This window comes from Nocardia sp. NBC_01377, from assembly GCF_045040005.1.
Lineage (GTDB): Bacteria > Actinomycetota > Actinomycetes > Mycobacteriales > Mycobacteriaceae > Nocardia > Nocardia noduli.
This window is the reverse complement of sequence record NZ_CP109566.1, coordinates 6,728,386-6,841,948: the sequence shown is the minus strand read 5'-3', so window position 1 is coordinate 6,841,948 and position 113,563 is coordinate 6,728,386. Positions and strand designations below refer to the sequence as shown.

The following is a 113,563-nucleotide window of genomic DNA, read 5'->3' as shown; positions in this document are numbered from 1 at the left end:
GATAGCGCCCAAGCCCCCCCTTCGTGCGTAAATTCTATTTCTGCCCAGAATGTACTTTGCATACGAAAGCCGCCTTTGGCCGTCCGGTCGAATACGTGGTGAGGTTTTACTTCGACCGAGACCGAGCCTGTCTTCTGTCCTTCGGTCACCCATCCGCGGAGGTCGGTCAATAGCACTCTGGAGTCATCCGGACCGAGGACCGCCATGCAGATCGACTTGATCAATGCAGTTTTACCAGAGCCGTTGTCTCCTGTCACAACCGCCCAGCCAGCGTGCCGGCCGTCAGTCCCCGAGAAGTCGAGATCGACTTCAGCGAAGCCTTTAATGTTCTTGAGGGCAACACGTTCGACGTACATCGTGGCAGTCCCCTTCGGGCTTATGGTTCTCATCCTGAACAGCAGGCAACGCGCGATGCGTGCCGAGAGTTTACCGCGAACCTGTTCGCCCAGTGCTTACTGTAGCGACGATCCGGGACACCTCGGTCGTGGCCGCACTGTAGTCGCGACGTGGCCTATGAAGTAGTTGACGATCGCGACCCGGAAGAGTGCGTGAGCCATCGAGTTCGATTCGAGAAATGGGTTGTCGACAGTAGGTGTTCGATCGTGGGCTGTAGGGTTGTGCACGCGGACAGCGAAGGGTGGCGGGCATTTCGTTCGCCAGGCCCGCTCAGCCTATTTCAGGACGTACGGCGACACCGAACTGCGGTGCTCGCTGATGTCGAGGACCTTGCCCAGCGGTGGGAATGCGCGCTGGGGGCAGTTGGCCCGCTCGCAGACGCGGCAGCCCGCGCCGATGGGGGTGGCGGCGGCCTCGCCGAGGTCGATGCCGTCGGCGTAGACGACGCGACCCGCGTGGCGCAGTTCGCAGCCGAGGCCGATGGCGAAGGTCTTGCCGGGCTGGCCGTAGCGGGTGGCGCGGCGTTCGACGGTGCGGGCGATCCACAGGTATTTGCGGCCGTCGGGCATCTGGGCGATCTGGGTCATGATCTTGCCCGGATAGGCGAAGGTCTCGTAGACATTCCACAGCGGGCAGGTGCCGCCGCTGGAGGAGAAGTGGAATCCGGTGGCGGACTGGCGTTTCGACATATTGCCCGCGCGATCCACGCGCACGAAGGAGAACGGGACGCCGCGCAGTTTCGGCCGTTGCAGGGTCGAGAGACGGTGGCAGATGGTCTCGTAACTCTGGGTGAAGTAGGCCGATAGTCGTTCGATGTCGTAGCGGAAATCCTCGGCGATCTCGTGGAATTGCGTATAGGGCAGCACCGTCGCGGCGGCGAAATAGTTCGCCAGGCCGAGCATGGCCAGTTTCCTGGTGTCCTCGGACGCGAAATTACCTTCCTCGACCAGCTTTTCGAGTAGATCGCCGCATTCGAAGTAGGCGAGTTCGGCGGCGAGTTTGAAGGTGCGCTGCCCGCCGGACAGGTGCGGGGAGATCTCCAGTTGCAACGTTTCGGGGTCGTAGCGGTGCAGTACGCCTTCGCCGAGATCGATGCGTTCCATGATGCGCACGTCGTATCCGCGCAGCAGACGGGCGATCTCGCTGTTCACATTGCCGCCGTGGAAGCGGATGCGGTTGGTGAGTTCCTCGGCGGCGGTGTCGAGTTCGTGGATGTAGTTCTGGCGCTGATAGAAGAAGTCGCGGACTTCCTCGTGCGGTTTGCTGATGGTCGCGCTGCCGGAACCGTCGGCGAAACGGTCCTCGGTGGCGGCGGCGAGCTGGGCGCTGGTGTTGCGGTAGCGGTTGTGCATGTTCACCAGGGCGCGGGCCATGCTCGGATGCGCCGAGACCATATCCGCGATTTCCTGGGCGTCGGCCTCGATACCGAGTTCCTGGTCCATGACGACCTCTTGGAGTTCGGCGATGAGCCTGGTGTCGTCCTGGGAGGAGAAGAAGGTCGCGTCGACGCCGAACACTTCGCTGATCCGCAGCAGAACCGGCACGGTGAGCGGTCGCACATCGTGTTCGATCTGATTGAGGTAACTCGCCGAGATCTCCAGCTTCGCGGCGAGTGAGACCTGGCTCAGTCCTCGTTCGGTGCGCAGCTGGCGAAGCCGCGCCCCGACGTAAGTCTTGGCCATATGTCCAGTTTATGGGGGTTTTCGCAGCCCTGCCAATGGGCGATTAACAGCAGAGCTGAGCGATATGTCACACCGTCGGGTTACGGTCGTCAGGTGCTGTTCTCGGATGTCGTGCAGGCTTCGGAGACCGTTCGCGCCACCCGGTCCCGGAAAACGAAGATCACCGCCATCGCCGCGCTGCTGGACACGGCCGCGCCCGAGGAACTGGAGCCCGTGGTCTCCTGGGTCTCTGGTGAGCTGCGACAGGGGCGTATCGGCGCGGGCTGGCGTACGCTCACGGCCCTGGAAGGCCCGGCCGCCGAATCCCCCGCGTTGACCGTCTCCGAGGTGGACACCGCCTTCGCCGAGATCGCCGCGACGACCGGCGCGGGCTCGGTCAATCGGCGCAGAGACCTTCTCACGACATTGTGGACCGCGGCCACGGCCGCCGAACAGGCCTTCCTGATCAGGCTGCTGTCCGGTGAACTGCGCCAGGGCGCGCTCACCGCCGTCGTGAGCGAAGCGGTGGCGGTATCGGCCGATGTCCCGCTGGAACTGGTGCGCCGGGCCTTCATGCTCTGCGGGCAGTTGCCGGTGACGGCCCTCGCGGCGCGCACCGGCGGCGTCGACGCGCTGGCGGGGTTCCGGTTGCGGGTGGGGCGCCCGGTCCAGCCGATGCTCGCCGCTCCCGGCCCGAGCCTGGAGGAGGCGATGGACGAATTCGGCGGCGAGGTGAGTGTCGAGCACAAGATGGACGGCGCGCGCATCCAGGTGCACCGCGACGGCGACACCGTGCGGGTCTTCACCAGGACGCTGCGCGATATCACCGCGAGTGTGCCGGAACTGGTCGAACTCGTGCGCGGCCTGGATTGCGCCAGTGTCGTGCTGGACGGGGAGACCCTCGCGCTCACCGACGCCGGACGGCCACGCCCGTTCCAGGAGACGATGAGCCGGTTCTCGGTCTTCGATCCGAGCGCGCTGCCGCCGGGGGCCAATCCCACCCGTGAACTGCTGCTGCATCCGTATTTCTTCGACTGCCTGCACCTGGACGGGCAGGATCTGCTCGACGCGCCGCTGCACGAGCGCAGGCTCGCGCTGACGAAAGTGGCGTGCGCGCACAGTATCCCCGCGCTGCTGCGCCCCGACGCCGAAGCCGCCGCCGAATACTTCGACGGCGCGCTGGCGGCGGGCCACGAGGGCGTGATGATCAAATCGCTGAACGCGCCGTACGCGGCGGGCAGACGCGGGCGGGCCTGGCAGAAGGTCAAGCCGACGCACACCCTCGACCTGGTGGTGCTCGGCGCGGAATGGGGGTACGGACGCCGGACCGGATACCTGTCGAACCTGCATCTCGGGGCCCGCGATCCCGTGACCGGCGAGCCGGTGATGATCGGGAAGACGTTCAAGGGCCTCACCGACGCGCTGCTGCACTGGCAGACGGCCGAGTTCCCCCGGCACGAACGGTCCCGCGACGAGTACACCGTCTACCTGTGGCCGGAACTGGTCGTGGAAATCGCTCTAGACGGCGTTCAGGTGAGTCCGCGATACCCTGGCGGGGTCGCGTTGCGTTTCGCGCGAGTCGTCCGATACCGCCCGGACAAGACGGCCGAAGAGGCCGACACGATCGATACCGTGCGGGCGATGCTGCCGGGAGCGTAGTCGCTTACTATGCGGTTCCAGCAGAGGGCAACCGCATAGTAAGCGAACCGGGCGGTATCGCACACTGGTGAGGTGACCGCCGGATTACTGATCCTTCTGATCGTCATCGTCACAGCACTGGCCTTCGATTTCACCAACGGCTTCCACGACACCGCCAACGCGATGGCGACTTCCATCGCCACCGGTGCGCTGCGACCACGGGTGGCGGTCGCACTGTCGGCGGTCCTCAATCTCATCGGCGCCTTCCTGTCGGTCGCGGTCGCGGCGACCGTGGCCAAGGGGATCGTGCAACTCGACGCGGTCAGCGGACAGGCTCTGCTGATCATCGTTTTCGCCGGTCTGGTCGGGGGCATCCTCTGGAATCTGCTGACGTGGCTGTTCGGCCTGCCGTCCAGTTCGTCGCACGCCTTGTTCGGCGGCCTCATCGGGGCGAGTATCGCGGCACTCGGCTGGGGCGGGGTGATCTGAGCCTCCGGTTCGGACGGCGTGCTGACCAAGATCGTGCTGCCCGCCATTCTCGCGCCCATCGTGGCCGCGCTGGTGGCGGCGATCGGCACCTGGGGCGTCCACCGGATCACGCGCGGCGTCGATCAGGACAAGACTACGGCGGGGTTCCGCTGGGGGCAGATCGGTTCGGCGTCGCTGGTCTCGCTGGCGCACGGCACCAACGACGCGCAGAAGACGATGGGCGTCATCTTCCTGGCGCTCGTCGCCCACGGCAGTCTCACCAAGAACGACGACATGCCGCTGTGGGTGATGGCGGCCTGTGCCGTCGCCATCACCATCGCCGCGGGCACGTATCTGGGCGGCTGGCGCATCATCAGGACTCTCGGAAAGGGTCTGGTCGAGATCGACTCCCCGCAGGGGCTCGCGGCGGAATCGTCCTCGGCCGCGATCATCCTCACCTCGGCGCATTTCGGGTTGCCGCTGTCGACCACGCAGACCGCCACCGGGTCGATTCTCGGCAGCGGTCTCGGCAAGCGCGCCGAGGTGCGCTGGAACGTGATGGCCCGGATGGCGGTCGCCTGGCTGCTCACGCTGCCGCTGGCCGGTCTCGCGGGCGCCATCTGCTGGGTCATCGCGCACGTCATCGGCGGGTTGGCCGGGGTGTTGGTCGTCTTCGCGATTCTCATCGCGCTGTCGGTCCTGATCTATCTGCGGTCGCGGCGCGATCCCGTCGACACCGGCAATGTGAACGAGTGGCCCGCCGACACGCCCGACCCGGCCGGTGATTCTCGCGTGACTGCGAATCCCGCCGAGCGCGTCACCCTCGTTCCGGTGAACGGCGCGGTGAACGGGAACCCGCCCGCGTCGGAGAACGAGCCGGACCGAGTGGACACTCGTGGGGCAGAAAGCACCGGCGACCGTCCCCGGCGGTCGGCTACGACGGCACCGCCCACCGGGATTTCCTCGGGCCGGACCACCTGGCGCGGCTGAGGAAGGAATCGGATATGCACACCATCGTCACGAACCTGAACTCGCTGTGGAAGGTCACCCTGGCCGCCCTGATCCTCGGTGCGGGCCTACCGATCGTGTTCGCCTTCGGCGTGCGGCTGTGGACGGCTGCCGATACCGTCGGATCCGACGGCAGCGTGGCCCAACGGAACTATCCGGCCCTGATCGGCGCGCTGACCTGCTTCGCGTTGATCATCGCCGTGATCATCACCGGAATTCTCTATACCGCGAAGGCCTTCCTGGCCGCCAAGTTCGGCATTCATCTGTTCGGACAGTCGTGAAGGGTGCAGCAGTGACCGATCAACCGCAAAACGTCAGGCCGAATATGCTCGACCGGATCATCGGCTGGCTGCGCGCGGGATATCCGCAGGGCATCCCGACTTCGGATTACGTCGCGCTGTTCGCGGTGCTGCACCGGGATCTCACCGATTACGAGGTCGTCGCCATCGCGGGGGAACTCGTACGCGACAACCCGGACAGCACGATCGGGCACGACGATATCGAGGCCGCCATCGCCCGCTTCGCCAAGGAACAGCCGGACCCGAACGATGTCGCCCGGGTCGCTTCCCATCTGGCCGCGGGCGGCTGGCCGCTGGCGAATCTGCTGCCCGATTCCGACTGACGGCGGGTCTGTCCGATGCCGCCCTTCCTGAACGCCATCATCGATTGGCTGCGGGCCGGATATCCGGACGGTGTGCCGGAGGCCGACTACATTCCGCTGCTCGCCCTGCTGCGTCACAGACTCTCCGACGAGGAGGTGCGTGCGCTCGCGACCGAACTCGCAGGCACCGGTGATCTGCCCGCCGATACCACCGATATTCAGGTGATGATCACGAAGGTCACCAACGAGATGCCGTCCGAGGACGATGTCGCGCGGGTGCGCGCTCGGTTGGCGGCGCGCGCCTGGCCCGATCCGGAATCGCCGGAATAGGCGGCACCGTCGCCGAAGTCGACCGTGGGCGCACGCGACCGCGTTCCCAGCCGACTCACAGCGTGGTCCCGGTGAACCTCGAGCGGAGCGGGAAAGGATCGGTGAGTCGGCGCCGGGCGGGGCCCCGCCGGTCGCCGACTCAGGTGGTTCACTGCCCGATCCACCCCTCCGCCGGTCCGGCGGCGCCGTCCCCTCGTCGCGCGCCGCCGGACCGCCTCCGTCGCGGGGCGATCACGAATTCGTCGGCGGTGTAGTCGGTTACGCGCGATCGGGTATCGCCAGTTTCTCCACCACGACGGTCGGCGCGACCCGGGTGCGCAGGCCGCGGTCGATCTCACCCGCCACAGGGATGACGATCGCGGCCGCTGCGGTCGCCACGGCGTCGGTGAGGATGGCGGGCCAGTCCGGGGCGGATTTCTCCGACAGCGCGGCGATCACCGCCGCGGCGGCGGAATCCCCCGCGCCGGTCACGTTGCCGCTGAACTTCTCCGGGACCGTCGCCGACCAGGCGCCTTCAGCGGTGACGCCCACCATGCCCTGGCCGCGCTTACCGGTGATGATCGCCCGGACACCGCGTTCGATCAACGGGTAGGCGGCGGCGACGATCTCGTCCGGTGTCGTCGAGATACGGCCGGTGAGTCGTTGCAACTCTTCGGCGTTCGGCATCAGGACCACGTCTGGCACTTCGGCGGCCAAGCGCAACGCCTCGCCGTCGACGTCGCAGATCGTGGAAACGCCCGCGTCGGTGGCGGTGCGGGCGATATCGGCGGGCAGTCGCGGATCGACGCCTCCGGGTAGGGAGCCCGAGATCACCAGTCCGTTGATATCGGGCAGCAATCCCGCGACCCTGGTAGCGAGTTGTTCGGCCGCATGGGGATTGGAGATCCGCGCGCCCGGTTCCCACAGCGCCGTCGCGGTACCGTCGTCGGATTCGCTGATCACCACCGTGCGCCGCACCCACGGCAGGGCGTGCACGAAATCCACCGGCAGTTCGAGTTCGGCCGCCGCGGCGAACGCGTGGTCGGAGAAACCCGTTGCGCGAGCGTATTTTCCGAGCTGATTGAGAACTCGGGTCACGTTGATACCCTTGCCGCCGATGCGCTGTTCGACCGAGCGGACCCGGTGTGCCTGACCCCGCTCGAAACGTTCGACGCGGTAGGTCATGTCGTAAGCGGGGTTCATGGTCACGGTGAGGATCACCTCAACCACTGTCCACGTCTGAGCACCCGGCGCAACTGTAGATTGTCATCAACTATCAGCAGGTCGGCGAACCCGTCGGTCCGCAAATCGCCGATTCCGGACAGTCCGGCGGCGCGAGCCGGAACGGTGGTGGCGGCCAGAACCGCGTCCGTGAGCGCGACATCCGCCGCGTTCACCGCCCAGGCGAGGCATTCCAGCAGCGTGGCCGTCCCTCCGGCGAGGGAACCGTCCGCGACTCGCGCCACACCGTCGCGCAGTGTCACCGGGATCGCGCCGAGTTGGTACTTGCCATCAACCATCCCCGCCGCGGACATGGCATCTGTGATCAGTGCCACATTTCCCGTCGCGGTCGCGAAGGCGAGCGCCGCGAATCCCGGGTCGACATGCACACCGTCGCCGATCAGTTCGACGACGACCTGCCCGGCCGCCGCGGCGACCAGCGCCGCCGCCACCGGACCCGGCCCCCGATGATGCAGCGGCGGCATCGCGTTGGCCAGATGGGTCACGAGCCGGGCGGGACCGTCCGGTCGGAGTTCGCGCAGGAAACACGAATAGTCCGCGTCGCTGTGGCCGAGTGCCACCACCGTGCCCGCTTCGCGGAGTCGCTGGGCGACAATGTCGTAACCCGGCAGTTCCGGCGCGATCGTCATCACCCTGAGATGGCCGTCGGCTGCGGCAAGTAGTCGCTCGGTCTGCCCGGGGTCCGGATCGCGGAGCCACCGGGGGTCCTGCGCGCCGCACCGCGCCGACGACAGGAACGGTCCTTCGGCGTGGATGCCGCCTATGGTCCCGTCGGCGGCCAGTTCTCGCAATGTCGTGATCTGGGCGACCATCTCGTCGACCGGTCCGGTGACCACGCTCGCGACGACCGTGGTCGAACCGCGCGAATGATGGAATCGCGCCGCCGCGCGCGCGTCCCGAGCGTCGGTCGTGTCGAATCGAGATCCGTTGCCGCCGTGCACGTGGATGTCGACCAGACCGGGAAGTACCGTCCCCGAGAACGGTGGCACCATCGAATCCGGCTGCCGCGCCGCCCATTCCCCGGTCGCCCGCACGTCGGCGATCCGTTCACCGTCGACCGAGATCACGGCGTCATCGATGACATGGGTCGCGCAGACGATACGGCCGCGCACCGTGAGCGTCATCGGTCCAGCATGACCGAACGGCTCAGATTTCGTGGATGGTCCGGGTCGAGGCCGAGGTCGGCGGCGCGCAGTACACACAGCCGATGCACGCGGACGAGTTCGGCCATCGGATCGATATCGCGGTGTTCGAGGTGGGCTCCGGTGGCGGCGACGTCGGCCGCGAAACGCGCGTCGAGCGGGCCGAGGCCCCAGACCGCGCGCCCGGGCGCCGAGATACCGATGGGTCCGTGCCGGTATTCGGTCGCGGGGTAGGCCTCGGTCCAGGAACGGCACGATTCGCGCAGCTTCAGCGCCGATTCCTCGGCGAGCGCGGCGGCGAACCCCATCCCGACGAAGGTGATCTGCTCGGCGTGGCGCACCGCCGCCAGCGCGCGTCGCGGATCCTCGACGAGAACGGTCCGCGCCTGGTCGATCGCCGCGGTCAGATCCTGTCCGAGGTGGTGGCGCAGGACCGCGAGTGCGGTCGTCGCGAAACGGGTCGACACCACCGACCGCTCGTCGACCTCGTCGATCAGGACGGGGTCGCCCAGGTCGAGCACCGGGGTGCGCGGACTGGCGCAGAGGACGGTGCGTGGGGTCGCGGCGGGCATCCGTCGCATGGCCTCGACCACCTCCGTGGTGGTGCCCGAGCGGCAGATCACCAGGTAGCGGTCGTAATCGCGGTCGCGGATCCGGCTCGCGGGCCACGCGTCGGTCGTCCCGAGACCGGCCTCCTCGCGCAGCGCGGCGAAAGCGCGTGCCATGAACAGGGATGTGCCGCATCCGATCGCGGCGACATACTCACCCCGGCGCGGCAGCACGTCGCGATAGGTGTCCGCGGTCACCCGGGCACGCGCCCAGTCGTCGGGCTGGGTGGCGATCTCGGCCGCGAGATGGGACGCGTGGGCCGTTCGGGAAGGAATCGGCACCCAGCCAGAATCGTCGCCGGGTTCGATCATGTCAACGTCGGCCGGGAGTCGGCGGCGAGTCCGGTCGGCCGCTGGATGTGGGTTCGGGTCCGGTTGGCCGCCCGCCGTGGGTTCGGGTCCGGTTGGCCGCCCGCCGTGGGTTCGGGTCCGGTTGGCCGCCCGCCATGGGGTTGAGGTCCGGTTGGCCGCCGCCCGCCATGGCTACTGCCGCAGATGTGGCCCGCCGTGGGAAGGGGGCGGGTGCAGTAGACCTGGGCTGTGGGCCGGGTCATCAGCTGTCCGTCGGTCGGCGCTGTATGTAGGCCGGGTGCCGGGTGTCCTCGGCGGGGGAGTCGTGAGGCGGCTTCATTCCGCCCGCCCGCCGTCGAGCGCGCGACACCGTCAATCCCGGTGGCGGCTATTTTCGTGCGCTACAACGGCATTGGCGCGAGACGTCGAATTCGGTACCGTCGCGTCGACGGTGCTTCCCACCCCGTACCGGGGCGCTCGCGGGTGGCGGGCGAACTTCCGGCGCGAGGTAGCATCGTGCGGTGGCACGGCGCGAGGGCGAACTCAAGGATGGACGCAGCTACGGAGGGCTGTCCAAGGAGCAGCGGGTAGCGCAACGGCAGTCGCGCCTGATGGACGCGGCGCTGGAGTTGTTCGGTACCCAGGGTTACGCCGCCACTTCGATCGAGCGGCTGTGCACCACCGCCAATGTGTCGACGCGCAGTTTCTACGAGGATATGGGCAGTCGCGAAGCGCTGTTGATCGCGCTGGGCAACCGGACCATCTCGTACGCGGTCGAATCCGCGCTCACCGCCTTGGAGGCCGCGCGCGACGAGCCGCTTGCCACGCGGGTGGTGGAGGGTTTCCGCGCCTATCTCACCGTGACCTGCCGCGATCCCCGCACCGCGCGCGTGAACTACGTGGAAGTGGTCGGCGTGAGCCAGGCCGTGGAGGAATGGCGTATGCAGCAGCGCAGGCTGCTGTCGGCACTGCTCATCACCGAGGCGGAGCAGGCGGTGGCTCGCGGTGAGACCGCGCCGCGGCGGTTCGAACTGTTCGCTCTCGCGGTGATCGGCGCGGTGAATTCGCTCGCCCAAGAGATGGTGCACGCCACGCTTCCCGATGTCGATATATCGCTCGATGAAATCTGCGACGAGATAGCGTATTTCGTCAATTCCGGGCTCGCCGAGCGCTGATCCGAGGTTCCGCGCGCCTCGGGTACGCGAGTTTCGGCCGTGCGGCGGCTCGAGAATCCAGGAACCGACAGCGCGACCGTCCGCGCCCGCTGGGATCGCAGTATTCCTCGGCGTAACGATGGCGAAATCTGTCGCCGTCATTCGCAATATCGGTGCAACCGACCCCTTCTATGGTGGCGGATATGAGCACGGACAGTGAGCCCGGTGGGGCCGAGCGCGGCACGGGCCCCGATCCGGCGGCCGGGGGGACCGGAATCCATATCAGCGGGTTGACCAAGAACTTCAAAGTCGGCCGTCGCACGGTGGCGGCCCTGGATTCGGTGGATCTGCATACCGCGCAGGGGTCGTTCCTGTCCCTGCTCGGGCCGTCCGGCTGCGGTAAATCGACCGTGTTGCGCATTCTCGCCGGGCTGGAGGCACCGACCTCGGGGAAAACCCTCATCAACGGTGAGAGCCCCGCCGAATTGCGCACCCATCACGAACTCGGAATCGCGTTCCAGGATTCGGCGCTGCTGCCGTGGCGGTCGGTGGAATCGAATATCAAGTTGCCATTGCAGGTCGCGGGTCTGAAACCGAATGCCGAACAGATCGCGGAACTGGTGCGACTGGTCGGGCTGGAGGGTTTCGAGAAGGCGAAACCGGCGCAGTTGTCGGGCGGTATGCGTCAGCGGGTGTCGATCGCGCGGGCGCTGGTGGTGAAGCCGACGGTGCTGCTGCTCGATGAACCCTTCGGCGCGCTCGACGATATGACCAGGCAGAAACTGAATCTGGAACTGCTGCGGATCTGGACCGAGAAACCCGCGACCACCCTCATGGTGACCCACGGCATCGCGGAGGCGGTATTCCTTTCCGATGTGGTCGCGGTGATGAGTCCGCGTCCGGGGCGGGTACTGGAACTGGTCGACATCGATCTGCCCCGGCCTCGGCTCCCGGAAATGATGCGCACCCCCGAATTCCACGCGCTGCACGATTACCTGTCGGAATTGCTGTTCGGCAAGACCGGTACCGGCGGGGTCGTGACCGATAAGGCGGGAGGTTCGGCATGAGATATCTCGGCGGTCTGCTCGGATTACTCGGGTTGATCATCGGGTGGTGGATACTCGCCGCGGCCGGTGTCGCGGGCGGCACCATTCCGAGTCCGTGGACGGTGGTGCGCACCATGTTCACCGACGGCTGGGACCTCTACGGCCCCAATTTCCGGATCACGGCCGAGGGCGCGCTGAAGGGTTTCGTCTGGGGTAACACGCTGGCGATCGGGCTGGCGATCCTGGTGGTGCTGATTCCGCCGATCGAACCGCTGGCGACCCAGTTGGCGATCCTCAGTTACTGCACACCGCTGCTCGCGCTCGGCCCGATCATCCTGGTGGTGTTCGGCGGTCGCACGCCGACGGTTTTCCTCGCCGCGATGTACTGCTTCTTCACCACGATGGTCGGCACCGTCACCGGATTGCGTTCGGCGGCTCGCACCAGTCTGGATCTGGTGCGCGCCTACGGCGGCGGGCGCTGGCAGCAGCTCTACCGGGTGCAGATCATCGCCGCGCTGCCGAATATCTTCGCGGCCTTGAAGATCGCGGCACCCTCGGCGGTGCTCGGCGCGATCATCGGCGAATACCTGGGCGGCGTCGACAGCGGCATCGGAGTCGCGTTGACCGCCGCGCAGTCCGCCTACAACGTGCCACGCACCTGGGGGATGGCATTGGCCGCCGCCGCGTTGGCCGGTCTCGGCTACGCGGTGGTGGCGCTCACCGCGCGACTGGTCGCGCCCTGGACCGCACAGGAGGCCCGGTGAAACGGATCGGATTGTTCCTGCTCCCGCTGCTCACCTCGCTGCTGTTGATGCTGGTGATCTGGGAGGTTTTCCTGCGGGCGTTCCCCGAGGTCGGGCCCCGGGTCGGCAAATCGCCCGCCGATATCTGGCGCTATCTGGTCACCGCGCCCGGCGCGTCGACCGCGCGGCAGGCGATCGTCGACGACCTGCTGATCACCCTGCGCGACGCCGCCGTGGGATTCGCGGTCGGCATGGCGGCGGCGCTGGTGATCGCCGCGCTGTTCGTCACCGTCTCCACGATCGAGCAGACCTTCATGCCGGTCGCGATGCTGCTGCGTTCGGTGCCGCTGGTGGCGCTGGCGCCGATCATCGTGCTCATCTTCGGGCGCGGGACCGGTGGGGTGACGGTGATGGCCGCGATCGTCGTGCTGTTCCCGGCGCTGGTGATGATCATGGCCGGTCTGCGCAACGCGCCGAGACAGGCCGTCGACGTCGTCGCCGCCTACGGCGGTTCGCGCTGGACGGCACTGCGGATGGTCTCCATCCCGGCCGCGCTGCCTTCGGTGTTCGCGGCGGCGAGGATCTCGGTGCCGGGTGCGTTGATCGGTGCGTTGATCGGTGAATGGCTCGGCAGTGGAACGGGTCTGGGCGCGAGTCTGATCCGCGCCATTCCCACCTTCCAGTACAACAAGTTGTGGGCGAGCATCGTCATCGTGACCCTCGTCTCGGTGGCGCTGTACGCGATCGTCGGCGTCATCGAGAATCTGGTGCTCGCGCGTTTCGGCCCCGACGCCGGACGGAGTTAGGTTCTGTCTCGAGTCTGTGCCGGAGCCCGGTATTCGCGGCCGACGTGGGCGAATCAGCGCTCGGAACCTGAAAGTAAAGAAAAGGAAACCGATCGAACCTAGATTCGGTCCATGACAGCAGTGTTCGCCCGTCGCTCATTTCTCCGCTACTCCGCGCTGACCGGAGCCGTACTCGGCGGCGCGGGTGTGCTCGCCGCGTGTGGCGATGATTCGAGCAGTTCTTCCGGTGGCTCCACCCCGGACGGTTCCAAGTTCGGTACCGTCGCCGTCCAGCTCTCCTGGCTGAAGAACATCGAATTCGCCGGTGAGTACTTCGCGGATTCGAAGGGCTATTTCCGTGATGCAGGCTTCGGCTCGGTGAATCTGATCGCGGGCGGCGCCGCGAGTACCTCCGCCGAGGCCGGGCTCGACACCGGTAAGGTCTGGCTCGGCCTGTCCGCGCCGCAGACCACCGCCCCGGCCATTCTGGAAGGCCTACCCGCCAAGATCGTCGGCACCACCTATCAGAAGAATCCGTTCTGCATCGTCAGCGCGGCGGGTAAGCCGATCAAGAGCCCGCAGGAGATGAAGGGCCGCAAGATCGGCGTCCAGGACACCAACCAGCTGATCTTCAACGCCCTGCTGGCCGCCAACGGCATGACGCCGAGCGATGTCACCATCGTCCCCGCGCAGTTCGACCCGACCCCGCTGGCCAACGGTGAGGTCGACGGCTGGGTCAGCTACGTCACCAACGAACCGATCACGCTGGCCGCCAAGGGTTTCGCCAACACCAATTTCCTCTTCGCCGATTTCAACCTGCCGCTGGTCGCGGAAACGCTGACGGTGACCCAGTCCACCATCGACAACGAACGCGACAAGTTGAAGGCGTTCCTCGTCGCCGAGATCAAGGGCTGGAAGGACGCGGTCGCCAACCCGGCGGAATCGGCACGACTCGCGGTGGAGGTGTACGGCAAGGATCAGAAACTGGATCTGGCCGAACAGACCCTGGAGGCGACGGCACAGAACGATCTGGTGATGTCCGCGAATACGGCGGCCAACGGGCTGCTGAGCATGACCGATCAGCTCATCGAACAGAACATCGCGGCATTGCGCACGGCGAAGATCGACATCAAGGCCGACCAACTGTTCGATCTGTCGATCCTGCGCGAGGTCTACGCGGAGAACCCCGGTTTGAAGTAGTCCCGACGGGTTTCGGCGCCGAAGCGCCCCGTGAGCTCTACAGAGCCACCGATGTCTCGGCGCCGAACGCTCGCTCGGCGTGGATCACATCGGCTTGCTCAGGGTGGATCCGGACACTCCGTCCCGATTTCGTCGCCAGCAGTTCGGCGGCGATCGCCACGGCGTGTTCCGTGGCGGTGCGGGCCCCGATATCGAGCCCGGCGGGGGAGTGCAGGCGGGCCATCATCATTTCTCCGAAGCCGCCCGCGCGCAGATCGGCGATGCGCCGGTTGTGCGACGCCAGGGTGCCCGTCGCGCCCAGATAGCCGAATTCCGGCAACCGCAGCGCGACCGTGAGCAGCGGAATCTCGAACATCGGATCGTTGGACAGCACGACAATCGCTGTACTGGAATCTATTTCGCCCTCCGAGGAGAGGGTGTTCAGGTAGCGGTGCGGCCAGTCGACCACCACCTCGGCACCGGGGAACGCTTCCGAATCGGCGACATCGTCGCGTGAATCGCAGATGGTCACCCGGTAGCCGAGTAGTCGGGCCTGCACGTTGAGCGCCGAGGCGATCGCGTTGGCGCCGAAGATGATCAGACGCGGCGGCGGTGCGAACGAGGAGACGAACACATCGGATTCGGGCAGCGCGACCAACTCGGTGTTGTGCCGTTTGTCGGTCACCAGGTGCTGACCGATCAGATCCTCGTCCGGATTCCACACCACGGTGAACACGGTGACCCGCCGATGCGAGGCGATCTCGGAGGCGACGGTCGGGAATTCGGGGAAATCGCGGCGTGAGAACGGTTCGGCGAAGACGTCGATCATCCCCCCGGCGTCGCCGCCGGACTCCCCGGCCGGGACACCGAACCGGTGCATGGCCCGCCTGCCGGTCCGCGCCGCCGCCACGGCCGCCTCGCGGACCGCCGACTCGACCGAGCCGCCGAGCGCCGAGCCGTACACCCCGCCGTTGGGATCGACCAGCATCGCCGAGCCGACGCTCAACGGCCCGGACCCCACGGTCCGCACGACGGTGGCAAGGCCTCCGGTGCGGCCGGAATGCCACACCCGCAATAGGTCATCGACGATGTCGCGCATCAGTTTCTAGCTCCGATCAACGGACGTCGTGGCCGGGAAATCGCGATCGAGTCCCGTCGCCACATCGTCGCACGTGACGCACACCATATCCTCCCGACCGGCCAAATAGGTGCGGGCTCCCGAATCTCCTACGGCGACTCTCCACACCGAGGTCCAGTGCTCGTGGCCGATCACAACCGGATGTCCCGGTGTGCCGTGGAACACAGCGCGGGCGATTCCACTCTCGGCGGAGAAGGCCGCGGCGGCCACCCTGGCGACCGCGGCGGCGCCGACATCGGGGGTGTCGACCGGCATGATCGCGACGTATTCGGCCCGCGTACTCGCGGCCGCTTTCAGCCCGGCCCGCAGTGACGCGCCCATCCCGGTCGCCCAATCCGGAGCCCACACGTGCCGCGCGTCGGGCGGCAGGGCGACCGTCGCCGCGGCGGGTCCGGTCGCGCCGAGCACCACGATGACCGGATCGCAGCCGCCGTCGCGCAGGGCGGCCACCGCGGCGCGCAGCCAGGCGCCGCCTTCGGCGAGCGCTTTGGGATACCCGTATCGGGTGCCCGCGCCCGCCGCGAGCACGATGCCCGCGCAGGTAGGCCCGGACGTCGTCGCGAGGTCGGGGGGAACCATGATCGCCACCGTAGCGGCGCCGCATGGCTCGTGGGTTACCTACGGACTCATATCCGGCGAATCCCCGACACGCCGGAATGATCACTCTCTTCCGGGTGGCGGCGTGGCGTGTCGTGTTCGATGCTTGACCGATGACAGACGACGTGACCGACACGGCGGGTTTCGAGGCGATGCCCGACGACGTCGCCACGCGCGCGCTGCTCGACTGTTGCTCGTCGCCCGCGTTCGCCCGCGCCGTACTCGCGGGCAGGCCGTACCCCGCCGTCGAGGATCTGCTCGTCGCCGCCGACGCCGCGTTGGCCGCGCTGCCCGAATCCGAACTCGATCTCGCGCTGTCCGGGCACCCACGTATCGGCGCGCGACCGAGTTCGGACGCGTCCGCGCGTGAACAGGCCGGGGTCGCCGACGCGGGCGACAGCGTCAAGGTGGCATTGGCCGAGGGAAATCGGGCATACGAAGAGAAGTTCGGCCATATCTACCTGGTCTGTGCCAGCGGCAGATCGGGGGCGGAACTGCTCGAACTCCTGACCACCCGGCTCGGCAACGATCCGGCGACCGAGAGGCGAATCATGCGCGCCGAACTGGGCAAGATCAACCGCATCCGGCTGCGGCGGCTGCTGGCGGACCTCGCGTGAGCACACTGAGCACGCACGTGCTCGACGCGGTACGCGGTGTGCCCGCGGCCGGTGTCGGCGTCGCCCTGCACACCGGGGTGCGATTGCTCGGCAGTGGCTCGACCGATCAGGACGGCCGGATCGCCGAGCTGGGACCGTCGCTGGAACCCGGAGTGCACCGACTGGTTTTCGACACCGGCGCCTACTTCGCCGGACTCGGGCTCGACACGTTCTATCCGGAGGTGTCGATCGCCTTCACCGTGGGTGCGTCGCGGCATTATCACGTGCCGCTGTTGCTGTCGCCCTTCGCCTTTTCCACCTACCGAGGGAGCTGACGCCCATGGAACTGACCGGTCCGATCGCGCTGTCCGACAACCGATACGGCAAGGCCGAGAATCGGATCGTCCGGATCTATCGCGACAGCGCGCGGCACGAGATCCGTGACCTGAACGTCAGCACGGTGCTGCGCGGCGATTTCGCCGACGCCTATATCTCCGGTGACCAGTCGAAGGTGCTGCCCACCGACACCCAGAAGCAGACCGCCTACGCCTTCGCCAAGAGACCCGGCGTGCAGCCGGTGGAGGATTACGCCCTCACGCTGGCCGCCCACTTCGTCGACGAGACCGAACCGGTGCACAGCGCCCGCGTCGAGATCGAGGAATTCGCCTGGCAGCGAGTCGCCGTCGGCGGACTCGAACACGACCACACCTGGGTGCGGCAGGGTCCCGAGGTGCGCACGGTGACGGTGACGGTGGCGGGCAAGGGCGTCGAACAGCGGGCCTGGGTCATCGGCGGCGTCGACGACCTGGTGATCCTGAAATCCACCGGATCGCAGTTCGCGGATTTCCTCGTCGACGATTTCACCGTGCTGGAACCGACCAACGACCGGGTGCTGGCCACCGCCGTCAACGCGCGGTGGCGTTTCGCGGCGACCTCGGGGGTGGAATGGGACGAGGTCTACGCCGGTATCCGCGCGGCCATGATCGAGGTTTTCGCCACGCGGCATTCGAAGGCTTTGCAGCAGACGCTGTTCGACATGGGCAAAGCCGCGCTGGAGGCCTATCCCGTACTCGCCGAGGTGCGGCTCGCCGCCCCGAACAAACACCATTTCGGCTACGACCTGGCCCGATTCGGGATCGAGAACCACGGTGAGGTCTTCCACGCCGCCGACCGGCCGTACGGATTGATCCACGCGACCGTGTCGAGACAGGACGCGCCGCCCGCCGGGCCCGCCTGGGAACCGTGAGCCGGATTCTCGTCCACGCACACCGAAGTCCATGCACGACAACGCCGTTCGTCGGCGACCCCTCGATGCTCGGGAAGTGGGACTCCGATGACGGCAGCGCCGACACTGGTGATCGACGGTTGCGCGATCGCGACCGTCGACGCGGCGGGCACCGAATACCGCACCGGGCACGTGGTGGTGCACGGCAACAGGATCGGGGCGGTCGGCGCGGGGCCGGCCCCGATCACCGACGCACCCCGCATCGACGGTGGCGGCTGCCTGCTGACGCCGGGACTGGTCAACACCCACCACCACCTCTACCAGTGGATCACCAGGGGTCTGGCCGCCGACAGCACCCTGTTCGAATGGCTGACCACGCTGTATCCGGTCTGGGCCGGTATCGACGAGGAATCGGTGCGGATCGCGGCCACCGGTGCGCTCGCGGCGCTGGCCCGCACCGGATGCACCACGACCACCGACCACCACTACGTCTTCCCGTCGGCGGGCGGTGATCTGCTCGGCGCCGAAATCGCCGCCGCCGCCGACGTCGGCCTGCGTTTCCACCCCTGCCGCGGTTCGATGGATCTCGGCGCGAGTTCCGGCGGACTGCCGCCCGACGACGTGGTGGAATCGCTCGACGCGATACTCGTCGCGAGCGCCGACGCCATCTCCCGCTGGCACGACCCGTCCTTCGACTCGATGCTGCGCGTCGCCCTGGCGCCCTGCTCACCGTTCTCGGTGACCCCGGACCTGATGCGCGAATCGGCCGCGCTGGCGCGCGACTCCGGTGTCCGGCTGCACACCCACCTCGCCGAAACCGTCGACGAACAGGATTTCTGCGCGTCCGCGTTCGGTTGCACGCCCGCGGCCTACATGGAACGACTCGGCTGGCTCGGACCCGATGTCTGGTTCGCCCACGCCGTCCACCTCGACGACGCCGCCATCACCGCGATGGCGTCGACCGGCACCGGTATCGCCCACTGCCCGACCTCCAACGGCCGCCTCGGCGCCGGTATCGCCCGCACCGCCGCACTGCTCGTGGCCGGTGTCCCGGTCGGGCTCGGCGTCGACGGCGCGGCCAGCAACGAGTCGAGTTCCATGATCGAGGAACCCCGCAACGCCCTGCTCTACGCCCGCGCCGTCGGCGGCCCGCGCGCGATGAACGTCCGCACCGCACTGGAACTGGCCACCATCGGCGGTGCCCGGGTCCTCGGCCGCGAAGCCGAGATCGGTTCGATCGAACCCGGCAAACTCGCCGACCTCGCCCTCTGGCGTCTGGACACCCCCGCCCACGCCGGTATCGACGACCCCGTCACCGCCCTGATCCTCGGCTCCCCACCACCCCTGGCCGCACTGCTGGTCAACGGACGGGAAGTGGTCCGCGACGGCGAGGTGCGCACCGTGGACGAATCCGTCGTCGGCGCCCGGGTCGCCCGCGCCCAGGCCACATTGGTCGCCGCCGCCGGATAGCGGCGTCTCGGCCGACGGGGTGGCTCGTTCGGGACGATACTGAAGGGGAGGAGGTCGGGCGTGGTCGAATTCACGGCCTGATCGGATCGGTCCTGGTCGGAGGGGGTGGGCCGGGGCGCGGTAACGGGGGCGAAATGTGAATCGAGAGTGGTGCAACATTTCGGCAACCCGCGGCTTCTAGGGTGGCTGCAGGTGCTGTGGAGTGAGGTGGGACGTGGACCTGGACACGATTCGGGAGGTGGTGGTGGCACGGGAGCGGGCCGACCTGGTCGGCCTGGGACAGACCTGTGCCGTATTGGCGGGGGGTACCTTCCTGTTCTCGGAGCCGCAGGTGCGGTTGGCGCGGCTGATCGATATCACCGGGTTGGGGTGGCCCCCTCTGCTCGAGACTTCCGATGGGTTGGAGATCGCCGCGACCTGCACGCTGGCCGAATTCGCCGGTGCGACGCGCGGGCGGGAGGCCGGGCAGGCGGTACTGCGCGAGGACTGGCCGGGCACGGCCCTGTTCGCCCAGGGTTGCCGCGCGCTGCTGGCCTCGCACAAGATCTGGCGGAGCGCGACGGTCGGCGGGAACATCTGCCTGTCGCTGCCCGCGGGTGGGGTGCTCGCCGCGCTGACGGCCCTGGACGCGGTCGCGCTGATCTGGTCCCAGGACGGAACCGATCGCCGGATTCCGCTGCGCGATTTCGTTCTCGGAGCAGAGAGTAATGTGCTCGCGCCCGGGGAGATACTGCGTTCGGTGCACGTGCCGACGCGAACATTACGTGCCCGCACCGTGTTTCGCAAGATCGCCCTCGCGCAGTTCGGCCGTTCCGGCGCGGTGGTGATGGGCAGGCGCGAAGCCGACGACCGTACGGCGATCACGATCACCGCGGCCACCACCCGCCCCGTCGTCCTGGATTTCCCGGCGCCACCCGATCCGGACGGAGTCGCCACCGCCGTCGCCACCCTCGATCCGGCGCTGTGGTTCGACGATCCGCACGGTGCCCCGGATTGGCGTCGTCACGTCACCGGTGTCCTCGCCCGTGAAGTCGCGGACGAATTGCGCACGGACGGGAGTGGGACATGAGCTTCTACAGGCGCGGTTCAGCGGGTGAAGTCGGTGAGCGGCAATGAGATTCGAAGTCGACGGCGAGATGTTCGAGGTACAGCCGCGTCCCGGCCAATGCTTGCGCACGCTTCTGCGCGAACAGGGCCGTTTCGCGGTCAAGAAGGGGTGCGACACCGGTGATTGCGGCGCCTGCTCGGTCCAGCTCGACGGACAGACGGTGCACTCCTGTGTCGTTCCCGCCTATCGCGCGGCGGACCACGTCGTCACCACGGCGGCGGGGCTCGGCAGCGTCGCCGATCCGCATCCGGTGCAGCAGCGGTTCATCGACAGCGCGGCGTTCCAATGCGGCTTCTGCACCGCCGGAATGGTGGTGACGGCCGCCGGACTCGGCTGCGGCACCGCGGATTCCGCACCGGAATCCGGGGAGCTTTCCGAACTGATGAAAGGCAACCTGTGCCGGTGCACGGGGTACCGAGCGATCCGCGAGGCGTTGACCGCGCAGGGGGACCCGGTCGCGGGATCGGTCGCTGCCCATCGGTGCCATGCCGAGGCGCAACCGTCTCACCTGGCGGCCGGGTCTTCCTCGGGGACCGCGTGGGGCGGTGCGGGGACCGGAGTCGGGGCGCCCGCGGGCCCCCGAATCGTCACCGGTACGGAACCGTTCACCTTCGATGTCCTGCCGCCACGTGACGGCACATCGCCGATGCCGGGAACCGAGCCTTTCCTCGACCCGACATCTGTCGCACCACCCACCGCACCCCTGCACATCGCGGTGGCGGTGAGTCCACACGCGCATGCGCGCATCATCTCCATCGATACTTCGGCGGCGGAGGCGGTGCCCGGCGTGCACGCGGTGCTCACCTACGCCGACGCACCGGATATCGCCTTCTCGACCGCGCGTCACGAGTTGCGTACCGACGATCCGGACGACACCTACGTCCTCGATCGGACGGTGCGGTTCGTCGGTCAGCGTGTCGCGGCGGTCGTCGCCGAGACACTGGGCGCGGCAAAGGCGGCCTCTCGCCTGCTGCGGATCGAATACGAGCTGCTGCCCGCCGTTTTCGATCCGGCGGACGCGCTGGCCGACCGGGCTCCGAAATTGCATGGCGGCAAACCGGTTTCGGCGCGGATCGCCGATCCGGACCGCAACCTGGTGGCCGAATTGCACGGCGAGGTCGGTGATATCGCTGCCGGTCTGCGCGCGGCAGCGAAAGTGGTTCGGGGCGTGTGGCATTCGCCGCGCGGACAGCACGTCCACCTCGAAACGCACGGCGGTATCGGCTGGTTGGACGCCGACGGCAGACTTGTCATCCGGTGCAGTACCCAGGTGCCGTTCCTGGTGCGTGACGAACTCTGCGTCCTCTTCGGGCTGACGCGCGACCGGGTGCGGGTCTTCGCGACCCGCGTCGGCGGCGGGTTCGGGGCGAAACAGGAGATGCTGGCCGAGGATCTGATCGCGTTGGCCGTGCTGCGCACGGGTCGGCCGGTGCAGTACGAATTCACGCGCTCGGACGAATTCGTCTCCGCGACCTCACGGCATCCGATGCGGGTGGCGGTGTCGGTGGGCGCGGACGCCGACGGCATTCTGACGGCGCTGGCGATCGACGTGCTCGCCGACGCGGGCGCCTACGGCAATCACAGCGCGGGCGTGATGTTCCACGGCGTGGGGGAATCGGTCGAGGTGTATCGCTGCGCGAACAAGCGGGTCGACGCGCGATCGGTGTACACCAACAACATTCCCTCCGGCGCGTTCCGCGGCTACGGACTCGGGCAGATCATCTTCGGGGTGGAATCGGCGCTCGATGAACTGGCGGCCGAACTCGGTATCGATCCGTTCGAATTGCGTCGCCGCAATGTGGTCGTACCCGGTGATCGGTTCGTCGGCGCAGCCGTGGACGACGGCGATCTGGTCTTCGGCAGTTACGGACTCGATCAGTGCATCGACCTGGCCGAACAAGCGCTGCACCGGGGCAACGGGGTGCCCGCGCCCGGTCCGGACTGGCGGGTCGGGACCGGGATGGCGCTGGCGATGATCGCCACCATCCCGCCGCGCGGTCATCGCTCCGAGGCGATCGCCACGCTGCGCGCCGACGGTCGCTACGAGATCAGGTTCGGCACAGCGGAATTCGGCAACGGCACCACCACCGTGCACGCCCAGCTGGCCGCGACCGCGCTCGGCGCCGACGTGCGGCGCATCGTCATCAGGCAGTCCGACACCGATCTGGTCGGCCACGACACCGGCGCCTTCGGTTCGACCGGCATCGTGGTGGCGGGCAAAGCGTCCTACGCGGCGGCCCTTGCCTTACGCGCGCGCATGCTCGATCGCGCCGCCAAGCTGACCGGCACCGTGCCGGGCGAAGGCGAACTCGAGTCGGAAGGGGTGCGCTGCGGCGACACCCTCGTCACCGTCGCCGAACTGCTGGCCGAAGGCGAGCTCAGCGCCACCGGTGAGCACGCGGGCAGTCCGCGTTCGGTGAGTTTCAATGTGCACGCCTTCCGCGTCGCGGTGCGGCCGGAGACGGGATCGGTGCGCATCCTCCAGTCGGTCCAGGCCGTCGACGCGGGCACGGTACTCAACCCGGTGCAGTGCCGAGGTCAGGTGGAAGGCGGTGTGGCCCAGGCCATCGGCACCGCGCTGTACGAGGATATGCGCAGCGTCGAGGGTGTGGTCACCACCAGCACACTGCGGCACTATCACATACCGCAATTCGGCGATGTGCCGACGACCGAGGTGTATTTCGCCGAAACCAGTGACGACCTGGGCCCACTCGGCGCGAAATCGATGAGCGAATCGCCCTACAACCCGGTTGCCCCCGCATTGGCGAACGCGATCAAGGATGCTGTCGGTATCCGGCCGGACCGGTTGCCGATGACGGCGGACCGAATCTGGCGTGCTTTGCAGGAAGGAGACCGAGGGTGACTTCCACCCGGTTGCCGGAGCACATCCTGGCCCGGTTCGACGCGGTACTCGACCAGGTCGACGCGCGATTGGGTGCCGGGTACCCGGGACCGGACGGTCGCGCCCAGCCGATCCACACCGTCTACGTACCGGCCGACCGGATCACTCCGTCGACGCCGCTGGACTGGGGTGCGTCCGCCGTGACCCTGCTCGACCGGCACCGCGACCTGCTGTCGGAACGGGACGGCACCGATTCGCTCGACGCGGTGCGGGCCAGACTGCTCGATGATCCGGTGCAGGATCTGCGCATCGATTTCGAGGACGGCTACGGTTTCCGCGACGACGCGCAGGAGGACGCCGCCGCGACGGCGGCGGGCGAGATCATCGCCGGATGGGCGTCGGCGGGCGGTCCCGCCGGATTCGGCATCAGGATCAAGGGGTTGTCCGGCGCCGAACGCGGCCGCGCGCTCCGCACCCTGGAACTGGTGCTGGAGGCCATGGGCGGGGTACCGGACGGATTCGTGTTCACGGTGCCCAAGATCCGTGCCGTCGAACAGGTTTCGGCGTTGGTCGCCCTGTGCGACGGCTTCGAGACCGGTTTCGGTCTCCGCGAGGGCACGCTGCGATTCGAATTGCAGATCGAGAGCCCGCAGGCGATCGTCGCCTCCGACGGCTCCGCGCCGATCGCGCGCATGCTCACCGTCGCCGAGCGACGTTGCAGCGCACTGCATTTCGGCACCTACGACTACACGGCCGCCTGCGGAATCGCCGCGACCGACCAGGCACTCGACCATCCGGCCGCCGACCACGCCAAGGCGGTGATGCAGGTGGCGGCCGCGCAGACCGGGGTGTGGATCTGCGACGGGTCGACCCAGATCGTTCCCGACACCGAACCGGAAAACGCGCTGCTCAACCATCATCGGCTCGTCGGCCGGGCGCTGCGGCGCGGCTACTACCAGGGCTGGGATATGCATCCCGGTCACCTGGTCACCCGCTGGCTGGCGACCTACGACTTCTTCCGACAGGCCGTCGACGTCGCTGTTCCGCGCCTGCTGGCCTATCTGGATCGACGTTCCGGCGGCGTGATCGACGAACCCGCGACCGCCGAAGCGCTGGCCGCGACGGTACTGCGTGCCGTGCACAGCGGGGCGCGCACCGAAGACGAATTACGGATCACGGCACCCGAATTGAGCCCGGCCGTGCTGCGGGCTCTCGTCGCGCGCGAGCCGATCCCGCACGATCCCCGATGACGGCTCGATCGACGACGACCGCAGCACAGGAGGTATGGTGAACGAACTGATCGGCGATGAGGATTTCACGCTGTTCCCGGACCTGGCCGTCCGCCCCCTCGGCGGTTCGGTGATCTGGGCGAACGACGAATCCTTCGCGGAGAAGGAGAATTTGATCAATCCGGGACCGTCGGAGTATCAGCCGTCGACCTTCGGACACAAAGGCCAGATCTACGATGGCTGGGAAACCCGCAGGCATCGCGGCGAACCCGGAGACGACAGCGCGATCGTCCGTCTCGGGGTGCCGGGAGTGATCCGGGGCATCGTGGTCGACACCGCCTGGTTCACCGGCAACTATCCGCCCGCTGTCTCGGTGTCGGCGCTGGAGATCGCGGGCTATCCGCCCGCCGAGTCGATCGCCGAGCGCACCGACTGGGTGAGTTTGATCGACCGGGCACAGGTCAAGGGCGACAGCCGCAACCCCTTCCCGATCACCGACGAGAACCGTTGGACCCATGTGAAACTCACCATGCATCCGGACGGCGGCGTCGCGCGGCTACGGGTCCACGGCGAGGGTAGGCCGGATCGGGAACTGCTCGGACTCGGCCCGCTCGACCTGGCCGCGCTGGAGAACGGCGCGCTGGTACTGGACTGCTCGAACCGCTTCTACAGCTCACCGAATCAGCTGCTCTATCCCGGTCTGGCCCGGAAGATGGGCGACGGCTGGGAGACCGCGCGCCGCCGCGACGACGGCAACGACTGGGTGCGCATCCGCCTGGCCGGGCCCGGACTGGTCCGGCTCGCCGAGATCGACACCTCCTACTTTCTCGGTAACAGCCCCGGCTCGGCCAGGCTGACCGGCCGCACCACCGACGGCACCGAGGTGGAACTGCTGCCGCGCACCCCGCTGCTGCCCGACACCAGACATCGTTTCGCGGTGACGCCGATGGCGGCCTCGGTCGAGGAGGTCCGGCTCGACGTCTATCCCGATGGCGGACTGGCCCGCCTTCGGCTGTTCGGGGAGTTCGGCGGATGACCGCCGATCGCGACCTCATCGGCTACGGCCGCACGCCACCGGACCCGAAATGGCCGGGCGGCGCGCGCATCGCGGTGCAATTCGTCCTCAATTACGAGGAGGGCGGGGAGAACAATGTCCTGTACGGGGACACCCATTCGGAGACGTTCCTCTCGGAGATGACTCCGGCCGAGGCATTCCCCGATCGCCACATGAGTATGGAATCGCTCTACGAATACGGTTCGCGAGCCGGGCTGTGGCGGGTATTGCGGGCATTCGAACGGCGCGGTCTTCCGCTGACAATATTCGCCGTGGCACAGGCGATGCGGGCCAATCCGGAGGCGGTCGCCGCCTTTCGGGAACTCGGACACGAAATCGCGAGCCACGGATTGCGCTGGAAGAGTTATCAGTCGATCGATCGCGACACCGAACGCGCGCATATGGCCGAAGCGGTACGGCTGCTCACCGAGTTGACCGGTTCGCGTCCACTGGGCTGGTACACAGGGCGGGACTCACCGAACACCCGCGAACTCGTGGTCGAACACGGCGGTTTCGTCTACGACTCCGATTCCTACGCCGACGACCTGCCGTACTGGGTCACCGTGCGCGGCACCGACCATCTGGTGGTGCCCTACACACTCGACACGAACGATATGCGTTTCGCCTCCCCGGCGGGCTTCCCGTCCGGCGAGCAGTTCTTCGCACACCTCCGCGACGCGTTCGACGTGCTGTATCGCGAGGGCACCGAAGGCAGTCCGAAGATGCTCTCGGTCGGATTGCACTGCCGCCTGGTCGGCAGGCCCGCCCGTACCGCGGCCCTGGAACGGTTCCTCGATCACGTTCAAACGCACGAGCGGGTGTGGATACCCCGACGTATCGATATCGCCGAACACTGGCGCGCGACGCATCCGCCCGCTCTCACTTCCCACAACGGGTTGTCGGCGGCGGGCAACTGAGGCCGCGATCGTATCCGGTCCCGTCGTGGACGGGACCGGACACCGGATCAAGCGAACAGTCCGCGCACGAACGGGATCGAATCCACCAGTGAGGCGTTCACGGTCCCGTTGTGATCCTCGGGATAGGTGTGCAGCGTGACAGGTTGCCCGCCCGCTTCCAGTCGCGCGGCGAACAGCAGGGTCGCTGGGGTGATCACATCGGTGTCGCGCAGTCCCTGGCCGAGGAACAGCGGCCGGTCGTATCCGGATTCGGGCAGACCCATGGTCCGGGTGAGGACGCCGAGCAGATCCGGCACCTGTGAGAGCGGGCGTGCGAACTGATCGCCGATCACCACGTTGTTCGCGGCGAGTTCGTCACCGAACGGGTCGATGCATTCCGTCCGCGCCCGTTCCAGCCATCGCCTGCCGGATTCGGTCAGATACGACTCGATACCCAGTTCGGGATAGGTGACGGTCAACCCGTTGAGTATGTAGAAGACGTAGGCGGTCGTGTGCGCGCCGAGTTCGATCGGCGGCACGCCGGGGCCGAGCGGCAACAGGATGTTCTCGATATAGGCGGGCACCCCGGTGCCGACCGCGCCGCGATAGTCGAGTTCCGGCCCGCCGAATTCGGTGGCGTAGCGGGCCGTGTACACGGCGGCGCCACCACCCTGCGACTGACCGACCACCGCCCATTTCCTCGACAGTGTCGGGAAACGTTTCGTCGCCGCCGCGACCGCGTCGACCACGTTGTGCGCCTCGACCGTGCCGTTCAGATACGGATGCTCACCCGGTGTGCCGAGTCCGGCGTAATCGGCCGCCACGATCGCGTACCCCTGATCCAGCCAGGTCCCGAGATAGGCCCAATCGCGGTCGACGGCGGCGGGACCGGCGACACTGTAGGCGCAATCGTCACCCAACCCGACGGTGCCGTGCGCCCACGCGATCACCGGCCAACCACCCGCGGGCGGTTCACCGGGCGGGAAGTACACCGCTGCGCTCGCGGTTGTCGGCTGGTCGCGCACGGTGGTCGAGCTGTACAGGATGCGAGTCGAGTCGTGTGAGCCCGGCAGGGTCGCGGCGGCGGAAAGCGGTTCCACGGACAGGACGGTTCCGGTCGCGACGGGTTCCGCGTTCGCGGCCGGCAGATTCAGCAGATTCAACAGAACTGTGATTATGGCGGCCGGGGCCGCGTGTCCGCGGCCCCCTTTGTCTCGCGTCCGAGCGGTCGAGACTCGCGACTGCGTCGCATGCGCTTCGACCGCTCGGACGCGAGACGGGCCGCGGACGGGCGCTCGTAAGGCTCGCGCCTTCGGTGTGTGCGCTTCGACCGTTCGGACGCCGCGAGACGGGCCGCGGACGAGGGCTCGTAAGGCTCGCGCCTTCGGTGTGTGCGCTTCGACCGTTCGGACGCCGCGAGACGGGCCGCGGACGAGGGCTCGTAAGGCTCGCGCCTTCGGTGTGTGCGCTTCGACCGTTCGGACGCCGCGAGACGGGCCGCGGACGAGGGCTCGTAAGGCTCGCGCCTTCGGTGCGTGCGCTTCGACCGTTCGGATGTGAGACGGGCCGCGCGGGAGCGCGCGTAAGGCTCGCGCCGTGGGGGGTGGGGGCGGTGCGAGAGGGGGCGCGCCGGTGGGGGAGGTTTTCGGGGGGTTGTCGCTCATATGACTCGCTCCGGGGGGAGATTGTCGCTCGGTACGGCTCGCTCGGGGGGAGAGCGGGTCGTTTCGGGGGAACTGGACGTGTGTCCGACTCTGGGGATGTCGGTTCCGAGTGTGCCGTATCGGGGGTTGTGGGCGGCGTGGGGGAGTGGGGGCGGTCACGTCGGGGGTAGGCGCGGGGGTTGTGAAGGTGCTCACAGGGGGGAAGTTCGAGGGGGTTCGGGGAGTGGAAAGAGGCGTGTCTCAAACAGTACGAGCGTTACGGGAAACCGCATGTCAGGGCTACCGGTGAGTAGGATTGTTACTTGCAATTCGCCCGCAAATTTCGCAGAGTTAGCAAAAGGTGGTGCAAACCTAGCGGAGATTCACAGTTGCAACAGGTAGACGGCTATTTCCTGGTGTGCCATCGTGTGGAAGTACACCCCGAGGCCATAGCAAGCCTGCAAATTGCCGCCACAGCAGTTCGAGAGAACTCCCGGCGAGCGGCACATACCGACCCAAAGAGAAGTGGAGTAAGAGATGTCGACGACCGGCACCCCGAAAACCGCTGCGGAAATTCAGCAGGATTGGGACACCAACCCCCGTTGGAAGGGCCTGACCCGCAACTACACGGCGGAGCAGGTGTCGAAGCTCCAGGGCACCGTCATCGAAGAGGCGACCCTCGCTCGTCGTGGCTCCGAGATCCTGTGGGATCTGGTCAACAACGAGGACTACATCAACTCCCTCGGCGCCCTCACCGGCAACATGGCGGTCCAGCAGGTCCGCGCGGGCCTCAAGGCCATCTACCTGTCGGGCTGGCAGGTCGCCGGTGACGCGAACCTATCCGGGCACACCTACCCGGACCAGTCGCTCTACCCGGCCAACTCGGTTCCGGCCGTGGTCCGTCGCATCAACAACGCGCTGCTGCGCGCCGACGAGATCGCCAAGGTCGAGGGCGACACCTCCGTGTCGAACTGGCTGGCCCCGATCGTGGCCGACGCCGAAGCCGGCTTCGGTGGCGCGCTCAACGCCTACGAACTCCAGAAGGCCATGATCGCCGCCGGCGCAGCCGGTGTGCACTGGGAAGACCAGCTGGCCTCCGAGAAGAAGTGCGGCCACCTCGGTGGCAAGGTGCTCATCCCCACCCAGCAGCACATCCGCACCCTGACCTCCGCGCGTCTGGCCTCCGACGTCGCCGACGTGCCCTCGGTGATCATCGCCCGCACCGACGCCGAAGCCGCCACCCTGATCACCTCGGACGTGGACGAGCGCGACAAGGAATTCCTCGACGGCACCCGCACCGCCGAAGGCTTCTTCGGTGTGAAGAACGGCATCGAGCCCTGCATCGCGCGCGCCAAGGCCTACGCCCCCTACTCCGACCTCATCTGGATGGAAACCGGCGTGCCGGACCTCGAGGTCGCCCGCAAGTTCGCCGAATCCGTTCGCGGTGAATTCCCGGACCAGCTGCTGGCCTACAACTGCTCGCCCTCCTTCAACTGGAAGGCGCACCTGGACGACGCGACCATCGCGAAGTTCCAGCGTGAACTCGGCGCGATGGGCTTCAAGTTCCAGTTCATCACCCTGGCCGGCTTCCACTCGCTCAACTACGGCATGTTCGACCTCGCCTACGGCTACGCCCGCGAGGGCATGACCGCCTTCGTCGACCTGCAGGAACGCGAGTTCAAGGCCGCCGCCGAGCGCGGCTTCACCGCCATCAAGCACCAGCGTGAGGTCGGTGCGGGCTACTTCGACACCATCGCCACCACCGTCGACCCGAACACCTCGACGGCGGCGCTGAAGGGCTCCACCGAAGAAGGTCAGTTCCACTGAGATTTGGCGGCCCGGGGGCCGCGGGTTCGCGGCCCCCTTATGTCTCGCATTCGAGTGGTCGAGACTCGCGACTTCGTCGCATGCGCTTCGACCACTCGAATGCGAGACGGGCCGCGAACGGTCGCTCGTATGACTCGCTCCGTGGGGTGAGATCGTTACCCGGTCGGCTCGCTCCGAGCCCGCGATCCTCTACTCCGGTAGGGGGTGTACCGCCCTCCCCGCCGAACAGCCCCGGCGGGGAGGGCGTCCCTATACCTTTGACCATCGAAGGCGATGTTCGTACACCGGACGCCCTTCACCACAAGCCAACCCGACTAGCCAGACCAACCAGCAGGAGCGGGACGTGAGCAGCGAGAAGATTCAGCGCGTCGGCATCATCGGCGCCGGACAAATGGGTGCCGGAATCGCGGAGGTGTGCGCGCGTGCGCATGTCGACGTGCTCGTCTACGAACAGACCAGAGAACTGGCCGCGGCGGGTCGCGCCCGTATCCTGCGGTCGCTCGATCGCGGCGTTTCCAGCGGCAAGATCACCGAGCGTGAGCGAGAGCAGGCGGCCTGGCGGCTGCGCTTCACCTCCGATCTCGGCGATTTCGCCGACCGTCAGCTGGTGGTCGAGGCGGTGCTGGAGAGCGAAGAGGTCAAATCGTCGATCTTCTCCGCGCTCGACAAGGTCGTCACGGATCCGGACGCGGTGCTGGCCTCCAACACCTCTTCCATCCCGATCATGAAGATCGCGGTCGCCACGGCCAATCCCGAACGCGTCGTCGGCATGCACTTCTTCAACCCGGTGCCGGTGCTGCCGCTGGTCGAACTCGTGACCACGCTCAAGACCAGCGAGTCCGTCGCCAAGCGCGCCGAAGCGTTCGCGGGTGAGGTGCTCGGCAAGCAGGTCGTGCGCTCGGCCGACCGCTCCGGTTTCGTGGTGAACGCGCTGCTGGTGCCCTACCTGCTGTCCTCCATCCGGATGGTCGAATCGGGTTTCGCCACCAAAGAAGACGTCGACAAGGCCATGGTCCTCGGCTGTGCCCACCCGATGGGTCCGCTGGCGCTGACCGATCTCGTCGGTCTCGACACCGTGAAATCGATCGCCGACTCGATGTACGCCGAATTCAAGGAGCCGCTGTACTCGGCCCCGCCGCTGCTGATGCGTATGGTCGAAGCCGGGCTGCTCGGCAAAAAGACCGGCGCAGGCTTCTACCAGTACAACCGGGCCTGACGGTCCGCCACAGCAAACCAGGCGCAATTATGTGCGGCGTCCATTCTTCGTAGTGGGCGCCGCACAGGCATCGAAGGGAGCGGCGCGCTCATGGTGAATGTGACCGACGGCTACGGGTCGAGCATTCTCGGATACCCGAGGATCGGCCCGCACCGAGAACTCAAGCGGGCACTCGAGGCCTATTGGCGCGGTGCGATCGCCCGCGACGAACTCCTCGCGGTCGGCCGCGACATCCAGGAGCGCCAGTTCAACGAACTGGCAGCCACCGGCCTGACCCAGGTACCGGGCAACACCTTCTCCTTCTACGACCACATCCTCGACAACGCGCTGCTCTTCGGCGCGGTGCCCAAGCGGTTCGAAGCGTTCCAGGACGTCATGGACCCGCTCGACTTCTACTTCCTGATGGCGCGCGGACGTCCGGATGTGCCCCCGCTCGAACTGGTTCGCTTCTTCAGCAGCAATTACCACTACCGCCAGCCCGAACTCGACGCCGACACCGAATTCTCGCTGCATCCCGACGCGCTGCTCGACGAATTCGACCGCGCCATGGCGCGCGATATCGAATTGCGTCCGGTGGTGCTCGGCCCGCTGTCGCTGCTGCTGCTGTCCAAGGCCGGTCGCCTGCCGGGCCAGACGGAATTCGACACACTCGCGCTGCTCGACCGGCTGCTCCCGGTGTACGAGCAACTGTTCGAGATCCTGGCCAAACGCGGCGCGACCTGTGTGCAGTTGGACGAGCCCGCCTTCACCAGCGAGCGCAGCCCCGCCGAACTGGCCGCGTTCGAGGCCGCCTACCAGCGACTATCCAAAGCCCCGCTGCGCCCGCGCATCCTGGTGACGGGTCAGTACGGCGATTTCGGTGAGGCGCTGACGATCCTGGCCCGCACCAACGTCGAGGCCATCGGCCTGGACCTGGCGGGCCACCGGATCAGCCCGGACGATCTCGCCGAGATCCCCGGAATCCGGCGCAAACGCCTGTACGCGGGCGTGATCAACGGTCGCAATGTGTGGCGCGCGGATCGTTACGTGACGCTGGAATACCTGAACGCGCTCGCGACGGTGTGCCCGGATCTTGTGGTCTCCACCGGAACCACACTGCTGCACGTGCCCTACGACGTGCTCGCCGAATACGATATCGACGGAAATGTCGCCGACCGCCTCGCCTTCGCGAAACAGAAGGTGGGCGAAGTGGTTTCGCTCGCCAAGGCGTTGACCGACGGGCCGTCGGACACCTGGCGCAAACGTCCCACCGAAGTGCATTTCAAGCAGAAGCACGCGGTGCGGCAGCGGGTGTACGCGGTCACGCGGGAGATGCGCGAACGCGAACCGTACGAGGTCCGCATGGCGGCGCAACAGGAACGGCTGAATCTGCCGCTGGTGCCCACGACGACACTCGGCTCCTTCCCGCAGACCGGCCGCAGCCGCCAGGCCCGCCACGAACTCGGCGAAGGGCGGCTGTCCTACGACGATTACCGCAAGCAGATCGAGGCCGAGATCGAGGCCACCATCCGATTGCAGGAAGACATCGGCCTCGACGTGCTCGTCCACGGCGAACACGAGCGCAACGACATGATCCAGTACTTCGCCGAACTGCTCGACGGATTCGCGACGACACGTTTCGGCTGGGTCCAGGTGTACGGATCCCGTTGTGTGCGACCGCCGATCATCTACGGCGACGTCTCACGTCCCGCGCCCATGTCCGTCGAATGGACCACCTACGCCCAATCGCTGACCGACAAGCCGGTCAAGGGCATGGTCACCGGTCCGGTCACCATGATCGCGCGGTCCTTCGTGCGCCAGGACCAGCCGTTGCACGAGACCGCCGACCAGGTGGCGCTGGCGATTCGCGACGAGGTCATCGACCTGGAGAAGGCGGGAATCGCCATCATCCAGGTCGACGAACCCGCCATCCGCGAACTGCTGCCCGCCCGCCCGCTCGGACGTGCCGAATATCTGCGCTGGGCTGTCGACGCCTTCCGACTGGCCACCTCGGGAGTCGGCCCGGCCACCCAGATCCACACCCACATCGGCTATTCCGGCCGTGCCGAGGTCGTGGGGGCCATCGAGGAACTCGACGCCGACGTCACCGCGATCGTGGCGACCAGGTCCATCGAATGGGTACTCAAAGCGCTGGCCGAGGATAACGCCTCCGGCCACGGACTCAGCCACGGCGTCGGCCCCGGCGTGTACGAGAGCCGCTCGGCACGGATACCCGATATCGACGAACTCGACGAATTGCTCACCGCGGCAGCCGAAGCCGAAACCCCGCAGCGGCTGTGGGCGAACCCGGACGGCGGCCTCAAGACCCGCCACTACTGGCAGCTGGAACCGTCACTGCGCAACCTGGTCGCAGCGGCCCGCCGCGTGCGCAGAAGGTAATCAGCTGTGATTTTGGCGGCCGGGGCCGCGGGTTCGCGGCCCCCTTTGTCTCGCGTCCGAGCGGTCGAGACTCGCGCCTTCGGCGCATTGCTTCGACCGCTCGGACGCGAGACGGGCCGCGAACAGGGCGCTCGTAAGACTCGCGTCTGTGGTGGGGGCGTTCGACTGGTCGGATGCGGGACGGGCTGTGGACGGGGCGTTCGTAAGATTCGCGTCTGTGGTGGGGGCGTTCGACTGGTCGGATGCGGGACGGGCTGTGGACGGGGCGTTCGTAAGATTCGCGTCTGTGGTGGGGGCGTTCGACTGGTCGGATGCGGGACGGGCTGTGGACGGGGCGTTCGTAAGATTCGCGTCTGTGGTGGGGGCGTTCGACTGGTCGGATGCGGGACGGGCTGTGGACGGGGCGTTCGTAAGATTCGCGTCTGTGGTGGGGGCGTTCGACTGGTCGGATGCGGGACGGGCTGTGGACGGGGCGTTCGTAAGATTCGCGTCTGTGGTGGGGGCGTTCGACTGGTCGGATGCGGGACGGGCTGTGGACGGGGCGTTCGTATGGCTCGCGTCTGTGGTGGGGGTGTGGTCCATGATGGGGGGATGGGTATCGCGGATGACGGCTGGCCTGCCTCTTTGCCTGTCGCGCAGGTGCGGATCGCGCGGCCTACCGATCGGCTCGATGACGTCGTTCGGTTCTATGTGGACGGGCTCGGGTTGCGTGAGTTGTCGCGGTTCGAGAATCACGCGGGGTATGACGGTGTGATGATCGGGCTGCCGGGTAGCGGGTATCACCTCGAGTTCACTACGCATGTCGATGGCAGTCCCGGTGACGCGCCGAGCAACGAGAATCTGCTGGTGTTGTATTTCATTGGTGAGGCGGCCATGGATGCCGTGGTCGCCCGGCTCGGCGAAATGGGTGTCGAGTCGGTGGTCCCGGAGAATCCGTACTGGGAAACCAACGGCGGCAAGGCTTTTCCCGATCCGGATGGGTGGATCGTGATGCTCGTGCCGCAGCCGGTCTTCTGATCTCCAGCATGCCCGCAGTGCATCCGCTGCGGCCCCGCTTGCGAGGGCGCCCGGCGACTCGACACCGCAGGTGCCCGCGGTTCTCGTGTGCTGGGAAGTCGGGTACCGGGTCGATGTTCCGGGGCGGGGTGGGGATCGTCGGAGACCCGCGGCAGTCGGGCCGCCCGATCAGTCGGTGGTGTCCGGGCGGGAGCCGGTGCGGCGCGTGGTCAGCCGGCGGGTCCAGTTTCCGCCGCGTTTCTTCGGCGGATCGGGGGTGGTGCTGTCGGGGTCCACTTCGTAACGGCGGATGTACGCACCGGCGAAGGCTTGCACGGTCGCGGTGACGGGGATGGCGAGTATCGCTCCGGTCGCGCCGAGTAGGGCGGCGCCGGCGATGACGGCGCCGAAGGCCACGGCCGGATGCATGTCGAGGGTGGTCGCGGTGATGCGCGGTTGCAGGACGTAGTTCTCGAATTGCTGGTAGAGCACGATGAATCCGAGAATCCACAGTGCGGTCGCCGGGCTGTCGACCAGGGCGACGATCACCGGAAGCGCACCGGCCAGATAGGTGCCGACGGTGGGGATGAACTGGGACACCACGCCGACCCACAGCGCGAGCGCGAAGGCCGACGGCACATCGAGTACGCGCAGCGCGACGTAGTGCGCGACCGTCGAGCACAGTGCCAGCAGTCCGCGCGAGTAGATGTAGCCCCCGGTCTTCTCCACCGCGATATCCCACGCGCGCAACACATGCCGCTGTTTGGCCGGTGGTAGCAGCGAGCAGACGGCATTGCGGAATCGGGGTCCGTCGGCGGCGAAATAGTAGGTGAACAGCACTACGCCGAGCGCTTGGAACAGCGCGCCGATCGCGGCGGTGCCGATGCCCCAGGCGTTTTCGGCCAGGCCGACCAGATAGCCCTCGAGTTTGTCGCTCCACTCGGTGGCGTACTTCTGGATATCGGTTCCCGAAATATCCTGGTTGAAGGTCTGATTGAACCAGTCGACGACTTGATCGGCGTATTCCGGCGCGTTCTGCACCAGCGTCGTCACCTGGTTCACCAGTAGCGCGCCCAACGTCCACGCGAACGCCACCATGATCAGCGACAGGCCGAGGAAGACCACGCCGGTGGCCAATCCGCGTTTGATGCCGCGCGCGGCCAGCCAGTTCACGGCGGGTTCGATCGCGAAGGCGAGGAACAACGAGACCAGCAGGACGGTCAGCAGGCCCTGTAACCGTTGCAGGACCCAGAAACCCGCGACGAGACCGGCGATCGTGGCCGCCGCGAGCAGGAACGCGCGCAGCAACCACGGGGGTGGACCCGACGTCAGGTCGACGCCAGGGGGCCGCCCCGAGGCGGATGGTGAGACAGCGGGCGGTGGGACGGCTTCTTCCGCGGGCACACAGCCAAACGTACCCACTCCCCGACCCGATCGCCTCGAGACGTCGGTGCGGAACTCAGATCGTCGCGGCGTCGATGACGAAGCGGTACCTGACGTCGCTGGCGACGACCCGGTCGTAGGCGTTGTCGATCTCGTCGGCCGAGATCAATTCGATTTCCGCGCCGATCTCGTACTGGGCGCAGAAATCGAGCATCTCCTGGGTCTGGGCGATACCGCCGATCATCGAACCCGACAGCGAGCGCCGGTAACTCGCGAGCGTGTACGGGCGGATGTCGATCGGTTTCTCGGGCATGCCGAGCACGACCAAGGTGCCGTCGAGATTCAGCAGACGCATGTAGTTGTCGATCGGCAGATCGGCCGACACCGTATTGATGATCAGGTCGAAACGTCCGCGCAGTTCGCGAAAGGTCTGCTTGTCGCCGGTCGCGAAATAGTGGTCGGCGCCGAAACGTCTGCCGTCCTCCTGTTTGCTCAGCGAATGGCTCAGGACGGTGACCTCCGCGCCCATCGCCGAGGCGATCTTCACCGCGACGTGTCCGAGTCCGCCCATGCCGATGATCGCGACCTTCTTACCCGGCCCGGTGTTCCAGTGCCGCAGCGGGGAGAACACCGTGACGCCCGCGCACAGCAGCGGCGCGGCGATATCGAGCCCGATCGCGTCCGGGATCGACACCACGAAATTCTCGGTCACCACGATCTGCGTCGAATAGCCGCCCATGGTGTGGCCCTCCGGCTGCGTCGAAGCGTCGACCGCCGTGTTGTAGGTCATGACGGCGCCCTTGACGCAGTACTGCTCCTCGTCGGCCAGACACGGCGCGCACACACCGCAGGAATCGACCATGCAGCCGACCCCGACCCGATCTCCCACCCGGTGCCGTGACACCGCGACGCCCACGGCGGCGACATGTCCGGTGATCTCGTGCCCGGGCACGCACGGGTATTTCGTGCCGCCCCATTCGTCACGGGCGGCGTGGATATCCGAATGGCAGATGCCCGCGTACGCGATGTCGATCAGCACGTCGCGCGGGCCGAGCTCCCTGCGTTCGATGGTGACCTTCTCGAAGGCGCCATCGGGTGCGGATACGGCGTAGGCGGCGGCATTACTCATGGGTAATGCCTACCTGCGCACGAGCGGGTTTGCCAATCGGCCCGCCCGAGCCCGACCGAAATGATCGAGCTCCGGCCACAATGGGAAGGGCAGGCCAGTCGACGGCGGGAGTGCGATGGACGACGAACGGCGCGAAGCGACCCGCCACGTTCCCCCCGGCGACCCCGGCGGCGGCGGACGCGTACTGGCCCTGATCGTGGCCGCGGTCCTGGTCGCGGCGGGTTTCTTCGGTTATCGCGGCGAATTGCCCGGCTGGTCGACCTTCGCGGGACAGGACGACGCCGTCGTCTCGATGACGCGGGAACGGCTGCCGCTGGATCCGGCCGCCGTCGCGGGGGCGGTCCAGCCCGCACTGGTGAACATCAGCACGTCCTCGCGGCCGATGGGGGTCGGCGCGGCGGGGTCGGGCATCGTGCTGAGTGCGGAGGGACAGGTGCTGACCAGCCACCACGTGGTGAAGGGCGCGGATACGGTGACGGTCACCGATGTGGGCAACGGCAAGGTGTACAACGCCACGGTCCTCGGTTACGACTCGAACGCCGATATCGCGCTGCTTGCGCTGGAAGGCGCCGCGGGTCTCGCGGTGGCGCGGATCGGGAGTTCCGCCGCGGTGCGCATTCGTGACGAGGTGATGGCCATCGGCAACGCGGGCGGTATCGGCGGCACGCCGACCGCCATCGCGGGCGCCGTCACCGACGTCGACAGCACCATCGTCGCCCTCAACGCGGCGGATATGTCACGCAAATCGCTGACCGGCATGCTCGAGGTGGCCGCCGCGGTGAGTTCGGGGCAGTCCGGCGGCGCGGTGGCGGATCGGTGGGGTGCGGTGATCGGTGTGGTCACCGCGGCGTCGGGCGAATCGAGGCCGGGCGAGGACACCCAGCCCAACGGTTACGCGGTGCCCATCGATACCGCGATGCGGGTGGTCGAGCAGATCCGGTCGGGAACGCCGACCGACTCGGTGCACATCGGGCCGACGGCGACCCTCGGCGTGCTGATCTCGGATGCGAAACCGAGCGGTGCGCGCGTCGATATGGCGATCTACGGCCTGCCGGCCCGGGCCGTCGGGCTGACCGAGGGCGAGGTCATCACCTCGATCGACGGCAGCGCCATCACCACGGCGAGGGACCTGCGGGCCGCGATCAATCTGCGCAGACCCGACGATACGGTGCGCCTCGGAGTGGTCGGGGTCGGCGGAGAACCGCGCACGGTCGACGTGACGCTGACGCTCGGGACACCGAATTAGCGCCGACGAGATCAGAACAGCGACAGCCAGTAGTCCTGGAACCGCAGGAACACCAGCAGCAACACCACGGCGTAGAACACCGCGACGATGGTCCAGCGCCATTCCGCCAGAATGCCGAGCGGCCCGCCCCGGCCACCCCACAGTTGCTCGGTGCATACCGCGAGCAGCGGCGTGATGATGGCCCAGACCACCATGCAGTACGGGCACAGCGCGTCGATCCGGTACAGGCTCTGGAAGACCAGCCAGCAGATGAACACGGTGCCGAGCAGCGTGCCCAGCCAGAGGCCGCCCCAGATCCAGCGCGGGAACTGCACCCCGGCGACACCGAGCACGCCAATGGTGACGACCACCGAGAAGCCGACAACGCCGATGAGCGGATTGGGGAATCCGAAGACCGCGGCCTGATCGGTCACCATCACCGACCCGCAGGACAGGATCGGGTTGATACTGCACGAGGGCCGGTAGCCGGGGTCGGTGAACAGTTTGAACCGCTCGACGGTCAGCGCCACCGACGCCAGCCAGCCTGCCAGACCGGTGAGCAGTACCAGCCAGGCCGAACGCGGGGGTGTGGGGATCATTGCGCGGCGGCGGCGATCGCCTGGGCCAGACCGCTCGGGTTGACCTGCTGACCGTTGACGAAGACCGACGGGGTCGACTGGATGCCGCCGTCGAAGGCTTCCTGGGTCTTGGCCTTCACGAATTTGTCGTAGGTGCGGTCCCTGACGCATCCGGACACCTCATCGGTGTAACCGACCGACTTGGCGATCTCGATCAGCTGATCGTCGGTCAGTCCGGAGGTGCCCTCCGCGGGCTGCTGTTCATACATGGTCGACAGCCAGGTCTGGTACTTGGCGGGATCGGCCTGGGCGACGCAGTAGGAGGCGTTCGCGGCGCGGCTCGAGTATTCGGCGCCGCCGGAGGCGCGATCGAGGAAGGAGATGATGTTGTACTCGACCGCGGCCGTTCCGCTGTTCACCGCGTCCTCCAGCACCTGGCCGTTGGCGGCCTCGAAGGCCTTGCAGGCCGGGCACTGGAGGTCGGCGACGACGCGCACGGTGACCTTGGCGTCGGGTTTGCCGATGCGGATCGAGCCGTTGTCGGTGATGCTTCCGGTGATGCCGCTCGGGGACGCGGTGGCCGCGATGCTGGGCGTCGGACCCTGATCCGCGGCCGCCTCGTCCTTGTCGGACTTCTTCACCGCGATGCCGATACCGATGGCGGCGATGAGCCCGATCAGGACCACTGCCACGACCGCCTGGATGAGGATGTTGCGGTTGCGATCGGTGCGCTTGGCCTGGGCCAGCGCACTCGAGGTCTTCCGTCCAGCCGGGTTCTTGCTCACCGTGCGTTCACCACGCCTTTCGTTCGCCTGCCGGTTTCCCTACCGCCCCGATCGTAGTTCCGGACCTCCCGGGCACGGTCGGGCACGACCCACATCATCCTGGGTGAACCTGAGAGATTCCGTAACGCCCCCGGTCACGGCCCGGTCATGGTGTCGAGGCGGGGTCGGTGGGTGACGTTTCGCCGATCCCGTGCACGGGTGGTGGTGACGTCGTCGTCGTCGAGTTCACGCCGTGGATCTGCTTCGGCAGTGCTGTCGTGTGGCCTGTACCTGCCGTGCGTTCACCGGCGTCGGCCGGGTACGCCGACGACCTGGGGCAGCACACGGGCTCGGTGTCGCGGGATTCACGAATCCGATCGATCGGGGCCCGGTGGCGGCTGCGCGCCGAGTTCGACCATCGCGCGCAAAATCGACGGGGCCATGGCGAGCTCGAATTCGACTCCGCCGCTTTCGAATATGTAGGTGAGGTAGTCCTCTCGGCGCAGCGGTGCGCGCCGGACCGAGCAGTGCTCGCCGATGATCACCCAGCTTCCGAGTGTCAAATGGTCGAATCCCGCATGATCGAACACCGCGCCTCCCACCCTCCGGCCTGTGTCATCCCCGATTAAGTGGACTATGCCACTTGGCGCGAATGCTGTCAATGGAGACCCGCGCGTCCGAGTCGGCGCGGACGGGTCAGGAACCGAGCGAGTACTCCTGCTGAAATGTCCAGTGCCCCGGGGGATATACGAGTTCGTCGAATTGCAGGGGGCGGTTGTCGGCCGCGTGCAGCGTGAGGTGGTAGACGAGTACTGCCGCGGGACGCGGCACGTCGAGTAGTCGCCGTTCCTGTGTCGAGGCCAGTCGCGCGCTGACCCGGTCGCGCGCGTACGCGACCTCGAATTCGGTCGTTCGCGCGACATACTCGGCGACGCCGCCGGGGATCGGTTCGGTGCGTAGCAGGAGTTCGGCGGCGGTGGCGAATTCGCCGGGAAACCAGGATGTCGCGATCCGCGCGGTCCCGGACTCGGTGGTGACCAGACGCTTTCGCTCGATGACCGACGTGCCGCCCGGCAGTTCGAGCGCGGCGGTGACTTCCTCGGGTCCGCTGACGATCTCCGCCGACACGATGGTCGCCGATTCGTGTTCGGCGTAGCGCGTCCCGTACCTCGGCGGTTCGCGCAATCGGGCGGACGCGCTCGTGTCGGTGACATAGGTGCCCGAACCCCGGCGTGATTGCACCAAACCCTGCTGTCGCAACGTATTCAACGCCTTGGCCGCGGTCGGCCTGGCGACTTTCCAGCTCGCCGCCAATTCCCGTTCCGACGGCACCTCCGCGCCCGGCGCCAGTTCGCCGCGGTGGATGAGGTCGCGGATGTAGCCCGATATCTGCAGGTATTTCGGTAGTACCTCTTCGATTTCGGGCACCGAGGGCCTTCCGTTCGCGCGACCGCCATAGACCACTGGCCAGTGTAGCAATCGGCCCGCATTCGGAAACCCGCGCTGTTCGGCGGGATCCGAACCTCTTTGCGCGAGTTTGCGAATCCAATCGTGCGCCACATCACAGCGATGTGCGGAGGTGAAGCAGGACCGAATCGACATTACTTACCGGTAGAGTGCCGTCCAGTATGGCGGCGGGCGGACCGAGCAGAGGGGATGTCCCAGATGGCGGTACCCGATACCGGGCAGGGGATGGCTCGCGGTCTGTACGCGGCGGCCACCGGGACGGGCGATACGCGGTTCGAACTCGCCGAGGACGTCGCGCGGAAACTCGCCGCGGCCTGTGATCGGCTGGTCGCGGATCTGCAAAAGGCCCTCGCCGCCGGATATCTCGTCACCGACGTGTCCGGTTTCCCCGCACTGCCGTCGGGGCAGGGGCTCGCGGAGGGTTTCACCGCGAAGGGGCAGCAGTATCTCGACACCCTGACGGCATTCCAGGAGACCGCGCTGCTGTTCAAAGCGGCGTATCTGGCAGCGGGCCAGCGGCTTTCGGACGCCGAGGCGGCCAATCACGCGGCGCTGCGGCTGATCGCGGACTATCTGGAGCCTCGATGAGCGTCCCCGGCGATTCCCGGCGGTGACGGCGATGGATTTCCCGGACGGCACCGACGACACCCTCCTCTGCTCGACCGCCTCGACCGGCGGGAGCGCCGCACGGTGAGATGGGTTTTCACCCCCGACGAGTTCACGCATGTCTGGGAGAGCGAGACGAGCCTGGACCGACGGCCGTATCCGATCAATATGGCGCCCGCCGCGACCGCGCGCACTGAAACCGAGTACGCGGCACTGCGTCTGCCGCAGCGTTTCGCCAAACAGGCCGATCCCGACCTGTCCGCCGCGCTCATGCTCTGTGCCCGGGGCGACGCCACCACCATCACGATCTCCGGCGAGCGGGCCAAGCCGGAAGGGACGCCCCTCGGTGCGAAGGAGGATCGGATCCTCGCGTTCGCGGCCGTGGTGCACCATCACGCGGGCATCCTCGTCGCCACCGCCGACCGGGTGGTCGTGCAGATGTGTCATGCCCGTGGAGTGGGTCAGCGGCTGGTCCAGATCATCGGACCCGGCAGGCCGGGCACGCTGGGCGCGATGCGGGAACCCCACACCCAGGTGTTGACTACGGATACCGAAGAGGTCTCGGCCAACGGGCAGCTCGGTGCGGCCCGCTTCCGGAACACGCTGCGCAAGCCGGTCGACTGCCGGGGTTTCATCACCGTCACGGTGGAACCGGACAACCCGATGTCCCCGCCGACCAGGCATCGGACCTGGCTGGATTTCACCGGCGACGGTCGCTACCTGCTCACCACCTCGCACGACCTGATCCTCACCCCGATCTCCGACGACGAATTCGCCGCCCAGTTGCTCCGCCTCGCCCAGATCCGCTGAAAACCGTGGTAGGCATGGGTATGCCGAAGCACTGGTCCCTCCCGGCGGTCGATGCTCTGAGATCCGACGGTCTGCGGATCGCCGATCTCGACACCTCGGGCACCCCCGGATTCGACGGAGCCAAGGCCGAGGGCCTCACCTGCCTGGTCGAACGCGCCGCCGTGCTCTCGGGGCTCCAGGAAAAGCTGTACGCCAACGGGCGATCCGGTGACAAACGCAGCGTGCTGCTGGTGTTGCAGGGTATGGACACCGCGGGCAAGGGCGGGATCGTCCGCCATGTGATCGGCTCGGTCGACCCGCAGGGCGTCGACCACGCGGCCTTCGGCGTGCCGACCGAGAAGGAGAAGCACCACCACTTCCTGTGGCGTATCCGCAAGGAATTGCCCGGTGGTGGCCAGCTCGGCGTCTTCGATCGCTCCCACTACGAGGACGTACTGGTGGTGCGGGTGCACGATCTCGTTCCCCCCGAGGTGTGGCAACCGCGCTACGACGAGATCAACGCCTTCGAGAAGGAACTGGTCGACGAGGGCACGACCCTGGTGAAGGTCGCGATGTTCGTCTCGCTCGACGAGCAGAAGAAACGGCTCAGCGAACGTCTGGAACGGCCGGACAAGTACTGGAAATTCAATCCCTCCGATATCGACGAGCGCGCGTTCTGGCCTGCCTACCAGCAGGCGTACCAGGTCATGCTGGATCGCACCTCCACCGAATACGCACCGTGGCACGTGATTCCGGCCGACCGCAAATGGTTCGCGCGACTGGCGGTCACCGAATTGCTCATCGCCGCGCTGGAGACACTCGAACTGGACTGGCCCGCGGCGAGATTCGATATCGAGGAGCAGAAGCGCAGACTGGCCGAGGTCTGAGTCCCCTCACGCGGGCCTGGCGGCGCTGATGTATTGCAGGACGCGGTGCACCCGCTGGTCGATGTCGACCAGCCCCAATTCGGTGAACAGTGCGGGGAAGGTGTCGTTGTCGAAAACCCGCAGGCCACTCCAGCCGCCGACGATACGACTGGCGTGACCGAACGGGGTGTCGCCGCGATGACTGGTGGTGATGGCGATCCGCCCGCCCGGCGCGAGCACGCGCACCATCTCCCTGGTGGCGGCGAGCGGATCGGGAATCAGGTAGAGCGCGCCGAAACAGCACACGGCGTCGAAGGTTCCATCGGCGAAAGGCAGACGCCTCGCGTCGCCACGGACATAGCCCACGCGCGGGCCCGCGTTGTCGACCACCGCGCGGGCCAGCATCGGCTCGGAATAGTCCACCCCGACCACGCGGCCCGAACCGGTGAGCCGGTCACTCAGGTATCGCGTGAAATTGCCCGGCCCGCAGGCGATGTCGAGTACCTTCTGCTCACCGCCGAGCCGCAGCGCGGTGACCGCGTCGCGGCGGTCGGTCGAGGTGGTGCGTCCGCTGGCGAGGTAGAACAGCGTCGGGCGCCAGGCCCGTTCGTACACCGCGGCGAGTGCGGGGGCGTTCATGGTGCGTCGAGCCAGATTCACGGGTGACCTCAGCCTCGTTCGACGTCGATGGTCATGCCCGCCGCGCGCAGGCGGGCGGTGAGCGCGTCGCCCATGGCCGAGGCCGGGGTGAGGATGCCCGCGAGTTCGGGCTGCTCGGCGGTGTCGAAGGCCAGCGAAAGCCCGCTCTCACCGAGTAGTACCGCCGTGGCCTGGTAGCCGGGATCACCCTGGGCGGCGAAGGTCGCGACATATTTCGCGCCGGAAGTCGTACTCGCGTAGGTCTTCATGGTGAACCACCCGCTTTCCCTTGCCTCCTCGCTGGGGCCGGTGCCGGGCTTGGGCAGCACCCGGTCGAGCAGTTTGCGTCCGGCCGAGACCCGCGACAGCAGCGCGCCCGTGGCCATCGCGGCCACCACGCCGCCCGCGATCCCCGCGGCGACCAGCGGCGCGGCGGCGGATCTGCCCGCGTTCATGACCTCGCGGTAGCGGAAGTTCTTGCCGTAGACCCAGCCGAGCAGGCCGTTGGTGCGGCGCACGATCTTGGTGTTGTGCGAGGCCATCACGAAGGTGCTCACCCAGCCGTCCAGGCTCGGGTCGATATCGCTCGCCCGCTGCCATGCCTGATCGGATTGGCGGCCGACATCGGGGTCCATCGACTTGTCCGGGCTCAGCGAATACGGGTGTGCCAGCACCTTGCCCTTGGACGAGTCGGCCGCGACCGCCTCCATCATGGCCCGCCCGGAATCGATCGTGCCGCCGCTGACCCCGCCCTTGAACGCCGCGATCAACGTGGTGTCGGTGAGTTCGCCGGTGTTGTCCTCGACCGAGCGGCGGTACAGCTGGTAGACGCTCAGATCGGACGGAACCGAGTCGAAACCGCAGGAATTCACGATCTTCGCACCGGTTTCCACCGCGCGGTCGTGATAGCCGTCGATGGCTTCGCGGATGAACAGCGGCTCACCGGTGAGGTCGGCGTAGTGGGTGCCCGCCTCGGCGCACGCCGCGACGAGGGGCAGTCCATAGCGCAGGTACGGGCCGACCGTGGTGACGACGACCTTCGTCCGCGCCGCCAATTCGTTCAACGCCCCCTGATCGGTCGAATCCGCCACCACCAGTGCCCAATTCGCGGCGTCGGGGCCGAGTTCGGTACGGACCGAAGTCAATTTGTCGACCGAACGCCCGGCCAGGGCGATGCGGGCGTCGGCGGGCGCGGCACCGAGCAGGTACCGCGCGGTGAGTTTGCCGACGAATCCGGTCGCGCCGAATAGAATGAGGTCGAATTCTCGATCGTCTGCCATCAGATATCTTCCGTTCGTCGAATTGGGCTCGCCGCGTTCAGGATTCGATGGGAACGCCGCGCGTGCCGTCCCGTTGTTCGGCGAGCCATCGGTGATGGGTGGTGCCGAGTTCGGTCACCGGTGGTTCGTCGTAGATCCATTCGCGCGCGATGCGGTGCCAGTTCGCGGTGACGTCGAGCTGGCCGAGCATGCCGAAGGTGAGGAAATCGGCTCGTCGCGAGAACAGGTGCTCGGGCGGCAGATTCTGCTGCTTCATCCCCGCGAATTCACTCGCCCTCGGATCGACCGCGAGCAGGAAAGCGCCGCTGGCCAGTTCGGGGGTGATGGTCAGTTCCTCGTCGATCAGACACCATTCCGAGGCGGACAGCACGTATTCGAGACATTCCTCCGCGCCGATCTCCTCGGGTGAGTCGATGACACCGCGCTGGATCATCAACTCCCGCAGATCTTCCGCGCGATCCTCCGCCGCCGCGCGCAGGCAGATCTTCTCGAAACGCACGTGATCGGCGTCCATCCGGTTGAACAGGCCGAAATCGAGGAAGCCGACCCGGCCGTCCTCGGCCAGCAGCACGTTGCCCGGATGCGGATCACCGCAGAACTCGTGGAAGGTGAACAGCGACCCGACATAGAACCGGTAGATGATCTCGCCGACCCGATCGCGTTCGGCCCGTGGCAACTGCCGGATCTCCTCGAAACCCTTGCCCGGCAGGTACTCGCTCACCAGCACCCTGGTCGTCGACAGTTCGGGCAGCGAGCGCGGCACCGCGATGAACGGATGTCCCGCGTAGAGTTCGGCGATCTGCAACTGGGTGGCGGCCTCGGCGTGGTAGTCGAGTTCGCTCTCCATGTTCAGCCGCAGTTCGTCCAGGACGGCCGGTGTCACCCAGGGCATCGCCGACTGGAGGACCTTGCGAAACATGTTGAGGTTCTTGAGATCCGCGCGTACCGCCGCGTCGATGCCGGGATATTGGACCTTCACCGCGACGACTCGGCCGTTGTGCAGCCGGGCCCGGTAGACCTGCCCGATCGACGCCGCTGCGATGGGCTCGGGTTCGAATTCGGCGAAGATCTCGTCGAGGGGTTTGTCGAAATCCTCCTCGATCACCCGGCGCATGGATTCGAACGACACCGTCGGCGCGGCATTGCGCAGCACGGCCAGTCGCTTCTGGAAACGTTCGCGATGGGATTCGGGCACCAGATCCAGATCGAGCACCGACATCATCTGGCCCAGTTTCATGGCGACGCCCTTCATGGTGCCGAGCACCATGACCACCTGTTCGGTGGTGCGGAGCATGGATTCCTCCGCCATCCGCGCGCGCACCGCCTCCGACCTGCCACGCATGGTCAGCCTGGTGCGTTGGGTCCGGAGCACCGAACCGGCGGCGACGACGCCCAGTTTGGTGCCACGAGCAAGCCGAGACGTCGGAACCTGCTTCGCCATCGGGGTACCTCCATTGGTGCCGCGTCGGTGCGACGGGTCCGGCGCGTGCGTGCGAGACCACGTTGCGGGCGGTACCGACCCACCGGGCGGCACCGCACGGTTTCAGACTAACAACGCCACCGAGGCGTCGAGTCGGCCGTCACATTCGCGCGCCGATACCGCGCGCCACGGGAGACGGGACGGTCAGGCGAGGGTTCCGTCGGCGTTCAGATCGGGAAGCACGTGGGTCTGGGCGTTGAAGATCTCCCGGGAGCCGCCCGCGCGCATCATGCCCTCGATGGCGCTCCAGGCCATCATGGTCAGGTAGTCGATGACTTCCTCGCGCGACATCGTCTTGTCCGTTGTCCACCAGTGGGTGGCCAGCTGGATGCCGCCGACCAGCACGTAGGACCAGAGCATCGCGCCCTCGGTCTTCGCGCCGCGTTCGCGTCCCTTGTCGACGATCACGGTGGAGACGACCTCGGCGAACAGCTTCTCGAATTCGGCCAGCGAGGACTGCCCGGACCCGTTGCCCATGATGAAGCGGTAAACTTCGGGATCCTCGTCGACCGTGCCGACGTAGGCCGCCATGGCCGAGCGGACCAGCTGGTATTCGGCGGCGTCCAGGCTGATCGCCTCGTACACCCTCGGCATCAGCGTGAGCTCGATGAAGCGCTGCATGGTCGCGCGGATCAGGTCGTTCTTATCGGAGAAGTACCGGTACAGGACGGTTTTGGAGACGCCGATCTCGGCGGCGATTTCGTCCATGCCCGCGTTGGAGCCGCGCTTGCGAATCGCGGCGAGGGTGCCGTCGACGAGTTCCTCGCGACGATCGATCTTGTGCTGACGCCACCGCCGTTTGCGGCCGTCGGTTCGGCCGCCGCGGACCGCCGCCGGTCGTTCGTCGACGTCGACGGTGTTCGCGACGCGGTGCTCGCGGGGTTCCAGCTGGTCACGCTCCGCTACCGCCTCCGGGCCGATTCGTGCCGCAAGGTCTTCGGTGGACAGCGTGGGCTCCCTCGTTAGTGGACGGGTGATGTCCTCCCAGCTTAAGTGCAGCCCACCTCGCGCTGTCGCGTTTGGGTCGCCGATGCGGTAGGAACCACATTCGCGCGGCCCGGCGACGAGCACGCGATCCGGGCATATCCTCGCGGCACAGCAGAATGGACAGCATGGAGAAAGCTCCCGGCAACACAGCGGCGCCGGCGACGGGGCAGCACGCGACGTCCCGGCGCGAACTCGGCAGGGGCGCCCGGCCCGCGGCCGCGTCGCTCGCCGCGCCCACCCCCGCAGGCCCGAACGGTTTCTTCGTCGACGAGGAGAGCAAGCGGCGGGATCTGTTCCGGATGAAGGCGCTGGCCACCGGACTGTTGGTTTTCGCGAGTCTGGTCTATCTGTTCTGCCGTTGGCTCGAATCGCGAGGTCAGGGCGGCGACTGGGTCGGCTATCTGCGCGCGGCCTCCGAGGCGGGCATGGTCGGCGCGCTCGCGGACTGGTTCGCGGTGACGGCGCTGTTCCGGCATCCGCTCGGCCTGCCGATCCCGCACACCGCGATCATCCGTAAAAAGAAGGATCAGCTCGGCGCGAGCCTGGGCAGTTTCGTCGGGACCAACTTCCTGGCGCCCGACGTGGTGTCGGCCAAGGTCGCCTCGGCGCAGGTCTCGCTACGGGTCGGCCGCTGGATGGCGGATCCGGGGCACGCGGCCAGGGTGGCGCGGGAGAGCTCGACGCTGTTGCGCGCGGTCGTCGGGGTGCTGCGGGACGAGGACGTCGAGCAGATCATCGACAACACCATCGTCAAGCGGATCGCCGAACCGCTGTGGGGTCCGCCGATCGGCCGGGTGCTAGCAGAGCTGCTAGCAGACAATCGCCAGCTGGCGCTGCTGGATATGCTCGCCGAACGAGCGCACCAGTGGGCGCTCGGCAGCCAGGAGACGCTCGACCGGATCGTGCTGCGCGACGCGCCGCAATGGGCGCCGAAATTCGCGAACATCCTGCTTTCGGAAAAGATCTATCGCGAACTCGTGGAGTTCACCTGGAAGGTGCGGTCGAATCCGGAGCACGAGGTGCGGCTGGCGGCGAACCGTTTCCTGGAGGAATTCGCCCACGATCTGCAATACGACGACGCCATGATCAAGAAGGCCGAGCGGATCAAGGCCCAGGTGATGGGCCGTGAGGAGATCACCGGTATGGCCGAGGCCACATGGCGGGCGGCCAAGCGGCTGATTCTCGAGTCGGCCGACGATCCGAACAGTACGCTGCGCCGCAAGGTGGCCGAGAACGTGCGCCAACTCGGTGAACGGCTTCGCGACGACGACGAGATGCGGACCAAGGTCGACGACTGGATCGACCGCGGCGCACGGTATCTCGTGGGGAACTACGCTGCGGAGATCACCACCCTGGTCACCGATACGGTGGCCAAGTGGGATGCCGAGGAGGCGAGTAAGAAGATCGAATTGCAGGTCGGGCGTGATCTGCAATTCATTCGTATCAACGGAACGGTGGTCGGTTCGCTCGCCGGACTGGCGATCTATTCGGTTTCGCAGTTGCTGTTCCACGGCTGAATAACTCGACAATGGTGTCCGGTTTAGCGACCTGTCATCGTTTCCCCATGTGGTGGCATTTATGTCGGTCTCCGACATAGAACGCTGCATGTTTGCTGAAAGAGTGCTAGCAAGCTGCTTGCAACAGCTAGCACCCTGCCCTAGTATTGAACCCGTACAACCGCCAGAAGGTGAGTGATGGCTGACCAGCCCGAGGTTTCCGCCGAGTACACCGACAATCGCCAAGGATATTCGGACGAAGTCGGAGAACGAGGGGGGCGTGTTGCCACCGCGGCGCACGATATCGGTGGTTTCATCAGGTCACAGCGAGAAGCCGCGCAAGTCTCGCTGCGTCAGCTCGCCGCATTGGCGGGGGTGAGTAATCCGTATCTCAGTCAGATCGAGCGCGGATTGCGCAATCCCTCCGCCGAAGTGCTCGCGCAGATCGCCAAGGCGCTGCGGGTGTCCTCGGAGGTGTTGTACGTGAAGGCCGGCTATCTGGAGCAGCGGCCGCACAGCCCGATCAGGGATGCCCTGCTCACCGATACGTCGATCAGCGAACGGCAGAAGCAAGTACTGCTGGAGATATACGAGTCGTTTCGCCGCGAAAACGGAGGGAACGAGCCCGGGGGGGAGTGGGACAGCGACGTTCCGCGCACGACAACCGACACTCCGCCACGCCAGGAGAACGAAGAATGACCGAAAAGAACGCCACCGTCACCAAGCCCCTGTTCGCCGCGGTCGGCGCCGGGGACGCCGTCTACGCTCGCGCGCTCGATGTCGTCACCCAGGTGCGTGAACGCGCGACCACGACCGATGTCAGCGGCCGGGTGGAGGAGGCGCGCGAGCGCTTCGCCACTGTGCCCGCCGATGTGCAGGCCCAGTTCGAGACGCTGCGCGAACGGCTGTCCGGGCTGCCCTCCGAACTGCCCGAGGATCTCGCCGAACTGCGCGAGAAGTTCACCCCCGAGGAACTGCGCACCCTCGCCGAGAAGTATTACCGCCAGGTGCTCGACGTCTACGCCGATCTCGCCGTCCGCGGTGAGGAAACCGTCGACCGGTTGCGTGCCAACCACCTCGTCGAGGATCAGATCGAGCGCGTCGAAGGTCTCTACAAGGACGCGGCCGTGCGTGCCGAGGACGTCCTCGACCGGGTGAACGGCCTGCTCGGCCGTCCGGCCAAGGACGGGGCCGAGGTCGCCGAGCCCGCGGTCGCGCCGGTTCCCGAGCCGGTCGCGGACGCGGTCGTCGAGGCCGAGATCGTCGCCATCTCCACCGAGGCCGATCCGGCCGAGGAACTCTTCCCGGCCGAGCCCGCGCCGCCGAAGAAGGCTCCGGCGAAGAAGGCTCCGGCGAAGAAGGCCGCCGCGCCGAAGACCGTCTGAGCTTCCGTCCAGCCGGGCGCGGCCCCCGTACACCTCGGTGTCGGGGGCCGCGCTCGTATGATGGGTGATGTGAACACCGTGAACGGGTTGACCGGATTCATCATGCTCGTGCTCTGGCTCGCGGCGCTGGGGGCGACGATCTTCGCGTTGATTCACGCCGTGCGCCAACGGCCGGACGCGTTCACCGCCGTGGACAAGCAGACCAAGACGATCTGGCTCGCGATCCTCGGCGTGGCGCTGCTGCTCCTGCTGCTCTTCCCGGCCGGATTGGGTCTGCTGTCGTTCATCGCGATCATCGCGACGGGCGTCTATCTGGCCGATGTCCGGCCGAAGGTGGACGAGATCCAGCGCGGTCCCCGCTGGTAGAAGCCGATAAGGCCCCTGCGCGGGGCGATATGTGAACACAGGCCGAGTTCCGGGAACGCCCGGACTCGGCCTTTGTCGTATCCGGAGGGTTTCCGTGCCGGTGGGGCGGTGGCGGCGCGTGATCCGGGGGCGCGGACTGGCGGGCAGGCGTGAAGCTCGGTTACTGTATCGAGCAGTAACACAAAGGAGTGTCCGATGCGCGCCTTGCCGCTCGAGAAGGTGGACCTGCCGGGGAAAGTCCGGGGGCTGCTCGACGTACACCGTGCCGACCTGAGGTCGCGCACCTACGCGATTGCCGCCGTCAACCCGCCGACCGCGCCGCGTGACGTCCGCACCGTGACCGCCGTCGACGGCGCGCGCCTGCGGGTCCACGTCTACGGACCAGCCGACGCGCCCGCGATCGTGCTCGTGCACGGTTGGACCTGCGCGATCGAATACTGGAACGCCCAGATCAACGCCTTCGCCGACGAATACCGCGTCATCGCCTACGACCAGCGCGGACACGGCGAGAGCGAACTCGGCACCGCGGACCTGACCATGGATCTGCTCGCCGACGATCTGGTCGCGGTCCTGGACGCCACCCTCGCCCGGGGTGAACGCGCCGTACTCGTCGGCCACAGCCTCGGCGGCATGACCCTGCAAGCATGGGCGGGCCGCTATCCGGAACAGGTCGCCCAGCGCGCCTGCGCGGCGCTGTTGACGAATACCGCGCCGGGGTTGCTCGTCGGGGAAACCTTCGTCGTACCGTTCTTCAACCGTCCGCGAATCCGCCTCCGACGGACGTTCGCGCTGCCGCTGGTCCTGGGCAGGTACGGGTTGGGCATGCCGATCGTCTTCCCGCCGCTGGCCCCGGTGAAATGGCTTTTCGCCCGCCAGATCATGAGCCTGGCGGCACGTCGCGACCTGGTCGACTACTGCATGGCCGTCGTCCGCTCGTGCCGGGCCTCGGTGCGCGCGCGCTTCGGATTGCTGCTCGCGGATATGGATCTCGGCGAGGCAGCGAGGAATCTGGTGGTCCCCACCACCATCCTGTCCGGATCCGACGATTTCATGACGCCGCCGGTCCACGCCGAGCGCATCGCCGCGATGCTGACCGAGGTCGGCAGCTTCGTGCGTCACGAGGTGCTCGCCACCGGCCACCTCGGCAATGTCGAGATGTTCGAACGGTTCAACGAAGAACTGGCTCGGGTCCTCGACGCCGTCGCGGCCGACGAGGAGTCCGTGGAAGCCGCGGGCTGAAACCCCGGCCTAGCGGTGTCTCAGGAGAACACCACGGTCCGGCGGCCGTGTACGAGCACACGGCCCTCCAGATGCCAGCGCAGGCCGCGTGCCAGCACCACCCGTTCGATATCGCGGCCCTGACGGACCATGTCGCGCACATCGTCGGCGTGATCGATGCGGCTGACGTCCTGTTCGATGATCGGTCCCGCGTCCAGTTCGGCCGTCACGTAGTGGCAGGTCGCGCCGATGAGCTTCACGCCGCGCACGAAGGCCTGGTGGTATGGGCGCGCGCCGACGAACGACGGCAGGAAGCTGTGGTGGATATTGATCGCCCGGCCCGCCCAGTGTTCACACAGATCCGCCGGGAGCACCTGCATGAACCGCGCCAGCACCACCGCGTGCGGGTCGTGCGCGTCGACCAGTGCCTTGACCTCGTCGAACGCGGGACCGCGCGCGGCCGGATCCTTGGGGAACGGCACGTAGTGGAATTTCACCCCGTGCGCCTCGGTCATGGTGGCCAGATCGGGATGGTTGCCGATCACCGCCTCGATCGTCGCCGGGAGTTCACCGCTGGCCGCTCGGCCGAGCAGATCGTGCAGGCAATGCCCGTCCCGGCTGACCAGCAGCACCGCGCGCCCGCGCGCCCCCGAATCGTGTACCCGCCACTCCGTCTCCGGCCCCAGATCCGCCGCGACCCCGGAGAAACGGTCGCGCAATTCGTCCAGTTCGAACGGCACCGTCGACGCCGCGATCGCCTGGCGGGTGAAGAACCAGCCGGTCTCCGCATCGGAGTGATACCCCGCCTCGACGATGGACCCGCCGAATTCGGCGATGAACGACGTGATCCGGGCGATGATGCCGGGACGGTCCGGACAGCCCAGAGTCAGCACGTAGCGGCGGTCGTACGAAGCGGAACTCATGAGCTGATCGTATTTATGCCACCGCACCTGCGGCGCGGCGGGTTAGCTGGGCCCTGCCCGTTCGCCATCCGCGATCACGGCACCGACCAGTTGACCGCAAGCACACCACGGCGTCGATCGGCACCGCGCCTCCAGCCGGTGTCTCGCCTCCCGCGAGCGCCGGTGCCGCCGGTGCCGGTGCCGGTGGCGCCGAGTGCACCCAGGTAACAACAAGACGTTCGATCCGCACCCCGCCTGACACCAACGGCGCGAGCCCGACGAGCGCCCGTTCGCGGCCGTCTCGTTGCCGAGCGGTCGAAGCGCATGCGACGCAGTCGCGAGTCTCGACCGCTCGGCAACGAGACATAAGGGCCGCGAACCCGCCGCACCAGCGGCCAATATCTCAGTAAAACGGTTCGGCGTAGCGGAATTCGCCGGTGATGCGGGGTTCGAAGGCGGTGAGGGGGCGGACCTGGAAGTGGGTGGTCCACGACGGGTCGTCGGGGTGGATGTCGACGCGGCCGCCGGGGACGAAGCCGAAGCGCGGATAGTAGTCGAGGCTGCCGAGCAGGGCTACCAGGGGTTCGTCCAGCGCGTCGGCCGCGCCGAGGGCGGCGTGCATGAGGGCGGAGCCGACGCCGGAGCCCTGGTGGTCGGCGAGAACGCCGATCGGGCCGAGGCCGAGGGCGGGGTAGGGGCCGACCGAGGCGCGGGTCAGGCAGACGTGGCCGATGACGACGTCGAATTCCACTGCGACGAGGGACAGGGTCGGGATCCAGCCCGCGTCGCCGCGTAGCCGTTCGACCAGGTCGACTTCGGGTGGGTCGGGGTCGTCGGCCGGTACATCGATGGTGGCGGTATCGGCGGCGGCTCGGCGTGGGGCGAACGCGCTGCGGTGCACCGCGGCGATGGCGGTGGTGTCATAGGCGCGTTCGCGACGGATCAGCACGGTGTCTCCTCCCGAACGACTGCGAACCATCCGCGTACACCATCCGGCGAGGTCGGGCCCCTTCGATGCCCGTCGCGCGCCGACGTCTACGAGTGTGCGGGAAGTGATGGAGGCACGCAATGGAATTCGCCCCCGGTGTGCCAGACTCACCCTCATGTCAGACTCCGCGCCACTGACCAGAGCCGACGTGGCGGACCTCATCGATCACACGCTGCTCGCCCCCGAGGCGACGGCCGCCGACGTCGAAGCGCTGGTCGCGGAGGCGCTCGCCCTCGAGGTGTACGCGATCTGCGTCTCACCGTCCATGCTGCCGGTGCGAGCGCCCGGTGTGGTGATCGCCACTGTCGCCGGTTTCCCTTCCGGGAAACATCATTCGCTGGTGAAGGGGGCCGAGGCCCGGCTCGCGGTGGATCAGGGCGCGGCCGAGGTCGACATGGTGATCGACGTCGGCGCGGCCGTCGCCGGGGACTACTCCGCGGTGCTGTCCGATATCGTGACCGTCCGCGAGGCGGTCGCCGATCGCGCTGTGCTCAAGGTGATCATCGAATCGGCGGCGTTGACCGACGAGGCGATCGTGCGGGTCTGCCGGGCGGCCGAGCGCGCGGGCGCCGATTTCGTCAAGACTTCCACCGGTTTCCACCCGGCGGGCGGCGCGAGCGCGCACGCGGTCCGGCTCATGGCGGAGACGGTCGGCGGACGGCTCGGGGTCAAGGCCAGCGGTGGTATCCGCACCGCCGAGGCGGCGGCGGAGTTGATCGCCGCGGGCGCCACCCGGCTCGGGCTGTCGAAATCGCGCGCGGTGCTCGACGGTTTTCCTGAAGCTTGAGCGCGCAGCCCTCGAACTCGGGCGCGGTATTCGACGGGCGCACGGTGCCCGGCACGCCGTGTACCCCACGCATGTAGTAGACGGGGCCTCACCCGAGCCGTGCGATCCTCGGTGTCGATCGGGGAATTTCGTCGTCAGGCGTTTCGTCGGCGGTGACCCATTCCGCCATCACATCGGCCAGTGCGAAGGCTCCCGCGCGGCAGTCGTCCGGCAGTGCGAACTCGGCTGGGGAATGGGAGACGCCGGTCGGGTTGCGGACGAAAAGCATCGCGGTGGGCACCACGGCCGACAGGATCCCGGCGTCGTGTCCCGCCGCGGTCGGCAGGACCGGGATGTCGCCGAGATGGCCGAGCGCGCGGGCGATGCGATCGCGGGGTCCGGGCGGGAATTCCACTATCGGGGTGATGGATTCGGCTTCGATCCGCAGTTTCACCCCGTCACAGGCCGCATGCTCGAGCGCTTCGCCGCTGATCCGTTCGACGAGCCCGGTCAGGGTGTCCTCGTCGGCGGCGCGGGCGTCGAGCCAGGCGAGTACCTCGGAGGGAATCGCGTTGGCTCCGTTGGGGAGTACCCGGATCTTGCCGAAAGTGGCTACCGCCTCGTGTAATTCGGCGGCCTGACGGGCGGTGTGCACCGACGAGGCGTAGGCGAGCATCGGATCGCGGCGGTCGACCAGTCGGGTCGCCCCGGCGTGGTTGGCCTCACCGGTGAAGGTGAACAGCCAGCGGCCGTGCGGCCAGATGGACGAGGCGACGGCCAGCGGCTTGTCGACGAGGTCAAGGGCCCGGCCCTGTTCGACGTGCAGTTCGACGTATACGCCGACGCGGTCGGTCAGCGTGGGATCGACGCCGAGATGCCGGGGATCGCGTCCGGCCTTCTCCAGCGCTTCGCCGAGCGGGATACCATCCGCGTCCCGTAGTACCAGCGCGCGTGGGGGTTTCAGCGCCCCGGTGCTGAGTTGCGATCCGACACAGGCGACTCCGAAACGCGCCCCCTCCTCGTCGGAGAAGGCCGCGACCGCGACCGGTCGATTCGGGACGATGCCGCGCGCCCGCACCTCGTCGACCGCGGCGAACGCGGACACCACCCCGAGCGGCCCGTCGTAGGCGCCGCCGTCGGGCACCGAATCCAGGTGCGACCCGGTGACGAAGGCGTCCTTCGGATCTCCCGACCAGCCCGGCGGCAGCCACCAGGCCCACAGGTTGCCGTTGCGGTCCTCCTCGACGGACATGCCGCGCTGTTCGGCGCAACCGGTGAACCATTCGCGCAGTGTCAGATCGGCGTCGTTCCAGGCGAATCGACGGTAGCCGCCGGTGGTGGGCTCGCGGCCGACGTCGAGGATCGAATCCCACAGGGCGTCGAAGGTCATGCGGTGTCCTGACTGGTGTGAAGGTGCGGGCGGTTCAGTAGCGTCCGGGGATCCAGTTCGTTCCGGCCAGCGGCACCCTGGCCATGGCCGACGCCTCGACCGTGAGCGCGACCAGATCCTCCGGTTCGAGATTGCGCAGATGCGATTTCCCGCAGGCGCGGGCCAGAGTCTGGGCTTCCATGGTGAGCACCCGCAGGTAGTTCGCCAGCCGCCGCCCCGCCGCGACCGGATCCAGGTTGCGAGCCAGTTCCGGATCCTGGGTGGTGATACCGGCCGGGTCGCGGCCTTCCTGGAAATCGTCGTAGAACCCGGCGGCCGAACCGAGCGCCGCGTACTGCTCGGCGTAGCGGGGGCTGTTGTCGCCGAGTGCGATCAGGGCGGCGGTGCCGATGGCGACCGCGTCCGCGCCGAGCGCCATGGCCTTGGCCACGTCGGCGCCGCTGCGGATGCCGCCGGAGACGATCAGTTGCACCTTGCGGTGTACGCCCAGTTCCTGCAAGGCCTGCACGGCCTGTGGGATGGCGGCCAGGGTGGGGATGCCGACGTGTTCGATGAAGACGTCCTGGGTCGCCGCGGTCCCGCCCTGCATACCGTCGACGACCACGACGTCGGCGCCCGCCTTCACGGCGAGTTTGACGTCGTAGTAGGTGCGGGTCGCGCCGACCTTGATGTAGATCGGTTTCTCCCAGTCGGTGATCTCGCGCAGTTCGATGATCTTGATCGCGAGATCGTCCGGCCCGGTCCAGTCCGGATGCCTGCACGCCGAGCGTTGGTCGACGCCCTGCGGCAGGGTGCGCATCCGCGCCACCCGCTCGGTGATCTTCTGCCCGAGCAGCATGCCGCCGCCGCCTGGTTTCGCGCCCTGTCCGAGCACGATCTCGATCGCGTCGGCCTTGCGCAGGTCGTCCGGATTCATCCCGTAGCGCGACGGAAGATACTGGTAGACAAGATGTTTGGACTGACCGCGCTCCTCGGTGGTCATCCCGCCGTCACCGGTGGTCGTCGAGGTGCCGACCTCGCTCGCGCCACGTCCGAGCGCCTCCTTGGCCTGCCCGGACAGCGCGCCGAAACTCATTCCGGCGATGGTGATCGGGATATCGAGGCGCAGCGGGAATTTCGCGTGCCGATCGCCGAGAACCACGTCGGTGTCGCAACGTTCCCGGTAACCCTCCAGGGGATACCGCGACATCGACGCGCCGAGGAAGAGTAGATCGTCGAAATGCGGGAGCGCGCGTTTGGCGCCCCAGCCGCGGATGTCGTAGATACCTGTCTCGGCGGCGCGCTGGATCTCGGCGATGACACCGCGCGGGAAGGTCGCCGATTCGCGGAGCACGGGATCGGTGGTGTGCACGGTGGCCTCCTAGTAGGCGCCGACGTTGTCGACGCGGAAGTTGTAGAGTTCGCGGGCCGAGCCGTAGCGGGTGAAATCGGCGGGGTCGGCGTCGAATCCGGCATCGGACAGCAGTTGGGCGAGTTCGGCGAGATGTTCGGCCAGCATGGGTTTGGCGACGCAGTCCGCGCCGAGGGAGGCGACGGTGCCGCGCACGTAGATCCGCGCCTCGTAGAGCGAATCGCCCAGCGCCTCACCAGCATCGCCGCAGACCACCAGTCGGCCCGCCTGTCCCATGAAGGCGCTCATATGCCCGATGTCGCCCCCGACGACGATATCGACGCCCTTCATCGAAATACCGCAGCGCGCCGCGGCATTGCCTTCCACGATCAGCAGTCCGCCGTGCGCGGTGGCACCGGCCGACTGCGAGGCGTCCCCGGTGATGCGCACCGTGCCCGACATCATGTTCTCCGCGACGCCGACCCCGGCATTACCCCGCACGGTCACGTCGGCGCGCTGGTTCATGCCCGCGCAGTAGTAGCCGACGTGCCCTTCGATGACGACCTCGAGGTCGTCGTCGAGGCCGCAGGCGAGCGCGTGCGCGCCGCGCGGCTCGGTGAGCGTCACCCGCCGAGGCGCGTCCGGGGCGTGCAGCAGCGCGTTGACCTCGCGGACACTGTGTTCGCGCAGATCGAGGAGGACGGTTTCCACGGTGGTCACTGCCGGTGCCATACGTACACCTCTTCCGGTTCGGGTTCGAAGATTCGGGCGTCGGCCACACCGGGCAGATTCGCCAGCGCGCGGTATTCCGAGGCCATCGCGACCCAGCGCGGGGTTTCGGCGATGACGGCGGGTTTGCACGCGATCGGGTCGCGGACCACCGCGAAGGATTCCTTGTTGGCCACGAGAAGGGTGTAGAAGCCGTCGAACCGTTCGTTGAGCAGCAGCAGCGCTTTCTCCAGGTCGACGCCGTCGGCGAGTTGCCCGGCGATGAAACGCGCGCCGACCTCGGTGTCGTTCTCGCTGTCGAACACCACCCCGTGCCGCTCCAGTTCGTGTTTGACGCTCATGTGGTTGGAGAACGACCCGTTGTGCACCAGGCATTGGTCCGGGCCCACCGAGAACGGGTGCGAACCGGCGGCGGTCACCGCGGATTCGGTCGCCATCCTGGTGTGCGCGACGCCCTGCCAGCCCGAGGCGGCGGGCAGACCGAAACGATGGGCGAGTTCGGTCGGATTGCCGACGCCCTTGACCACCGTCAGTTCCTCGCCGAATCCGATGACGCGCGCGTTCGGCGCGTTGCGGCGCGCGGCGGCGACCAGGTCGGCGGGGGCGACGGGTGCGTGCAGCACGGTGGTCGGCGCCAGGTCGATGACGGTCACCTTGACGGCGAGATCGGCGTCGAGCAGCGCGCCGAGTTCGTCGGTGGCGAGATCGGCGTCGAGCAGCGAGACGGTCGATTCCCCGGCGGGCGACCAGATCGGGTCGCCGTAGACGGCCATGCCCGCCGAATCCGGTCCGCGGTCGCAGAGTTGGTCGAGCATATCGGTGAGTAGGGCTCCGAGCTGCGGATACAGCGCGGCATCGCGCAGGTGCAGCCCGACTATTCCGCACATGGGAACTCCTTCGGGAAAGGGGAGGTGGTCAGAACGCCGTCAGGTACTGGTCGATCTCCCAGGAGGAGACCGTGTTGTGCCAGGCGAAGAATTCGTCGCGCTTGAGGCCGGTGAAGTACTCGCTGACGCCGGGGCCCGCGGTATCGAGGGCGCCGGTGAGAACCGGATCGGCTTCGAGGGCGTCCATCGCGTGCAGCAGGGTCATGGGGAGCATGTCGCCGCGCCGTTGCGCGCTGCCGGGCGCGCCGGGATCGAGGGCGCGTTCGATGCCGTCGAGTCCGGCGGCGACGGTGGCCGCGATGGCGAGGTAGGGATTGGCCGAGCCGTCACCGCCGCGCAATTCCACCCGGTGCTGATCGGGCACGCGCAGGTAGTGGGTGCGGTCGTTCCCGCCGTAGGTGGCGTAGCGCGGTGACCAGGTGGCGCCGCTGCTGGTCGATGTCGCGCCGATTCGCTTGTAGGAGTTGACCGTCGGCGCGATCACGGCTTGCAGGGCGCAGGCGTGCTCGAGTATGCCCGCGATGAAGGAGTAGGCGGTGGGGGAGAGTCCGAGTCCTCGGGCGTCGCCCGGGTCGGGGAAGGTCGAGCCCGCGGAATTCCACAGCGACAGGTGCAGGTGCATACCCGAACCGGTCCGGTCGGCGAAGGGTTTCGGCATGAAAGTTGCTCGCATACCGCGTTTCTCAGCGATCACCGAGAGCAGGTAGCGCGCGGTGATGACCCGGTCGGCGGTGGTCATGGCGTCGGCGTAGGCGAAGTTCTGTTCGAACTGGCCGTTGGCGTCTTCGTGATCGCTGGCGTAGTTGCCCCAGCCGAGGCTGTTCATGGCCGAGGAGATCTCGGTGAGGTGGTCGTACATCCTGGTGACGTCGCGGGCGTCGTAACAGGGCTGCCTGCTGGTGTCGGAGGCGTCCGCGGTGCGGATCGCGCCGTCGGAATCGCGGTTGACCAGGAAGTATTCGATCTCCGCCCCGACATTGACGGTGAGCCCGGCGGCCGCCGATTTGCGCAGCATACCCGCCAGGATGTTGCGCGGAGCGAACGGCCACGGTTTGCCCTCGACGTGCGGATCGCAGTGCACGAGCGCCAGTCCGGGCCGGACGAACGGGATCGGGGTGAACGAGGTCGGATCGGGCACCGCGATCAGATCCGGATCCTTGGGCTCCTGACCCATGGTGCCCGCCGCGTATCCGGCGAAACCGGCTCCGTCGGAGACCAATTGGTCGATCGCCTCGACCGGCACCAGTTTGGCGCACGGCTTCCCGGAAAGGGTGACGAACAGCGCGAGGATGTAGCGGGTTCCGGTGGCCTTCGCCATGGCGGCGAGATCATGCGGGGCGGTGGTGGTTTCGGGTGCGGCGGTGTCGATGGCCATGACGGGCTCCAGGGGTGGTCGAACGGCGGACGGAGAGGTCGGGGGGTGTCATCGCATTTCGCCCGCGCCGAGATAGGGATGCAGGCTGACGAGGGGGTCGTTCTCGGCGAAACGCGAGTATCGGAAATCATGGGGATCGACGTTCGGCAGTTCGGTTTTGCCGTCGGTGACCAGATCCGCCACGAGTTTGCCGACGGCCGGTGAGATCTTGAAGCCGTGCCCGGAGAACCCCGCCGCGAGGAAGAGTCCGTCGACGGGGGCCGGGCCGATCACCGGGTTGTAGTCGGGGGTGACGTCGTAGGCGCCGACGTAGGAACCGGTGATGCGGGGGTCGGGCATCTCCGGTAGTCGGTGTCCGAGTTTGCGGATCGCGGTGTCGACGGTGCTCTCGTCGGCGCGGTTCACGTAGTCGTCGGGGTCGATGTACTGCGGTGCGCTGTGATCGGAATTGCCGAACAGCATTTCGCCGTTCGGTTCGCGGCAGAGATAGGACAGCCCGGCCAGATCCGACAGAACGGGGACGACCGGTGTCGGCTCACCCTGATCGACCAGGACCAATTGGGCGCGCTGGGCCTTGATGTCGAGATCGACGCCGACCCCGGCGGCCAGCGCGGGCGTCCACGGCCCCGCCGCGAGGATGACGGTTCCGGCGTGGATTTCCGACCCGGCGGCCAGCGCGACGCCGTAGACGTCGCCGGAGGATCGCCGCAGGAGTGCGCGCACCGGTGTCGACTGGCGGATCCGCACGCCCAGGGTCCGCGCCGAGGCGGCGAAGGCCATGCCCGCGAGGTAGGCCTCGCCGCGTCCGCCGAGCGGTTCGTAGGCGAAGGCGGCGAAATCGTCGAGGTGCATGCCCGGCCACAGCGAACCCATCGCGTCGTGGTCGATGAGTTGCACGTCGATATCGAGGTCGCGCATCATCGCCACATTGGCGTGCAGTGGTCCGAGGTTGTCCTCGCCCACCCCGACGACGTAACCGCACTGCTGGAAACCCATGTCGTCGCCGAAGATCTCGGTGGCCCGCGTGAAGATGTCGACGCCGTACCAGGCCATCGCGGCCAGCGAGGGCGATCCGTAGTGGCAGCGCACGACGCCGCTGGATTTGCCGGTCATGCCGGAGCAGAGGGTGCCGCGTTCCAGGACGACGATATCGGTCTCGCCCCGGTTGGCCAGGGACCAGGCGATGGCCAGGCCTTCCAGTCCGCCGCCGACGATCACGTAGTTGTGGGTCTCGATCACTTCCGGTCCTCACTGCGGTGTTTCATGAGGTGATTCAAAGTCATTTCTCATGAAACACGCGCGATGTGACAGCGCTGTTACGTCGCTGTCAGCGCTCGATGACGCGGACAGCGTGCTCTTGGTCGGGTGACCGGCGGTGGGATACCTGCTTCCGGTCTCGGACCGGCGGCGGATTAATGCGTGCGTAACCCATAAAAGTGTTTCCTCTAGTTACTCTCTGTTTCATCACAAGTACGATTCTTGGAGTGATCGCATGACCGCACCCGATTCCGCCGCGCCGAGCGAGGTCGCCCCGTTCCTGGTGACCTCGGACTTCTGGAAATCCCTGCCGCAGATGCCGGTCGAGGAATATCCGGGCACGAGGGGATTCATCGATGACGTCTACGCCAACCCGGGCGGTTCGGAGATGTCGTCGGGATATTTCGAACTGGAGCACACCGACGCGCCGCTGGACTACCTCTACGCGTACGACGAGATGAAGGTTGTGCTCGAGGGCGAGTTCCGGCTGGAGAACCTGGACACCGGTCAGGTCGAGATCGCGGGCCCGAAGGACGCGATCTTCTTCCCCAAGGGTTCGCGCATCCGCTTCACCACGTCGTCGCGCGCGCTGGCCTTCTTCGTCGGCCATCGTTCGTTCGCGCCCTGACCATGAGCACCTCCGAAGTGGCGTTACCGGTTGGCGCGAACGTTCCGCGATCGACCGCGCGAACCGCGGCAGACCTTCCGATCGACACGAACGCGGCGCTCTACGTCGTGACCACGACCGACGGCGAGTCCGGCGCTGCCGCCGCCGAATTCGCCGACCGGCTCGCGCCGATCCCGGTGATCGCGCTCGACGCGAGTGCCGGGGCCGAGGCATTGATCGAAGTGCTGACATCGGCGCGGGTCGGATGGCGGTTCGCGCTGCTCGGTGGTGATCCCGGGCTGTCGCGGTGCCGGGCCGCGCTGCGGGCGGCGGGGGTGATCGACGCCGAGATCGTCACGGCGGGTCCGGGCGGCCGCGCCGACGGGCCGCGCGAGTTGTTCTGCGCGCACTGCCGGGCGCTCTCGGTCACCGACGCGCCGATCGGCGGTGAAACCCCCTGTGGCGGTTGTGGTCAGCGGCTCGTCGTCTACTACCACTTCTCCCGCCGCAGGCACGCCTATCTCGGCTATCGCCCGGATGCGGAGGAGTTGCGATGAGCGGCGTCGTGGGGGTCGTGAGTGGTGACAGCGCACGGTCGCGTGGCGTCGGGAGCCCTGGCCTCGTACGGTTCGGCGGCCTCGCCGTGTACTGCGGCGCACCGTATGACAGCGGAGTTCGGTACCGCGGCATCATCGATGGACTCGAGGGTGCCGCCGAAATCGGTGGTGGTCGAGATGCTCGATGAACTGCAACTCGCCGTCGCGCGGACCCGGATACTGTGCGCCGACGTGCGCGAGATCGTCCTGTCCGATCCCTCCGGCGCGACCCTGCCCTCCTTCCCCGCGGGCAGTCATATCGCGGTCGAGTGGTCTCCGGGACAACGGAATTCGTACTCGTTGACCGGGCCGTCGGTCGAACCCGAGTGGTATTCGATCTCGGTGCGGCTCGATCCCGCCGGGCGGGGCGGTTCGCGCTGGGCGCACGAATTGCGGGCGGGCGACACGGTCAACGTATCGCCGCCGCGCAGTGAATTCGCACCGGTGGCGACCGCGCGACACCACCTGCTGCTTGCGGGCGGTATCGGTGTCACGCCGATTCTGTCGCATGTGCGCGCCGCCGTGCTGTGGGGGCGTTCCTTCGAGGTCGTGTACGCCCACCGGCCCGGCGCGGCACCGCATCTGGACGAGATGAGCGCGCTGTGCGACGACCGGCTGACCGTCGCGGAATCCAGGGAACGGTTCTGGGAGAACGTGACTCCGGCGCTGGCGCGGAGTCCGCTCGGCACCCACCTCTACGTCTGCGGGCCCGCGTCGATGGTCGACGCAGTGACAGCGGCGGCAACGGCGGCGGGCTGGCCCTCGGGGCGCGTCCACTCCGAACCGTTCGCCGCCGGGGCCGTCACCGGCGGGACCGCGTTCACGGCCCGGCTCGCCCGCAGCGGGGCCGAACTCGCGGTGGCCTCGGATACCAGCCTGCTCGACGCCTTGCACGAGCACGGCGCGCAGGTGCCGAGCCTGTGCAGGCGCGGCGTCTGCGGCGAATGCAGGCTCACCGTGCGCGGCGGCCCCGTCGACCACCGCGACAGCTATCTCACCGACGACGAACGCGATCTCGGCGACAGCATCATGGCGTGCGTGTCCCGGGCCGCCGCGACCCATCTGGAGTTGGACCTGTGAGCACACCCACGAGGATCGAGACGACCGCCGAGGATATCGCGCGCTATCCGTTCCCCCTGCCCAAGCGGCAGTACCGGTACAGCACCAATGTCGAACCCGCGCGCGGCCGGGTGGAGACCGCGGCGGGCGCCTGGGGACAACTGTGCATAGATATCGACAGGCATTTCGCCGCCGAAACCGCCGAGCGCGCCGCGATTCTGGCCGCCGACCCCACCAGGCACGCCTGCCTGCCGCATATGACCGCGGCCGCGTGGGACGCGATGCTGTTCATCCTGCGGGAATTGGCCGAGGGGTATCCCGACCGGATGAGTCTGACGCGTGACGGACAGGTCTACCACTGGCGCAATGCCGACCTCGGGATGGACCGGAGTTTCGTCTTCGGCGACGCCGCGTCGCTGCCCACCGATCCGCTGAGTTTCGTCTGCGCGCAGATCCAGGAGGATGTGGTCCTGCTCGATCAACGCGACGGCACCCTGTTCGCCGACGCGGGGGTGGTGACCTTCGCCGCGGACTGGTCCTTCGGTTTCGACGTCGGCATGAGTTTCCTCGAGATACACGGCCCGGTCCCGCGTATTCACGAGGAGCGCGTCATCACCCGCGCCCACGACTTCCTGATGCGGCTGGCGCCGGGGGAGAGTTACCGGCGCACCAACTGGACGCTGACCGTCGACGGGAAACTCGATACATCCACCGAGGTCTATCCCGAATGGGGCCGTGACCGGCGCACGCTGGCCGAGGGTCCGCTCGCCGAGGTCGGTGACCGGCTCTACCTCCGTACCGAGGTGCAGCATCTGATCCGGCTACCGAATTCGGGCGCGATCATGTTCCTGATCCGCACCTATCTGCTCCCGTTCCATGCCCTCGCCACCGTGCCCGAATGGGGGGAACGGCTGCACGCCGTACTGGCCGAATTGCCCGACGACATGGCCGATTACAAGGGATTGACGCGCACGCGCGGTCCCGGCCTGCGGTGGCTGTCCGAATTCGGCGGTTTCGGGACGGCGGGAACAGCGGGGCCTTAACAGAAATGTCACCGGTTGACCGCTATCGGCAACTTGGGGCGTTCTTTACTTGTATTCAGCCGTTCACTATCAAGAGACAACGATTCGCGACGGCAGACACAAACGATGAGGGAAGCTATGACAGAAGCGATCGCCGCGGCGAATACCGCGTGGATATTGGCGGCATTCGCCGCCGTGAGCCTGATGGTGCCGGGCCTCGCCATGTTCTACGGCGGCATGGTCAGCATCAAGAACACCCTGAACATGGCGATGATGACCTTCGGCGCCTTCGCCGTGGTCGGCGTCCTGTGGATCATCTTCGGATACTCGGCCGTACTCGGCAACTCGCTGGGCGACATCGGCCTGCTCGGTGATCCGCTCGAATTCTTCGGATCGAGCCAGTTGCTGACCGCGCCCGCCGAGCCGGCTCTGCCGCCCACGCTCGTCTCCGGATTCCAGCTGCTGTTCGCGTGTATCACCGTGGCGCTCATCTCCGGCGCCGTCGCGGACCGGATGAAATTCGGCGCGTGGATGCTCTTCGCCGGTGTCTGGGGCACGTTGGTGTACTTCCCGGTGGCGCACTGGGTCTTCGCCTTCGACTCCGCCGACGGATCGGTCGTCGGCGGCTGGATCGCCAACAACCTCAAGGCGATCGACTTCGCGGGTGGCACGGCGGTGCACATCAACGCCGGTATCGCCGCGCTGGCCCTGGTGCTGATCCTCGGCAAGCGCTCGACCTTCCCGAATGTGCCTCGCCCGCACAACCTTCCGCTCACCGTGCTCGGCTCGGGCATCCTGCTGTTCGGCTGGTTCGGGTTCAACGGCGGTTCCGCGCTCGCGGCCAACAACAGCGCCTCGGTCGTCATCCTCAACACCGTCGCCGCGGCGTGTGCCGGCATCTGCGGCTGGCTGGTCGTCGAGAAACTCCGCGAGGGTCACGCGACCTCGCTCGGCGCGAGTTCGGGCCTGATCGCGGCGCTGGTCGGCATCACCCCCGCCTGTGGCGCGGTCTCGCCGATCGGCGCGCTGATCATCGGCGTCGTATGCGGCGCGGTGTGCTGCTTCGCGGTCTCGCTGAAATACCGCTTCGGCGTCGATGATTCGCTCGACGTGGTCGGCATCCACCTGGTCGGCGGCATCCTCGGCACCCTGATGATCGGCCTGCTCGCCGATCCCGCCGCCCCCAACGCCGTGGAGGGACTGTTCTACGGCGGCGGTGTCGACGTGCTGTGGCGTCAGGCGGTCGCGGTGCTGGCCGTGCTGACCTACACCTTCGTGCTGACACTGGTGATCGCGAAGATCATCGACAAGACCATGGGCCTGCGGGTCACCGAGGATCACGAGTCGACCGGCCTGGACGCCGCGACCCACGGTGAGACCGCCTACGTCATGGAGACCATCACGGTGGCGGGCCCGCCCGCCGTCGTCGCGGAGGCCGTCGAGGCCGCAGAGACCATCACCGCAGACGCGGCGCGTGCCGGAGTCGCCGACTGACGCTGCGGGACCGATGGAAAGAGCCGGTCGACCGGGACGCCACCCCCGGTCGGCCGGCTTCTCCGTGTGCCGCCTCAGTGCTCCTCGTGATTGTCCGGATAGGCGGTGACCGCGAGGAATCGGATGGGCAGCCGGACCAGTTCGTTCGGGCCGTGGATGCCCTCGCCGTCCAGCAGCAGCGAATCACCCGGTCGCAGTGTGTATTCCGCGTCCCCGTGCCCGTAGACCATGACGCCTTCGAGCATGTACAGCAATTCGGTGCCCGCGTGCTGGAACCTCGGGAAGATCTCGCTGGCGTTGGTCAGCGTGACCAGTACCGGTTCGAGCCGTTTGTGTTGTCCGCGTAGTGAACCGAGCAATTCGTAGTGGTGTCCGACCCTGGTGCCGCGCCCCACGATGATCGCGCCGTTGCCCGCGGGCACGTACACGGCCTCGCGAGCGCTGTCGGCGCCGCGGAACAGCGAGGTCACCGGAACGTCCAGTCCCGCGGCGAGTCTGGCCAGGGTGGACAGGCTGCACGAGGTCTGCGCGTTCTCGATCTTGGACAGCATCGCCTTGGAAATGCCCACCCTGGTGGCCATTTCGCCGACCGAGAGCCCGCTGGCGCGGCGCAACGCGCGCACCTGGCGCGCGATGGCGGCCTCGAGATCGCCCGCGGTGGGGGGTTCGCCGATGACTTCGCGTTGCACCGGAGCGGGATCGCCGGTGTCGCGATGGATCTGCGGGGCGGTCACTCCGGGAGAAACGGGAGCAGAATCGGGCATTGCCCGATTCTACCCGGTGTTTCCTGTCAGTAGACGACTCGCGTTGTGTCAGCAGCTCATCTCACTGTTGCCCTGATTCGCGGGCAATTCGGTGCGCCCGCCCGCGAGTTCGACGTCGATCCCGTTGTCGGTCACCTTGATCTCGGTCGGCTTCAGGCCCATGGGGTAGCTCTGGAGACTCTGGGAGAAGAGTTCGACGATGCCCTGGACCAGATCGGTGGGCATACCGATACCGAGCAGACGAGCGGATTTGGTCTCGATCTCGACCGCGCCGTTGCGGACCACCGGCTGCACCTGCAACTGCGCCAGGCCGCCGAGCACGTCCAGGGTCAGCATGTTGCTCGCCGACGAGGAACGCACACCGGTCACCAGGTCACCGAGGGTCTGCTTGATGCCGTCGTTGCTCCAGGTGACATCGGCCGACGAACTGCCGACCGTGCCGCCGCCGTTGTCCGCGAATTCGAGATCATCGAATTTCGCGTGCACGACCATGCCGACGGCGGGACCGAATTTGTCCCCTTCGCTGTCGACGGTCACGGAAGATATCTTGCCGTCGACCAGGCTGATGAGTAGGGGTTTGAACCCGAACCCGACATCGATGGTCGAACCCATCTCCTGCTCGAACTGGTCGCTGATGCACCCGGCGAGCCGATGTCGCGCGTACGCCTCGCCGCCGACCACCAGGGTGGCGAGCAGGGTCACGACCACGGTGATCGCGATCACGAGGGTGCGGCGGCTGACGCTCGCGAATGCGGAAGGCTTCCTACTCATGCGGTCGATTCTTCCCGACATTTCTGTGCCCGCTATGTGGGCTCGGTGAGGGCATCATTTGTGATATGAGCCACATGGATCGGGCGTAGCCTGATATCCATGGCTGGCGATGCGGCGGGCCGCGCACCCGAATCCGTTGACCAAGGTTGGCGCGTGCTGCGGCGTCTGGCGGGCAGGCACGCCGGATTCTTCACCACCAGGCAGGTGCTGCGCACCGGGTGTGAGGTGCGGGTACGCCACGCGCTCGGCGACGGCACGGTGACCAGGGCCGGTGTCGGCCTGCTCCGACTATCCGAGTGGCCCGCCGGTCCGCTCGACGAATACGCCATGTGGGCGGCCTGGTTCGACGGGGCCGCCGCCGTCTCCCATCAGAGCGCCGCCGAATTGCACGGCGTCGGCAGACTGTGCCCGCGTTTCCTGCACCTGTCCGTCGGACGAGGGCGACCGCCGGTGACACCCCGGCTCGTCGTCCTGCGCAGGCCGCTCGCGGATATCGAGGTGGAATCCGCGGGCCCCTTCCTGGTGACGACACCGGTCAGAACCGTCCTCGACCTCGCCGAAGCAGATATCGGCCAATCCGCGCTGGACGAAGTCGTCGGCGACGCGATGGCCATCCATCGCTGTGACCACGACGAAATCCGTTCCGCCAGTGCGCGATTATCGCCCCGAGCCGCCGCTCGGGTACGGCGCGCGTTGACCGGCGTCTAGATCGCCCGGCCGTTCCGCCGTACGCGCGGCGGTGATCATCACGGCGGTGACCATCACGGCGCGGGCCACGCGTTCGGGGCGACACTCGTCCACGGCACCGACAGCACACAATCGCGCATCCGCCTGCGATAGACCCGGAGCGGATAACCCTGCCCGCGTAGATATTCCGCCGCGGCACGCCATCGAACCCGCGGCCCGAACGGCGCGAGCGGCGCGGCCCGGGCCCACGCCCCGTCCGCCGCGGCCAACAACGCGTGGATCGGCTCACCCGCGATATTGCGATGGATCAACACCTTGGGAAGACGTTCCGCGATATCCGACGGGCGCTCGACCGTGAACGGATCCCACGCCAGCGTCAGCGACAACGGGCCCGTACGGTCCAGCAGCACCCAGGCGCATCGACGGCCCAACTCGTCGCAGGTGCCGTCGACCAGCAGACCGTCCGGGGCAAGACCGGAACGAATCGTCGCCCACGCCTCGGCCACCGAGGATTCCGGATACTGCCGCAGAACATTGAAGGCACGCACGAGAACCGGACGCAGACCGGCCAATTCGAAACCGCCGCGCGCGAACGTCACACCGTCGCGGCCGGGCACCACACGCTGCGGATCGATCTCCAAACCCGTGACGCGCACATCGGGGCGCACGGTACGCAGCCGCGCCGCCAACTCGAAGGTGGTCCAGGGGCTCGCCCCGTAACCGAGATCGACGACCAGCGGATCGGGAGCGTCACGCAGTCGGGTGCGCACCAGATCGTCGTTCATCAGCCACCGATCGCTGCGGCGCAGCCGATTGACCCCGGTCGTCCCGCGAGTGATCGTGCCGACGGGTCTGCTCAGCCGGTCGGGTTTCGGTCTTCCAGCCACTTCACCGTCTCCGCCGCCTCCTCGCGGAACAGATCGACCAGATTCACCAGCATCAACTGCTCCAGACGCGGGCCGACCATCGGGATGTACACCTTCGCCTCGGACGAGAAACGCATGGTCGCGCCGGTCTCGGTGGGAAACAGCCGGATCGTGCCGCCGAGACTGCCGGGACCGGCCGGAATCGACGCGGAGAACTTGCCGACGGTCTCCTCCTCCTCGAACGGACCCCAGCTCTCCTTGCGGGTGATGATCATGTCCTTGCGCATCACCGTCTGGGCGATCTCGGGCAGCATGTCCCTGGGCAGGGTGTGATGCAGCAGCACCTCGATGCCCGATTCGTCGACATCGAGGCTGACCACTTCGTTACCCGGGGTGTACTTGCGCATTTCGGCGACCCGCGCCTCCCAATACTCCGGAGTCGACAACGCCTCGTACAGCTCCTTGGTGGTGTGGAGCGGATAACGGGCTGAATAGTCCAGTCGGCGCATGCTGTGACATTTTGCCGCGCCTGCGGCGCGGCGTGGTTCGCGGCCCCTATGTCTCGCGTTCGAGCGGTCGAGACTGGCGACTGCGTCGCGGGCGCCTCGACCGCTCGAACGCGAGACGGCCGCGAACCGGGGCGCTCGTATGACTCGCGCCTGTGGCTGGTGACGTGGAGGTGGGGGGTGCGTGTAAGGCTCGCACCCACGGTGCGTGACTGGAGGTGAGTGGGCGGGCTCGTAAGACCGGGGGTCAGCTGGTCTTGGTGGCGAGCCAGGTGTTGGAGAATTCTTCTTCGGACCGGAGCAGTTCGGTCAGGCGTTCCTGGATGGCGGCTTCGATCTTTCCGCCGAACAGGGGGATCTTGACCTCGATGCTGCCCTGCACGGTGGCGGTGGCGGAGGTGTCGTCGCCGGTCAGCTCGACGGTGCCGCGGACTTCGGCGGGGGCGCCGTCGACGCGGGCCTCGAAGGTGGCGGTGTTGCCGGTCCAGATCTCGGTGCGGGGGATGATCAGGTCGCCGGGGCGGACCGAGGTGATCGCGGTGGGGAGCAGTTCGGCGGCGATGGCCTGCACCATCTCGATACGGATCGTATCGCCGTCGACGGTGAGTGCGTCCAGACGTGCGTTGGGCCCGCCGACCTCGGCGATGCGGGCCTTCCAGTACTGCTCGTCGGCGATAGCCGCGCGCACCGCAGTGACGAGATAGGGGTAGCGGGCCGTGTACGCCAAGGGTGTAGCCATGTTCGGACACGCTACCGTCTTCAGCGTGCGAACTTCCCGGGTGGTGTCGTCGGACATCCTGCGCGAACTGCTGGTCGATACCGGTGCGCGGGTGCGTGCCTCGGTGCCGTTGGCCGAGCTGACCACCTTGCGGGTCGGCGGTCCGGCGACGGTCGCCGAATGCGCGTCGACCGAGGCTCTGGTGGCGACCGTGCGGGCCCTCGACGTGGCGGGTGTTCCCGTGCTGCTCCTCGCGGGCGGTTCCAACCTGTTGATCGGCGACGACGGGTTCGACGGCGTGGTGGTCCGCGTGGCCAACGGCGGTGTCGACCTCGGCGCGGACGCCGTGGTGGCCGAGGCGGGCGCCTCGTGGGACGCGGTGGTCGCGGCGACGGTCGCGGCCGGGCTGGGCGGGCTGGAATGCCTGTCCGGCATTCCGGGATCGGCGGGCGCGACGCCGGTGCAGAACGTCGGCGCGTACGGCGTGGAGGTGGCGAGCCTGCTGCGCCGGGTGCGGCTGCTCGATCGCGCGAGCGGTGACATCCGCTGGGTCGACCCGGCCGAACTCGGCTTCGGATACCGGACCAGCGTGCTCAAACATCGGGACGACGCGGTGGTGCTCGCGGTCGAATTCGCGCTCGATCCGTCGGGGCGCAGCGCCCCGTTGCGCTTCGGCGAACTCGCGAAGGTCTTCGGCGCGGCCGAGGGCGAGACACGACCGATCGACGAGGTGCGCGCCGCGGTCCTGCGACTGCGCGCGGGTAAGGGCATGGTGCTCGACCCGGCCGACCACGACACCTGGAGCGCCGGCTCGTTCTTCACCAATCCGGTCGTCGCGGCGGACCGCGTGGCCGAGATCCGGGCCGCGATCACCGCTCATGTGGGTGATGTCACGGTGCCCACCTATCCCGCGCCGGACGGGGTGAAGTTCTCCGCGGGCTGGCTCATCGAGCGCGCGGGTTTCGCGAAGGGATTCCCCGGTCCGGACGCGGCGGCCCGGTTGTCGACGAAACACACGTTGGCACTGACGAACCGGGGTTCGGCGACGGCCGCCGACCTGGTGGCCCTCGCCCGTACCGTGCGTGACGGTGTGGCCGAGCGTTTCGGCATAGTGTTGGAACCGGAACCGGTGACCGTCGGCGTCACCCTCTAGCCGAATTCCTTACTGATCCGGACGAATAGGACGACACGGTCTTCTCTGATCGCGAGACCGTTTCCGCGCCGCGTAGATTCGAAGAAGTGAGCAGTCGCCCAGTGATTCGGAGACCGGCCGCCGTCGTCTCAGTCCTCGCGCTCGTCGTGGTCGCCCTGGTGGCCGGGTGCACCATAAACGACGGAAGCGATGAGAAGACAGCGGAATCGAAGCCTGTCGCCGAGGTGACCGTGACGCCGGAGGACGGCGCCGAGGACATCGGTCCGGTCGCTCCGGTCTCGGTCACCGTCGACGACGGCACCGTCGACCAGATCGCCCTGACCAATGTCAACGGCAAACAGGTCGCGGGTGAACTGAGCCAGGACCGCCGCACCTACAGGATCACCGAACCGCTCGGCTACGACGCCTCCTACACCTGGTCCGGCACCGCCGTCGGCACCGACGGCAAACCGGTTCCGATCGACGGCACCTTCACCACACTCACCCCGAAGTCGACCGCCCCCGCGACGCTGAATATCGGCGACGGCCAGGAAGTCGGCATCGCCGCGCCGATCATCGTGCAATTCAAGGGATCGGTGTCGAACAAGGACGCGGTCGAGAAGGCGCTGACCGTCACCACCGAGCCGCCCACCGCGGGCGGATGGGCGTGGTTCCCCGACGACAATGGCGGATCACGACTGCACTGGCGGCCCGAGCAGTACTGGGTGCCCGGCACCTCGGTCCACGTCTCGGCAAAGCTCTACGGCCTGGATTTCGGTAAGGGCGTCTACGGGGATTCCGATCTCACCTCGGATTTCCGCATCGGCCGCAGCCAGATCGTGAAAGCCGACGCGCCGAGCCATCGGATGCAGGTGGTCCGCGACGGCCAGACGATATTCGACTTCGCCGTCAGCTACGGCGAGGGCAACGAGGCGCGCAATGTGACGCGGTCCGGTGTGCATGTCGTCACCGAGAAGTACGAGGACTTCATGATGTCGAATCCGCCGTTCTACGAGAACGTGCGGGAACGCTGGGCCGTACGCATCTCCAACAACGGCGAATTCATCCACGCCAATCCGGAATCGCTGTCGGCACAGGGATCGGCCAACGTCACGAACGGCTGTATCAACCTCTCGCCCTCCGACGCCCAGGCCTACTTCCCGACCGCGCTCTACGGCGATCCGGTCGAGGTGACGGGAACCTCGATCGCGCTCTCGGCCGCCGACGGTGATCTCTACGACTGGAGTATCGACTGGGCTACGTGGCAGTCGATGTCGGCCGTCGACGGTTCCTCCGCGCCGGTCGTCTCGGCGACCCCCGTGGCCCCGAAGGCCCCCGGGGGTCGCTGAGATCGCTCAGCCGCGAGCGGGCGAATTCACGGTGCGCGAATCCCTGGCGCCCGCGTCCCGGCTCGCGGGCGCTCGACCGTCGGACGCGCTGTTGCGCGAAACCCCCTCGCGGGAGTCCCCTTCGGCGGTGTCGGGATCCTCGTCCAGCGGAGACGGGGTCGTGCCATCGTCGGGATTGTGAGGATCGGCGGCGTTCTGCTCACGCAGCAGATTCCGGATCTCGATCAGCAGTTCGACCTCCGACGGCTCCTTCGTCTTCGGCTGCCCGAAGCGATTGGTCAGCGTCTTCATCGGCAGGATCAGCACGAAATACAGGACCGCCGCGATCAATACGAAGTTGATGAGCGCGGTGACAAGCGGCCCCACCTCGATGAACGTCGCCGGTTTACTCGACACGAGTCGGAAACCGAGACCCAGCTCACTGCTGGTGCCGAAGACCGCGAGCAAGGGGTTGATGATGCCTTTGGTCACCGAGGTGACCACCGCGGTGAACGCGGTGCCGATGACCACCGCGACAGCGAGGTCGATGACATTGCCCCGCATCAGAAAATCTTTGAACCCCTTGAACATGCCTCTCCTGTGATGTTGGCGGCCCGGGGGCCGCAGGTTCGCGGCCCTTCTTGTCTCGCGTCCGAGCGGTCGATACTCGCGCCTTCGGCGCATTGTCTCGACCGCTCGGACGCGAGACGGCCGCGAACGGGCGCTCGTCGGGCTCGCGCCGGTGGTGGGTGCGTTGGGTGTGATCTGTTGGCTGAAGTTACCGGTTTCTCGGGACTTATGCCCTTCGGGCGAAGCGGGCGGGGTCGGCCTGGTCGCGGGGTTTGACGATGATCTGGTCGAGGTTGACGTGGGGCGGGCGGGAGGCGACGAAGCCTACGATTTCGGCGATGTCGGCGGCGACCAGTGGGTCGATTCCGTCGTAGACCTTCGCGGCGCGGTCGGCGTCGCCGTCGAAGCGGACCAGTGAGAATTCGGTTTCTACCGCGCCGGGTGCGATTTCGGTGAGGCGGACGGGCTGTCCGAGTAGTTCGCCGCGCAGTGTCCGGTGCAGGACGGCCTGCGCGTGTTTGGCGGAGGTGTAGCCGGAGCCGTTGTCGTAGGCGTGGAAGGCGGCGACCGAGGTGATGGTGACGATGAGGCCGTCGCCGGAGGCGATCAGTTTCGGGAGCAGTGCCTTGGTGACGCGCAGGGTGCCCAGGACGTTGGTCTCCCACATCCAGCGCCAGTCGTCCAGGTCGGCGTCGGCGACGGTCGACATGCCTTTAGCGCCGCCCGCGTTGTTGACCAGCACGTCCGCCGATTCGATCGCGTCGGCGAAGCGCGTGACCGATTCGTCGGAGGTGACGTCGAGTTCCAGTGCGGTGCCGCCGATCTCGTCGGCCAGGTCCTTCAGGCGGTCGAGCCTGCGCGCGCCGACGTAGACGTGACAGCCCTGTGCGGCGAGTGTGCGTGCGGTGGCTGCTCCGATGCCCGAACTGGCTCCCGTGACGACGGCGATACGACTGGTCATGGTTGCGATCCTAGGTGCGGGCGGTTTGCGGGGGCGGGGGCTGTTGCCCGGATCACCGTTAACCTCGATGACATGGCAATTCGGGAAGCGATCAGCGCGGACGGCACCGCGATCGTCTATCGATCGGCGGGTCCGGACGCGGCCAGACCACTGGTTCTGGTGCACGGCTGGGCCGCCGATCTGCGGTGTTGGGGCGGAGCGTCCGACGATCTGGCCGAGCGTCACCGGGTGATCGCGATCGACCTGCGCGGGCACGGTTACTCCGGCACGCCCGCGTCCGGCTACGACGACCCGAAGAACTGGGCAGCCGATATCGCCGCGGTGCTCGCGGCCGAGGGCATCGAATCCGGCGCGGTGCTGCTCGGCTGGTCCTACGGGGGCATCGTGATCTCGGACTATCTCGCCGCCTACGGCACCGGCGTCGTCGCGGGCGTCGTCTATTCCGGGTCGATGGCCAATATCGGCCGGGGTGTTCCCGGCGCGGAGACCGGCCCGGCGCTGCTGGCAGCCATGCCGGGGGTGTTCGAGGAGAGCGCGGGCCGCGCGGTTCGCGCCTTCGGCGGCTTCGGCGACGCCAATACCGGTTCCGACGGCAGCGGAGTCGACGCGCAGCGGTTGTTCGGCGCGAGTCTGGCGACGCCGCCCGCGGTGCGCAAGGCGCTGTTCTACCGTTCGGTCGACAACACCGAGATGTTGCGCGCGCTCGACATCCCGGTGCTCGTCCTGCACGGGACCGCCGACCCGATCGTTCCGGTCGCCGACGGTCGCTATATCGCGGAGACGGCGCCGAATGCCCGCTCTTCCTTCTGGGAGGGCGCCAAGCACGGCCTGTTCCTCGAGGACCGCGACCGTTTCGTCACCGAGGTGTCCACATTCGTCGCGGGACTGTAATCCCTGGTCGAACATGCTTTCGACCAGGGTGGCCCACGGGCGTGAGCGTCGTCACCGATACCGTGTGATGGCTGTCACTCGGCCGGTCAGGGTTGCGGGCGCCGGGGATGCACCGTGCACTATGGATATGTGAGTCAACGCCCGGATTTACGGCCCGATCGGATAGCCGTGCTATCGGTGCACACCTCACCGCTTGCCCAACCCGGCACCGGCGATGCGGGCGGCATGAACGTGTATGTGCTGCAAACCGCCGTTCAGCTGGCCCGCCGCGGCATCGAAGTCGAGATCTTCACCCGTGCGACATCCTCCGATCTGCCGCCCGTCGAGGAGGCGGCGCCGGGGGTGCTCGTGCGCAATGTGGTCGCGGGTCCGTTCGAGGGGCTGGACAAGCAGGATCTTCCGACCCAGCTGTGCCCGTTCACCGCCGAAGTGCTCCGTCAGGAGGCGCGGCATCAGCCCGGTCACTACGACCTCGTGCATTCGCACTACTGGCTGTCCGGCCAGGTCGGCTGGCTGGCCAGGGATCGTTGGCGGGTGCCGCTGGTCCATACCGCCCATACGCTGGCCGCGGTGAAGAACGCCGCGTTGGCCGACGGCGACAGCCCGGAGCCGATGACGCGGGAGATCGGCGAGAAGCAGGTCATCGCCGAGGCCGATCGGATGGTCGCCAATACCGCGGAGGAAGCGCGTCAGCTCGCGGAGTTGTACGGCGCGCCCGCCGACCGCATCGATGTGGTGCCGCCCGGCGCCGATCTCACCCGCTACCGTCCCGGCGACAAGGCCGCGGCGCGCGCCGAACTCGGTCTGGCTCCCGATGAGCGGATCGTCGCGTTCGTCGGTCGTATCCAGCCGCTCAAGGCCCCCGATGTCCTGGTGCGCGCCGCCGCGGAACTGCTGCGTGATCGCGACGCGAGCAGCGCGGGCACGTTGCGGGTGCTGATCGTCGGCGGCCCGTCCGGCACCGGATTGCAGCGGCCGGACGCGCTGATCGAACTGGCCGCCGAACTCGGTATCGGCGATTCGGTCACCTTCCTGCCTCCGCAGCCGCCTGACCGGCTGGTCCAGGTATATCGCGCGGCGGATCTGGTCGCCGTGCCCAGTTACAACGAGTCGTTCGGTCTGGTCGCCATCGAAGCGCAGGCCAGCGGCACCCCGGTCCTCGCCGCCGATGTCGGCGGACTCGGCACCGCCGTGCGGCACGGCGAAACCGGGTTGCTCGTTCCGGGGCACCGCATCGACGACTGGGCGGGCGCGCTCGGCGCGCTGCTCGACGATCGGCCGCGCCTGGCGCGGATGAGTGTGAACGCCGTCGAGCACGCGGCCAATTTCTCGTGGGCGCACACCGCGGACGGCCTGCTCACCAGCTACTGCGCCGCCCTGGCGGATTTCCGTTCCGACACGGCGGGTTTCGCTTTCGGCGCGGACGACGCCGTTGTGCTCGACGGCCCGTACGGTGTGCTGCGTGAGGACTCGCGCGAGTGGGTATCCGGTGAACGCGGCGGCCCGGTCGGCCAGCCCGGACCTCGGGCGCTGCGACGGCGCCGGATGGGAGTGCCCCGATGACACAGCCAGAGCACACGGTCGCCGAGACCGCGCGGCTCATCGATGAGACGTTGCGCGAGCGCGAGATCGAGTACACCCATCCCAGCGAGGACGTGTTCGTCGTCATCCTGCCGGGTGAGCGGAAACTCAAGACGACGCTGATGCTGACCGTCGGCAAACACGGCGTGCGGGTCGAATCCTTCGTCTGCCGTAAGCCGGACGAGAATTTCGAGGGTGTCTACAAATTCCTGTTGCGCCGCAACCGCCGTCTCTACGGCGTGGCCTACACCCTGGATCGGGTCGGCGACATCTATCTGATCGGCCGGGTGGCGACGCACGCCGTCACCGCCGACGAACTCGACCGGATCTTCGGTCAGGTGCTGGAGGCGGTCGACGCCGATTTCAACACCCTGCTCGAACTCGGTTTCGCGGAATCCATTCGAAAGGAGTGGAAGTGGCGCGTCTCGCGCGGTGAGTCGCTGAAGAATCTGCGCGCCTTCGAACATCTCGTCGACGCGTCGGATCACCAGTCCTGAACCTGGCCGATACCCGCGCGTCCGAATCGCGGGTCGTAGCGGGAACCCCTGCCGAAATCCGTCACGGTGGCGGCACGTAGCGTTCTGTCGTTATGGAAGGCTGCCATCCGTGGGCGCCGCAAGCCATGTGGGCCCGGATGATCCGACGTGGGGGGTTGATATGACGGCGCTCGCGCTCGATATCGGGGCGACGAAGATCGCGGTGGGGCTGGTCGGTCCCGACGGCACGACCCATGAGGTCGGCCGGATCCAGGTTCCGGTCACGGGGGTGTGGGAAGCCTGCCGTGGATTGCTGCTCGCGGCGGCGAACGGTGCGGAGGTGCACGTCATCGGGATCGGTGCGTGCGGTCCGGTCGACGCGACGGTCGGTCTGATGCAGCCGCTCAATATTCCGGAGTGGGCCGACGGCTTTCCGATCGTGTCCGCGGTCAAGGAGGTATTTCCCGGCGCCTCGGTGCGTTTCGCGATCGACGGTGTCTGTCTGGCGCTGGCCGAGCGCCATTTCGGCGCCGCCCGCGAGACCCCGGACGCCCTCGCGATGACGGTCTCCTCCGGTATCGGCGGCGGCGTCATCGTCGGCGGCATGGTCGCGGTGGGGCACAGCGGTAACGCGGGCCATATCGGTCACGTGGTCGTGCCCGGTTCGACCGATCCGTGCGCCTGCGGCGGTGTCGGCTGTGTGGAAGCCGTTGCCAGCGGCCCGGCCTCGGTGCGTTGGGCGCAGGAACGCGGCTGGGTCGGCGAAACCGGTAAGGACCTGGCCGAATCCGCCCACGAGGGCGACCGGATCGCCAAAGCGGCGCTGCGACGGGCCGGAATCGCGCTGGGACAGGCGATCTCATCGGCGGCGGCCTTGCTCGACGTCGATCTGGTCGTCGTCGGCGGCGGTTTCGCCCAGGCCGGTGAACCGCTGTGGCGGCCGATGCAGGAATCGCTGGGCGCGCACGCCAGGATCGGATTCCTGCGCGATCTCCAGGTCGTGCCGTCGGAGTTGGGCGATCGGGCGACGCTGGCGGGCGCGGGTTTGCTCACCGCCCTGACCGCGCCCGCCTGAGCGGGTCGGTCGAGCCCACGGCAGGGCGGCGCGCCGGGAACATGCCAGAATGGCCGCATGACGTACACCCTCGTGCTGCTGCGCCACGGCGAGAGCGAATGGAACGCCCTCAATCTGTTCACCGGCTGGGTCGATGTCCACCTGACGGACAAGGGCATCGCCGAGGGCAAGCGGGCGGGCGAACTGCTTGCCGAGCAGGGCATCCTGCCGGATGTCGTCTACACCTCGCTGCTGCGTCGCGCGATCAGCACCGCGAATATCGCGTTGGACGCCGCCGATCGGCACTGGATTCCGGTGATCCGCGACTGGCGTCTCAACGAACGCCACTACGGCGCGTTGCAGGGCAAGAACAAGGCTCAGGTGCGCGACCAGTACGGCGACGAGCAGTTCATGCTGTGGCGGCGCAGCTACGACACCCCGCCGCCGCCCATCGATTCGGCCGACGAGTACAGCCAGGACGGCGACGCGCGATACGCCGGTATCGAGGTGCCGCAGACCGAATGCCTGCTCGACGTGGTCAATCGGATGATCCCGTACTGGGAGTCGACGATCTCCAAGGAGTTGCTGACCGGCAAGACGGTTCTCGTCGCCGCGCACGGCAATTCGTTGCGCGCGCTCGTCAAACACCTCGACCGGATCTCCGACGACGATATCGCCGGTCTGAACATCCCGACCGGCATCCCGTTGCGCTACGAGCTCGATGAGAACCTGCGTCCGGTGCGTCCGGCCGAATATCTCGATCCCGAGGCCGCGGCCGCCGGTGCCGCCGCCGTCGCGAACCAGGGCGGTAAATAACCCTTCACGCTGTATCCGATGTGCCGTGGTCGACCGATCGACTGCGGCGCATCGTCGTTTCCGGAATGCCGCTCATCGTATGTGAATGTGTATTCGTTCGGATTTCTCTGTGACCGCGAGTACTTACCAGCTGGTAAGTACGGCTACCGAGGACGGCCCCCCAGCAGTATCCGAACGTGTTCATCGAATGGGATGTGCCCGCCGCCGCGCGACCGCCCGCGCTGAAGGCGCTCTTCCCAGTGGTGCCCGGCAGCGACCTGGTCAACGACGTCCTCGCGCCCGGCGGTGGGTTCGGCTTCAATTTCATTCCGCTGTGGCTCACCGCGATCAACACCCTCAAATGGGTGCCCGACGTCCAGTCGATCGTCGACGGGCAGTTCGACTACCAGTGGCTCGCCGACCGTGGCGCCTCACCGCTGACCTTCATGGATGTCTTCCTCAACGCCTACACCGCGACCCGTTTCCAGGACGCCGACCCCAGGCTGGCCGAACACCTGACCGACACCTCGCCCTCGCGCCGGGAATATCTCAGTGATCCGAGCCGGATCGAGGTGTCCACCTTCGTCGTCGGCGGCTGGCACGATCTGTTCACCTACTCCGAATCCAAGATCTACTGCCCATGCTGATCGACACGGGCCTGAAACCCCAGCATCTGCAACTGGATCCGAGCGGTCCCAGTTGCGTCGACGTCCCGCTGCGGGGAATCCGGGCTGGTGATCGGCCCGGTCGCGAGGCCGGAATCCGCACCTCCCACTCGCCTCGCACCGGGGTTCGTACCCGGTGCGAGGGCCATTGACAAACAACACGTAAACACGCGGCAAACGGTCCCGGAAGGGGTTGTGACCTGCGCGAAACTTCGTGTACCCGGCGTCGGGTGGGCTGTCGGCGACCGTACGATTCAGAGGTGAGTGTTCCGCAGGCGGTGCTGTTGGCAGTCCTCGCGGCTGTCGTCGGACTGGCAGTCGGCGGGCTACTGATCCCCTACGTGAACGCCCGTCAGGCCCAGCGCAGACAGGCGGATTCCGGACTCACCATGTCGCAGGTGCTGGACTTGATCGTGCTCGCCTCGGAGAGCGGAATCGCGGTCGTCGACGAATACCGCGACGTCGTGCTGGTCAACCCACGCGCCGAGGAACTGGGACTGGTCCGCAACCGGCTGCTCGACGAGCGAGCCTGGGCCGCCGTGGAGAAAGTGCTCGCCAGCGGCGAGTCGTCGGAATTCGATCTGACCGCCAAGAATCCGCTGCCCGGCCGCAGCCGGATCGCGGTGCGCGGCGTCGCGCGGCCGCTCTCGCCCGAGGAGACCAGCTTCACCGTCCTGTTCGCCGACGACGATTCCGAGCAGGCGAGGATGGAAGCGACCAGGCGCGATTTCGTCGCCAATGTCAGCCACGAACTCAAGACCCCGGTCGGCGCGATGAGTCTGCTGGCCGAAGCGCTGCTGGAATCGGTCGACGATCCCGAGGCGGTGCGGCATTTCGGCAACCGCGTCCTCGGGGAGTCGCGACGGCTGGGCAAGATGGTGACCGAACTCATCGCGCTGTCCCGGTTGCAGGGTGCGGAGAAACTGCCGGAACTCGAGGTGGTCGACGTCGATACCGTCGTGATGCAGGCCGTCGATCGCTCGCGCACCGCCGCCGAGGCCGCCGGAATCACGGTCAGCACCGACCGGCCCAGCGGCCTCGAGGTACTCGGCGACGAGACGCTGCTTGTCACCGCCCTGTCCAATCTGGTGGAGAACGCGATCGCCTACTCGTCGGCGGGCTCGCACGTCTCGGTCAGCCGCTCGCTGCGCGGCGATCACGTGGCGATGGCGGTCACCGACCGCGGCATCGGCATTCCCAAGGAAGACCAGGAGCGCGTTTTCGAGCGTTTCTTCCGCTCGGACAAGGCGCGCTCGCGTTCCACCGGCGGTACCGGCCTCGGGCTGGCTATCGTCAAACATGTCGCGGCCAACCACAACGGTGAGATCACCCTGTGGAGCAAACTCGGCACCGGATCGACGTTCACCCTGCGAATACCCGCACACTCCGAGTCCGAGGGAGAAGAATTCTCCGACGGTCCCGTGGTGAGTACGAGAGAAACCGCCCCGCGAACTTCGAGCGTGGGTAGACCCAATGGTGTGGAGGCACGCAGATGACCAGTGTTCTGATCGTCGAGGATGAGGAGTCGCTGGCCGATCCGCTCGCGTTCCTGCTGCGCAAGGAGGGGTTCGAGGTCACCGTGGTCGGTGACGGCCCGTCCGCGCTCGCCGAATTCGATCGCTCCGGCGCCGATATCGTGCTGCTCGATCTCATGCTGCCAGGCATGAGCGGCACCGATGTCTGTAAGCAGTTGCGCACCCGATCGGGTGTGCCGGTGATCATGGTGACCGCGCGCGACAGCGAGATCGACAAGGTCGTCGGCCTGGAACTGGGCGCCGACGACTACGTCACCAAGCCGTATTCGGCGCGCGAACTGATCGCCCGCATCCGCGCGGTGCTGCGCCGCGGCGCGGGTGACGAGATCGACGGATCCAGTGAGAGCGGAGTGCTCGAAGCCGGTCCGGTGCGGATGGATGTCGACCGGCACACGGTGCTGGTCAACGGCAAATCGGTGACCCTGCCGCTGAAGGAATTCGATCTGCTCGAATACCTGCTTCGGAATTCGGGGCGGGTGCTCACCCGCGGCCAGTTGATCGACCGGGTCTGGGGCGCGGACTACGTGGGCGACACCAAAACCCTCGACGTGCACGTCAAGCGATTGCGTTCCAAGATCGAGGCCGATCCGGCCAAGCCGGAACATCTCGTCACCGTGCGCGGGCTCGGATACAAACTCGAGGCGTGACGCCGGGAGCGGCGGGGGCGGGCCCGATCGGGCCCGCCCCTCTTTCGTGCGGAGAGTTTCTTACGGGAAGTAGGTCCAGGTCGGGCCGATGCCGGGGAAGTCGGTCAGGCGAAGGGTGATCCAGCCGAGGTCGTCTTCCTGCATGCAGTCGTAGATCGGCACATCGGCGCCGTTACCGCGGCACGCGATGGTGTGCGACGTGCCGTAGGGGCTCATGATCACGTACTTGCCCTGGTCCTTGGCATTGAGCGCGCCCGGATCGAGGGCGGAGACGAAGTTCGCGGTGAAGTCTGCGTACTTGGCCGGATCGCCGTTCGGTTCGGCGTGCGCGGCGCCCGCCAAGGCGAGGGTGGAGCCGAGAGCAACTGCTACGAGGGTCAACGCTTTCTTCATGACAAGCCATCCAACCCGAAAAGAGTGAAGCGCGCATGGCGGGCAGATGACCGGACGGCTGCCCGCAGCTCACCGTTCGCGCAACCTTCGCGCGAACCGCCGATCAGACGGGGGTGATCGGCAGCGAGTACTCCGCGTTGCGCAGCGCGTGCACGGTCGCCGGATGCACGGCGACCAGGCCGAGGCCCGTACGGCGCTCGCAATGGCGCGCCAGCTCCTCGTAGGCGGGTTCGCCGAGCAGTTCCTTCAATTCGGGAGCGTAGGACTGCCAGACCGGCCTGGCGCCGACGTGGGCGTCCGGTGAGCCCGAGCAGTACCAGTCCAGATCGAGCCCGCCCGGGCCCCAGCCGCGCCGGTCGTATTCGGTGATGACGGTCCTGAGGATCTGGACGCCGTCGGGCCGGTCCACCCAGTCCTGGGTGCGCCGGATCGGCAGCTGCCAGCACACGTCCGGTTTCACCGTGTGCGGTTCCAGACCGCGACGCAGCGCCATGGTGTGCAGGGAGCAGCCGACGCCGCCCGCGAAACCCGGACGGTTGAGGAAGATGCACGCGCCGTCGTAGCGGCGGGTGCGCAGCGCGGGCTCGTCTTCCAGTTCGTCGAGTTCCAGATAGCCCTTGCGCGTCACCTTGCCGTTCGACGCGGTGGCCTCGCCCATCAGCTGCCAGTCGTCCGGTGTGAGCAGTTTCACAGCGGCTTTGAGGCGGTCCCGATCGTCGTCGTCGGAGAGGAAAGCGCCGTGCGAACAGCAGCCGTCGTCGGGCCGGTCCGACAGGATGCCCTGGCAGGCCGGAGTCCCGAAAACACAGGTCCAGTTCGACAGTAACCAGGTGAGATCCGCGGCGATCAGGTGCTCGTCATTTGCTGGGTCGACGAACTCGATCCACTCGCGCGGGAAATCCAGATCGACCTCGGGGCTGGGATCGATCTTCCCCGCTGGTCGGGGTGGGGCCGGGCTCCCGGCATCGCCGCGTTCCGTCACGCTCGCAGACGCTAACAGTTCGGTCGCCTCGGCTGAAGTGCCGGTCGACCCAGTACCGTGTTCATGTGCGCCTTGGGGTCCTCGACGTCGGAAGCAATACCGTCCACCTACTCGTGGTGGACGCGCACCGTGGTGGGCATCCGATGCCGATGAGCTCGGCGAAGGCCGCTTTGCGGCTGTCGGAGAACATGGACGACGAGGGTGCGATCACCGTCGATGGCGCCGAACGGCTCATCGCGACGGTGGCCGAATTCGCCAGCATCGCCGAGACGTCGAGATGCGTCGAACTCATGCCGTTCGCGACGTCCGCGCTGCGTGAGGCCACCAATTCCGAGCACGTCCTGGGCCGGGTCCGGGCCGAGACGGGCGTCGATCTGCAAGTGCTTTCCGGTGTGGACGAGGCCAGACTCACATTTCTCGCGGTCCGCCGGTGGTACGGCTGGAGCGCGGGCCGCATCCTGAATCTCGACATCGGCGGCGGCTCGCTCGAGATGACCAACGGCGGCGACGAGGAACCCGACATCTCGCTCTCGCTGCAACTCGGCGCGGGCCGCCTGACCAGGGATTGGCTGCGCGAGGATCCGCCGGGGAAACGCCGCATCGCCGTGCTGCGCGACTGGCTCGACGCCGAACTCGTCGTCCCGGCGCGGGAATTGATCGAGGTCGGACGGCCCGATCTGGCCGTTGGCACGTCCAAGACATTTCGGTCGCTGGCCCGGTTGACCGGAGCCGCACCCTCTGCCGCCGGACCCAGGGTTCGTCGTACACTCACCAGTTCCGGCCTGCGCCAGCTGATCGCGTTCATCTCGCGGATGACTGCCTCGGACCGGGCGGAATTGGAAGGTGTGAGTTCGGATCGGTCACAGCAGTTGGTGGCTGGCGCATTGATCGCGGAGGCGAGTATGCGGGCACTATCGCTGGAATCCCTCGAGATTTGTCCGTGGGCGCTGCGCGAAGGGCTCATTCTGCGCAAACTGGATACCGATATGAACGGCGGACCCAGGGCGACGCAACTACCGGGACCGGCGGCCGACAGCGGCCCGCCGAGTTCCGGTGACGGGTCAGCGCTATCCGGCCCGATCGAAACGGTGTCGTCATGAGTAGTGAAGATTCGAAGCAGCTGTCTGTCGCGGAGCTGCTCGCGCGCAACGGCGCGCAGGGCGCGTCCTCCGGCGGTGGCAGGCGCAGACGCGGCAATCGCGGGATCTCGGTCGCGGAGCTGACCGGCGACCTGCCGGTCATCAAGGACGGCGGCAGCCATTCCGCCCACGCCGCACCGGAAGCCGAGACTGCGGAACCGCCCGGCTACGAGCCGCAGTCCTATGAGCAGCCCGCTTACGAGCCACCCGCGTACGAGGCGCCTTCCTACGAGACGCCGCGTTTCGACCCGTCGCAGTTCGGATCGGCTGCGCCGGAACCGGTTTCGTACCCTCCGCAGGAGCCGGAACCGAGCTATTCCCCGATGTCGGGACCGATCACCCGCTACGACCCGCTCTCGCCCTACGCTCCGCCCGAACCCCCGCAGCGGGCGACCGACCCGCTGATGCCGCGTTCCGGCCGGGTCATGCCGGGGCGCGAGATGCCGGGCCCCAGTTCGCGACACAGCACAGAACCCGACGCGGCCGCCGCCGGGCACTACGGCGCGCCCGCGCCCACCTATCCGCCCGCGCCGCCGCCCGTCGCCGAGCCTCCCGCGCCGCCGCGTCGCAGCGGCCGCAGGCGCCACCACGAACCGGACGAGTCGGCCACCCAGGTCTATCGACTGCCCGGGGGCACCCCCGGTGAACGCGCCCGCCCGGATCTCGGTGGGCACAACGGGAATTCCCCCGCCCCCGAACCGCCGGAACCGCGTTCCCGACAGGGCAGGGCGGCCAGAAGGCGCGCGGCGGAGGCGGAAGAGGGCCCGTCGACGGCGCCCTGGCAGGCCCCCGCCGAGGAATTTTCCCAGGAACCGGCGCAGCGGCCGCTGTCGCCCCTCGCCGACGGCGCGTCGCTCGCACCGCAGCGTAACCGACCGCCGCAGCCACCGGAACCCACCGGTCGCGGTTCTTCGCGGCGTGACGACCGGGGCCCTCGGACCGGCTCGCTGCCCGCGTGGTCGCGGCGGCGCGCCCCCGCGCCCCAGGACGACGCACCGGAATCGGGTGGAATCTCCACCGCGGCATGGTCGCTGGCCAGCCAGGACCAGCAGCTCGTGTCGGGTTCGACGGTCGCGGGTGATCTGCTGCGCGACGGCGTCGAACGAGCCGAGCGCGACAAACGTGAGCGCGCGGGACGCGGACCGGTCGACCTGGTCGAACCGGACGAGGGGTACACCGACGTCTACGAGCCGTACGACGACAATTTCGACGCGGACGGTTTCGACGGAGACGGTTTCGACGCCGACGACTACTACGACGATCCGGACGGCGACGAGGCCGGCCCGAAACGAGCGAGCAAGAAGGCGAGCGGGCGTCGATCGCGCGCGACGCGGCGCGTGGAAGACGATGCGAACCGGCGGCAATGGCTGGTGCTCGGTGGTCAGAGCGCGGGCGCCGCTATCGCGGGGATGTTGCTGTTCAAGGGTTTCGAGCGCATGTGGGAGATGCTGCCCTGGGTCGCGCTGACCCTGGCGATGATCGTCATCCTCGGATTGGTGACGCTGGTCAGGATCCTGCGCAAGACCGACGACATCCTCAGCACCGTGATCGCCGTGGTCGTCGGCATCTTCGTGACGCTGGGACCGCTCGCCTTCCTGCTCAGCACGAACTGAGCGGGGAGTGGCTGTGGGGAATTTCGAGCAGGACGACGACCTCGGTGCGCGGATCCTGGTCGGCTTGTCGACCGCGTCGGTGTATCCACAGAACACCGAGTCCGCGTTCCAGTACGCGGCCGAACTCGGTTACGACGGTGTGGAATTGATGGTGTGGGCCGAGCCCGCCAGTCAGAGCATCGCCACGGTTCAGGGTTATGTGCGCAAGTACGGTGTGCCCGTGCTCGCCGTGCACGCGCCGTGTCTGCTCATCTCGCAACGGGTCTGGGGAGCGGATCCGGTCGCCAAACTCGAACGCAGCGTGCGGACCGCCGAGGCGCTCGGCGCGGGAAGTGTCGTGGTGCATCCGCCGTTTCGCTGGCAGCGGCGCTACGCCCAGGGTTTCGCGGCCCAGGTCGCCGAACTCGAGGAACACAGTTCGGTGATCGTCGCGGTGGAGAACATGTTCCCGATGCGCGCGGACACCCTGTTCGGTCGCAAGGAGACCTCGGTCAAGCGGTTGGAACGCAGGGGAGGACCGGGTCCGGGACTGACGGCTTTCAGCCCCTCCTACGATCCGACCGATACCGGATTCCAGCACTACACCCTCGATCTTTCCCACACCGCGACCGCGGGCGCCGATCCGCTGCTGCTCGCCGCGCGGATGGGCGGCGGTCTCGCGCATCTGCATCTGGCCGACGGGCGCGGTGCCGCCCACGACGAGCACCTGGTTCCCGGCGAGGGGACCCAGCCGTGCGCCGAGGTCTGCGCGATGCTGGTCGAGTCCGGATTCTCCGGCCACGCGGTCGCCGAGATCAACACCCAGAACGCGCGCACCACCGCCGACCGGTCCGCCATGCTCGACCGCACACTCCGTTTCGCCCGCGAACACCTCAACGGGCAGACGCCGGCCCCGGCCACCTCGTCATCGCAGGCCAAACACGTGTGACGCGATCCGGGTCACCGGAATGGCTCGGCGCCCACCCTTCGTTCTACGCTGTACGAACACCGCGTCATCGTGACCGGTCCCGGTGACCGCCAGGTGCGGCATCGAGGTATCGCGATCGGATCCGGCGCGGATTCGACGACAGGAGTGACGATGACGACGGAGCTGACCGCGCACGTGGAGCAGCCCACCGCGACGGACGCCCCGTTCAGCCGCGTGTGCGCGCTGACCGAGGTGGACGCGACCGCCCCCGGCACCGGCCGCTACACCGGCGTCATCGATGAGATCTGGACCATCGGCAAGAAGGTGCACGGCGGCACCATGGTCGCCGGGAGCGCCGCGGCCGCCACCAACTGGCTGCGTGCCACCGACCCCGCCCTGGCCGAGATGGCCCCCATCGCGGCGAGTACGGATTTCCTCGGCGCGCCGGAACCCGGTGCGGTCGACTACGAGGTCAGCGTCCGCAAGATCGGTCGCCAGATCTGTCTGGCCGACGTCACCCTGATCCAGGGGGATCGCGGTCTGGTCCGCACGGCGTTCACCTTCGGTCGCCTCGACGACGTCGCCCCGGTGTACGCGCCCGAGCACGGCGACATGCCCGCCGAACCGCCCGCCGATGCCGCCGACTACGAGGACGGCTCCCCGATGGGCAAGATCGTGCACGTGGGACAGGGCGCCGACCTGTTCCTCGATCGCGGCTGGGCCCGTTTTCTGGAGGGACAGCGCGGCGAACCGCGACTGCGGTTGTGGATCCGCCCGCGCGCGGGCGATCAGGCCGATCCGGAGGTGGCCGCGTACTTCGCCATCATGTCGGCCGATATGAGCCCGCCGGTTCCGATGAATCTCGGACATTTCGGCTGGGCGCCCACCGTACAGATGACGACCTATCTGCGCCGCAGGCCCGCCCCCGGCTGGCTGCGCGTCATCGCGACCACCCACGAGGTCGGCGAGCGAATGTTCGACGAGGATCAGCTCGTGCTCGACTCCACCGGCGCGGTGGTCGCGCAGAGCCGCCAGTTGGCCCTGATACCGGTGCGCGATCCGCGGGCCTGATACCGCGACCGGGGCCGGGTAGGGACCGGTCGCCCCGTTTCTGACCGTGCCGGTATCGCGTCTAGCCTTGACCCCCATGACGAGAATTGCGGTGATCGGTGGCGGTCGCATCGGGGAGGCGTTGATCGCCGGTTTGCTCGAGTCCGGGCGCGCGAGCAAGGATCTGGTCGTCGTGGAGACGTACAAGGATCGGGCCGAGCTGATCGCGGAGCGCTTCGGGGTGCGGGTGACCGATTCGGTGACCGACGCGGCCGTCGGCGCCGATCTGCTGGTGATCGCCGTCAAACCGGGCGATGTCGACACGGTGCTCACCCAACTCGGCAAAGCCGACCTGGGTGGCGACAAGGATCAGGTCCTGGTCTCACTGGCGGCAGGCGTGCCGACCGCGCGACTGGAGGCCAAACTGCCCGCCGGATTCCCCGTGGTGCGGGTGATGCCCAATACCCCGATGCTGGTCGGTCAGGGCATGAGCGTGCTGGCCCCCGGCCGCTACACCCGGCCCGAGCAGTTGGCGGTGGTGAACGAACTCCTGGCTTCGGTGGGCCGGGTCGCGACGGTCGCCGAGTCCCAGATGGACGCGGTGACCGCGTTGTCGGGTTCCGGTCCCGCGTACTTCTTCCTCGTGGTCGAGGCGCTGGTCGAAGGGGGCGTCGGACTGGGGCTCACCAGGGAGGTCGCCACCCAGCTCGTGGTGCAGACGATGATCGGCTCCGCGGCCTTGCTCGACGATTCCGGCCAGAGCGCGGTGGAATTGCGCGCCGCCGTCACCTCGCCCGCGGGCACGACGGCCGCCGCCCTGCGCGAACTGGAACGCGGCGGTCTGCGCTCGGCCTTCATGGAAGCGCTGCACGCGGCCAAGGATCGCTCCGCCGAGCAGGGGGCGAACGACGGGAACGGTGTCGCGTCCTGACCGCGCGCTCGTGAACCGGTGATTGCCGTGCGGCGAACCTCGAACAACGCAAATCGAACACCGCGCGTCCGCGAGGTGACTCGCCGATGCCCTGCAAGCGGCGCTGATTTCGCACACCCGTCGCAGTAATCCCATTGGCACCGCTAAGCTTCAAGGAGCACGTGCGTGTCTGTTCCGCCGGTGGGGAAGCCGGCGGCGCGGACGTGCCGGAGGTCAATGGTGCAATGATGTCTGCGAATAAGATGTCTGGAAATAATTCGGGTTCATCGCCTGGTTCGTCGGGTCCATCGGGCAGCCGAGCGAGTTCGGGGCAACCCTTACTCGGCGGCGGCACGCAGTTCCTGACGGTAGCCGAGGTCGCGAATCTGATGCGGGTATCCAAAATGACGGTGTATCGGCTCGTCCACTCGGGTGAACTGCCCGCGGTGCGCGTCGGTCGCTCGTTCCGGGTGCACGCGAAAGCGGTTCACGACTACCTGGAGACGTCCTACTTCGACGCGGGGTGAATCGAATCCATCCGGCCCGCGGCGCGTGACGCGCCCGCGGGCGTCGGCTCGCGTCAGCATGGAGGGCCCCGGAAGCGCCGCCTCAGGGGCGGGTAGGATGGACCCTCGGTTCGTGTTCGCCTGCCGACGGCGCCCCTTTGTGGTGTCCGGTGCCTGCCGGCGGCGCGAGCACCGAAAATGGCGTACGCCCCGAGCGTGCGCGCCGACCAGCCGAGTAGAGAGAACGCGAGGACAACCCTATGGGTTCTGTGATCAAGAAGCGTCGTAAGCGCATGTCGAAGAAGAAGCACCGTAAGCTGCTTCGCCGTACACGTGTTCAGCGGCGCAAACTCGGCAAGTAAGCTCGCGCTCGAAAGATGAGGCTCGTCACCCTTGTGGTGACGGGCCTCATCTTTTGAAACAACACGATTTGCAATGCGCGAATGTATCCGGTGACTGAAGTCATCGTTAGAACCTGGTTAATACTCTCGGTGTCTCGGACGGTAGCGGTTACGCTTGAACCGCCAGGAAATCGAAATGAGGGCCTCGTAGGTGGGATCCGGTGCCGTGGGATCTGAGGTAAGAGACGCTGACGCGCCGAACGTGGTGATGGTGACGGGTGCGAGCCGATTCTTCGGTGGCAATACCGTCGCTAGGCTCGCGCAGGACCCGGGGATCGATCGGGTCGTCGCGGTCGACACCATGACGCCGAGCCGTGAGCTGCGCCGTCGCATGGGGCGCGCCGAGTTCGTGCGTGCCGATATTCGAAATCCGTTGATCCGCAAGGTGATCAGCGGATACAACGTGGATACCGTCGTCCATGCCGCGATGCTGTCGCGCCCGCCGGCCGGTGGTGGCCGTGCGGTGATGAAGGACCTCAACGTCCTCGGCGCGATGCAGTTGTTCGCGGTCTGTCAGAAATCGCCGTCGGTGCGCCGGGTGGTCGTGCGCTCGACATCGGCGGTTTACGGATGCAGCGCCAAGGACCCCGCGAAATTCACCGAGGAAATGAGCGCGCGAACCCCACCGCGCGGTTGGTTCGCACGCGACATGATCGAAATCGAAAGTTTCGTCCGCGGACTCGCCCGGCGCAGACCCGATATTTCCGCCTCGATATTGCGTTTCGCGCCGATTGTCGGTCCGCGACTGGCCGGGCGTGGCGTGCAGTATCTGCAATCCCCGGTCACCCCCACCGTCTTCGGTCGTGACGCGCGGCTGCAACTGCTCCACGAGGAGGACGCCGTCGCCGCGCTGGAACAGGCGGCGCGGATGGCGCCCGGCGGCACCTACAATGTGGCGGGGGACGGTGCGCTTACGCTGTCCCAGGCGTTGCGGCGCGCAGGCCGCATCGAACTGCCGGTTCCGTTCATCCTGTTCCGCACCGCGGGACGGGCGCTGATGGGGCCGGTCATGCGTGAGTTCACCGGCGAACAGCTCGATTATTTCCACTTCGGATGTGGCCTGGACACGACCCGGATGCGGACCGAACTCCAGTTCGTGCCGCGCTGGACAACGGTGCAGGCGTTCGACGACTTCATCGGGGGCGCAGCGTTGCGGCCCGTCTTCGATCCCGCGTGGATCGATGCCGCAGAAAATAAACTGCTCGGCCTGCTCGGGGCCGGTACGGGAGCACATTCATGAATCACGTAGCGAAAGTGATCCACCTTCACGATCAGAATGTGGAGTCGCGTCAGCGGGTCGCTGTCCGACGCCGACCGGAATTCCAGACCGGGGATACGGCGTCGGGCCGGGTGACCTCGCTCAGCGACCGCCGCGCCACCACCGAACCGCCGCGGCCCCGGTCGGTATCGGACCTGGTGCGCGGCACGCTCACCGCGCAGATCGGCAAGACAGCCGAATTCGCGCGCCGCCGCGTCACCGGTGACTACCAGATCGACGAGTTCGGATTCGACGAGCACCTGCTCGAATCGGTCATCCTGCCCGCGCTGCGGCCCATGTCGGATATGTGGTTCCGCGTCCAGGTCAACGGCATGGAGCACATCCCCGAGGTCGGTGGCGCGCTCATCGTGGCCAACCACGCGGGCACCGTCCCGCTCGACGGGCTGATGCTCCAGCTGGCCGTGCACGACCACCACGCCAAGCAGCGGGCCCTGCGCCTGCTCGCCGCCGACCTGATCTTCGAAATGCCGGTACTCGGCGTGCTCGCCCGCAAGGCGGGCCACACCCTGGCCTGCCGCGAGGACGCCGAACGCCTGCTGCGCGCGGGCGAGTTGACGGGCGTCTTCCCCGAGGGTTTCAAGGGCGTCGGCAAGAACTACGCCGACCGGTACAAGCTCCAGCGCTTCGGCCGGGGCGGTTTCGTCGCCGCCGCGGTGCGCACCGGTGTGCCGATCATCCCGTGCTCGATCGTCGGCTCCGAGGAGATCTACCCCAAACTGGCCGACCTCAAGCCACTCGCCCGGCTGCTCGGCCTGCCCTACTTCCCCGTGACGCCCCTGTTCCCGCACCTCGGCCCGCTCGGCGCGCTGCCACTGCCCTCGAAGTGGTACATCGAATTCGGCGAACCCATCGCGACCACCGCCTACGAGCCCGAAGCCGCCGACGACCCGATGACCATGTTCGAGGTCACCGACCAGGTGCGCGAGACGATCCAGCAGACCCTGTACAAACTGCTCACCAAGCGCCGCAACCCCTTCACGGGCTGAAATTTTGGCGGCCCGGGGGCCGCGGGTTCGCGGCCCTTTTTGTCTCGCGTCCGAGCGGTCGAGACTCGCGACTGCGTCGCATTGTCTCGACCGCTCGGACGCGAGACGGCCACGAACGGGCGCTCGTAAGACTCGCTTCCGGCGGGGCGGATGTGTTGGAAGACTTGCTGTGATCGTGGGCCTGATGTTGCTCAGGTCTGCGGGGATGGGTGATTCGGGGTGCTTCGACCGTAGGGCGTGATTCAGCGGCGGAGGGGACCGTGCCATCCAGGTGGCGGAATGGGCTGGGTGCTCTCCGGTTCAGTGTTCTCGGCGGCGGGTGATGGCCGCGGCTACGGCGCCGCCGGCTGCGCCCAGGGCCAATGCGGTCGGTACGCCGATCTTGGCGGCTTTGCGGCCGGTGCGGAAGTCGCGGATTTCCCAGCTTCGGTTCTTGGCGACTTCGCGTAGGTCGGAGTCGGGGTTGATGGCGACGGCGGTGCCGACCAGCGACAGCATCGGGACGTCGTTGTGGCTGTCGGAATAGGCGGTGCAGCGTTTGAGATTCAGGCCCTCGCGAATTGCGAGGGTGCGCACGGCGTGTGCTTTTCCGAGGCCGTGCAGGATATCGCCGACGAGGCGGCCGGTGAATTTCCCGTCGACGCTTTCCGCGACGGTGCCGAGCGCGCCGGTGAGGCCGAGTCGTTTGGCGATCACCTGGGCCAATTCGACCGGGGTCGCGGTGACGAGCCAGACCTGCTGACCGGCGTCCAGGTGCATCTGCGCGAGTGCGCGAGTGCCGGGCCAGATCTTGTCGGCGATGATCTCGTCGTAGATCTCCTCGCCGAGAGCGGCGAGTTCCGCGGTGGGACGGCCCGCGATGAAGGCGAGGGCTTTCTCCCGGCCCGCGGCCATATCGGTGCTGTTCTCCTTGCCGGTGACGCGGAATTTCACCTGTTTCCAGGCGACGTCGACCAGGTCGGAGGTCTTGAAGTATTTCCGCGCGGCCAGCCCACGGGCGAAGTGCACGATGGAGGCGCCCTGCACCATGGTGTTGTCGACGTCGAAGAACGCGGCCGCGGTCAGGTCACGCGGGACTTCCGGGCCGAGACTTTCCGGCGGGCCGCCCGCGGCGATTTCGGCGTCGTGCAGCGACAACGCCGCGTCGGCGCTGGCCTCGCCCGCCAGGTTGGCGCGCACTTCCTCCTCGCTCGGGCCGAAAGGACTCCGAGAGATGCGTGCGAGCTGGTCTTGCAGGTTCTGACCGAATCTGCCCTGATTCCACCTGACCGGAAACTCGCCGAAGCGCCCCGCGATGAATCCCGCCCTCTCGATCTTCGATCGTTCCGGCACCAATTACCTCCGCCCGTCGCGCGCGAACGTGTCCACACTAGCGGGATCCGGCGACAGTTTCGGCGGACCAGGGGTACTGGATCGACCGTGGCGAGGGGATTTAATAGCACTCATGACCAATCCCACACATTCCGTGACGCTGCTGACGAGATCGGGTTGCGGACTGTGTTCCACAGCACTCGAACAGCTGCGGGTGATCTGCGGCGATTTCGGTATCGAACCGGGCACCGTCGATGTCGACGAGGCTGCGGCCACCGACCCTGGCCTGCGCGCGGAGTACGGCGACCGGCTTCCTGTCGTGCTGCTGGACGGCCGTGAGCACAGCTATTTCGACGTGGACGAGTCCCGTTTGCGCGCCGATTTGCGTCGATGAGGAAACGCTGTTCGCGTCCGTTTCCGCCGCACCGCTGGTCGCAGCGGAAAATGAGGCCAATTTCACCGACTTTGTGAAGGGCTGCACAAGCGGTTACGGTGGTGGCACGCGACCCGCATGCCGAGGCTGCGGAGCCGCCCTGAAATCCGAAACATCGATCATGGCACCGGGCCGCCCCGGGTCAGAGGTCGAGCGACGAACCGGATGACGAGCAATCCGGGACGAGGAGCCTACGACGTGACAGAGCAGCATGAGGCGCCGAGTGGCGTCTCCGGCAGAGCTCTGCAGAAGACGGTGCCGAACAAGGACATTCCGCAGGCCACCGTCGGGCGCTTGGCTACCTATCTCCGTGTCCTCGCGATGTTGGCCGAGGATGGAGTCCTCATCGTATCGAGTGAGGAACTCGCTGTCGCGGCGGGTGTCAATTCGGCCAAACTGCGCAAGGATCTGTCCTTCCTCGGACCCAACGGTGTTCGGGGTGTCGGCTATGACGTCGCCAAGTTGCGCACCAGGATCGAGGATGTGCTCGGACTCTCCGACGGACATCGCGTCGTACTGGTCGGCGCGGGCAATCTGGGCCGCGCCCTCGTCGGCTACGGCGGGTTCAAGCGACGCGGTTTCACGGTGGTCGGCATCTTCGACAACGACCCCTCGGTGATCGGCCGGACCGTCGCCGGTCTCTCGGTGCGCGACGTCGCGGTGCTGCACGAGGCGGTCACCGCGCTCGACCCGACCATCGCCGTCATCACCGTCCCCGACGACGCCGCGCAGGGTGTGTGCGACCGACTGGTCGCGGCCGGTGTCCAGTCGATCCTGAGTTTCGCGCCGAGCGTGCTCGACGCGCCGCCCGCGGTGGAGGTCCGCCGGGTGGACCTCGCGGTGGAGATGCAGATGCTCTCGTTCGAGCGCACCCGCAACACCGAGCCCGAACCTCTCGCGGAAGTGGCGTCGGCCGTGTCGGGCCGGATCGCCCGCCGCGCCCCCGCTCCGCGCACCGGAGCCGCGCGTGCGGCGATCACGCACTCGACCTCGCATCAGGCAACGGAGCCAAGCAGCAAGGGATCGGTGGTTTCACCATGAGCGTTCTTCTGGTCGGGATCTCGCATCGGAGCGCCCCCGTCTCGGTCCTGGAGAAGGTGGCCATCACCGACACCGACCGTCCCAAGCTGATCGAACGGATGCTGACCTCGGACCACGTCTCGGAGGCGATGATCGTCTCGACGTGCAACCGCATCGAGGTCTACGCGGTGGTCGATGCCTTCCACGGCGGTCTCGCCGAGGTCGGCGACCTGCTCACCAGACACTCCGGGCTTCCGCTCGCGGATCTGACCAAACACGCCTACGTGCGCTACAGCGAGGCTGCGGCCGAACACCTGTTCGCGGTGTCCTCCGGGCTGGATTCGATGGTGGTCGGCGAGCAGCAGGTGCTCAGCCAGATCCGCGCTGCCTACGCCTCCGCCGACGCCCAGCAGGCCGTCGGGCGGGCCCTGCACGAACTGGCCCAGCACGCGCTGCGGGTCGGCAAACGCGTGCATTCGGAGACCGGTATCGACCGTGCGGGCGCGTCGGTGGTCTCGGTCGCGCTGGACAAGGCCAAATCGGTCCTGCGCGGCACGGCGGATTCCGCCGACACCGCCCTGGTCGGGCGCACCGCGGTCGTCGTCGGCGCGGGTGCGATGGGCGGGCTTGCCGTAGCCCATCTCTCGCGCGCGGGCATCGGCCGGATCATCGTGGTCAACCGCACCATCGAGCGGGCCCGCAGGCTCGCCGACACCGCGGCGGGCTACGGCGTCGAATCCTCGGCTCTGGAACTCTCGGGTCTGACCGAGGCCATGGCCTCGGCCGATGTGGTCATCACCTGCACCGGAGCGATCGGCGCCGTGGTGACCCTGGCCGATACCCACCGCGCGCTCGCCGACCGCGATCGGGCCGAAATCCCCTGTGCCGAAAGGCCGCTGGTCTTCTGCGACCTCGGACTCCCGCGCGATGTCGAACCCACGGTCGCCGGACTGCCCGGCGTGTCGGTCATCGATATCGAGACGCTGCAACACGATCCGGCCGCCGGCGCCGCCGCCGACGACACCGCCGCCGCGCGTGCGATCGTCGCCGACGAACTCGCCAAATACCTGGCGGGCCAGCGGATGGCCGAGGTGACGCCGACCGTGGCGGCGCTGCGCCAGCGGGCCGCCGAAGTGGTCGAAGCCGAACTGCTGCGCCTGGATTCGCGACTGCCAAGCCTGGCCGATCCGGAACGCGACGAGGTCGCGCGCACGGTACGCCGCGTGGTCGACAAACTGCTGCACGCGCCGACGGTGCGGGTCAAGCAACTGGCGTCGACTCCGGGCGGCGACAGCTACGCCGAGGCCCTGCGCGAACTGTTCGAACTCAAACCCGGTGCGGCACAGGCGGTCGCCGCGCCGATGGAGATCACCACGCTTGCCGGCGAACTCGGCGCCGCGCTGGCCGACGATTTCACCACCGGCCACCTGGGTGAGGAACAGGGGAATCCCCGATGACGCGCCTTCAGGAAGAGGACAACGTGACAGTGCCCGGCACGCGCCGTTCCTGGCGGATCGGGACCCGCGGTAGCCTGCTCGCGCGCACCCAGTCGGGTACGGTCCGCGACGCGCTGATCGCCGCGGGGCACGAGGCCGAACTGGTCATCGTGAGAACCGTCGGCGACGAATCGTCCGAGCCGGTGGTCGAGCTCGGTGTCGGTGTCTTCACCTCCGCGCTGCGCGAGGAACTGGCGGCCGGGAATATCGACATCGCGGTGCACTCCTACAAGGATCTGCCCACCGCGCCCGACCCGCGTTTCACCATCGCGGCCGTTCCGCCCCGCGAGGATCCGCGCGACGCCCTGGTGGCGCGCGACGGTCTGGTGCTCGGTGAACTGCCCGCCGGGTCGAAGGTCGGCACGTCCGCGCCGCGCCGCGCCGCGCAATTGCTCGCCCTCGGGCTCGGTCTCGAGGTGCTGCCGCTGCGCGGCAACCTGGACACCCGGCTGAGCAAGGTCGCCGACGGCGAACTCGACGCCGTGATCGTCGCGAGAGCCGGGCTGGCCCGGATCGACCGGCTGGACGCGGTCACCGAGGCATTGGAACCTGTGCAGATGCTGCCCGCCCCCGCGCAGGGGGCGCTGGCGGTCGAATGCCGCAGTGACGACAGCGCGTTGATCGAGACGCTGTCGCAGTTCGACGACGCGGCCACCAGAGCCGCCGTCGTCGCCGAGCGCGGTCTGCTCGCCGAATTGGAGGCCGGTTGTACCGTCCCCGTCGGCGCGCTCGGAGAAGTCGTCGAATCGATCGACGACGACGGCCGGATCTTCGACGAACTCTCGCTGCGCGGATGCGCCGCCGCGGTCGACGGATCCGATGTGTTGCGCGCCTCGGTGGTCGGTTCACCGCAGGACGCGGCGGAACTCGGCCGGGCCCTGGCCCGCGAATTGCTGGAGCTCGGTGCGCGCGAGCTCCTCACCTCAGACTTCACCCCACCCCAGCCCAATGGAGAACAGCCGATCATGAGCGAGCGAAGCGAGCGAATCACAGAGGTGCAGGCATGAGCCGAGGGACGAAGAAGCACCCGGGTCGGATCCTGTTCGTCGGTTCGGGCCCCGGTGACCCGGCATTGCTCACCGTGCGTGCGCGTGAAGTCCTCGGGCGGGCCACACTGGCGTTCACCGACCCCGATGTCGACAAGGGCGTACTCGCGCTCATCGGCTCCGCGGTCGAGGAAGACGAGGACGGCACCCGTCCGGTCGACGTGCGCCCCGCGCTCGGCGAACCGGCCGAGGTCGCCAAAACCCTCATCGCGGAGGCCCGCAACGGCCACGACGTGGTCCGGGTGGTCGCGGGCGATCCGCTGACCACCGACGCCGTGATCAACGAGGTCAACACCGTCACCCGTTCGCATATGGTCTTCGAGGTGCTGCCGGGCCTGCCCAGCGGTTCCTCGGTGCCCAGCTACGCGGGTATCGCGCTCGGCTCGGGTCATACCGAGGCCGACGTGCGCGGCGAGGTCGACTGGGCGGCGCTGGCGTCGGCCCCCGGCCCGCTGGTACTGCACGCCACCTCCGGCCATCTGGCCGAGACGGCGAGCGCGCTGGTCGAACACGGTATGGCCCCGCAGACCCCGGTCGCGGTGACCGTGCGCGGCACCACCCGTCAGCAGCGCACCATCGAGGCGACGCTGGCGACACTGAACAGCGCGGCCTCCGAACTGGTCGGTCCGCTGGTGGTGACCATCGGCAAGGTCGTCGCCGCGCGATCGAAGATGTCGTGGTGGGAATCGCGGGCGCTGTACGGCTGGACCGTACTCGTGCCGCGCACCAAGGATCAGGCCGCCGAGATGAGCGAACGGCTCGTCACCCACGGCGCCATCCCGATGGAGGTGCCGACCATCGCGGTCGAGCCGCCGCGCAGTCCCGCGCAGATGGAACGCGCCGTCAAGGGTCTGGTCGACGGCCGCTACCAGTGGGTGGTGTTCACCTCCACCAACGCGGTCCGCGCGGTGTGGGAGAAATTCGCCGAATTCGGTTTGGACGCACGGGCTTTCTCGGGCGTGAAGATCGCCTGCGTCGGTGAGGCCACCGCGGACAAGGTGCGTTCGTTCGGCATAAATCCGGAACTGGTCCCCAGCGGGGAACAGTCCTCGGAGGGACTGCTGGCCGATTTCCCGCCCTACGACGACGTTTTCGATCCGGTCAACCGAGTCCTGTTGCCCCGGGCCGATATCGCGACCGAAACCCTGGCCGAGGGTTTGCGTGACCGCGGCTGGGAAATCGACGACGTCACCGCCTACCGGACCGTGCGTGCCTCACCGCCACCCGCGGAGACCCGCGAGATGATCAAGACCGGCGGTTTCGACGCGGTCCTGTTCACCTCCTCCTCCACCGTCCGCAACCTGGTCGGCATCGCGGGCAAGCCGCACACCCGCACCATCGTGGCCTGTATCGGCCCGAAGACCGCCGAGACGGCGATCGAATTCGGTCTGCGCGTCGATGTGCAGCCCGAGGTCGCCCAGGTCGGTCCGCTGGTCGAGGCACTGGCCGAACACGCGGCCCGGCTGCGCGCCGAGGGCCTGCTGCCCCCGCCGCGCAAGAAGAGCCGTCGCAGTAGGTAATTAGCGGCCGGGGCCGCGGGTTCGCTGTGATTTTGGCGGCCGGGGCCGCGGGTTCGCGGCCCCCTTTTGTCTCGCGTCCGAGCGGTCGAGACTCGCGACTTCGTCGCATGCGCTTCGACCGCTCGGACGCGAGACGGGCCGCGAACGGGCGGGGTCAGAGGGTACGTAGCAGGCTGCGTATGGGCCGGGTCAACGGCTGAGTACGCCAGGCCGCGAACGGGGCCGGTCAACGGCTGTAGCGCAGTAGGCCGGGAACGGACGCGTGGCGGCTGTAGCGCAGGAGGCGCGTACGGGCGGGGTCAGCGGCTGTAGCGCAGTAGGGTGCGGACCAATCGGCAGGTGCTGTCGGAGGGCGGGCGGATTCCGATGAGATCGGCGGTGCGCCTGATTTTCTCGTTGCTCGCCTGATTCGGCAGGTAGATGCCGGAATCGAGCATCGCGATGGTGAGCCGCATGGCCTTGAGCCTGCGGTTGTGGGTGACGTACCACTTGCGTGGCCTGCCCGCGGGCAGCGGGCGCTTCTCCAGTGGGACGAAGGGCTCGATGAGCTTCGAATTCGGTGCGGCGGTCCGGCTGCTGGCGGTCTGGCTGATGGCGGCCATGATCGTCCTCCCCTCGGGTCGGGAATCCGCGTCGTGTGAATCCTCGGTTATCCGAGATCCGTGCGAATTCCCTCGAACACATCTTCGATTCTACTCGCACCCACCGACAGAAAACGGCTGGCCGCGAAGGCTTTCGGTGTCCCTGTCGGCGGTCGCGCCGGGCGGTCGCGACAGCCCGGCGGAGCAGGCGTATCGTCCATTTCATGACCGGATTGGACCGCCCGCGGCGGTTGCGCCGCACCCCCGCGCTGCGTCGTCTCGTGGCCGAAACCACCCTGCGCCCACGGCATCTGGTGTTGCCGATGTTCGTCGCCGACGGGCTCGAGGAACCGCGTGAGATCAGCTCGATGCCGGGGGTGATGCAGCATTCGATGGATTCGCTGCGCAAAGCGGCGGTCGAGGCGGTCGCGGCCGGGGTCGGCGGGCTCATGCTCTTCGGTGTTCCACTGCCCGAGGACAAGGACGCGACCGGCAGCAAGGCCAGCGATCCCGACGGCATCCTGAACCGGGGACTGCGCGCGCTCGCCGACGAGGTCGGCGGGTCGACGGTGATCATGGCCGACACCTGTCTGGACGAATTCACCGATCACGGGCACTGCGGCGTCGTCGCCTCCGACGGCGCGGTCGACAACGACGCCACCCTGCACCGCTACGTCGACATGGCGCTGGCCCAGGCCGAGGCGGGCGCTGATCTGCTCGGCACCAGCGGCATGATGGACGGTCAGGTCGGCGCGATCCGGCGCGGCCTCGACGCGGTCGGGCACACCGATACCGGCATCCTCGCCTACGCGGCCAAATACGCCTCGGCCTTCTACGGCCCCTTCCGCGAGGCGGTCTCCTCCTCGCTGGAGGGTGATCGCCGCAGCTACCAGCAGGATCCGGCGAACCGCCGGGAATCGCTGCGCGAACTGCACCTCGACCTGGCAGAGGGCGCCGACATCGTCATGGTGAAACCCGCCATGTCCTATCTCGACATCCTGCGCGAGGTCGCCGACCGGTCGACGGTGCCGGTCGCGGCGTATCAGATCTCGGGCGAGTACGCGATGATCACCGCCGCCGCCGAACGCGGCTGGATCGATCGCCGGGCCTCGGTGCTGGAATCGCTGACGGGTATCCGTCGCGCGGGCGCGGATATCGTGCTCACCTACTGGGCCGCCGAGGCAGCACACTGGTTGTCGTGACGAATATGCACTACCCGGTGAGTGTCGGACCGCCTCCACGCCCGCCCATGCCCGAAGACGTCCGAACCGCGTGGCAACTGTGGTGGGGTGTGATCGGATTCGGTGTCGTGCAACTCACGGCCTCGATGATCGCGGCACTCGGACAACGACAGGATTTCGGCGAGCAGATACTCGAGCAATTGCGCGAGACCGATCCGAATACCACCCCGGCCTTCGCCGATGCGATGGTTCTGGTCGTCTTCGTCATGGTGGTTCTGGTCGGCCTGGCGATCACCGGGCTCGGGATTTTGTTCGTGTACATGTTCGGGCGGGGCAAATTGTGGGCACGGACGCTGCTGACCGTCGTCGGCGTCTGGTTGGTGTTCATGGCCGTCGGCACGCTGTTCACTCTGGACACGGTGGGCGGGGTCGCGACACTGGTCGCGGGCGGTGCGTCGATCGTTCAGGGCGTGCTCGCGGGCGGCGCGATTTTCCTGGGCCATCGTCGTGATTCGACCGCTTACTTCCTGGTGAACCGTCGGTAAACAACAGGCAACCGGGCACGAAGTTTGTCGGCGGCGGGGCGGCATGTATGGTGAGGGTTGTCACAGTGGACATGGGAACCGGTAGTTGTCGGTCGCGCGTTCGCCTTACCTTGCGTAAGAGCGCCTTCCGAAAGCTTCGGGAGATCGGAGGCATCGATGCGCGTGGTCATCCAACAGCCACAGAGCATTCGACGGGAGCTGCTCGTGCTGAGCCTGCTGATCCTGTTCGGTGTCCTTACCGTCGCCCTGTTGCTGCTGCCCGGTGTGGTCGGCTGATCCTGCCCGCTATTCGCCACGGTTCCGTCCGCGTGATCGGCCCGACGCGGTGACCGAACCGCAAGACGCCACCGTCCTGTTCCTCGAGCCGGGCGCGCGCTGGCGCAGCGTCGCCTACGGCCCCGTGCTCTGCGCGATCGTGCTCATCGTCGAAATCGTCTCGTCGAGTCCCGTGCACTGGTTCGCCCTTGTCTTCTGCGGCGCACTCGTCGCGGGTTTCGTCGCCTTGCAAGTAGTGGCGGGTCAACGACACGTGAGTGTCGAACTCACCGAAACCGCCCTGCGCGACGGCGCGGAAACCCTCCCGCTGAGCTCGATCGCGGAAGTGCTCCCCGAACGCGACCGCAACTCCTGGGACGACGAGGAATGGGAATCGGCGCGGGCGCTCGGGGAATTGACCGGCGTGCCCCGGCGCCGGACGGGGATCGGGCTGAAGCTCGCCGACGGCGGTCTGGTGCAGGCGTGGGCGCGGGATCATCGTGGGCTGCGTGCGGCGTTGGAGTCGGCGGTGTCACCGCGGTCGTCCGGTGATGGGGAGTCGGTGGAGACTCCCGCGAAGTCGGAGACTCTCGGGAAGTCCGAGACGCTTGGGGAAACCGTGACGGTCGGGGAGCCCGAGACGTTCGAGAGTGCCGGTGTGCACCAGAACTCCGAGGAGCCCGATTCGCCCGGGAACCCCGAGATATCGAAGGGGTCCGAGATGGTCGAGAAATCGGGTAGATCCGTCTAGATCCGGACTGCCGGGAGTATGGGTGACCGACCTGCCGGGAGAGTCGGGGAATCCGGTACGCGCCCGCATACCGGAGACGTCGACACGAGCCGGAACTTCGCCGAAATTCCACGCGTCGGGCAAGATCGAGGAGTCCGGGAATCGACTCGGCGAGAAGGGAGACGACCGTGAGGCGAGCGACGAGTACAGCTCTCGGCGAGGCGGTGATCGCCCTGCTCTGCGTGATCGGAGCGGTCCTGAGCTGGGGCAACGGTGTGGTGACGACCACCTTCGCGCCCATCGGCGACCTGCCCGCCTTCGATTCGACCCGCTATGTGGCGCCGTGGCTGGTGCTCGCCGCCTTCCTGGTCTGCGTGGCCGGATTACTCGTCATAGACGGTGCGGCGCGCGTCGTGCGGTCGACTGGACAGATCGCGCTCAATTGAGTGTCGTGGCCGGTGCGACGAATTCGCCGTTCCACCTTTCACAGAACCGCCCGCACCGCATACCGTTTCGCTGTCCCGGACCCGGGCATGCCTAGTGCATGAAGCCGAGAACCTACGCGACGACGATTGCCGTGGCACTCGTGGCGGGCGGCCTCATCGGTGGTTCCACCGCGACGGCGCAGGCGCCTGAAACACCCGCCGCGACCATCGAGCCCACGTCGTCCTCCGGCCCGCTGCGACAAGGGCTGCTCCCCACCGTGCCGCCGGGAACGCTCCGTGTACTACCCGCGCCGCTGGCCTGCCTACTCTCGACCGGCTCCGCCCTCTTCTGCGTCGGTGTGACCTAGCGACGGACATCGTTGCCGACATTCCGCGCGACGGCGTGTCGCGGACGCGTGTCGGTAACGGACGCGCCCTCGCCGCCGACTTGTCGAGCGGCAGCATCATCGACCACGGTGATCGACTGTCGCCCAATATATTTCGATGGAAGGTGTTATCTGTGAGAGTTCTGGTGGCGAAATTCGGCGTGGCTCTGGCGGCGGTTGCGGCGGTCGGGCTCACGGCCGGTCCCGCGACGGCGGCGCCGAGCGGGCTGCCGCTGGAGAACGCCCCGGCCGCGGAGCAGGTTCTGCTCCCCGAGTCCGGTTCGGCCGGCATCTACAACAACTTCATGTGCCAGCTGCACACCATCTCGGCCGACGTGCCGTGCATGTACTCCTGAGAAACCGGCACGCGTAGTGCCGATGCCGACCGCGGGCGAACGGCCCGCGGTCGGCCGCGCACTACTGCGTCCAGTTCTGATAGATGTCGAATACGCGACCGTCTCTGGTGCCTGGCGCGTTCAGGTACAGGGTGATCGAACCGTCGGGATGGTTCGTCGTCTCGGAGATGACCTGCCGCAACGAGGCGTGTACGCCGCCGTTCGCGTCACGATAGATCTGGGTGTCGCTGTGCAGGCCCGCGCCGATCCGGTTCAGCGGCACCACCATGGTGACCAGTGCGGGGATCGGGCCGCCCGCCAGCGCCTCGGTCTCGCCGTGGCTGAGTTGCACACCGATCCGACCCTGGTCCGGTTGGGCCAGCGGAACCGCGGCGGTCGCCGTCGCGGCGCCGAAGCAGACGGCCGCGGCGCTGACCGCGGCGAGGGTGACAGTCCTGATGACGGTGATCCTCATATAAGCGACTCCTGGGCCGATGCGGATGCGACAACGCCCGAGATTACGCACCGGCAATCCTCCAGCGACCGATATCGCCGTCGAAGGATCGGCGTGTTGCCGATCATCGGAAGTGCGGCGCGCGTCACTCCACTACACCCTGTCGTCGACCCCGCCCGCGCGGGCTGAGACACTGGAGGCCGTGAGTTCTTCTCCGCGCGTGACCAGGGCCGCTGTACCGATTTCCGCTCAGCTCTTCGACCGGGCGAGTTCGGTTATCCCAGGCGGCGTCAATTCGCCGGTACGAGCGTTCAAATCGGTGGGCGGCACGCCCCGGTTCATCGCCTCGGCCGACGGATACACGTTGACCGACGCCGACGGCAACGAGTACGTCGACCTCGTCTGCTCGTGGGGTCCGATGATCCTCGGCCACGCCCATCCCGCCGTCGTGGAAGCGGTCCAGCGAGCGGCGACCAACGGTCTGTCGTTCGGCGCGCCGACCGAGGCCGAGATCGAACTCGCCGAAGTCATCGTCGACCGGGTCGATCCGGTGGAGCGGGTGCGGCTGGTGAACTCGGGCACCGAGGCCACCATGAGCGCGGTCCGGCTGGCGCGCGGCTACACCGGTCGCGCCAAGATCATCAAATTCTCCGGTTGCTATCACGGGCACGTCGACGCGCTGCTGGCCGACGCGGGTTCCGGTGTCGCGACACTCGGCCTGCCGACCTCGCCCGGCGTCACCGGCGCCCAGGCGGGCGACACCCTGGTGCTGCCCTACAACGACCTGACGGCCGTCGCCGAGACCTTCGCCGCCAACCCCGGTGAGATCGCCTGTGTGATCACCGAGGCCGCCGCGGGCAATATGGGCGCGGTCGCGCCGCTGCCCGCTTTCAACGAGGGCCTGCGCGCCCTCACCGCCGAACACGGCGCGCTGCTGATCATGGACGAGGTGATGACCGGTTTCCGGGTCGGCCGCGCGGGCTGGTTCGGGCGCGAGGGCGTCGCGGGCGATCTCTACACCTTCGGCAAGGTCATGAGCGGTGGCCTGCCCGCCGCCGCGTTCGGCGGACGCGCCGAGATCATGAATCAACTGGCCCCGCTCGGCCCGGTCTATCAGGCGGGCACGCTCTCCGGTAATCCCGTCGCCGTCGCCGCTGGTCTTGCTACCTTGCGCGCGGCCGACGACGCCGTCTACGCGGCGCTCGATCGCAACGCGGATCGGCTCGGCGGGCTGTTCACCGAGGCGCTCACCGCGGCCGGGGTCGAGCATCAGGTGCAGTTCGCAGGCAATATGGTGAGCGTGTTCTTCGCCGATCGCCCGGTGACCGACTACGCGGCCGCCAAGGCCAGTGAGACCTGGCGTTTCCCCGCCTTCTTCCACGCCCTGCTCGACGCCGGGGTGTACGCGCCGCCGAGCGCGTTCGAGGCATGGTTCGTCTCGGCGGCGCTCGACGAGGACGCGTTCGACCGTATCGCCGCCGCTCTGCCCGCCGCCGCACACGCGGCCGCGGCCGCCACCCCCGAAGGATCCCGCGCGTGAGTTCCGACCTCGAACAGCCCGACGACCCACAGCGACGGGTGGAGGGCACGCCCGCCGAATCCGCCGCACCGGCCAGCGGTGACTCCATCGGCACCGTGTCCGAGTCCGTCGATTCGGCTGTCGCCGATTCGGATGGAAATGTCGGCACGGCTGTCGTCGAGTCGAGCACGGTCTCCGCTGTTCCCACTGTGTCCTCCGCCACGACCACCGTCGCCCGCCCGAGCGAACCGGAGGTCGAATCCGAGCCGGAGCCGGTCGACGCGAGCCTGGAGACGATCGTGCACGTGCTGCGGCACGGTGAAGTGCACAACCCGAAAGGCATCCTCTACGGCCGACTGCCCGGGTTCAGCCTGTCGGTGACGGGCCGGGCGCAGGCGGGGGCGGTCGCGCGGGCACTGTCCGATCACGATCTCAGCGTGGTGATCGCCTCGCCGTTGCAGCGTGCGCAGGAGACCGCGGAGCCGATCGCTTCGCAGCACGGTCTGGTGGTTCGCACCGACGAGAATCTGATCGAGGCGGGCAATACCTTCGAGGGCCTGCGTGTTTCGGTCGGCGACGGCGCGCTGCGCAAGCCGAGGCACTGGTGGAAACTGCGCGACCCGTTCACCCCGTCGTGGGGCGAGCCGTATCTACAGATCGCCCACCGCATGCTCGCCGCGGTGAACAAGGCACGGGTCGAGGCGGCCGGACACGAGGCCGTGCTCGTCTCACATCAGCTGCCGGTCTGGACCCTGCGCCGATTCCTCCAGGGCCAGCGGCTCTGGCACGATCCGCGCCAGCGTCAGTGCTCGCTTGCCTCGCTGACCTCGCTGGTGTACCAGGGCGACACCCTCGTCGACATCGTCTACTCCGAGCCCGCGGGCGGGTCGGACCCGTCGGTACACGGCGCATGATTCGTTCCGCCCGTTCCACGGCACATGTGTCACGCCGTTCCACGGCACATGTGTCACCGATGCGTCGAATTCCGGTTCGGCGCGTCGGTGCGGTGCTGCTCGCCTGCGTCGCGCTGGTCGCCGCGCTGACGGGTTGCTCGACCGGATCGGACGCGGTGGCTTCGGGCGGCACCTTCGAATTCGTCTCGCCGGGCGGCAAGACCACCATCCTGTACGACCCGCCGAGTTCGCGCGGCACCATTGGCGGTCTGTCCGGCGAGGATCTGATGACCGAAGGCAAAACCGTCTCGGTCCAGGACTTCCCGGGCAAGGTGGTCGTCCTGAATCTGTGGGGCCAGTGGTGCGGTCCGTGCCGCGCCGAAGCGCCCGCCCTCGAACAGGTCTACGAGGCGACCAAGGACAGCGGCGTCGTATTCCTCGGCATCAACGTCCGCGATCCGCAGCGCGACAAGGCCCAGGATTTCGTGACCGACAACAAGATCGGCTATCCCTCCATCTACGACCCGTCCATGCGGACCCTGCTCGCGCTCGGCGGTAATTTCCCGACCAGCGTGATCCCGACGACGCTGGTGCTCGACCGTGATCACCGGGTGGCGGCGGTATTCCTGAAATCGCTGCTCGCCGAGGATCTGCAACCGGTGGTAACCCGTGTCGCGGCGGAGGTTTCGCAGTGATCGCCCCGGGGCAGGCCGCCGTGGGGCGGTCGAGTCGTGCGCGGTACTCGCAGGCTCCGGCGGGAAGGTCGTGCTGATGGTGCTCGCGAGTGTGGGGGATTCCTTCCAGCAGACCGCGGCGACCGGGCCGCTACTGCTCGCGTTGGGGGCGTGCGTACTCGCCGGACTCGTGTCGTTCGCGTCGCCGTGCGTGGTGCCGCTCGTACCCGGCTACCTGTCATATCTCGCGGGCCTTGTCGGTGCCGAGGCCCCGCCCGCGACCCTCGCGCAGGCGAGCGGTGCGCGGCGCGGTTCGGTCGCCGTCGCCGAACGGGCGAGCGACGACCCGGCAACGGCGGCCGAGGTGTCCAAGGAGCAGATCAGGGCGGGGCGGATGCGGGTCGCCGGTGCGGCCGGGCTGTTCGTCGCCGGGTTCACCGTGGTGTTCGTGCTCGCCACCGCCACCGTCTTCGGCGTCATCCAGACCCTGAACATGAATCGTGAACTGCTGCAACGCATCGGCGGCGTGGTCACGATCCTCATGGGATTGGTGTTCATCGGGCTCGTGCCCGCGTTGCAACGCGACACCAGGATGGAACCGCGCAGGCTGACCGGCATTCTCGGCGCGCCCTTGCTCGGCGCGGTCTTCGCCCTCGGCTGGACGCCGTGCCTGGGCCCGACGCTCTCCGGTGTCATGGCGGTATCCGCCGGCACCGACGGCACCACCGCGGCGCGCGGGGTCGCGCTCATCGTCGCCTACTGCCTCGGGCTCGGATTACCGTTCGTGATCCTGGCATTCGGGTCGGCCACCGCGCTGCGCGGTGTCGGCTGGCTGCGCCGTAATTCGCGCACCATCCAGGTCATCGGGGGCATTCTGCTCGTCGCGGTCGGCGTCGCGCTGGTCACGGGGGCATGGGATCAGTTCGTCGGCTGGGTGCGCGACGCGTTCGTCTCCGAGGTGACGCTGCCGATATGACGATGACCGAAACGCCGTCCACCACCGCGTCGGCCCCGCCCCCGCGCCAGTCCCTGCCGGGTCGCCTCTGGGCGGTGGTGCGCAACGCGTGGCGCGGGCTGACCAGTATGCGCACCGCGCTGGTGTTGCTGTTCCTGCTGGCGCTGGCCGCGATCCCGGGCGCGCTGCTGCCGCAACGCAATCTGAACACCCAGAAGGTCGAGCAGTACATCGCCGACCGTCCCACGCTCGGGCGGTGGATGGACCGGTTCGAACTGTTCGACGTGTTCTCCAGTTTCTGGTTCACCGCCGTCTACGTGCTGCTGTTCATCTCGCTCGTCGGCTGCATCCTGCCGCGCTGCCTCGATCACTACCGCGCGCTGCGCACCCCGCCGGTGCCGACGCCGCGCAATCTGGCCAGGCTGTCGCTGCATCACGAGGAGACCGTCGACGCCACGCCGGAACAGGTCATCGAATTGTCGCGGACCCGGCTGCGCGGATGGCGCACCGAGATCCGCTCCGGCGGCGAGCGGGCGCGCGAGGGCGAGATCACGCTCTCCGCCGAGAAGGGGTACACCCGCGAACTCGGCAATCTGGTGTTCCACCTGGCGCTGGTCGGGCTGTTGATCGCCATCGCGGTCGGCAAGTTGTTCGGTTACGAGGGCAGCGTCATCGTCATCGCGAACAACGGGCCGGGTTTCTGCACCACCTCACCCGCGGTATTCGATTCGTTCAAGGCGGGCAACGTCAACGACGGCACCGGCATGACCCCGCTGTGTGTGCGCGTCAAGGATTTCGAGGCCGACTACCTGGAAAGCGGCCAGGCCGAGATGTTCACCTCGAATATCGAATACCAGTCGGGCGAGGATCTGCGGACCGACACCTGGCGTGCCACCGATATCCGGGTCAACCATCCGCTTCGCGTCGCGGGTGACCGCCTCTACCTGCAAGGCCACGGTTTCGCGCCGACCTTCACCGTCACCTTCCCGAACGGGCAGACCCGCACCGAGACCATCCAGTGGCGTCCCGACGACGCCCGTACCTTCCTGTCCAGCGGTGTGCTGCGCATCGACCCGCCCGGCGGCATGTACGCGACCGAGGCGGAACGCCGCAAGAACCAGATCGCCATCGAGGGTCTGTTCGCGCCGACCGCGTTCTTCCACGGGAATCTGCTGACCTCGTCGTATCCGGCGATGAACGATCCCGCTGTCGCGGTCGACATCTACCGGGGCGACACCGGTCTCGACACCGGCAGGCCGCAATCGCTGTTCGCGCTGGACTCCGAACAGATCCGACAGGGCAGGTTGAGCAAGGAGGCCAGGGTCAACCTGCGTCCCGGCGAATCGACCACCCTGCCCAGCGGCGCGAAGGTGACCTTCGACGGCGCACAGGAATTCGTGAACCTCCAGGTCTCGCACGACCCGGCCCAGAAATGGGTGCTGGTGAGCGCGCTGGCGATGATGGCGGGGCTGCTGGTCTCGCTGCTGGTGAAGCGGCGGCGGGTCTGGATCCGGGTCTATCCCGAAGCGGGCGGAGCCGGTACGGTTGGTCAACGACGTACTGTAGTAGAGATGGGCGGGCTCGCCAGAACCGATCAGGCCGGTTGGGGCGGTGAATTCGAACAGCTGCGGGAGCGTCTGCTCGACGAGCCGGAACTCCGCGGCGGTGAACCCGCGCGCAAGGCCCCGGAATCCGGGCAGCCTGCCGAACCGGGCGCGACGAACACCGCCGCGTCGAGCACCGAGCCGAAACCGGCGCGCGACGCCGACCCGACCGGAGAGTGACCATGCAGATCGACGAAAACCTCGCACGCTACAGCGACTTCGCCTTCAAATCGGCGATCGTCGTGTACGCGCTCGTGGTGATACTGCTGATCTGGCAGTACGCGACCACGCGCGCCAACCAGGTGGCCGAGCGTGAACTCGCGATGGTCGGCGGCCCCGGTTCCGGCCCGGGCAAGATCGAAGAACCCGTCGCGCGACCGCTGTCCGAACGTCTCGGCAATATGGCGTTCTCGGTCCTCGTCGTCGGCATTGTGCTCCAGGTGCTCTCGATCGTGTTGCGCGGTTTCGCGACCCACCGCTTCCCGCTCGGCAACATGTACGAATTCGTCACCATGGCGACCGCCGCCGCCACCGTCGTCGGCATCATCTTCCTGCGCGAACAGCGCTACCGCTCGATGTGGGCGTTCCTGCTCGTCCCCGTCATCCTCCTGATGTTCCTCGCGGGCACTGTCCTCTACGCCGACGCCGCCCCCGTCGTCCCCGCCCTGCGGTCCTTCTGGCTCCCGGTGCACGTCACCATCGTCAGCGTCGGCAGCGGCGTCTTCCTCGTCTCCGGCATCGCGAGCCTGCTGTTCCTGTACCGCATCCGCCAGCCCGAAGGCCAGGAATCCGCCAACATCCTCGGCACCATCGCCAAACGTCTCCCCGACGCCCGCACCCTCGACCGCCTCGCCTACAAAACCACCATCATCGGCTTCCCCCTCTTCGGCGCGGGCGTCATCCTCGGCGCCATCTGGGCCGAAGCCGCCTGGGGCCGCTTCTGGGGCTGGGACCCGAAGGAAACCTGCTCCTTCATCGCCTGGGTGCTCTACGCCGCCTACCTCCACGCCCGTGCGACCAGCGGATGGCGCGATACGAAAGCGGCGTGGATCAATGTGGCCGGTTTCGTCGCGATGCTGTTCAACCTTTTCATCATCAACATCGTGATCAGCGGCCTGCACAGCTACGCGGGGTTGAACTAACCGGGGTTGACCTGCGAATTCCCGTCAGTTTCGGGCTCGCTGGATTCGGTGCCGAGGCCATCGGTACGCAGTGAGTACGCAGTGCCGTCGAGTCGGTCCCTGAGTACGCTGCCGACAGCTGCCCGCGTCGTCTCGTCGGCGTCCGGCCACAGGTGGGCGTAGTACCGCAGTGTGGTCACGGCGCTGCCGTGCCGAACCCGAGCCTGCACCGCTTTGATGTCGGCGCCCTGGCGGATCAGCAGCGAGGCGTAGTAGTGCCGCAGGTCTTGGAAGCTGAATCCGGCCGGAAGTCCGGGGATCTGATCCTTCACCCCGCGGAGCGTCCAGCCGATCACCCACGGGGACGCGGCCTTTCCCAGTTCGTCACATACGACGTGTTCGCCGGGGTAGTCGTGTGTGGAGTCCTTCAGCAGCTGCACGAGTTCGGCAGGGATGGGGACCGGGGTATCGCTGGCGCTTGTCTTCAGCGGTCGGTCTGGCCATTGGCGTTGCGGGTAGACCACGCCGTCAACGAAGTCGATGTCGTCGACGTGCAGACCGGCTGCTTCGGAGATCCGGAGGCCGACGAACGCGCCGAGTAGAACCGCGGACCGCAGGTGACCGGGCATCGCGTCGTAGAGTGCCCACACCTGTTCGGTGGTGGCAACGTAGACCTTTTGTTGCCCGGCAGCTGGTGAAGTGCGGCGCGAGCACGGGTTACGGGTGAGGAGTCCGTCGTGCACGGCGTCGCCGAGGATCTGAGAGAGCCGACTGTGGAGCGAGTAGACGTAGCTGTCGGCCAGGCCGTCGCGCTTGAGCTTCGCGGTCCATTCCTTGACCGCGGACGGCCGAACGGCCGACAGTTGTAGGTCGCCGAATTCGGCGTCGATCTTCTTAACGTGCCACTTCGCCAGCTGCACCGTGTTGTGGCGCTGGTTGGCGTAGCCCCTCAACCACTGTTCCGTCCACTGCCGAACGGTTCGCTGTGCGTCACGAGGGGACACGTGAGTGCCCTGGACGAGTGCGGAAACCTGCGCGTCGAGCCAGGATGATGCATCGGTTTTCCGTGCGAATCGTTTGGCCTGTTCGCGGCCGGTGTCATCGACGTAGCGTGCGCGCCAGCGCTTTCCCTTGCCGTGGAGTTTGGACGGAACGCGCCGGACGTTGCCGTCCTGGTCGCGTTCTTCTTTGGTCCAGAGGTCTTCGACTCCGGCCCGGCGGTTCCGTCGTGCGGGCATGGTTACGCGGCTCCTCCGGTGCGGGTGGCGGCTTCTTGTTCGGCGATCCAGGCTTCGATCACCGACAGTCGCCAGACGCGGCGGCGGCCGAGTTTGAAGCTGGCGGGGCCGGAGCCGATGTGTGCCCAGTAGCGCCAGGTGGCGGCGGGGATGCCGGTGAGTTCTTCGCAGTCGGTGGCTTGCAGGTAGCGATCAGAAATGCTCATGACAGGTGACCTCAGTTCTCGGAGTTGGTGTAGGGCGCGGCGGCGGTGAGGGTGCGGGTGATGCTCGATGGAGACAGCCCGACTTCTTCGGCGATGCGGGAGCGGGTCCAACCCTGTTCGTGACGCAGTCGCAGGATGGTGGCGACCTTGCCGCGGTCGCGGCGCCCGTTCGGGTCGGCAGCGCACACGCGGGTGGCGATGTTGTCCCACCGGTCCCCGAGCGCCACCGCAGGCGTTTCGACGGCGCGTTCGGGGTGGTCGGTGCGGACCGAGACCGCGTGTACCGGTTCGGGTTCGGGGTCGTTGTCGGGTTCGGTTTCGGCGGTGATGCTCACCGACGCTTCGGCGGTACGCGTCTGGGCTTCGGGGGTGCGCATGGTTGCGCTGGTGTGGCGTTCGTGGGCGATCATGTGCGCCAACGCCGCACCCATCCCGAGAACCACAACCGGGAGGCACGCCACTCCGACCGTCACCGGCCACGGCGCCGCGACGATCTCGGCGGCTTCCATCAGGTGGTAGGCGACCTGCCCGACCGCACCGAGGGCGAGGCTGCCGAACGCCGACCACTTCGCATAAGCCCGGGTTCGGTCGGAGTGGATGCGCCCGGACAGCCAGACGTAGAGGGCGTAGGAGGCGTAGGTTTCCATGCCGATCGGCAGCGTGATCGCGGTATTCACGCTGAATCCGTCCGCGATCCCGGGCAGCGGGTGGACGGGTCCGAATCCGGTGAGTTCGCCGAGTCCGACCCAGCCGGACCAGATCGCGACGAACGCCGGAAGCGCGAGTAGCAGTACCGGCCAGGTTCGGACCGGCTTGACCGGCGTCGGCGCGCTGGTGTGCGCGTGTGGCGCGTCGGGGGTGTGCAGGGTGGTGGTCATGCCGCGCCTGCCTTTCCGGTTGTCGGGTCGGTGAGGTCATCGAGTTCGACCGCGTCGAGGATCAGATCGGAAGCGACGGCGCGTGCGGCGGCGCGGA

114 protein-coding genes and 3 pseudogenes (2 of these 117 running past the window's edge) are annotated in these 113,563 nt (G+C 67.5%); 75 read left to right on the top strand and 42 right to left on the bottom strand.

The window, feature by feature from the left end:
* Window positions 1-356, bottom strand: the 5' end (the start) of a protein-coding gene (locus tag OG225_RS31545; protein ID WP_405178506.1) for an AAA family ATPase. Its footprint begins 919 nt before the window's first position; 356 of the gene's 1,275 nt are visible here — the first part of the coding sequence; it begins with the start codon at window positions 354-356; its stop codon lies beyond the left edge, outside the window.
* A gap of 315 nt (window positions 357-671) precedes the next feature.
* On the bottom strand, window positions 672-2,078 hold the full coding sequence (ramB, locus tag OG225_RS31540) for an acetate metabolism transcriptional regulator RamB (protein ID WP_216917384.1): 1,407 nt from the start codon (window positions 2,076-2,078) through the stop codon (window positions 672-674).
* A 93-nt stretch (window positions 2,079-2,171) separates the two neighbouring features.
* On the opposite strand from ramB, the gene OG225_RS31535 reads away from it, so the two are divergent.
* From OG225_RS31535 to OG225_RS31515, 5 genes and pseudogenes are all read left to right on the top strand, one after another.
* Window positions 2,172-3,716 carry an ATP-dependent DNA ligase gene (locus OG225_RS31535; protein WP_405178505.1) on the top strand — a complete coding sequence of 515 codons (1,545 nt, stop codon included), beginning with the start codon at window positions 2,172-2,174 and terminating at the stop codon, window positions 3,714-3,716.
* 72 nt (window positions 3,717-3,788) lie between these two features.
* Window positions 3,789-5,153, top strand: a pseudogene (locus tag OG225_RS31530) (anion permease).
* A 14-nt stretch (window positions 5,154-5,167) separates the two neighbouring features.
* Entirely contained in the window at window positions 5,168-5,452 is a 285-nt protein-coding gene (locus OG225_RS31525; RefSeq protein WP_405178504.1) for a hypothetical protein, read from the top strand.
* Between the two features lie 11 nt (window positions 5,453-5,463).
* Complete coding sequence (locus OG225_RS31520) at window positions 5,464-5,793, top strand: DUF3349 domain-containing protein (protein WP_405178503.1); 330 nt, start codon at window positions 5,464-5,466, stop codon at window positions 5,791-5,793.
* A gap of 15 nt (window positions 5,794-5,808) precedes the next feature.
* The gene (locus OG225_RS31515) at window positions 5,809-6,102 is read left to right on the top strand and encodes a DUF3349 domain-containing protein (protein WP_405178502.1); all 294 of its coding nucleotides are present in this window, start codon (window positions 5,809-5,811) and stop codon (window positions 6,100-6,102) included.
* Window positions 6,103-6,360: 258 nt separating this feature from the next.
* On the opposite strand, the gene OG225_RS31510 is transcribed toward OG225_RS31515, so the two are convergent.
* The 3 genes from OG225_RS31510 to OG225_RS31500 are packed head-to-tail and all read right to left on the bottom strand — an operon-like array spanning window position 6,361 to window position 9,355.
* Window positions 6,361-7,302, bottom strand: coding sequence for a hexose kinase (locus OG225_RS31510; RefSeq protein WP_405178501.1), 942 nt, complete (start codon window positions 7,300-7,302; stop codon window positions 6,361-6,363).
* Window positions 7,299-8,447 (bottom strand): N-acetylglucosamine-6-phosphate deacetylase, encoded by a 1,149-nt coding sequence (locus tag OG225_RS31505; RefSeq protein ID WP_405178500.1) that lies wholly within the window; start codon window positions 8,445-8,447, stop codon window positions 7,299-7,301. Before OG225_RS31505 ends, OG225_RS31510 begins: the two co-directional genes overlap by 4 nt.
* Entirely contained in the window at window positions 8,444-9,355 is a 912-nt protein-coding gene (locus tag OG225_RS31500; RefSeq protein WP_405178499.1) for an SIS domain-containing protein, read from the bottom strand. Before OG225_RS31500 ends, OG225_RS31505 begins: the two co-directional genes overlap by 4 nt.
* Window positions 9,356-9,885: 530 nt before the next feature.
* Between OG225_RS31500 and OG225_RS31495 the strand changes: the two genes are divergently transcribed.
* From OG225_RS31495 to OG225_RS31475, 5 genes are all read left to right on the top strand, one after another.
* Entirely contained in the window at window positions 9,886-10,539 is a 654-nt protein-coding gene (locus OG225_RS31495) for a TetR/AcrR family transcriptional regulator (protein ID WP_405178498.1), read from the top strand.
* A gap of 182 nt (window positions 10,540-10,721) precedes the next feature.
* Window positions 10,722-11,585, top strand: coding sequence for an ABC transporter ATP-binding protein (locus OG225_RS31490; protein WP_405178497.1), 864 nt, complete (start codon window positions 10,722-10,724; stop codon window positions 11,583-11,585).
* Window positions 11,582-12,328: an ABC transporter permease gene (locus OG225_RS31485; protein WP_405178496.1), complete on the top strand. Its 747-nt coding sequence runs from the start codon at window positions 11,582-11,584 to the stop codon at window positions 12,326-12,328. The genes OG225_RS31490 and OG225_RS31485 overlap by 4 nt, the downstream gene beginning before the upstream one ends.
* A 47-nt stretch (window positions 12,329-12,375) precedes the next feature.
* The gene (locus tag OG225_RS31480) at window positions 12,376-13,113 is read left to right on the top strand and encodes an ABC transporter permease (protein ID WP_405183432.1); all 738 of its coding nucleotides are present in this window, start codon (window positions 12,376-12,378) and stop codon (window positions 13,111-13,113) included.
* A gap of 111 nt (window positions 13,114-13,224) precedes the next feature.
* Complete coding sequence (locus OG225_RS31475) at window positions 13,225-14,292, top strand: ABC transporter substrate-binding protein (protein WP_405178495.1); 1,068 nt, start codon at window positions 13,225-13,227, stop codon at window positions 14,290-14,292.
* 37 nt (window positions 14,293-14,329) lie between these two features.
* Here OG225_RS31475 and OG225_RS31470 read toward each other — a convergent pair whose 3' ends face one another.
* Both OG225_RS31470 and OG225_RS31465 read right to left on the bottom strand, forming a co-directional pair.
* Window positions 14,330-15,370, bottom strand: a complete 1,041-nt coding sequence (locus OG225_RS31470) for an XdhC family protein (protein WP_216917373.1) — start codon at window positions 15,368-15,370, stop codon at window positions 14,330-14,332.
* A gap of 6 nt (window positions 15,371-15,376) precedes the next feature.
* Window positions 15,377-15,988, bottom strand: a complete 612-nt coding sequence (locus OG225_RS31465; RefSeq protein WP_405178494.1) for an NTP transferase domain-containing protein — start codon at window positions 15,986-15,988, stop codon at window positions 15,377-15,379.
* Window positions 15,989-16,119: 131 nt separating this feature from the next.
* On the opposite strand from OG225_RS31465, the gene uraD reads away from it, so the two are divergent.
* From uraD to puuE, 9 genes are all read left to right on the top strand, one after another.
* Window positions 16,120-16,623: a 2-oxo-4-hydroxy-4-carboxy-5-ureidoimidazoline decarboxylase gene (gene uraD / locus OG225_RS31460; RefSeq protein WP_405178493.1), complete on the top strand. Its 504-nt coding sequence runs from the start codon at window positions 16,120-16,122 to the stop codon at window positions 16,621-16,623.
* Window positions 16,620-16,937, top strand: a complete 318-nt coding sequence (uraH, locus tag OG225_RS31455) for a hydroxyisourate hydrolase (RefSeq protein WP_216917370.1) — start codon at window positions 16,620-16,622, stop codon at window positions 16,935-16,937. The genes uraD and uraH overlap by 4 nt, the downstream gene beginning before the upstream one ends.
* Before the next feature lie 5 nt (window positions 16,938-16,942).
* On the top strand, window positions 16,943-17,848 hold the full coding sequence (pucL, locus tag OG225_RS31450; protein WP_405178492.1) for a factor-independent urate hydroxylase: 906 nt from the start codon (window positions 16,943-16,945) through the stop codon (window positions 17,846-17,848).
* An 87-nt stretch (window positions 17,849-17,935) separates the two neighbouring features.
* Window positions 17,936-19,297 (top strand): 8-oxoguanine deaminase, encoded by a 1,362-nt coding sequence (locus OG225_RS31445; protein WP_405178491.1) that lies wholly within the window; start codon window positions 17,936-17,938, stop codon window positions 19,295-19,297.
* Between the two features lie 214 nt (window positions 19,298-19,511).
* Complete coding sequence (locus OG225_RS31440) at window positions 19,512-20,366, top strand: FAD binding domain-containing protein (RefSeq protein ID WP_405183431.1); 855 nt, start codon at window positions 19,512-19,514, stop codon at window positions 20,364-20,366.
* A gap of 43 nt (window positions 20,367-20,409) precedes the next feature.
* Entirely contained in the window at window positions 20,410-23,268 is a 2,859-nt protein-coding gene (locus OG225_RS31435; RefSeq protein WP_405178490.1) for a molybdopterin-dependent oxidoreductase, read from the top strand.
* Window positions 23,265-24,497, top strand: a complete 1,233-nt coding sequence (locus OG225_RS31430) for a DUF6986 family protein (RefSeq protein WP_405178489.1) — start codon at window positions 23,265-23,267, stop codon at window positions 24,495-24,497. Before OG225_RS31435 ends, OG225_RS31430 begins: the two co-directional genes overlap by 4 nt.
* Before the next feature lie 34 nt (window positions 24,498-24,531).
* Window positions 24,532-25,512, top strand: coding sequence for an allantoicase (gene alc, locus OG225_RS31425; protein WP_357787689.1), 981 nt, complete (start codon window positions 24,532-24,534; stop codon window positions 25,510-25,512).
* Window positions 25,509-26,447, top strand: a complete 939-nt coding sequence (gene puuE, locus OG225_RS31420; RefSeq protein ID WP_405178488.1) for an allantoinase PuuE — start codon at window positions 25,509-25,511, stop codon at window positions 26,445-26,447. The genes alc and puuE overlap by 4 nt, the downstream gene beginning before the upstream one ends.
* Window positions 26,448-26,494: 47 nt before the next feature.
* Here the strand turns inward: puuE and OG225_RS31415 are convergent, their stop codons facing one another.
* Window positions 26,495-27,589, bottom strand: a complete 1,095-nt coding sequence (locus OG225_RS31415) for a lipase family protein (protein ID WP_405178487.1) — start codon at window positions 27,587-27,589, stop codon at window positions 26,495-26,497.
* 1,017 nt (window positions 27,590-28,606) lie between these two features.
* Between OG225_RS31415 and aceA the strand changes: the two genes are divergently transcribed.
* The 4 genes from aceA to OG225_RS31395 all read left to right on the top strand — a co-directional run bounded on the left by aceA (window position 28,607) and on the right by OG225_RS31395 (window position 34,508).
* Window positions 28,607-29,896: an isocitrate lyase gene (aceA, locus tag OG225_RS31410; protein ID WP_405178486.1), complete on the top strand. Its 1,290-nt coding sequence runs from the start codon at window positions 28,607-28,609 to the stop codon at window positions 29,894-29,896.
* 343 nt (window positions 29,897-30,239) lie between these two features.
* Complete coding sequence (locus OG225_RS31405; protein ID WP_109528925.1) at window positions 30,240-31,112, top strand: 3-hydroxybutyryl-CoA dehydrogenase; 873 nt, start codon at window positions 30,240-30,242, stop codon at window positions 31,110-31,112.
* Between the two features lie 90 nt (window positions 31,113-31,202).
* Window positions 31,203-33,491 carry a 5-methyltetrahydropteroyltriglutamate--homocysteine S-methyltransferase gene (gene metE, locus OG225_RS31400; RefSeq protein ID WP_405178485.1) on the top strand — a complete coding sequence of 763 codons (2,289 nt, stop codon included), beginning with the start codon at window positions 31,203-31,205 and terminating at the stop codon, window positions 33,489-33,491.
* A gap of 591 nt (window positions 33,492-34,082) precedes the next feature.
* Window positions 34,083-34,508, top strand: a complete 426-nt coding sequence (locus OG225_RS31395) for a VOC family protein (protein WP_405178484.1) — start codon at window positions 34,083-34,085, stop codon at window positions 34,506-34,508.
* Between the two features lie 168 nt (window positions 34,509-34,676).
* Here the strand turns inward: OG225_RS31395 and OG225_RS31390 are convergent, their stop codons facing one another.
* A complete protein-coding gene (locus tag OG225_RS31390; RefSeq protein WP_405178483.1) occupies window positions 34,677-35,891 on the bottom strand; it encodes an AI-2E family transporter in 1,215 nt (404 codons plus the stop codon).
* Window positions 35,892-35,946: 55 nt separating this feature from the next.
* The gene (locus tag OG225_RS31385; RefSeq protein WP_405178482.1) at window positions 35,947-36,999 is read right to left on the bottom strand and encodes an NAD(P)-dependent alcohol dehydrogenase; all 1,053 of its coding nucleotides are present in this window, start codon (window positions 36,997-36,999) and stop codon (window positions 35,947-35,949) included.
* A 115-nt stretch (window positions 37,000-37,114) separates the two neighbouring features.
* On the opposite strand from OG225_RS31385, the gene OG225_RS31380 reads away from it, so the two are divergent.
* A complete protein-coding gene (locus OG225_RS31380; protein WP_216912599.1) occupies window positions 37,115-38,245 on the top strand; it encodes a S1C family serine protease in 1,131 nt (376 codons plus the stop codon).
* 11 nt (window positions 38,246-38,256) lie between these two features.
* Here OG225_RS31380 and OG225_RS31375 read toward each other — a convergent pair whose 3' ends face one another.
* The 4 genes from OG225_RS31375 to OG225_RS31360 all read right to left on the bottom strand — a co-directional run bounded on the left by OG225_RS31375 (window position 38,257) and on the right by OG225_RS31360 (window position 40,994).
* The gene (locus OG225_RS31375) at window positions 38,257-38,823 is read right to left on the bottom strand and encodes a vitamin K epoxide reductase family protein (RefSeq protein ID WP_405178481.1); all 567 of its coding nucleotides are present in this window, start codon (window positions 38,821-38,823) and stop codon (window positions 38,257-38,259) included.
* A complete protein-coding gene (locus tag OG225_RS31370; protein ID WP_405178480.1) occupies window positions 38,820-39,587 on the bottom strand; it encodes a DsbA family protein in 768 nt (255 codons plus the stop codon). The genes OG225_RS31375 and OG225_RS31370 overlap by 4 nt, the downstream gene beginning before the upstream one ends.
* 344 nt (window positions 39,588-39,931) lie before the next feature.
* Window positions 39,932-40,156, bottom strand: a complete 225-nt coding sequence (locus tag OG225_RS31365) for a hypothetical protein (protein ID WP_216912595.1) — start codon at window positions 40,154-40,156, stop codon at window positions 39,932-39,934.
* A gap of 106 nt (window positions 40,157-40,262) precedes the next feature.
* Complete coding sequence (locus OG225_RS31360; protein ID WP_405178479.1) at window positions 40,263-40,994, bottom strand: GntR family transcriptional regulator; 732 nt, start codon at window positions 40,992-40,994, stop codon at window positions 40,263-40,265.
* A gap of 237 nt (window positions 40,995-41,231) precedes the next feature.
* Between OG225_RS31360 and OG225_RS31355 the strand changes: the two genes are divergently transcribed.
* The 3 genes from OG225_RS31355 (at window position 41,232) to OG225_RS31345 (ending at window position 43,315) form a co-directional block, all read left to right on the top strand.
* On the top strand, window positions 41,232-41,621 hold the full coding sequence (locus OG225_RS31355) for a hypothetical protein (protein ID WP_405178478.1): 390 nt from the start codon (window positions 41,232-41,234) through the stop codon (window positions 41,619-41,621).
* Window positions 41,622-41,723: 102 nt separating this feature from the next.
* Window positions 41,724-42,449 carry an ESX secretion-associated protein EspG gene (locus OG225_RS31350; protein WP_405178477.1) on the top strand — a complete coding sequence of 242 codons (726 nt, stop codon included), beginning with the start codon at window positions 41,724-41,726 and terminating at the stop codon, window positions 42,447-42,449.
* 14 nt (window positions 42,450-42,463) lie between these two features.
* Window positions 42,464-43,315: a polyphosphate kinase 2 family protein gene (locus tag OG225_RS31345; protein WP_405178476.1), complete on the top strand. Its 852-nt coding sequence runs from the start codon at window positions 42,464-42,466 to the stop codon at window positions 43,313-43,315.
* 6 nt (window positions 43,316-43,321) lie between these two features.
* On the opposite strand, the gene OG225_RS31340 is transcribed toward OG225_RS31345, so the two are convergent.
* The 4 genes from OG225_RS31340 to OG225_RS31325 all read right to left on the bottom strand — a co-directional run bounded on the left by OG225_RS31340 (window position 43,322) and on the right by OG225_RS31325 (window position 47,470).
* Window positions 43,322-43,954: a class I SAM-dependent methyltransferase gene (locus tag OG225_RS31340; protein ID WP_405178475.1), complete on the bottom strand. Its 633-nt coding sequence runs from the start codon at window positions 43,952-43,954 to the stop codon at window positions 43,322-43,324.
* Between the two features lie 8 nt (window positions 43,955-43,962).
* On the bottom strand, window positions 43,963-45,213 hold the full coding sequence (locus tag OG225_RS31335; protein ID WP_405178474.1) for a saccharopine dehydrogenase family protein: 1,251 nt from the start codon (window positions 45,211-45,213) through the stop codon (window positions 43,963-43,965).
* Window positions 45,214-45,250: 37 nt separating this feature from the next.
* On the bottom strand, window positions 45,251-46,654 hold the full coding sequence (locus tag OG225_RS31330) for an ABC1 kinase family protein (protein ID WP_405178473.1): 1,404 nt from the start codon (window positions 46,652-46,654) through the stop codon (window positions 45,251-45,253).
* Window positions 46,655-46,837: 183 nt separating this feature from the next.
* The gene (locus OG225_RS31325) at window positions 46,838-47,470 is read right to left on the bottom strand and encodes a TetR/AcrR family transcriptional regulator (RefSeq protein ID WP_405183430.1); all 633 of its coding nucleotides are present in this window, start codon (window positions 47,468-47,470) and stop codon (window positions 46,838-46,840) included.
* A 509-nt stretch (window positions 47,471-47,979) separates the two neighbouring features.
* On the opposite strand from OG225_RS31325, the gene OG225_RS31320 reads away from it, so the two are divergent.
* From OG225_RS31320 to OG225_RS31300, 5 genes are all read left to right on the top strand, one after another.
* Window positions 47,980-49,197 carry a DUF445 domain-containing protein gene (locus OG225_RS31320; RefSeq protein ID WP_405183429.1) on the top strand — a complete coding sequence of 406 codons (1,218 nt, stop codon included), beginning with the start codon at window positions 47,980-47,982 and terminating at the stop codon, window positions 49,195-49,197.
* 177 nt (window positions 49,198-49,374) lie between these two features.
* Window positions 49,375-49,875, top strand: coding sequence for a helix-turn-helix domain-containing protein (locus OG225_RS31315; protein ID WP_405178472.1), 501 nt, complete (start codon window positions 49,375-49,377; stop codon window positions 49,873-49,875).
* Window positions 49,872-50,561 carry a heparin-binding hemagglutinin gene (locus OG225_RS31310; RefSeq protein WP_405178471.1) on the top strand — a complete coding sequence of 230 codons (690 nt, stop codon included), beginning with the start codon at window positions 49,872-49,874 and terminating at the stop codon, window positions 50,559-50,561. The genes OG225_RS31315 and OG225_RS31310 overlap by 4 nt, the downstream gene beginning before the upstream one ends.
* Window positions 50,562-50,621: 60 nt before the next feature.
* Window positions 50,622-50,927, top strand: a complete 306-nt coding sequence (locus OG225_RS31305) for a DUF2516 family protein (protein WP_405183428.1) — start codon at window positions 50,622-50,624, stop codon at window positions 50,925-50,927.
* A gap of 195 nt (window positions 50,928-51,122) precedes the next feature.
* The gene (locus OG225_RS31300) at window positions 51,123-52,166 is read left to right on the top strand and encodes an alpha/beta fold hydrolase (RefSeq protein ID WP_405178470.1); all 1,044 of its coding nucleotides are present in this window, start codon (window positions 51,123-51,125) and stop codon (window positions 52,164-52,166) included.
* 20 nt (window positions 52,167-52,186) lie between these two features.
* On the opposite strand, the gene purU is transcribed toward OG225_RS31300, so the two are convergent.
* Complete coding sequence (gene purU / locus OG225_RS31295) at window positions 52,187-53,068, bottom strand: formyltetrahydrofolate deformylase (RefSeq protein WP_405178469.1); 882 nt, start codon at window positions 53,066-53,068, stop codon at window positions 52,187-52,189.
* 382 nt (window positions 53,069-53,450) lie between these two features.
* Window positions 53,451-53,996, bottom strand: coding sequence for a GNAT family N-acetyltransferase (locus tag OG225_RS31290; protein ID WP_405178468.1), 546 nt, complete (start codon window positions 53,994-53,996; stop codon window positions 53,451-53,453).
* Between the two features lie 154 nt (window positions 53,997-54,150).
* Between OG225_RS31290 and deoC the strand changes: the two genes are divergently transcribed.
* Window positions 54,151-54,822 carry a deoxyribose-phosphate aldolase gene (gene deoC / locus OG225_RS31285; protein ID WP_405178467.1) on the top strand — a complete coding sequence of 224 codons (672 nt, stop codon included), beginning with the start codon at window positions 54,151-54,153 and terminating at the stop codon, window positions 54,820-54,822.
* Between the two features lie 88 nt (window positions 54,823-54,910).
* Here the strand turns inward: deoC and OG225_RS31280 are convergent, their stop codons facing one another.
* The 6 genes from OG225_RS31280 to OG225_RS31255 are packed head-to-tail and all read right to left on the bottom strand — an operon-like array spanning window position 54,911 to window position 61,751.
* Window positions 54,911-56,191 carry an allantoate amidohydrolase gene (locus tag OG225_RS31280; protein ID WP_405178466.1) on the bottom strand — a complete coding sequence of 427 codons (1,281 nt, stop codon included), beginning with the start codon at window positions 56,189-56,191 and terminating at the stop codon, window positions 54,911-54,913.
* A gap of 34 nt (window positions 56,192-56,225) precedes the next feature.
* The gene (locus OG225_RS31275) at window positions 56,226-57,542 is read right to left on the bottom strand and encodes an FMN-binding glutamate synthase family protein (protein WP_216912569.1); all 1,317 of its coding nucleotides are present in this window, start codon (window positions 57,540-57,542) and stop codon (window positions 56,226-56,228) included.
* 9 nt (window positions 57,543-57,551) lie between these two features.
* Window positions 57,552-58,253, bottom strand: coding sequence for a protein glxC (locus OG225_RS31270; protein WP_405178465.1), 702 nt, complete (start codon window positions 58,251-58,253; stop codon window positions 57,552-57,554).
* Entirely contained in the window at window positions 58,238-59,137 is a 900-nt protein-coding gene (locus OG225_RS31265) for a glutamine amidotransferase family protein (protein WP_405178464.1), read from the bottom strand. Before OG225_RS31265 ends, OG225_RS31270 begins: the two co-directional genes overlap by 16 nt.
* 28 nt (window positions 59,138-59,165) lie before the next feature.
* The gene (gene glnT / locus OG225_RS31260) at window positions 59,166-60,512 is read right to left on the bottom strand and encodes a type III glutamate--ammonia ligase (RefSeq protein ID WP_405178463.1); all 1,347 of its coding nucleotides are present in this window, start codon (window positions 60,510-60,512) and stop codon (window positions 59,166-59,168) included.
* A 48-nt stretch (window positions 60,513-60,560) separates the two neighbouring features.
* The gene (locus tag OG225_RS31255) at window positions 60,561-61,751 is read right to left on the bottom strand and encodes an NAD(P)/FAD-dependent oxidoreductase (protein WP_405178462.1); all 1,191 of its coding nucleotides are present in this window, start codon (window positions 61,749-61,751) and stop codon (window positions 60,561-60,563) included.
* Window positions 61,752-62,004: 253 nt separating this feature from the next.
* On the opposite strand from OG225_RS31255, the gene OG225_RS31250 reads away from it, so the two are divergent.
* From OG225_RS31250 to OG225_RS31230, 5 genes are all read left to right on the top strand, one after another.
* Window positions 62,005-62,397, top strand: coding sequence for an ethanolamine utilization protein (locus tag OG225_RS31250; protein WP_405178461.1), 393 nt, complete (start codon window positions 62,005-62,007; stop codon window positions 62,395-62,397).
* Window positions 62,398-62,399: 2 nt separating this feature from the next.
* The gene (locus OG225_RS31245; RefSeq protein ID WP_405178460.1) at window positions 62,400-62,933 is read left to right on the top strand and encodes a dimethylamine monooxygenase subunit DmmA family protein; all 534 of its coding nucleotides are present in this window, start codon (window positions 62,400-62,402) and stop codon (window positions 62,931-62,933) included.
* 177 nt (window positions 62,934-63,110) lie between these two features.
* Window positions 63,111-64,052 (top strand): PDR/VanB family oxidoreductase, encoded by a 942-nt coding sequence (locus OG225_RS31240; RefSeq protein ID WP_405183427.1) that lies wholly within the window; start codon window positions 63,111-63,113, stop codon window positions 64,050-64,052.
* Window positions 64,049-65,074, top strand: a complete 1,026-nt coding sequence (locus OG225_RS31235; protein WP_405178459.1) for a heme-dependent oxidative N-demethylase family protein — start codon at window positions 64,049-64,051, stop codon at window positions 65,072-65,074. Before OG225_RS31240 ends, OG225_RS31235 begins: the two co-directional genes overlap by 4 nt.
* A gap of 117 nt (window positions 65,075-65,191) precedes the next feature.
* Window positions 65,192-66,547, top strand: a complete 1,356-nt coding sequence (locus OG225_RS31230) for an ammonium transporter (protein ID WP_405178458.1) — start codon at window positions 65,192-65,194, stop codon at window positions 66,545-66,547.
* Between the two features lie 74 nt (window positions 66,548-66,621).
* On the opposite strand, the gene OG225_RS31225 is transcribed toward OG225_RS31230, so the two are convergent.
* A complete protein-coding gene (locus OG225_RS31225) occupies window positions 66,622-67,311 on the bottom strand; it encodes a helix-turn-helix domain-containing protein (RefSeq protein ID WP_405178457.1) in 690 nt (229 codons plus the stop codon).
* A 48-nt stretch (window positions 67,312-67,359) separates the two neighbouring features.
* Window positions 67,360-68,082, bottom strand: coding sequence for a DUF2993 domain-containing protein (locus OG225_RS31220; protein WP_405178456.1), 723 nt, complete (start codon window positions 68,080-68,082; stop codon window positions 67,360-67,362).
* Between the two features lie 99 nt (window positions 68,083-68,181).
* On the opposite strand from OG225_RS31220, the gene OG225_RS31215 reads away from it, so the two are divergent.
* Window positions 68,182-68,790: a hypothetical protein gene (locus tag OG225_RS31215; protein WP_109528899.1), complete on the top strand. Its 609-nt coding sequence runs from the start codon at window positions 68,182-68,184 to the stop codon at window positions 68,788-68,790.
* A 53-nt stretch (window positions 68,791-68,843) separates the two neighbouring features.
* Here OG225_RS31215 and OG225_RS31210 read toward each other — a convergent pair whose 3' ends face one another.
* The 3 genes from OG225_RS31210 to OG225_RS31200 all read right to left on the bottom strand — a co-directional run bounded on the left by OG225_RS31210 (window position 68,844) and on the right by OG225_RS31200 (window position 70,880).
* Window positions 68,844-69,656, bottom strand: a complete 813-nt coding sequence (locus OG225_RS31210; RefSeq protein WP_405178455.1) for a class I SAM-dependent methyltransferase — start codon at window positions 69,654-69,656, stop codon at window positions 68,844-68,846.
* On the bottom strand, window positions 69,626-70,144 hold the full coding sequence (locus OG225_RS31205) for a DUF2505 domain-containing protein (protein ID WP_405178454.1): 519 nt from the start codon (window positions 70,142-70,144) through the stop codon (window positions 69,626-69,628). The genes OG225_RS31210 and OG225_RS31205 overlap by 31 nt, the downstream gene beginning before the upstream one ends.
* A gap of 244 nt (window positions 70,145-70,388) precedes the next feature.
* Window positions 70,389-70,880, bottom strand: a complete 492-nt coding sequence (locus tag OG225_RS31200; protein WP_405178453.1) for a DUF2505 domain-containing protein — start codon at window positions 70,878-70,880, stop codon at window positions 70,389-70,391.
* Between OG225_RS31200 and OG225_RS31195 the strand changes: the two genes are divergently transcribed.
* A complete protein-coding gene (locus OG225_RS31195; RefSeq protein WP_405178452.1) occupies window positions 70,879-72,012 on the top strand; it encodes a UDP-N-acetylmuramate dehydrogenase in 1,134 nt (377 codons plus the stop codon). The two genes, OG225_RS31200 and OG225_RS31195, sit on opposite strands and share 2 nt — an antisense overlap.
* A gap of 86 nt (window positions 72,013-72,098) precedes the next feature.
* Window positions 72,099-73,340, top strand: coding sequence for an Ig-like domain-containing protein (locus OG225_RS31190; RefSeq protein ID WP_405178451.1), 1,242 nt, complete (start codon window positions 72,099-72,101; stop codon window positions 73,338-73,340).
* Window positions 73,341-73,502: 162 nt separating this feature from the next.
* Here OG225_RS31190 and mscL read toward each other — a convergent pair.
* A pseudogene (gene mscL, locus OG225_RS31185) lies at window positions 73,503-73,910 on the bottom strand (large conductance mechanosensitive channel protein MscL); the annotation flags it as partial.
* A gap of 205 nt (window positions 73,911-74,115) precedes the next feature.
* Window positions 74,116-74,850, bottom strand: a complete 735-nt coding sequence (locus OG225_RS31180; protein WP_405178450.1) for an SDR family oxidoreductase — start codon at window positions 74,848-74,850, stop codon at window positions 74,116-74,118.
* A gap of 72 nt (window positions 74,851-74,922) precedes the next feature.
* On the opposite strand from OG225_RS31180, the gene OG225_RS31175 reads away from it, so the two are divergent.
* The 8 genes from OG225_RS31175 to OG225_RS31140 all read left to right on the top strand — a co-directional run bounded on the left by OG225_RS31175 (window position 74,923) and on the right by OG225_RS31140 (window position 82,494).
* Window positions 74,923-75,741 (top strand): alpha/beta fold hydrolase, encoded by an 819-nt coding sequence (locus tag OG225_RS31175; protein WP_405178449.1) that lies wholly within the window; start codon window positions 74,923-74,925, stop codon window positions 75,739-75,741.
* A gap of 114 nt (window positions 75,742-75,855) precedes the next feature.
* The gene (mshA, locus tag OG225_RS31170) at window positions 75,856-77,304 is read left to right on the top strand and encodes a D-inositol-3-phosphate glycosyltransferase (RefSeq protein WP_405178448.1); all 1,449 of its coding nucleotides are present in this window, start codon (window positions 75,856-75,858) and stop codon (window positions 77,302-77,304) included.
* The gene (locus tag OG225_RS31165) at window positions 77,301-77,819 is read left to right on the top strand and encodes a YbjN domain-containing protein (protein WP_405178447.1); all 519 of its coding nucleotides are present in this window, start codon (window positions 77,301-77,303) and stop codon (window positions 77,817-77,819) included. The genes mshA and OG225_RS31165 overlap by 4 nt, the downstream gene beginning before the upstream one ends.
* Before the next feature lie 160 nt (window positions 77,820-77,979).
* The gene (locus tag OG225_RS31160) at window positions 77,980-78,873 is read left to right on the top strand and encodes an ROK family protein (RefSeq protein WP_405178446.1); all 894 of its coding nucleotides are present in this window, start codon (window positions 77,980-77,982) and stop codon (window positions 78,871-78,873) included.
* A gap of 57 nt (window positions 78,874-78,930) precedes the next feature.
* Entirely contained in the window at window positions 78,931-79,668 is a 738-nt protein-coding gene (locus OG225_RS31155) for a phosphoglyceromutase (RefSeq protein WP_109528889.1), read from the top strand.
* Window positions 79,669-79,844: 176 nt separating this feature from the next.
* The gene (locus tag OG225_RS31150; RefSeq protein ID WP_405178445.1) at window positions 79,845-80,294 is read left to right on the top strand and encodes a CocE/NonD family hydrolase; all 450 of its coding nucleotides are present in this window, start codon (window positions 79,845-79,847) and stop codon (window positions 80,292-80,294) included.
* Between the two features lie 278 nt (window positions 80,295-80,572).
* On the top strand, window positions 80,573-81,808 hold the full coding sequence (locus OG225_RS31145; RefSeq protein WP_216912519.1) for a cell wall metabolism sensor histidine kinase WalK: 1,236 nt from the start codon (window positions 80,573-80,575) through the stop codon (window positions 81,806-81,808).
* The gene (locus OG225_RS31140) at window positions 81,805-82,494 is read left to right on the top strand and encodes a response regulator transcription factor (protein ID WP_109528886.1); all 690 of its coding nucleotides are present in this window, start codon (window positions 81,805-81,807) and stop codon (window positions 82,492-82,494) included. The genes OG225_RS31145 and OG225_RS31140 overlap by 4 nt, the downstream gene beginning before the upstream one ends.
* Before the next feature lie 60 nt (window positions 82,495-82,554).
* Here the strand turns inward: OG225_RS31140 and OG225_RS31135 are convergent, their stop codons facing one another.
* On the bottom strand, window positions 82,555-82,887 hold the full coding sequence (locus OG225_RS31135) for a hypothetical protein (protein ID WP_109528885.1): 333 nt from the start codon (window positions 82,885-82,887) through the stop codon (window positions 82,555-82,557).
* Window positions 82,888-82,990: 103 nt separating this feature from the next.
* Window positions 82,991-83,815, bottom strand: coding sequence for a hypothetical protein (locus OG225_RS31130; protein ID WP_405183426.1), 825 nt, complete (start codon window positions 83,813-83,815; stop codon window positions 82,991-82,993).
* A 119-nt stretch (window positions 83,816-83,934) separates the two neighbouring features.
* On the opposite strand from OG225_RS31130, the gene OG225_RS31125 reads away from it, so the two are divergent.
* From OG225_RS31125 to OG225_RS31085, 9 genes are all read left to right on the top strand, one after another.
* A complete protein-coding gene (locus OG225_RS31125; RefSeq protein ID WP_405178444.1) occupies window positions 83,935-84,969 on the top strand; it encodes a hypothetical protein in 1,035 nt (344 codons plus the stop codon).
* Entirely contained in the window at window positions 84,966-86,621 is a 1,656-nt protein-coding gene (locus tag OG225_RS31120; RefSeq protein ID WP_405178443.1) for a hypothetical protein, read from the top strand. Before OG225_RS31125 ends, OG225_RS31120 begins: the two co-directional genes overlap by 4 nt.
* A gap of 13 nt (window positions 86,622-86,634) precedes the next feature.
* Window positions 86,635-87,549, top strand: a complete 915-nt coding sequence (locus OG225_RS31115) for a sugar phosphate isomerase/epimerase (protein ID WP_216916906.1) — start codon at window positions 86,635-86,637, stop codon at window positions 87,547-87,549.
* A 150-nt stretch (window positions 87,550-87,699) separates the two neighbouring features.
* On the top strand, window positions 87,700-88,599 hold the full coding sequence (locus OG225_RS31110) for a thioesterase family protein (RefSeq protein ID WP_405178442.1): 900 nt from the start codon (window positions 87,700-87,702) through the stop codon (window positions 88,597-88,599).
* A 76-nt stretch (window positions 88,600-88,675) separates the two neighbouring features.
* Window positions 88,676-89,509, top strand: coding sequence for a pyrroline-5-carboxylate reductase (proC, locus tag OG225_RS31105; protein WP_405178441.1), 834 nt, complete (start codon window positions 88,676-88,678; stop codon window positions 89,507-89,509).
* Between the two features lie 242 nt (window positions 89,510-89,751).
* A complete protein-coding gene (locus OG225_RS31100; protein ID WP_109528881.1) occupies window positions 89,752-90,015 on the top strand; it encodes a helix-turn-helix domain-containing protein in 264 nt (87 codons plus the stop codon).
* Between the two features lie 239 nt (window positions 90,016-90,254).
* Window positions 90,255-90,356 (top strand): 30S ribosomal protein bS22, encoded by a 102-nt coding sequence (locus OG225_RS31095; protein WP_003402602.1) that lies wholly within the window; start codon window positions 90,255-90,257, stop codon window positions 90,354-90,356.
* Window positions 90,357-90,603: 247 nt separating this feature from the next.
* Window positions 90,604-91,635: an NAD-dependent epimerase/dehydratase family protein gene (locus OG225_RS31090; RefSeq protein ID WP_216916928.1), complete on the top strand. Its 1,032-nt coding sequence runs from the start codon at window positions 90,604-90,606 to the stop codon at window positions 91,633-91,635.
* Window positions 91,632-92,660, top strand: coding sequence for a lysophospholipid acyltransferase family protein (locus tag OG225_RS31085; RefSeq protein WP_405178440.1), 1,029 nt, complete (start codon window positions 91,632-91,634; stop codon window positions 92,658-92,660). Before OG225_RS31090 ends, OG225_RS31085 begins: the two co-directional genes overlap by 4 nt.
* 300 nt (window positions 92,661-92,960) lie before the next feature.
* Here the strand turns inward: OG225_RS31085 and OG225_RS31080 are convergent, their stop codons facing one another.
* Window positions 92,961-93,896 carry an HAD family hydrolase gene (locus OG225_RS31080; protein WP_405183425.1) on the bottom strand — a complete coding sequence of 312 codons (936 nt, stop codon included), beginning with the start codon at window positions 93,894-93,896 and terminating at the stop codon, window positions 92,961-92,963.
* Between the two features lie 208 nt (window positions 93,897-94,104).
* Here OG225_RS31080 and OG225_RS31075 point away from each other — a divergent pair, with 208 nt between their 5' ends.
* From OG225_RS31075 to OG225_RS31055, 5 genes are all read left to right on the top strand, one after another.
* A complete protein-coding gene (locus OG225_RS31075; RefSeq protein ID WP_216916910.1) occupies window positions 94,105-94,365 on the top strand; it encodes a glutaredoxin family protein in 261 nt (86 codons plus the stop codon).
* A gap of 237 nt (window positions 94,366-94,602) precedes the next feature.
* Window positions 94,603-95,445, top strand: coding sequence for a redox-sensing transcriptional repressor Rex (locus OG225_RS31070; protein ID WP_405178439.1), 843 nt, complete (start codon window positions 94,603-94,605; stop codon window positions 95,443-95,445).
* Window positions 95,442-96,881 (top strand): glutamyl-tRNA reductase, encoded by a 1,440-nt coding sequence (locus OG225_RS31065; RefSeq protein WP_405178438.1) that lies wholly within the window; start codon window positions 95,442-95,444, stop codon window positions 96,879-96,881. The genes OG225_RS31070 and OG225_RS31065 overlap by 4 nt, the downstream gene beginning before the upstream one ends.
* The gene (hemC, locus tag OG225_RS31060) at window positions 96,878-97,927 is read left to right on the top strand and encodes a hydroxymethylbilane synthase (RefSeq protein ID WP_216916912.1); all 1,050 of its coding nucleotides are present in this window, start codon (window positions 96,878-96,880) and stop codon (window positions 97,925-97,927) included. The genes OG225_RS31065 and hemC overlap by 4 nt, the downstream gene beginning before the upstream one ends.
* Window positions 97,924-99,486 carry a bifunctional uroporphyrinogen-III C-methyltransferase/uroporphyrinogen-III synthase gene (locus OG225_RS31055; protein ID WP_109528874.1) on the top strand — a complete coding sequence of 521 codons (1,563 nt, stop codon included), beginning with the start codon at window positions 97,924-97,926 and terminating at the stop codon, window positions 99,484-99,486. The genes hemC and OG225_RS31055 overlap by 4 nt, the downstream gene beginning before the upstream one ends.
* A 299-nt stretch (window positions 99,487-99,785) precedes the next feature.
* On the opposite strand, the gene OG225_RS31050 is transcribed toward OG225_RS31055, so the two are convergent.
* Complete coding sequence (locus OG225_RS31050) at window positions 99,786-100,088, bottom strand: hypothetical protein (RefSeq protein WP_254190714.1); 303 nt, start codon at window positions 100,086-100,088, stop codon at window positions 99,786-99,788.
* Between the two features lie 203 nt (window positions 100,089-100,291).
* On the opposite strand from OG225_RS31050, the gene hemB reads away from it, so the two are divergent.
* The 6 genes and pseudogenes from hemB to OG225_RS31020 all read left to right on the top strand — a co-directional run bounded on the left by hemB (window position 100,292) and on the right by OG225_RS31020 (window position 103,945).
* Window positions 100,292-101,269 carry a porphobilinogen synthase gene (gene hemB / locus OG225_RS31045; RefSeq protein ID WP_216916913.1) on the top strand — a complete coding sequence of 326 codons (978 nt, stop codon included), beginning with the start codon at window positions 100,292-100,294 and terminating at the stop codon, window positions 101,267-101,269.
* A 5-nt stretch (window positions 101,270-101,274) separates the two neighbouring features.
* Window positions 101,275-101,793, top strand: a complete 519-nt coding sequence (locus OG225_RS31040; protein WP_405183424.1) for a hypothetical protein — start codon at window positions 101,275-101,277, stop codon at window positions 101,791-101,793.
* Window positions 101,794-102,118: 325 nt separating this feature from the next.
* Window positions 102,119-102,607: pseudogene (locus OG225_RS31035) on the top strand (hypothetical protein); the annotation flags it as partial.
* Window positions 102,608-102,966: 359 nt separating this feature from the next.
* A complete protein-coding gene (locus OG225_RS31030; protein ID WP_405178437.1) occupies window positions 102,967-103,224 on the top strand; it encodes a hypothetical protein in 258 nt (85 codons plus the stop codon).
* A 98-nt stretch (window positions 103,225-103,322) separates the two neighbouring features.
* Window positions 103,323-103,571 (top strand): hypothetical protein, encoded by a 249-nt coding sequence (locus OG225_RS31025; protein ID WP_216916915.1) that lies wholly within the window; start codon window positions 103,323-103,325, stop codon window positions 103,569-103,571.
* A 152-nt stretch (window positions 103,572-103,723) separates the two neighbouring features.
* Entirely contained in the window at window positions 103,724-103,945 is a 222-nt protein-coding gene (locus OG225_RS31020) for a hypothetical protein (RefSeq protein ID WP_216916916.1), read from the top strand.
* A 61-nt stretch (window positions 103,946-104,006) separates the two neighbouring features.
* On the opposite strand, the gene OG225_RS31015 is transcribed toward OG225_RS31020, so the two are convergent.
* Complete coding sequence (locus OG225_RS31015) at window positions 104,007-104,399, bottom strand: hypothetical protein (RefSeq protein WP_216916917.1); 393 nt, start codon at window positions 104,397-104,399, stop codon at window positions 104,007-104,009.
* 181 nt (window positions 104,400-104,580) lie between these two features.
* Between OG225_RS31015 and hemL the strand changes: the two genes are divergently transcribed.
* From hemL to ccsB, 6 genes are all read left to right on the top strand, one after another.
* A complete protein-coding gene (hemL, locus tag OG225_RS31010; protein ID WP_405178436.1) occupies window positions 104,581-105,918 on the top strand; it encodes a glutamate-1-semialdehyde 2,1-aminomutase in 1,338 nt (445 codons plus the stop codon).
* A gap of 266 nt (window positions 105,919-106,184) precedes the next feature.
* Entirely contained in the window at window positions 106,185-106,811 is a 627-nt protein-coding gene (locus OG225_RS31005) for a histidine phosphatase family protein (protein WP_216916932.1), read from the top strand.
* Window positions 106,812-106,870: 59 nt separating this feature from the next.
* Window positions 106,871-107,485, top strand: a complete 615-nt coding sequence (locus tag OG225_RS31000) for a TlpA disulfide reductase family protein (protein ID WP_405178435.1) — start codon at window positions 106,871-106,873, stop codon at window positions 107,483-107,485.
* A gap of 76 nt (window positions 107,486-107,561) precedes the next feature.
* Window positions 107,562-108,440: a cytochrome c biogenesis CcdA family protein gene (locus OG225_RS30995; protein WP_216916933.1), complete on the top strand. Its 879-nt coding sequence runs from the start codon at window positions 107,562-107,564 to the stop codon at window positions 108,438-108,440.
* Window positions 108,437-110,203, top strand: coding sequence for a cytochrome c biogenesis protein ResB (locus OG225_RS30990; protein WP_405178434.1), 1,767 nt, complete (start codon window positions 108,437-108,439; stop codon window positions 110,201-110,203). The genes OG225_RS30995 and OG225_RS30990 overlap by 4 nt, the downstream gene beginning before the upstream one ends.
* A gap of 2 nt (window positions 110,204-110,205) precedes the next feature.
* Complete coding sequence (gene ccsB / locus OG225_RS30985) at window positions 110,206-111,165, top strand: c-type cytochrome biogenesis protein CcsB (RefSeq protein ID WP_216916921.1); 960 nt, start codon at window positions 110,206-110,208, stop codon at window positions 111,163-111,165.
* On the opposite strand, the gene OG225_RS30980 is transcribed toward ccsB, so the two are convergent.
* The 4 genes in view from OG225_RS30980 to OG225_RS30965 are tightly spaced (at most 11 nt apart) and all read right to left on the bottom strand, a layout consistent with a single transcriptional unit that may run on beyond the window.
* Window positions 111,162-112,382: a tyrosine-type recombinase/integrase gene (locus tag OG225_RS30980; protein WP_405178433.1), complete on the bottom strand. Its 1,221-nt coding sequence runs from the start codon at window positions 112,380-112,382 to the stop codon at window positions 111,162-111,164. The genes ccsB and OG225_RS30980 overlap by 4 nt on opposite strands.
* 2 nt (window positions 112,383-112,384) lie before the next feature.
* Window positions 112,385-112,588 (bottom strand): helix-turn-helix transcriptional regulator, encoded by a 204-nt coding sequence (locus tag OG225_RS30975; RefSeq protein WP_405178432.1) that lies wholly within the window; start codon window positions 112,586-112,588, stop codon window positions 112,385-112,387.
* A gap of 11 nt (window positions 112,589-112,599) precedes the next feature.
* On the bottom strand, window positions 112,600-113,466 hold the full coding sequence (locus tag OG225_RS30970; protein ID WP_405178431.1) for a helix-turn-helix domain-containing protein: 867 nt from the start codon (window positions 113,464-113,466) through the stop codon (window positions 112,600-112,602).
* Window positions 113,463-113,563, bottom strand: the 3' portion of a protein-coding gene (locus OG225_RS30965) for a hypothetical protein (RefSeq protein WP_405178430.1). The gene runs 598 nt beyond the window's last position; the window shows 101 of its 699 coding nt (coding positions 599-699); the start codon falls outside the window, past its right edge — the gene reads right to left on this strand; the stop codon is at window positions 113,463-113,465. Before OG225_RS30965 ends, OG225_RS30970 begins: the two co-directional genes overlap by 4 nt.

Bases quoted from the DNA above. Each gene is read 5' to 3' on its own strand.
- ramB (WP_216917384.1), bottom strand. From the start codon at position 2,078: ATGGCCAAGACTTACGTCGGGGCGCGGCTTCGCCAGCTGCGCACCGAA.
- OG225_RS31525 (WP_405178504.1), top strand. From the start codon at position 5,168: ATGCACACCATCGTCACGAACCTGAACTCGCTGTGGAAGGTCACCCTG.
- OG225_RS31515 (WP_405178502.1), top strand. From the start codon at position 5,809: ATGCCGCCCTTCCTGAACGCCATCATCGATTGGCTGCGGGCCGGATAT.
- OG225_RS31505 (WP_405178500.1), bottom strand. From the start codon at position 8,447: ATGACGCTCACGGTGCGCGGCCGTATCGTCTGCGCGACCCATGTCATC.
- OG225_RS31490 (WP_405178497.1), top strand. From the start codon at position 10,722: ATGAGCACGGACAGTGAGCCCGGTGGGGCCGAGCGCGGCACGGGCCCC.
- OG225_RS31485 (WP_405178496.1), top strand. From the start codon at position 11,582: ATGAGATATCTCGGCGGTCTGCTCGGATTACTCGGGTTGATCATCGGG.
- OG225_RS31480 (WP_405183432.1), top strand. From the start codon at position 12,376: ATGCTGGTGATCTGGGAGGTTTTCCTGCGGGCGTTCCCCGAGGTCGGG.
- OG225_RS31475 (WP_405178495.1), top strand. From the start codon at position 13,225: ATGACAGCAGTGTTCGCCCGTCGCTCATTTCTCCGCTACTCCGCGCTG.
- OG225_RS31470 (WP_216917373.1), bottom strand. From the start codon at position 15,370: ATGCGCGACATCGTCGATGACCTATTGCGGGTGTGGCATTCCGGCCGC.
- OG225_RS31465 (WP_405178494.1), bottom strand. From the start codon at position 15,988: ATGGTTCCCCCCGACCTCGCGACGACGTCCGGGCCTACCTGCGCGGGC.
- uraD (WP_405178493.1), top strand. From the start codon at position 16,120: ATGACAGACGACGTGACCGACACGGCGGGTTTCGAGGCGATGCCCGAC.
- pucL (WP_405178492.1), top strand. From the start codon at position 16,943: ATGGAACTGACCGGTCCGATCGCGCTGTCCGACAACCGATACGGCAAG.
- OG225_RS31445 (WP_405178491.1), top strand. From the start codon at position 17,936: ATGACGGCAGCGCCGACACTGGTGATCGACGGTTGCGCGATCGCGACC.
- OG225_RS31435 (WP_405178490.1), top strand. From the start codon at position 20,410: ATGAGATTCGAAGTCGACGGCGAGATGTTCGAGGTACAGCCGCGTCCC.
- alc (WP_357787689.1), top strand. From the start codon at position 24,532: ATGGTGAACGAACTGATCGGCGATGAGGATTTCACGCTGTTCCCGGAC.
- puuE (WP_405178488.1), top strand. From the start codon at position 25,509: ATGACCGCCGATCGCGACCTCATCGGCTACGGCCGCACGCCACCGGAC.
- aceA (WP_405178486.1), top strand. From the start codon at position 28,607: ATGTCGACGACCGGCACCCCGAAAACCGCTGCGGAAATTCAGCAGGAT.
- metE (WP_405178485.1), top strand. From the start codon at position 31,203: ATGGTGAATGTGACCGACGGCTACGGGTCGAGCATTCTCGGATACCCG.
- OG225_RS31395 (WP_405178484.1), top strand. From the start codon at position 34,083: ATGGGTATCGCGGATGACGGCTGGCCTGCCTCTTTGCCTGTCGCGCAG.
- OG225_RS31385 (WP_405178482.1), bottom strand. From the start codon at position 36,999: ATGAGTAATGCCGCCGCCTACGCCGTATCCGCACCCGATGGCGCCTTC.
- OG225_RS31380 (WP_216912599.1), top strand. From the start codon at position 37,115: ATGGACGACGAACGGCGCGAAGCGACCCGCCACGTTCCCCCCGGCGAC.
- OG225_RS31375 (WP_405178481.1), bottom strand. From the start codon at position 38,823: ATGATCCCCACACCCCCGCGTTCGGCCTGGCTGGTACTGCTCACCGGT.
- OG225_RS31355 (WP_405178478.1), top strand. From the start codon at position 41,232: ATGGCGGTACCCGATACCGGGCAGGGGATGGCTCGCGGTCTGTACGCG.
- OG225_RS31345 (WP_405178476.1), top strand. From the start codon at position 42,464: ATGGGTATGCCGAAGCACTGGTCCCTCCCGGCGGTCGATGCTCTGAGA.
- OG225_RS31335 (WP_405178474.1), bottom strand. From the start codon at position 45,213: ATGGCAGACGATCGAGAATTCGACCTCATTCTATTCGGCGCGACCGGA.
- OG225_RS31330 (WP_405178473.1), bottom strand. From the start codon at position 46,654: ATGGCGAAGCAGGTTCCGACGTCTCGGCTTGCTCGTGGCACCAAACTG.
- OG225_RS31320 (WP_405183429.1), top strand. From the start codon at position 47,980: ATGAAGGCGCTGGCCACCGGACTGTTGGTTTTCGCGAGTCTGGTCTAT.
- OG225_RS31315 (WP_405178472.1), top strand. From the start codon at position 49,375: ATGGCTGACCAGCCCGAGGTTTCCGCCGAGTACACCGACAATCGCCAA.
- OG225_RS31310 (WP_405178471.1), top strand. From the start codon at position 49,872: ATGACCGAAAAGAACGCCACCGTCACCAAGCCCCTGTTCGCCGCGGTC.
- OG225_RS31305 (WP_405183428.1), top strand. From the start codon at position 50,622: ATGGGTGATGTGAACACCGTGAACGGGTTGACCGGATTCATCATGCTC.
- OG225_RS31300 (WP_405178470.1), top strand. From the start codon at position 51,123: ATGCGCGCCTTGCCGCTCGAGAAGGTGGACCTGCCGGGGAAAGTCCGG.
- purU (WP_405178469.1), bottom strand. From the start codon at position 53,068: ATGAGTTCCGCTTCGTACGACCGCCGCTACGTGCTGACTCTGGGCTGT.
- deoC (WP_405178467.1), top strand. From the start codon at position 54,151: ATGTCAGACTCCGCGCCACTGACCAGAGCCGACGTGGCGGACCTCATC.
- OG225_RS31280 (WP_405178466.1), bottom strand. From the start codon at position 56,191: ATGACCTTCGACGCCCTGTGGGATTCGATCCTCGACGTCGGCCGCGAG.
- OG225_RS31270 (WP_405178465.1), bottom strand. From the start codon at position 58,253: ATGGCACCGGCAGTGACCACCGTGGAAACCGTCCTCCTCGATCTGCGC.
- OG225_RS31265 (WP_405178464.1), bottom strand. From the start codon at position 59,137: ATGTGCGGAATAGTCGGGCTGCACCTGCGCGATGCCGCGCTGTATCCG.
- glnT (WP_405178463.1), bottom strand. From the start codon at position 60,512: ATGGCCATCGACACCGCCGCACCCGAAACCACCACCGCCCCGCATGAT.
- OG225_RS31250 (WP_405178461.1), top strand. From the start codon at position 62,005: ATGACCGCACCCGATTCCGCCGCGCCGAGCGAGGTCGCCCCGTTCCTG.
- OG225_RS31245 (WP_405178460.1), top strand. From the start codon at position 62,400: ATGAGCACCTCCGAAGTGGCGTTACCGGTTGGCGCGAACGTTCCGCGA.
- OG225_RS31240 (WP_405183427.1), top strand. From the start codon at position 63,111: ATGCTCGATGAACTGCAACTCGCCGTCGCGCGGACCCGGATACTGTGC.
- OG225_RS31230 (WP_405178458.1), top strand. From the start codon at position 65,192: ATGACAGAAGCGATCGCCGCGGCGAATACCGCGTGGATATTGGCGGCA.
- OG225_RS31225 (WP_405178457.1), bottom strand. From the start codon at position 67,311: ATGCCCGATTCTGCTCCCGTTTCTCCCGGAGTGACCGCCCCGCAGATC.
- OG225_RS31220 (WP_405178456.1), bottom strand. From the start codon at position 68,082: ATGAGTAGGAAGCCTTCCGCATTCGCGAGCGTCAGCCGCCGCACCCTC.
- OG225_RS31215 (WP_109528899.1), top strand. From the start codon at position 68,182: ATGGCTGGCGATGCGGCGGGCCGCGCACCCGAATCCGTTGACCAAGGT.
- OG225_RS31205 (WP_405178454.1), bottom strand. From the start codon at position 70,144: ATGCGCCGACTGGACTATTCAGCCCGTTATCCGCTCCACACCACCAAG.
- OG225_RS31195 (WP_405178452.1), top strand. From the start codon at position 70,879: ATGTTCGGACACGCTACCGTCTTCAGCGTGCGAACTTCCCGGGTGGTG.
- OG225_RS31200 (WP_405178453.1), bottom strand. From the start codon at position 70,880: ATGGCTACACCCTTGGCGTACACGGCCCGCTACCCCTATCTCGTCACT.
- OG225_RS31180 (WP_405178450.1), bottom strand. From the start codon at position 74,850: ATGACCAGTCGTATCGCCGTCGTCACGGGAGCCAGTTCGGGCATCGGA.
- OG225_RS31175 (WP_405178449.1), top strand. From the start codon at position 74,923: ATGGCAATTCGGGAAGCGATCAGCGCGGACGGCACCGCGATCGTCTAT.
- OG225_RS31165 (WP_405178447.1), top strand. From the start codon at position 77,301: ATGACACAGCCAGAGCACACGGTCGCCGAGACCGCGCGGCTCATCGAT.
- OG225_RS31160 (WP_405178446.1), top strand. From the start codon at position 77,980: ATGACGGCGCTCGCGCTCGATATCGGGGCGACGAAGATCGCGGTGGGG.
- OG225_RS31155 (WP_109528889.1), top strand. From the start codon at position 78,931: ATGACGTACACCCTCGTGCTGCTGCGCCACGGCGAGAGCGAATGGAAC.
- OG225_RS31140 (WP_109528886.1), top strand. From the start codon at position 81,805: ATGACCAGTGTTCTGATCGTCGAGGATGAGGAGTCGCTGGCCGATCCG.
- OG225_RS31135 (WP_109528885.1), bottom strand. From the start codon at position 82,887: ATGAAGAAAGCGTTGACCCTCGTAGCAGTTGCTCTCGGCTCCACCCTC.
- OG225_RS31120 (WP_405178443.1), top strand. From the start codon at position 84,966: ATGAGTAGTGAAGATTCGAAGCAGCTGTCTGTCGCGGAGCTGCTCGCG.
- OG225_RS31110 (WP_405178442.1), top strand. From the start codon at position 87,700: ATGACGACGGAGCTGACCGCGCACGTGGAGCAGCCCACCGCGACGGAC.
- proC (WP_405178441.1), top strand. From the start codon at position 88,676: ATGACGAGAATTGCGGTGATCGGTGGCGGTCGCATCGGGGAGGCGTTG.
- OG225_RS31100 (WP_109528881.1), top strand. From the start codon at position 89,752: ATGTCTGGAAATAATTCGGGTTCATCGCCTGGTTCGTCGGGTCCATCG.
- OG225_RS31095 (WP_003402602.1), top strand. From the start codon at position 90,255: ATGGGTTCTGTGATCAAGAAGCGTCGTAAGCGCATGTCGAAGAAGAAG.
- OG225_RS31090 (WP_216916928.1), top strand. From the start codon at position 90,604: ATGGTGACGGGTGCGAGCCGATTCTTCGGTGGCAATACCGTCGCTAGG.
- OG225_RS31085 (WP_405178440.1), top strand. From the start codon at position 91,632: ATGAATCACGTAGCGAAAGTGATCCACCTTCACGATCAGAATGTGGAG.
- OG225_RS31075 (WP_216916910.1), top strand. From the start codon at position 94,105: ATGACCAATCCCACACATTCCGTGACGCTGCTGACGAGATCGGGTTGC.
- OG225_RS31065 (WP_405178438.1), top strand. From the start codon at position 95,442: ATGAGCGTTCTTCTGGTCGGGATCTCGCATCGGAGCGCCCCCGTCTCG.
- hemC (WP_216916912.1), top strand. From the start codon at position 96,878: ATGACGCGCCTTCAGGAAGAGGACAACGTGACAGTGCCCGGCACGCGC.
- OG225_RS31055 (WP_109528874.1), top strand. From the start codon at position 97,924: ATGAGCCGAGGGACGAAGAAGCACCCGGGTCGGATCCTGTTCGTCGGT.
- OG225_RS31050 (WP_254190714.1), bottom strand. From the start codon at position 100,088: ATGGCCGCCATCAGCCAGACCGCCAGCAGCCGGACCGCCGCACCGAAT.
- hemB (WP_216916913.1), top strand. From the start codon at position 100,292: ATGACCGGATTGGACCGCCCGCGGCGGTTGCGCCGCACCCCCGCGCTG.
- OG225_RS31040 (WP_405183424.1), top strand. From the start codon at position 101,275: ATGCACTACCCGGTGAGTGTCGGACCGCCTCCACGCCCGCCCATGCCC.
- OG225_RS31025 (WP_216916915.1), top strand. From the start codon at position 103,323: ATGAAGCCGAGAACCTACGCGACGACGATTGCCGTGGCACTCGTGGCG.
- OG225_RS31015 (WP_216916917.1), bottom strand. From the start codon at position 104,399: ATGAGGATCACCGTCATCAGGACTGTCACCCTCGCCGCGGTCAGCGCC.
- OG225_RS31000 (WP_405178435.1), top strand. From the start codon at position 106,871: ATGCGTCGAATTCCGGTTCGGCGCGTCGGTGCGGTGCTGCTCGCCTGC.
- OG225_RS30995 (WP_216916933.1), top strand. From the start codon at position 107,562: ATGGTGCTCGCGAGTGTGGGGGATTCCTTCCAGCAGACCGCGGCGACC.
- OG225_RS30990 (WP_405178434.1), top strand. From the start codon at position 108,437: ATGACGATGACCGAAACGCCGTCCACCACCGCGTCGGCCCCGCCCCCG.
- ccsB (WP_216916921.1), top strand. From the start codon at position 110,206: ATGCAGATCGACGAAAACCTCGCACGCTACAGCGACTTCGCCTTCAAA.
- OG225_RS30980 (WP_405178433.1), bottom strand. From the start codon at position 112,382: ATGCCCGCACGACGGAACCGCCGGGCCGGAGTCGAAGACCTCTGGACC.
- OG225_RS30975 (WP_405178432.1), bottom strand. From the start codon at position 112,588: ATGAGCATTTCTGATCGCTACCTGCAAGCCACCGACTGCGAAGAACTC.
- OG225_RS30970 (WP_405178431.1), bottom strand. From the start codon at position 113,466: ATGACCACCACCCTGCACACCCCCGACGCGCCACACGCGCACACCAGC.